82 protein-coding genes and 1 riboswitch are annotated in these 90,684 nt (G+C 36.7%); of the genes, 78 read left to right on the top strand and 4 right to left on the bottom strand.

The features are described 5' to 3' along the window. Window positions 1-118: 118 nt before the first annotated feature. The 24 genes from HMPREF0631_RS05915 to HMPREF0631_RS05805 all read left to right on the top strand — a co-directional run bounded on the left by HMPREF0631_RS05915 (window position 119) and on the right by HMPREF0631_RS05805 (window position 32,085). On the top strand, window positions 119-1,351 hold the full coding sequence (locus HMPREF0631_RS05915) for an FAD-dependent oxidoreductase (protein WP_004167103.1): 1,233 nt from the start codon (window positions 119-121) through the stop codon (window positions 1,349-1,351). A gap of 1 nt (window position 1,352) precedes the next feature. Further along, complete coding sequence (preA, locus tag HMPREF0631_RS05910) at window positions 1,353-2,606, top strand: NAD-dependent dihydropyrimidine dehydrogenase subunit PreA (protein WP_004167112.1); 1,254 nt, start codon at window positions 1,353-1,355, stop codon at window positions 2,604-2,606. Between the two features lie 127 nt (window positions 2,607-2,733). Further along, window positions 2,734-4,065: an MATE family efflux transporter gene (locus HMPREF0631_RS05905; RefSeq protein WP_002846652.1), complete on the top strand. Its 1,332-nt coding sequence runs from the start codon at window positions 2,734-2,736 to the stop codon at window positions 4,063-4,065. 109 nt (window positions 4,066-4,174) lie between these two features. Continuing rightward, the gene (locus HMPREF0631_RS05900) at window positions 4,175-5,320 is read left to right on the top strand and encodes a S1C family serine protease (RefSeq protein WP_004167131.1); all 1,146 of its coding nucleotides are present in this window, start codon (window positions 4,175-4,177) and stop codon (window positions 5,318-5,320) included. A 206-nt stretch (window positions 5,321-5,526) separates the two neighbouring features. Continuing rightward, window positions 5,527-6,057 (top strand): ribonuclease M5, encoded by a 531-nt coding sequence (gene rnmV, locus HMPREF0631_RS05895; protein WP_004167144.1) that lies wholly within the window; start codon window positions 5,527-5,529, stop codon window positions 6,055-6,057. A gap of 39 nt (window positions 6,058-6,096) precedes the next feature. Then, on the top strand, window positions 6,097-6,978 hold the full coding sequence (gene rsmA, locus HMPREF0631_RS05890) for a 16S rRNA (adenine(1518)-N(6)/adenine(1519)-N(6))-dimethyltransferase RsmA (protein WP_002846648.1): 882 nt from the start codon (window positions 6,097-6,099) through the stop codon (window positions 6,976-6,978). After that, window positions 6,972-7,820 carry a hypothetical protein gene (locus HMPREF0631_RS05885; protein ID WP_002846647.1) on the top strand — a complete coding sequence of 283 codons (849 nt, stop codon included), beginning with the start codon at window positions 6,972-6,974 and terminating at the stop codon, window positions 7,818-7,820. Before rsmA ends, HMPREF0631_RS05885 begins: the two co-directional genes overlap by 7 nt. Further along, window positions 7,817-8,473 (top strand): C39 family peptidase, encoded by a 657-nt coding sequence (locus HMPREF0631_RS05880; protein ID WP_002846646.1) that lies wholly within the window; start codon window positions 7,817-7,819, stop codon window positions 8,471-8,473. The genes HMPREF0631_RS05885 and HMPREF0631_RS05880 overlap by 4 nt, the downstream gene beginning before the upstream one ends. 46 nt (window positions 8,474-8,519) lie before the next feature. Continuing rightward, the gene (glmU, locus tag HMPREF0631_RS05875) at window positions 8,520-9,896 is read left to right on the top strand and encodes a bifunctional UDP-N-acetylglucosamine diphosphorylase/glucosamine-1-phosphate N-acetyltransferase GlmU (protein WP_004167091.1); all 1,377 of its coding nucleotides are present in this window, start codon (window positions 8,520-8,522) and stop codon (window positions 9,894-9,896) included. A gap of 143 nt (window positions 9,897-10,039) precedes the next feature. After that, a complete protein-coding gene (locus tag HMPREF0631_RS05870) occupies window positions 10,040-10,996 on the top strand; it encodes a ribose-phosphate diphosphokinase (protein WP_004167105.1) in 957 nt (318 codons plus the stop codon). 180 nt (window positions 10,997-11,176) lie between these two features. After that, on the top strand, window positions 11,177-11,725 hold the full coding sequence (locus tag HMPREF0631_RS05865) for an Mpv17/PMP22 family protein (protein WP_004167113.1): 549 nt from the start codon (window positions 11,177-11,179) through the stop codon (window positions 11,723-11,725). Window positions 11,726-12,102: 377 nt separating this feature from the next. After that, the gene (locus HMPREF0631_RS10020) at window positions 12,103-12,279 is read left to right on the top strand and encodes a hypothetical protein (protein WP_002846641.1); all 177 of its coding nucleotides are present in this window, start codon (window positions 12,103-12,105) and stop codon (window positions 12,277-12,279) included. Continuing rightward, window positions 12,257-14,797, top strand: a complete 2,541-nt coding sequence (locus HMPREF0631_RS05860) for an FtsX-like permease family protein (protein WP_004167108.1) — start codon at window positions 12,257-12,259, stop codon at window positions 14,795-14,797. Before HMPREF0631_RS10020 ends, HMPREF0631_RS05860 begins: the two co-directional genes overlap by 23 nt. 25 nt (window positions 14,798-14,822) lie before the next feature. Continuing rightward, complete coding sequence (locus HMPREF0631_RS05855) at window positions 14,823-15,503, top strand: ABC transporter ATP-binding protein (RefSeq protein WP_004167118.1); 681 nt, start codon at window positions 14,823-14,825, stop codon at window positions 15,501-15,503. Between the two features lie 295 nt (window positions 15,504-15,798). Further along, a complete protein-coding gene (locus HMPREF0631_RS05850; RefSeq protein ID WP_004167127.1) occupies window positions 15,799-16,866 on the top strand; it encodes a type IV pilus twitching motility protein PilT in 1,068 nt (355 codons plus the stop codon). Next, window positions 16,860-17,492, top strand: a complete 633-nt coding sequence (locus HMPREF0631_RS05845) for an A24 family peptidase (protein WP_002846633.1) — start codon at window positions 16,860-16,862, stop codon at window positions 17,490-17,492. The genes HMPREF0631_RS05850 and HMPREF0631_RS05845 overlap by 7 nt, the downstream gene beginning before the upstream one ends. A gap of 303 nt (window positions 17,493-17,795) precedes the next feature. Next, entirely contained in the window at window positions 17,796-19,640 is a 1,845-nt protein-coding gene (locus tag HMPREF0631_RS05840) for a cell wall-binding repeat-containing protein (RefSeq protein WP_002846632.1), read from the top strand. Between the two features lie 494 nt (window positions 19,641-20,134). Continuing rightward, the gene (secA, locus tag HMPREF0631_RS05835; protein ID WP_004167123.1) at window positions 20,135-22,819 is read left to right on the top strand and encodes a preprotein translocase subunit SecA; all 2,685 of its coding nucleotides are present in this window, start codon (window positions 20,135-20,137) and stop codon (window positions 22,817-22,819) included. A 108-nt stretch (window positions 22,820-22,927) separates the two neighbouring features. Continuing rightward, a protein-coding gene (gene prfB, locus HMPREF0631_RS05830; protein ID WP_100068881.1) for a peptide chain release factor 2 occupies window positions 22,928-24,044 on the top strand; the annotation gives its coding sequence in 2 pieces (ribosomal slippage) (window positions 22,928-23,002 and window positions 23,004-24,044; 1,116 coding nt in all). A 16-nt stretch (window positions 24,045-24,060) separates the two neighbouring features. Next, window positions 24,061-26,211: a Tex family protein gene (locus tag HMPREF0631_RS05825; RefSeq protein ID WP_002846629.1), complete on the top strand. Its 2,151-nt coding sequence runs from the start codon at window positions 24,061-24,063 to the stop codon at window positions 26,209-26,211. Between the two features lie 159 nt (window positions 26,212-26,370). Next, on the top strand, window positions 26,371-27,294 hold the full coding sequence (locus HMPREF0631_RS05820) for a glycosyltransferase family 2 protein (protein WP_330360457.1): 924 nt from the start codon (window positions 26,371-26,373) through the stop codon (window positions 27,292-27,294). 5 nt (window positions 27,295-27,299) lie between these two features. Continuing rightward, a complete protein-coding gene (locus tag HMPREF0631_RS05815) occupies window positions 27,300-29,945 on the top strand; it encodes a YfhO family protein (protein ID WP_004167136.1) in 2,646 nt (881 codons plus the stop codon). Window positions 29,946-29,977: 32 nt separating this feature from the next. Next, a riboswitch (FMN riboswitch) is annotated at window positions 29,978-30,094 on the top strand. A gap of 75 nt (window positions 30,095-30,169) precedes the next feature. Continuing rightward, complete coding sequence (locus tag HMPREF0631_RS05810; protein ID WP_004167093.1) at window positions 30,170-30,781, top strand: ECF transporter S component; 612 nt, start codon at window positions 30,170-30,172, stop codon at window positions 30,779-30,781. Window positions 30,782-31,170: 389 nt separating this feature from the next. After that, window positions 31,171-32,085 carry a bifunctional enoyl-CoA hydratase/phosphate acetyltransferase gene (locus HMPREF0631_RS05805; protein ID WP_002845756.1) on the top strand — a complete coding sequence of 305 codons (915 nt, stop codon included), beginning with the start codon at window positions 31,171-31,173 and terminating at the stop codon, window positions 32,083-32,085. Window positions 32,086-32,214: 129 nt separating this feature from the next. Here the strand turns inward: HMPREF0631_RS05805 and bioB are convergent, their stop codons facing one another. Then, the gene (gene bioB / locus HMPREF0631_RS05800; RefSeq protein ID WP_004167080.1) at window positions 32,215-33,210 is read right to left on the bottom strand and encodes a biotin synthase BioB; all 996 of its coding nucleotides are present in this window, start codon (window positions 33,208-33,210) and stop codon (window positions 32,215-32,217) included. Between the two features lie 318 nt (window positions 33,211-33,528). Here bioB and tsaE point away from each other — a divergent pair, with 318 nt between their 5' ends. The 6 genes from tsaE to HMPREF0631_RS05770 all read left to right on the top strand — a co-directional run bounded on the left by tsaE (window position 33,529) and on the right by HMPREF0631_RS05770 (window position 38,937). Further along, window positions 33,529-33,987 carry a tRNA (adenosine(37)-N6)-threonylcarbamoyltransferase complex ATPase subunit type 1 TsaE gene (gene tsaE, locus HMPREF0631_RS05795; RefSeq protein WP_004167125.1) on the top strand — a complete coding sequence of 153 codons (459 nt, stop codon included), beginning with the start codon at window positions 33,529-33,531 and terminating at the stop codon, window positions 33,985-33,987. After that, on the top strand, window positions 33,984-34,715 hold the full coding sequence (gene tsaB, locus HMPREF0631_RS05790; RefSeq protein WP_002845760.1) for a tRNA (adenosine(37)-N6)-threonylcarbamoyltransferase complex dimerization subunit type 1 TsaB: 732 nt from the start codon (window positions 33,984-33,986) through the stop codon (window positions 34,713-34,715). Before tsaE ends, tsaB begins: the two co-directional genes overlap by 4 nt. Continuing rightward, a complete protein-coding gene (gene rimI, locus HMPREF0631_RS05785) occupies window positions 34,705-35,151 on the top strand; it encodes a ribosomal protein S18-alanine N-acetyltransferase (RefSeq protein ID WP_002845761.1) in 447 nt (148 codons plus the stop codon). The genes tsaB and rimI overlap by 11 nt, the downstream gene beginning before the upstream one ends. Beyond that, window positions 35,151-36,170 carry a tRNA (adenosine(37)-N6)-threonylcarbamoyltransferase complex transferase subunit TsaD gene (gene tsaD, locus HMPREF0631_RS05780; protein WP_002845766.1) on the top strand — a complete coding sequence of 340 codons (1,020 nt, stop codon included), beginning with the start codon at window positions 35,151-35,153 and terminating at the stop codon, window positions 36,168-36,170. Before rimI ends, tsaD begins: the two co-directional genes overlap by 1 nt. 11 nt (window positions 36,171-36,181) lie before the next feature. Then, on the top strand, window positions 36,182-38,110 hold the full coding sequence (locus HMPREF0631_RS05775; RefSeq protein ID WP_004167117.1) for an ABC-F family ATP-binding cassette domain-containing protein: 1,929 nt from the start codon (window positions 36,182-36,184) through the stop codon (window positions 38,108-38,110). 188 nt (window positions 38,111-38,298) lie between these two features. Further along, window positions 38,299-38,937: a redox-sensing transcriptional repressor Rex gene (locus HMPREF0631_RS05770; protein ID WP_002845768.1), complete on the top strand. Its 639-nt coding sequence runs from the start codon at window positions 38,299-38,301 to the stop codon at window positions 38,935-38,937. A gap of 160 nt (window positions 38,938-39,097) precedes the next feature. On the opposite strand, the gene rho is transcribed toward HMPREF0631_RS05770, so the two are convergent. From rho to HMPREF0631_RS05755, 3 genes are all read right to left on the bottom strand, one after another. Further along, complete coding sequence (gene rho, locus HMPREF0631_RS05765; protein WP_004167130.1) at window positions 39,098-40,633, bottom strand: transcription termination factor Rho; 1,536 nt, start codon at window positions 40,631-40,633, stop codon at window positions 39,098-39,100. 129 nt (window positions 40,634-40,762) lie between these two features. Continuing rightward, window positions 40,763-41,002 carry an RNA-binding S4 domain-containing protein gene (locus tag HMPREF0631_RS05760; RefSeq protein ID WP_004167137.1) on the bottom strand — a complete coding sequence of 80 codons (240 nt, stop codon included), beginning with the start codon at window positions 41,000-41,002 and terminating at the stop codon, window positions 40,763-40,765. Between the two features lie 168 nt (window positions 41,003-41,170). Next, window positions 41,171-41,449: an HU family DNA-binding protein gene (locus HMPREF0631_RS05755; protein ID WP_002845772.1), complete on the bottom strand. Its 279-nt coding sequence runs from the start codon at window positions 41,447-41,449 to the stop codon at window positions 41,171-41,173. 426 nt (window positions 41,450-41,875) lie between these two features. Here HMPREF0631_RS05755 and HMPREF0631_RS05750 point away from each other — a divergent pair, with 426 nt between their 5' ends. From HMPREF0631_RS05750 to HMPREF0631_RS05520, 48 genes are all read left to right on the top strand, one after another. Next, window positions 41,876-42,043, top strand: a complete 168-nt coding sequence (locus HMPREF0631_RS05750) for a DUF362 domain-containing protein (RefSeq protein WP_004167102.1) — start codon at window positions 41,876-41,878, stop codon at window positions 42,041-42,043. Between the two features lie 527 nt (window positions 42,044-42,570). Next, window positions 42,571-43,824: an NAD-specific glutamate dehydrogenase gene (gene gluD, locus HMPREF0631_RS05745; protein ID WP_004167121.1), complete on the top strand. Its 1,254-nt coding sequence runs from the start codon at window positions 42,571-42,573 to the stop codon at window positions 43,822-43,824. Window positions 43,825-44,227: 403 nt separating this feature from the next. After that, a complete protein-coding gene (locus HMPREF0631_RS05740; protein WP_004167114.1) occupies window positions 44,228-44,446 on the top strand; it encodes a FeoA family protein in 219 nt (72 codons plus the stop codon). 182 nt (window positions 44,447-44,628) lie between these two features. Beyond that, window positions 44,629-44,862, top strand: coding sequence for a FeoA family protein (locus HMPREF0631_RS05735; RefSeq protein WP_002845191.1), 234 nt, complete (start codon window positions 44,629-44,631; stop codon window positions 44,860-44,862). 248 nt (window positions 44,863-45,110) lie between these two features. Continuing rightward, the gene (gene feoB, locus HMPREF0631_RS05730) at window positions 45,111-47,270 is read left to right on the top strand and encodes a ferrous iron transport protein B (RefSeq protein WP_004167129.1); all 2,160 of its coding nucleotides are present in this window, start codon (window positions 45,111-45,113) and stop codon (window positions 47,268-47,270) included. A 175-nt stretch (window positions 47,271-47,445) separates the two neighbouring features. Next, complete coding sequence (locus HMPREF0631_RS09740; RefSeq protein WP_002845189.1) at window positions 47,446-47,589, top strand: FeoB-associated Cys-rich membrane protein; 144 nt, start codon at window positions 47,446-47,448, stop codon at window positions 47,587-47,589. 193 nt (window positions 47,590-47,782) lie between these two features. Continuing rightward, complete coding sequence (gene pyrB / locus HMPREF0631_RS05725; RefSeq protein WP_004167120.1) at window positions 47,783-48,706, top strand: aspartate carbamoyltransferase; 924 nt, start codon at window positions 47,783-47,785, stop codon at window positions 48,704-48,706. Continuing rightward, entirely contained in the window at window positions 48,706-49,395 is a 690-nt protein-coding gene (locus HMPREF0631_RS05720) for a dihydroorotate dehydrogenase electron transfer subunit (RefSeq protein WP_002845187.1), read from the top strand. The genes pyrB and HMPREF0631_RS05720 overlap by 1 nt, the downstream gene beginning before the upstream one ends. Next, window positions 49,395-50,297 (top strand): dihydroorotate dehydrogenase, encoded by a 903-nt coding sequence (locus HMPREF0631_RS05715; protein WP_004167141.1) that lies wholly within the window; start codon window positions 49,395-49,397, stop codon window positions 50,295-50,297. Before HMPREF0631_RS05720 ends, HMPREF0631_RS05715 begins: the two co-directional genes overlap by 1 nt. Before the next feature lie 124 nt (window positions 50,298-50,421). Further along, on the top strand, window positions 50,422-51,003 hold the full coding sequence (pyrE, locus tag HMPREF0631_RS05710; protein ID WP_004167083.1) for an orotate phosphoribosyltransferase: 582 nt from the start codon (window positions 50,422-50,424) through the stop codon (window positions 51,001-51,003). Window positions 51,004-51,186: 183 nt separating this feature from the next. After that, window positions 51,187-51,798, top strand: a complete 612-nt coding sequence (gene amaP, locus HMPREF0631_RS05705; protein WP_004167094.1) for an alkaline shock response membrane anchor protein AmaP — start codon at window positions 51,187-51,189, stop codon at window positions 51,796-51,798. Window positions 51,799-51,810: 12 nt separating this feature from the next. Further along, the gene (locus HMPREF0631_RS05700; protein ID WP_004167128.1) at window positions 51,811-52,344 is read left to right on the top strand and encodes a DUF2273 domain-containing protein; all 534 of its coding nucleotides are present in this window, start codon (window positions 51,811-51,813) and stop codon (window positions 52,342-52,344) included. An 89-nt stretch (window positions 52,345-52,433) separates the two neighbouring features. Continuing rightward, on the top strand, window positions 52,434-52,826 hold the full coding sequence (locus HMPREF0631_RS05695; protein WP_004167099.1) for an Asp23/Gls24 family envelope stress response protein: 393 nt from the start codon (window positions 52,434-52,436) through the stop codon (window positions 52,824-52,826). Window positions 52,827-52,898: 72 nt separating this feature from the next. Beyond that, window positions 52,899-53,789 carry a DNA-3-methyladenine glycosylase family protein gene (locus tag HMPREF0631_RS05690; protein WP_004167139.1) on the top strand — a complete coding sequence of 297 codons (891 nt, stop codon included), beginning with the start codon at window positions 52,899-52,901 and terminating at the stop codon, window positions 53,787-53,789. A gap of 8 nt (window positions 53,790-53,797) precedes the next feature. Further along, the gene (cls, locus tag HMPREF0631_RS05685; protein WP_002845178.1) at window positions 53,798-55,279 is read left to right on the top strand and encodes a cardiolipin synthase; all 1,482 of its coding nucleotides are present in this window, start codon (window positions 53,798-53,800) and stop codon (window positions 55,277-55,279) included. 78 nt (window positions 55,280-55,357) lie between these two features. Beyond that, window positions 55,358-55,642: a co-chaperone GroES gene (locus HMPREF0631_RS05680; RefSeq protein ID WP_002845177.1), complete on the top strand. Its 285-nt coding sequence runs from the start codon at window positions 55,358-55,360 to the stop codon at window positions 55,640-55,642. Between the two features lie 19 nt (window positions 55,643-55,661). Next, complete coding sequence (gene groL / locus HMPREF0631_RS05675; protein WP_004167116.1) at window positions 55,662-57,284, top strand: chaperonin GroEL; 1,623 nt, start codon at window positions 55,662-55,664, stop codon at window positions 57,282-57,284. Window positions 57,285-57,558: 274 nt separating this feature from the next. Next, a complete protein-coding gene (locus HMPREF0631_RS05670) occupies window positions 57,559-58,587 on the top strand; it encodes a YeiH family protein (RefSeq protein WP_002845175.1) in 1,029 nt (342 codons plus the stop codon). 174 nt (window positions 58,588-58,761) lie between these two features. After that, the gene (locus tag HMPREF0631_RS05665) at window positions 58,762-58,995 is read left to right on the top strand and encodes an AtpZ/AtpI family protein (protein WP_002845174.1); all 234 of its coding nucleotides are present in this window, start codon (window positions 58,762-58,764) and stop codon (window positions 58,993-58,995) included. Continuing rightward, window positions 58,988-59,377 carry an ATP synthase subunit I gene (locus tag HMPREF0631_RS05660; RefSeq protein WP_039866365.1) on the top strand — a complete coding sequence of 130 codons (390 nt, stop codon included), beginning with the start codon at window positions 58,988-58,990 and terminating at the stop codon, window positions 59,375-59,377. Before HMPREF0631_RS05665 ends, HMPREF0631_RS05660 begins: the two co-directional genes overlap by 8 nt. 16 nt (window positions 59,378-59,393) lie before the next feature. Next, window positions 59,394-60,098 (top strand): F0F1 ATP synthase subunit A, encoded by a 705-nt coding sequence (locus HMPREF0631_RS05655; protein WP_002845172.1) that lies wholly within the window; start codon window positions 59,394-59,396, stop codon window positions 60,096-60,098. 117 nt (window positions 60,099-60,215) lie between these two features. Beyond that, window positions 60,216-60,479, top strand: coding sequence for an ATP synthase F0 subunit C (gene atpE / locus HMPREF0631_RS05650; RefSeq protein WP_004167126.1), 264 nt, complete (start codon window positions 60,216-60,218; stop codon window positions 60,477-60,479). Window positions 60,480-60,521: 42 nt separating this feature from the next. After that, on the top strand, window positions 60,522-61,022 hold the full coding sequence (atpF, locus tag HMPREF0631_RS05645; RefSeq protein WP_004167096.1) for a F0F1 ATP synthase subunit B: 501 nt from the start codon (window positions 60,522-60,524) through the stop codon (window positions 61,020-61,022). Then, window positions 61,022-61,564 (top strand): F0F1 ATP synthase subunit delta, encoded by a 543-nt coding sequence (locus HMPREF0631_RS05640; protein ID WP_004167085.1) that lies wholly within the window; start codon window positions 61,022-61,024, stop codon window positions 61,562-61,564. Before atpF ends, HMPREF0631_RS05640 begins: the two co-directional genes overlap by 1 nt. Window positions 61,565-61,580: 16 nt before the next feature. Next, the gene (atpA, locus tag HMPREF0631_RS05635; RefSeq protein ID WP_002845166.1) at window positions 61,581-63,077 is read left to right on the top strand and encodes a F0F1 ATP synthase subunit alpha; all 1,497 of its coding nucleotides are present in this window, start codon (window positions 61,581-61,583) and stop codon (window positions 63,075-63,077) included. 28 nt (window positions 63,078-63,105) lie between these two features. Further along, window positions 63,106-64,104, top strand: a complete 999-nt coding sequence (gene atpG / locus HMPREF0631_RS05630) for an ATP synthase F1 subunit gamma (protein ID WP_002845163.1) — start codon at window positions 63,106-63,108, stop codon at window positions 64,102-64,104. A 10-nt stretch (window positions 64,105-64,114) separates the two neighbouring features. Further along, on the top strand, window positions 64,115-65,512 hold the full coding sequence (gene atpD, locus HMPREF0631_RS05625; RefSeq protein WP_004167111.1) for a F0F1 ATP synthase subunit beta: 1,398 nt from the start codon (window positions 64,115-64,117) through the stop codon (window positions 65,510-65,512). Then, the gene (locus HMPREF0631_RS05620; protein ID WP_002845160.1) at window positions 65,512-65,769 is read left to right on the top strand and encodes a FoF1 ATP synthase subunit delta/epsilon; all 258 of its coding nucleotides are present in this window, start codon (window positions 65,512-65,514) and stop codon (window positions 65,767-65,769) included. Before atpD ends, HMPREF0631_RS05620 begins: the two co-directional genes overlap by 1 nt. Before the next feature lie 18 nt (window positions 65,770-65,787). Then, window positions 65,788-66,366, top strand: a complete 579-nt coding sequence (locus HMPREF0631_RS05615) for a hypothetical protein (protein ID WP_004167082.1) — start codon at window positions 65,788-65,790, stop codon at window positions 66,364-66,366. A 255-nt stretch (window positions 66,367-66,621) separates the two neighbouring features. After that, window positions 66,622-67,686, top strand: coding sequence for a peptide chain release factor 1 (gene prfA, locus HMPREF0631_RS05610; protein ID WP_004167115.1), 1,065 nt, complete (start codon window positions 66,622-66,624; stop codon window positions 67,684-67,686). Window positions 67,687-67,707: 21 nt separating this feature from the next. After that, window positions 67,708-68,757, top strand: a complete 1,050-nt coding sequence (locus tag HMPREF0631_RS05605; RefSeq protein ID WP_004167142.1) for an L-threonylcarbamoyladenylate synthase — start codon at window positions 67,708-67,710, stop codon at window positions 68,755-68,757. A 21-nt stretch (window positions 68,758-68,778) separates the two neighbouring features. After that, complete coding sequence (rpiB, locus tag HMPREF0631_RS05600; protein WP_004167101.1) at window positions 68,779-69,225, top strand: ribose 5-phosphate isomerase B; 447 nt, start codon at window positions 68,779-68,781, stop codon at window positions 69,223-69,225. Between the two features lie 44 nt (window positions 69,226-69,269). After that, window positions 69,270-69,899, top strand: coding sequence for a uracil phosphoribosyltransferase (gene upp, locus HMPREF0631_RS05595; protein ID WP_004167092.1), 630 nt, complete (start codon window positions 69,270-69,272; stop codon window positions 69,897-69,899). 314 nt (window positions 69,900-70,213) lie between these two features. Beyond that, on the top strand, window positions 70,214-71,749 hold the full coding sequence (gene guaA, locus HMPREF0631_RS05590; protein ID WP_004167100.1) for a glutamine-hydrolyzing GMP synthase: 1,536 nt from the start codon (window positions 70,214-70,216) through the stop codon (window positions 71,747-71,749). 203 nt (window positions 71,750-71,952) lie between these two features. Next, complete coding sequence (locus tag HMPREF0631_RS05585; RefSeq protein ID WP_004167098.1) at window positions 71,953-73,227, top strand: DUF2254 domain-containing protein; 1,275 nt, start codon at window positions 71,953-71,955, stop codon at window positions 73,225-73,227. A 480-nt stretch (window positions 73,228-73,707) separates the two neighbouring features. Then, window positions 73,708-74,661 (top strand): Abi family protein, encoded by a 954-nt coding sequence (locus HMPREF0631_RS05575; protein WP_004167110.1) that lies wholly within the window; start codon window positions 73,708-73,710, stop codon window positions 74,659-74,661. 149 nt (window positions 74,662-74,810) lie between these two features. Next, the gene (locus HMPREF0631_RS10460; RefSeq protein WP_080547796.1) at window positions 74,811-75,041 is read left to right on the top strand and encodes a DNA methyltransferase; all 231 of its coding nucleotides are present in this window, start codon (window positions 74,811-74,813) and stop codon (window positions 75,039-75,041) included. A gap of 368 nt (window positions 75,042-75,409) precedes the next feature. Continuing rightward, complete coding sequence (locus HMPREF0631_RS10015) at window positions 75,410-76,363, top strand: hypothetical protein (protein WP_004167097.1); 954 nt, start codon at window positions 75,410-75,412, stop codon at window positions 76,361-76,363. A gap of 4 nt (window positions 76,364-76,367) precedes the next feature. Continuing rightward, window positions 76,368-77,381: an Eco57I restriction-modification methylase domain-containing protein gene (locus HMPREF0631_RS10010; RefSeq protein ID WP_004167143.1), complete on the top strand. Its 1,014-nt coding sequence runs from the start codon at window positions 76,368-76,370 to the stop codon at window positions 77,379-77,381. A 1-nt stretch (window position 77,382) separates the two neighbouring features. Further along, a complete protein-coding gene (locus HMPREF0631_RS05560) occupies window positions 77,383-80,733 on the top strand; it encodes a DEAD/DEAH box helicase family protein (RefSeq protein ID WP_004167138.1) in 3,351 nt (1,116 codons plus the stop codon). Continuing rightward, window positions 80,733-80,918, top strand: coding sequence for a hypothetical protein (locus HMPREF0631_RS05555; protein WP_004167132.1), 186 nt, complete (start codon window positions 80,733-80,735; stop codon window positions 80,916-80,918). Before HMPREF0631_RS05560 ends, HMPREF0631_RS05555 begins: the two co-directional genes overlap by 1 nt. 177 nt (window positions 80,919-81,095) lie before the next feature. Further along, on the top strand, window positions 81,096-81,347 hold the full coding sequence (locus HMPREF0631_RS05550; protein ID WP_330360458.1) for an ORF6N domain-containing protein: 252 nt from the start codon (window positions 81,096-81,098) through the stop codon (window positions 81,345-81,347). Between the two features lie 86 nt (window positions 81,348-81,433). After that, window positions 81,434-82,366, top strand: a complete 933-nt coding sequence (locus HMPREF0631_RS05545; protein ID WP_004167087.1) for a tetratricopeptide repeat protein — start codon at window positions 81,434-81,436, stop codon at window positions 82,364-82,366. Between the two features lie 79 nt (window positions 82,367-82,445). Continuing rightward, window positions 82,446-82,736 carry a hypothetical protein gene (locus HMPREF0631_RS05540; RefSeq protein WP_004167107.1) on the top strand — a complete coding sequence of 97 codons (291 nt, stop codon included), beginning with the start codon at window positions 82,446-82,448 and terminating at the stop codon, window positions 82,734-82,736. A gap of 194 nt (window positions 82,737-82,930) precedes the next feature. After that, a complete protein-coding gene (locus tag HMPREF0631_RS05535) occupies window positions 82,931-83,677 on the top strand; it encodes a nucleotidyltransferase domain-containing protein (RefSeq protein ID WP_004167135.1) in 747 nt (248 codons plus the stop codon). Window positions 83,678-83,834: 157 nt separating this feature from the next. After that, complete coding sequence (locus HMPREF0631_RS05530) at window positions 83,835-84,536, top strand: ABC transporter ATP-binding protein (protein ID WP_004167140.1); 702 nt, start codon at window positions 83,835-83,837, stop codon at window positions 84,534-84,536. Between the two features lie 10 nt (window positions 84,537-84,546). Further along, complete coding sequence (locus tag HMPREF0631_RS05525) at window positions 84,547-87,633, top strand: ABC transporter permease (RefSeq protein WP_004167119.1); 3,087 nt, start codon at window positions 84,547-84,549, stop codon at window positions 87,631-87,633. A 103-nt stretch (window positions 87,634-87,736) separates the two neighbouring features. Continuing rightward, the gene (locus tag HMPREF0631_RS05520; RefSeq protein WP_004167090.1) at window positions 87,737-90,658 is read left to right on the top strand and encodes a sigma 54-interacting transcriptional regulator; all 2,922 of its coding nucleotides are present in this window, start codon (window positions 87,737-87,739) and stop codon (window positions 90,656-90,658) included. The last annotated feature ends 26 nt before the right edge of the window (window positions 90,659-90,684 follow it).

Here is a 90,684-nt window from a genome sequence, read left to right as displayed (position 1 = left end):
AAAAAGAAAAACCGGGCTAGGTCTTATCTAATATGTGGACCTATACCTTGCGTTGTCAAGAAGATATCAATTATGAACATAATTATCCTATACAAAATCTAAACAGGGGGACTATGCAATGAGTTATGTAAAAAAAATAAAGTACGGTGAACCGGCAGAAAAAGACTTTAATATCAGAACAGCTATGGAAGAAGCTACTAGATGTCTGTTGTGTGAAGATGCTCCATGTAGCAAGGGATGTCCAGCTGGAACTAACCCAGGAAAGTTTATAAGATCTATAAGAATGAGAAACTTTAAGGGTGCAGCTGAAACTATCAGAGAAAACAATATACTTGGTGGAACTTGTGCCCTTGTCTGTCCATACGGAAACCTTTGTGAGAAAGAGTGTGCAAGGTGTGGAATAGACGAGCCAATTAAGATTGGTAAGCTACAGAAGTTTGCTATTGAGCAAGAAAAATTATTCAATATGCAGACACTAAGGGCTCCTGAGACTAAGGTTGGCAAGAAAGTAGCTTGTATAGGCTCAGGTCCAGCATCCCTAGCATGTGCTGCAAAACTTGCTCAGGCAGGCCTTGATGTAACAATCATTGAACAGTATGAAAAGGCAGGCGGTGTGTTGACATATGGAATCACTCCATCAAGACTACCTCAGGATGTTATAGAACACGACATAGACCAGGTTAGGAAATTAGGTGTTGAGTTTAAGTTCAATACAAGAATAGATGGTAAGGACGGAGTTGAAGGACTACTAAAAGAATATGATGCTGTATTCGTTGGTGTTGGCCTTTGGAAGGGATCAATTCCTGATATAGAAGGCAGGGATGCTAAGGGAGTGTACTCAGCTCAGGAATTCTTGAAATACGCTAGAGAAAACGATGGAAATATCAAGCTTGGCGATGATATCCTTGTAATAGGCGGTGGCGATGTTGCCATGGACTGTGCATCTACTTCTAAGCAGTTAGGCGCAAAGAATGTAGCTATAGTATACAGAAGAACTATAGAAGAAGCACCAGCCTACCACGAAGAAATAAAATATGTTCAGTCAATGGGTGTACCAATACATACTAGATTTGCTCCAGAAAAGATTGAAAAGAATGCTGACGGGCAGGTTGAAAAGATGTTATTTAAGTCATGGGACAATGTTTCAGAACTGAGCATGAAGGCTGATACAGTAATATTTGCTATAGGACAAAAGGCCAGTGACGATTATAGAGAGATAGATCTTCCAAAGGGTGCCTTTATGAATGGAGATATAGTAAACGGCGGTATGACTGTAGTACAGGCTGTTGCAGATGGTAAAGTTTCTGCAGATGAGATTTTGAATTACCTAGGAATAAAGGGGGACAAATAAGATGGCATTAGTTAAAGACCTTTCAATAGACTTTTTAGGAGTTAAGTGTGAGAATCCATTTTTCTTATCTTCATCTCCAGTATGTAGTAACTACGATATGATAAAGAAGGCTTTCGAAGCTGGATGGGCAGGAGTATATTACAAGACAATAGGTATATTTATACCTGATGAATGTTCACCTAGATTCGATATAACTAGAAAAGAAGGTGCTGTTTGGACTGGTTTTAAGAATATGGAACAGATATCAGACAAGCCTCTAGAAAAAAACCTAGAATATATAAGCAGACTAAAGAAGGACTTCCCAACTAAGGTACTTGCAGTATCTATAATGGGATCTACAGAAGAAGAGTGGAGTATACTTGCAAAGAAAGTTACAGAAGCTGGTGCAGACTTGATCGAATGTAACTTCTCATGTCCACAGATGACTAGCCATGCTATGGGTTCAGATGTTGGTCAGAATCCAGAGTTAGTTGAGAAGTATACTAGGGCGGTTGTTGAATCAACACACCTACCTGTAATAGCTAAGATGACTCCAAACATAGGTAATATGGAAATACCAGCCATGGCTGCAATGAAGGGTGGAGCCAAGGGTATAGCTGCTATAAATACAATAAAGGCCATCACTAATATAGACGTTGAGAATATGACTGCTATGCCAGTTGTAAACGCTAAGTCTTCTATATCTGGTTATTCAGGAGCAGCTGTAAAGCCGATAGCCCTAAGATTTATAACTCAGATGAAACAGCATGAAGAACTAAAGGACGTGCCAATTACTGGTATGGGTGGTATAGAAACATGGTCAGATGCATTAGAATTCTTGCTATGTGGAGCTAGCAATCTTCAGGTTACTACTTCAGTAATGCAGTATGGTTATAGAATTGTAGAAGATATGATCTCTGGTCTATCTCACTTCATGGATGAAAGAGGAATTGACAAGATTGAGGACCTAGTAGGTATGGCCCTTCCTAATATAGTTCCAGCTGAAGAACTAGACAGAGATTTCAAGATTATACCAAAGATAGATGAAGACAAGTGTGTAGGTTGTGGTAGATGCTATGTATCATGCTACGATGCTGCCCACCAGGCTATAGATTGGGATGGCGAAACTAGAAAGCCAGTTATAAATGACAACTGTGTTGGTTGCCACCTATGCCTAAATGTATGTCCAGTGCTTGACTGTATACTTCCTGGAGAGATTAAGTTCAAGGAAGGTAGAGAGGTACACGACATAGAAATGAAACACAATTATCTATAGGGGAGATTCTTCTAATCCTTTGTAGACACAATTAATAAATAATAGGTTGCCTCGACCTATAATATAGTAGGATGGGAGTGTTCCCATCCTATTGTCTTATAAATAAAGGGGAGTTGGGGGTAAAAAAATGGTTGAACAAAATAAAATGGAAACCACGCCAATGTTAAAATTAATAATATCCATGTCTCTACCACCTTTATTTTCCATGTTTCTTCAATATACATACAACTTTGTAGATTGTATATTTGTTTCATGGATATCTGAAGATGCCTTGACAGCAGTATCCCTGTCATTTCCACTTACAACATTTATGTTGGCGTCTTCGATAGGTATAGGCGTGGGGATAAATATACTTATAGCCAAAAAATTGGGACAAAAAGACTTTGATAAGGCAAACTCAATAGTAAGTCACGGGATTATTCTTTCAACGATTATGGGGCTTATAATTATGACCCTAGTTTATCTTATATTAAAGCCATATTTTATGTCATTTGGCCTAAGTGAAAATGTATATGACCTGTCCATAACTTATATGATGATATGTACGCTTATGCAGGTACCCAATATGGTCCATATTGCCATACAAAAGATTATTCAGGCTACTGGCAATATGTTGGCCCCAATGCTATTTCAGATAGCGGGTGTAGTCTTAAATTTTGTCCTAGACCCCATATTGATATTTGGCTATGGCCCCTTTCCTGAGATGGGAATAGGTGGTGCGGCGGTATCTACTGTATTGGGCTACAGCCTATCTATGGCATTGGCCTTCTATGTTTTGATATTTACAAGGCAAAAGGTCAAGATAAAGGTTAAGGGGTTAAGGCTAGATATGTCGATATTCAAGGATATATTCATATTTGGACTGCCATCGTTTATTATGAATGTCCTTGGGGCTATAATGGTGTCTATTGCCAATGCCTTTTTGATTGTATATTCAACTACTGCAGTTGCATTTTTTGGGGCATATTTCAAGGTCCAACAGTTGATAGTTATGACTGTCAATGGTCTGATCCAGGGTACTATACCTATTATGAGTTACAATTTTGGGGCTAAGAATTATAAGAGGCTTAATGATTCAGCAAGGTATGCGAGTATTATAGCAGGCCTTATGATGGGACTCGGTGGAATCTTGCTTATAGTATTTCCAAGGTTGGTTCTTAGGATATTTATGGCATCTGAGGCCATGATGGATTTTGGAGTAGGTGCACTTAGGATAATGGCCTTATCTTATGTATTTAACGGCCTATCAACCATTATAGCTTCATATATGCAGGCGACAGCAAGGGTATCTTATAGTATAATTATAAATTTGATGAGGCAATTATTGCTCTTGGTTCCTAGTATGTGGATCTTGACTAGGCTGATGGGCATGGAAGGCGTTTGGTATTCCTTTATAGTTGCAGAATTTATATGTTTTATTTATGCAGGTATGGTATTTAAGAAAAAAAGACTAGTTTAATATAGTCGTCATTAATTTGATATCTTATATACAATTCTTATTTGATTTAAGTTTATATTAAGTGCTTAATCATATAATAGGCTAAAAGATATGGAAAGGAATGACGAATATGAAATTTAGAACTTTTGTTTTAGTCTTGGTAGTTGCACTGGTGTCTTCTGTAGGTGGTAGTGTGTTTACGATGAATATGCTTCAGAACAGGGGGGCGCTAGTTAGCGATAGCCAACCTACTGGCAATACAGGGCAGACATCTAACAAAGTGATAGATAGTGCATCTGCCAAGAGTCAAAATGTATATCAGGCAGTAGCCCAAAAGGCATCTCCTTCTGTTGTCGGAATAGTATCTGAGACAGTTCAATCTTCTGGACTTTCTCTTGGAGACGGATTAGGTGGCCTTTTTGGAGATTTTGACGATGAAGGTGGACCTGATAGACGTGTTCAGAAGGGAACAGGTACAGGATTTGTGGTTGATAAGAGGGGTTATATACTTACTAACTCACACGTTGTATCTGATGGCAAGGCCAATAAGGTGAGTGTATTATTCTCTGATGGCAAGTCTACAAAGGGCGAGGTTATATGGTATGATACCAATCTAGACCTTGCTATAGTTAAGGTATCAAAGTCTAACCTAGCGCCTCTTGAATTGGGTGATAGCGACAAGATTAGCGTAGGTGACATAGCCATAGCAATAGGTAATCCGCTGGGAACAGACCTTATGACATCAGTTACCCAGGGTATAATAAGTGGTCTAAATAGGAATGTAAATACAGCATCTAACAATATGTCTGGTCTGATACAGACAGATGCAAGTATAAACCCAGGTAATAGTGGTGGTCCTCTATTTAACCAAGAAGGCCAGGTAATAGGTGTAAATACAGCCAAGGCCAATGCAGACAACCTAGGATTCTCAATACCTATAAATATAGTCAAGTCCGTGGTTAATAGGGTTGTGGAAGAAGGCAACCTTACAAAACCTATTTTAGGTATATCCGGTATAGACGTATCCACATATACATCTTATACAGGAAAAGACTTGGGTGTAGAAAATGGTATAGCCATAAGGTCAGTTAAGAAGGACTCTATAGCTGGCAAGGCAGGAGTTAAACCAGGAGATATAATCATCAAGATAGGTGATAGTGACATCAAAACATTGGGAGACGTAAGTAAAAAATTGTATTCTTACTCATCTGGAGCTAAGGATTCTATAACGGTCTACAGAAATGGTAAGAAGGTCAAACTTGAAGCAGCTTTCTAAAAATAGTTTATATATAAATATAGGACCCTAGGAATTTTCCTGGGGTCTTATATTTATCATTTTTTATCTATAGTCTATTTAAGATGTTATTTGAACTATGAGACTAGCTAGATTTGTAGTATAATAAAAATAGCGTAATTTTTTAGTTGAGAAGTTTATTTTTAATTTTATAAAAATGTATTCGTTTAGGATGGGAGTTAATATGGATGATAAAAGAGGTAATAGTTGTAGAAGGCAGAGACGATATAAGGGCTGTAAAGAGGGCCTTTGATTGTGAACTGATTGCTACAGGAGGTTTTGGATTTCCTAAGGGAGTTATGGAAAGAATAAAAACAGCCAAGGAAAAGAGGGGGGTAATAATATTTACTGATCCTGATTTTGCTGGTGAGAAGATAAGAAAAAAGATAGCAAGTGAGGTTGATGGTTGCAAGCATGCCTTTTTACCTAGAGACCAGGCTACCAAAGACGGCGATATAGGTATAGAAAATGCCTGTCCAGAGGATATAAGGGCTGCCCTTGAAAAGGTGAGGACGGAGAATCCTTCTAATGAAAAGATATTTTCTCAGGCTGATATGATGAAATACGGTCTTTTGGCAGGGGATAATTCTTCGGATAAGAGGGACAAGCTAGGACGTATACTGGGTATAGGATACGGCAACTCCAAGCAGTTTTTAAATAGGTTGAATAATTACGGGGTTACTAGGAAAGAATTTGACGAAGCCCTAAGGAACATTTAAATATATTAATTATAGGTAGAGTGAAAGCAGAGGTATAGAATGGATAAGAGACTTTCATCGCACAAGGCGACGATGGAAATAGTAAAGAAGCATGATTTTAAATTCACCAAATCACTTGGACAGAATTTTTTGATAGATGACAATATAATAGACAAAATAGTAGATGGGTCCCTAGCTGGTCAGGGAGATAAGGTCATAGAGGTCGGTCCCGGAATAGGTACACTTACAAGAGAACTAGCTTCAAGGTCAGAAAAGGTAATGGTAGTAGAGATAGACAAAAAATTAATACCAATCCTTGGAGATACCCTATCTGATTTTGATAATGTTACTATTGTGAATGAAGATATAATGAAGGCGGACATAAAGGACCTTATAGATAAAAACTTGGACGGTGGTCCAGTTAAGTTGGTTGCCAACCTGCCATATTATATAACAACTCCTATAATTATGAGGTTTTTGGAAGAGGATATAAATGTAACCGATATAGTGGTAATGGTTCAAAAGGAAGTTGCTGAGAGAATGAATGCAAATCCTGGAAAGAAGGACTTTGGTGCCTTATCTGTGGCAGTCCAGTTCTACTGCGATACTGAGATTGTTGCCAAGGTTCCAAGACACTTATTTGTACCACAACCAAATGTTGACTCTATAGTTATAGCACTAAGGGTAAGGCCAGAAAGAAAGTACAAGGTTGAAGATGAAGACTTGTTCTTTAAGATAGTCAAGGCTTCTTTTGGTCAGAGAAGAAAGACCCTTTTAAACTCACTTACAAGCATGGGTATTCTTGACAAAACAGATATCTCAGCTGTCTTGTCAGTGGCTGGTATAGATGAAAAAAGGCGTGGAGAAACACTTAGCTTGGAAGAATTTGCAAGACTTTCAGACTGTATGCACTCTAGGATAAAGGAGCTGCAAAAATGTTAAGACGTATTTGGAAAAAAATAACACATAATAAGATATTCTTTACTGTATTAGTAGTATTGGCTTGTTTTGTGATATATCTCGTAGTTTTTAAATTGACAGAATACAATAATGATCAAGCACAAGTCAATGATGTATTAAAGGTTGATACTGGAGATGAAAAAAATTCTGTCCAGCAGATGTTAGAACAGAGGAAAAAAGAGGAAGAAAAGAAAAGTCTGGTAGTTAGGCTGAGTCAGAGAAAAAAAGTATACATTTCTGATGAAGAGGTAGAGAATATAAAAATATCTGGAGACACTCTTGATAAATTCAAGAGGTCTATGGAGGTATTTGTCAAAATAAGGTCTATAGATGGAGATTTTTCGCCTAAAAATTATGGTAGAACAGATACAGGAATAAAATTTGAAACAGACTTTAACTATTTTAAGATAAGTGATGGCAAGAAGACAGAATTTTATAAGATACCTGTAATAAGCAAAAAAGAGTTTCAGTCTATGTATAGGAGGATGATCTATACTTCCCTAGATTTTATAACTGATAACAGTGGCATAGGTAAGATGACGGTCCTACATGGCAATGATGAAAAAAGAATTTGGCCGTGGAGAAAGGATGATGTGGTTCACAAGATCCTTTACAAGAGAGAGGTGGGCAAGATTCAGCCAGAAAAAGAATTTAAGAATAGCAAGGATAACTATACTATAAAAATGGAAAAATCCAATATAAAGATAAGCATACAGACTATGGGAAAAGACTTTATAAAGGTGGACTGTGGCGATAATACGGCCTACTACGAGGTTTACCAAGACTTGTATAGTTACCTACATGATGAGGTTTTTAAGAAATGAAAAATGTAATTAGGATAATTAAGTTGTCGCTCTTGGCGCTTGTAATAGCACTAGGATTTTATCTAGGTCCTACAAGGGTTATGGAAATTGACCTAAAAAGCCAGTATCCTAACTTGCCAAATGGTTGTGAAGTGACATCACTTTCTATGCTGATCAGCCACGAGGGTATAAATGTAAGGCCTGAGCAATTGAGTGACAATTTTTTGAAGAAGAGTGGACTAACAAATGCCAACCCTGACCTGGCCTATATAGGTAATCCAAGGTCCAATTCCAGGGGGTATTATGCATATGCAAGACCTATTGTAGAGTGTGCAAATAGCTACTTTGAAAGCATAGGAGCTAGAAACTATGCTCTAGACAAGACAGGCATGAATATACTGTCACTTTTACATAGTGTTGCTATATCCAAAAAACCAGTAGCTGTATGGTATACAACTGATGGCAAGTCACCTGAGTATAGCGTCAATTCTTACACAGATGAGAGGGGAGAAAGGGTAAGTTTTTACAAAAATCTCCACTGCGTAGTAGTTCATGGTTTGGGCAAGGGTATGGTATATATAGCTGATCCTATACATGGTAAAAAGACGGTGAATTTCATTGAGTTTGCCAAGATTTACTACCAGATGGGGCAGAGGGCTATAGTTGTAAAGTAAGATAAAATTAACAAGATATAAATCTTTATAATTTGGAGGAAATATAATGAAGAAGTCAGTGATACTTGCAGCAGGCAAGGGGACTAGAATGAAATCAGTACATCCAAAGGTTGTACATAAGGTATGCGGTAGGGAAATGGTAAACCACGTAATAGATGCATCTACAAGTGCAGGTGTAAATGAAACTATAGTGGTTCTTGGACATGGTTCTGATGAGGTAGAGGCTGCCTTAAAATCAAATGTACAGACTGTATATCAGAAAGAACAGCTAGGTACAGCCCATGCAGTCTTGATGGCCCAGGACTATATAGGAGACACTGATACAATAGTTGTATTATGCGGAGACACGCCACTTATAAGTCCAGAAACCCTAGTCAATTTCTTTGACTACCATGATAAAAATGGCTGTTCAGTAACAGTTTTAACAGCCCAGATTGAAGACCCAACAGGCTATGGAAGAATAGTCAGAGATGAAAATGGGGACCTTGTAAAAATAGTTGAACAGAAGGATGCTGATGAGGCAACTCGTGCCATCAAAGAGATAAACTCAGGTATATACTGTTTTAATGGAGCTGACCTAAAGGATGCCCTATACCTAGTTGGCAACAACAATGCCCAGCACGAATATTACCTTCCAGATACGATAGAGATAATCAGACGTAAGGGCCTAAAGGCAGGAGCCTTTCTTGGAGCAACTATAGAAGAATTGATGGGTATAAACTCTAGAAACCAGTTTTCAGACGCAGAAAGAATCATGAGAAGAAGGATAAACGATAGACACATGACTAACGGTGTGACTATAATAGATACAGATTCTACATATATAGATTCAGATGTAGAGATAGGTCAGGATACAATCATCCTACCTGGATGTATGTTGACTAAGGGTACAAAGATAGGTTCATCATGCAAGATAGGACCTCATACAAGCATAGAAAACTCTATAATTGGAGACTTCACAAGCGTAAAGAAGTCTGAAGTAATAGATGCAAGTGTAGGAACAAACACTACAGTAGGACCATTTGCCTACCTAAGACCAAAGGCAAATATAGGAAACCACTGTAAGATAGGAGACTTTGTTGAAGTCAAGAATGCCAAGTTTGGTGATGGGTCTAAGGCATCTCACCTATCATATATAGGGGATGCTGAAGTAGGTTGTGACGTAAATGTAGGTTGTGGTGTTGTATTTGTTAATTACGACGGCAAGAACAAGTTCAAATCTATTGTAAAGGACAGGGCCTTTGTAGGTTCAAATTCTAACCTAGTAGCTCCTGTAACAGTTGAAGAAGACACATTTATTGCTACTGGATCTACTATAACAGACGATATACCAGAGGGTAATCTTGCCATAGCTAGGGCTCGTCAGGTTTTAAAGCCAGGTTGGGTTGAAAAAAAGAGAAGAAAAGACCAAGGACTTGACTAAAAAACGTGAATAAATGTAAAAAATATGTTATAATTATAGATAGTATGTTAATTATATAAAGAAATAGGGCATATTTTTTAAATATGTTATACTATTAGGAAATTAGGAGTTTTAAGAGATTACTTTTAGGAGGTTTGTGTATTATGAGTTGTTACAATAGCCATAAGATGAAGCTTATAGCTGGTAACGCATCTAAAGAGTTAGCTGAAAAGATAGCTAAATGTTTAGGAGTAGAATTAGTTGACTGTCAGGTTAGTAGTTTTAGTGATGGTGAAATATCTGTTACAATCAATGAGACAATCAGAGGTTGTGATGTATTTGTTATCCAGTCTACAAACAGCCCAGTTAACAACAATTTAATGGAATTATTAATTCTAATAGATGCGCTTAAGAGAGCTTCTGTTGGTACAGTTGCGGCAGTTATTCCATACTATGGATATGCTAGACAGGATAGAAAGGCAAAGGCTAGAGATCCAATTACAGCTAAGTTGGTTGCCAATCTAATCACATCAGCTGGTGCAGATAGGGTTCTTACAATGGACCTGCACGCAGGACAGATCCAGGGATACTTCGATATTCCAGTTGACCATCTACTAGGTGGAAAGATACTTGCAGATTACTTTGCTAAGAAATTAGACATAGAAGATCTAGTAGTAGTATCTCCAGACCTTGGTAGTGTTACAAGATCTAGAAAGTTCGCTAATAATATCAGCAAGGAAGTGCCTATTGCTATAATAGACAAGAGAAGACCTAAGCCAAATGTTAGTGAAGTAATGAACATCATAGGTGAAGTAAAAGATAAGAATGTTATATTACTTGACGATATGATAGATACAGCAGGAACAATAGTAAATGCAGCTGAAGCTTTAAAGAAGTTTGGTGCTAAGGATGTGTATGCTTGCTGTACTCATGCAGTACTTTCAGGTCCAGCTATAGAGAGAATAGAAGGATCTTGTATAAAGGAACTAATAGTACTAGATACAATCGAACTTCCAGAAGAAAAGAAGATAGAAAAAATATCAGTTATGTCAGTAGCTGATGTATTTGCAGATGCTATAAATAGAATATACACTTGTGATTCAGTAAGTAAGTTATTCTAATAGAATATAATTAAAATTGAGGTATGGTCCACAGATATAGGTCTATACTTTCAAAAAATCAAAATCAAAATCATAATCAACGATAAAAAAGCCCAGTCAATGGGCTTTTTTATTGTAAAAGATAGGCTATCATGTTATAATGTATAGGCATTGATAACGTTTTCAAAAAAAGGAGGAATTATGTCGGTATTAACAAACCATTATGTGCTATCATTTATCAAGTTTGCCATACTAGCAACTCTTGGTGAAATAATAGCTGCAAGTATTAAAAGTAAGAAGTTAACTATACCACACTCAATAGGGTGGAGGATGTTTATATGGGGTATTCTAGGAGTATGGATTGCCTTTATGATGGGAGTTTTTGCATCAGCTATGCATATTAAGCTTGAGGCTAGCAATAGTCCAATTATGAAGTCTACATTGATGTTTGCATTCTTGACATCACTTGTCATGAATACTAGCTTTGGTCCTGTATTTATGGTATTACACAAGCATACAGATACATATCTAGACCTTAGATACAAGCACAAGGGAGAAAAGATCAGCCTAAAGAGGGTGTGTAATAATATAGATTACTTTGCCTATGCCAAGAACGTACTTATAGGTACTATACCTACATTCTGGCTACCTGCCCACACTATTACTTTTTTGTTGCCAGGTGAGTTTAGGATTGTATTTGCAGCCTTGCTATCAATATGCCTAGGAATAATATTGTCATTAAAATCATAAAAATAATATTGGTATTAAAATATTAGTGACAATATAATAGATGCTTATATAACAAGGTCAATTTAATATTTTATGTAGCAGGAAAATAAAGAATAGCCATCCGTTTTTCGTGAATGGCTATTCTTGTATTATATAATTTAGCGTCATAAGTAATAAAAATACTTATGGTGTTATAAACCCGATATATTGTCTAAGTTTACCTTGTATTTTAATGAAATATATCTTAATTAAAAATGTTATTAACAAGTATAAAAATGTTATTAAATAGACTAAAAATATGATATATATTGACTTAGTGTATAATTTTTTGTAGAATGAAATAAAGAATATTTATAATATTCGCATTAAATATGACGTGCTATTTTTGAGGGGATAATATGTTAAAAGTAAAACATAATGTAGATGCTTTTGTTGATGAAATAAATAAAAATTTTAACACAAAAATCCATTTGGAGGGAGTATTTTTACACCAGGTGACAAGAGTGAACTCTCTAATAGAACTAATTATCAAAAATAGAATGGAGGATAAATATGATAAAAAATGCTTATGTTAAAGTGACATACAATTTCATAAAGAAGAATTGGTTAATCTATTCTTTGGTATTCTTGACAATAATTGTTTCTGTATTTACCGTATTTGTACCATTTGTAACGGCAAAGAGCCAGTCTATAAACTATAAGAAAGTTGTTGAAAAAGTTTATCCAAGGTATCCGGCGGCATCATATGATGCCACCAGTAAAGAAGCCGACTTAATTGCGAAAAATGAAAATGTCACAGAATCCATTAAATATGAGAAATTTGGTTTTTTTATAAGTGAAAATTCGGGCGTAGAATATAAATTAATGGGATTTAGTGAAAAAGCAATAGGTGAAAATAACTATGTTCTAAAAAGTGGTCGATATCCTAATAAAAATAACGAGATAGTAATAGATAAAACATATATTAAACAAGAAAAGGATACAAAATTAGGAGAGTATATTGGAGGATTAAACAATTTACCCTATAAGGTAAATGACAGTAATGAGTTATATTCAGCCAAAAAGAAGTACAGAGTGGTTGGAATTATTGAAAAAAATCCTGAATATACAAGAGCATTGTCTAAAATAAAGACTAAAAATAGAGTTGAGGAACAGCCAATGTTTTGGCTATATAATACAGATAAATATCCAGAAAATAGTGTGAATTATACGGTGTTGATAAAGCTCAAGAGTGGTCTAGATAACCTGTATGGCAATTGTGTAAAGTTGGGGGTTGATGTAGCTGAAAATCCTCAGAAGGTTGTCCAGAATTTCGAGATTTCTAGATTAAATGAATCAATAATTGGAGTAACAAGGAGTAGAGACGATTATATTTTAATTTTCGTTTCAATTTTATTGATTGCGAGTTTGTTTAGACTATTAAATGATACTAGGCTGAGAAACTTAGGTCTATTAAAAACATTAGGGGCGAGTTCTAAAGATGTATGTACTGCACTTATATTTGAAAATTTAATTTTAGGATTAATCAGTACGATAGTCGGCTTGTGCATTAGTTATGTAACAACATATAAATTGATAGGTGGGACTAATGTTACAGACTCAGCTATCGATGTAGCACTTGATACATACAAGGTATATTTTAATGAAAATGACATATTATTAGTATTACTTGTAGTTTTTACACCGATTATCATTAATCTAGTCAGTTTAATTATAAGCTATAAAAAAACTCAGGCTTTAGAATTAATAAATGAGGGAAGGAGAGGTTCTAAGAATACAAATCTCGTTAAAATAAAAGTTAAAGATTTCGCTAGTAAGATATCCATAATAGGATTTATTAATAATTTCTCAAACTATATATTACCTATAATAATCATAGTGATTATTGGAAGTAGCATAATAAGTGTTGTGGGAGTGGAAAAAATTTTGTCGACGGAGTGTAGTGAATATGACATTTATGAGTCGGAATATTTGGGAAGGAATTTTTTAGTGAAAAAAGATGGTTTCTCTGTCAATAATGGAATAAGTATGGATGATATAAAGCAAGTTGACAATTATAGTGGTCTTACGCAAAATTTAAATATATATGGTTATTTAGTTTGTGATGTGGGGCTGGTGAATGAATCTTATCTTTCTAACAATGCTATATCACAAAAGAAAGGTGAGTATGAGTTTGACTGCACAATAACAGGAATAGACTCTACTAGAGAAAAAGAACTTGAAAAAATGGGAATTATGGGCATGGATGATATTAAAAAAATAAAGTCCAATGAAGTAGCCTATGTACTGTATAATAATTTGTATTATGATAATGGCACAAATAAGTATCAAGAGTTTATTAAAAATATTAAACAGGGTGAGAATATTTCCTTGAAAATACCGTATATTTCAGAAGGGATTCAAAAGTACAAAACCATTCCTGTTAAAATTTTGGATATAAAGAATACTAAGGCTTTTGTAGAGCAGACAAGTGCAATAGATAAAACAAATGTAGAATTCGTTTTTGATTTGAATAAGCTGAAAGAAATAACAAATGTAAATGATGTAAGTGCTGTTAGATTTAATGTAAAATCGGATAAAGAGAGAAAAATTGTAAATGACATATTTTCATCAAAGTATGATATTAAAGATAGAGATATGAATAGGATAAAAGAAAAAGAACTAAGAGATAAAACCTACTTTGCTAAAATAAAACTTAGACTAGCATTTTACATAATTCTGTTATTATTCTCGCTGACATTCACAATTAGGATAATAATAGCAAAAAAAGAAAAAGATTTCGGTATATTAAGAATGTTAGGTGCAAATAAGAAGTTGGTTAGTAAAATTTTACTTTTAGAAAATATGGTATTTGTAGTTAGTAGTTCATTAATTGCAGTAGCACTAGGTGTATTTAGAATATATGGTTACTACAAAAAAACACATGATCTAGACATGTATTATAAGGGAGTAACACATATAAAATTTGTATTACCAATGACGACAATATTATTGTTTTTAATATCAGTTTTCATAGTATTCTTTGTAATACAAAGATACTCAAGCAGAAAACTTATTTCAACGAATGTTGTAATAAATTCTAAAAATGATTAGTGTAAATTTTTGGAGAGGTGTATGTATGAAGCATTTAGAACTTATTGATATAAAAAAATATTATGGTAAAAGTGAGACTACAGTGAAGGCAGTTGATGGTATATCCTTAGACGTAGAAAATGGTAAATTCACCGCAATAGTGGGAACTAGTGGATCTGGTAAAAGTACCCTACTGCACTGCCTAGCTGGACTGGACAGGCCAACCCATGGCAAGGTGAAATTTGATAATAGAGACATATACAGTTTAAGTGATGATGAACTATCGAAAATCAGAAGGCAGGAGTTTGGATTTATATTTCAGAGTTTCAACCTCATACCAGTATTAAATGTATACGATAATATTGTATTGCCCGTTCAACTTGATGGCAAAAAAGAAGATAAAGAGTATATTATGAGTGTAGTAAAAAAGGTCGGACTAGAAGACCAACTCAAAAAATTCCCTAATGAATTGTCTGGAGGACAGCAACAAAGAGTTGCAATAGCACGAGCCTTGTCCAACAAGCCATCGATAATTTTTGCAGATGAGCCAACAGGGAATCTGGACAGTAAAACAACAACAGAGGTTATGGATTTATTGACAAACACTGTGAGCGAGCTAAATCAAACCTTAGTGATGATAACACATGATGAAAATATAGCAGACCAAGCAGATAGGATTATAACTATAAGTGATGGGAAAATAATTAAGGATGAAAGAAAAAAATAGAAACCTAAAAAGATTTTTCTTAAAGGATTGTATGGACACAAAGATAGGTGAGAGAAGTTTGTTGAATAATGGTAGAGTTGTTGTAGAGGGAAGACATGAAGATTTATTAGTCAACTCTGGCGAATATAGAAATTTATATTATAGCGAATAGTTTTTAAAATTAAATATTCAATGGAATTTATTACCTTCTGTGCATAAAATTATGTTACAGGGGGTTAATTTTTTATATATCATGTCTATGAACTAACGTGGCAATTAAAGTTTATGGCAAGTATTTGTTGAGGGGTGGTACGGTATGGAAGATAAGTGTGTTGTTAAAATCATGGAAGCCTTACAAGAAAGGGATATTTCAGACTTTCACCTGAGAGAGGGGACGGACATTTACTACAGGGAAGTGGGTAGATTGAAGCGGTATGACTATAAATTAAATAGGGATGACTTTAGGGACCTGATAGGTTGGCAGAGGTTTGAGTTATACATACAGAATCTAACTGAAAATGAGGTGGATTTTTCCTTGGAACTTGCACCTATGAGGTACAGGTGCAATATGTTTGTTACAAGGGGAAAGTTAGGTCTGGTAATGAGAAAGATTGTAGCGGATGTAAAGACTATAAAGGATATGGAATTACCTAATTGTTTTAAGAAAGTTGCTGCAATGAAATCCGGACTAGTTATAATATCAGGACCAACAGGTTCTGGAAAGTCAACCAGCATGGCAGCTATAGTTGAGGAGATAAATATCAACTACCAAAAGCATATCATAACCATAGAAGACCCAATAGAGTATGAGTTTGAATCTAAAAAATCCCTAATAAGTCAAAGAGAGGTTGGGATAGATACCCAGTCATTTAATAGGGCCTTGGTTAACTCTCTTAGACAGGACCCTGATGTGATTGTAATAGGGGAAATAAGGGATGAAGAAACCCTCAAGATAGCCCTTAGAGCGTCTGAGACGGGACATTTGTGCATAGCCACAATACATACTATGGGCGCATCACAGAGCATAGATAGGATAATGGATATGTTTAGTATTTCTGAAAGAGACAAGGTGGCAAGCAACCTAGCCCTAGTCTTGAAGGCTGTAATATCCCAAAACCTAGTACAGACAATCAAGGGGAGAAAGCCTTGTTTTGATATATTGTTTGTAGACAAGTCTGTTGCCAATATGATCAGGGAGGGCAAGACCAACCAGATACCCAACTATATGTCTACAGGTAAGTCAAAAGAAATGAATATGATGGATGATGATTTGATAGGTCTCTATAAAAATGGTGAGATATCTTCAAGTGATCTTATCAATAACTGCTTGGATATTAATTACTGCAGGAGAAAGGTTGGGGGAGGAAGTATAGGGATATGGTAGCGATATTTTCTAGTATATACACTATATTTAGGCTTGGGCAGGTATATGAGGACCAAGGTATAGATTTTGATTTTAAGATACTTATAGGGATTTTTTTTATGCAAATACTAGTACTTACCTATATCTACTTGCAAAATCCGAGCAACTCCTACAAGGCTTATTTATTGGGTCCAATTTTTTTAATATCATGGGTGGACTCTAGGTGGAGGTACATATATGATATAGACTTATGTTTTTTGTTGATAGTCCAGCTTGTAGTAGGGATATCTTTTGGGACAGTAAACCTTATTGAGTATTTTATAAAGTATGGTACAGACTATGTTTTATACTATGGTAGAGAATGGATTAATCTTGTTTTGGGATCTTGCCCTGAAAATCTTATCTCAAGTCTTATAATATTCGCACTGACCCTTAGTTTAAGCAAAATAAAAGGGGCTATGGGTGGAGCTGATCCCTACCTATATTTTATTATTACTCTGCATATGGGTTATTATGCGACTACAGTGGTATTTTTCCTTTCCTATATGCTAGCAGCTAGCTATTTGGTGATTAATTATTTTATATACGGTGAGCTTGAAGAAAGAGTTGGTCTAGGTCCCTTTATATGTATGGCATTTATACTCTGAAATGAAGATATTTAACTGGGTGTGATTTATAGAGGATATAATTAGTTAGTATAAAGTGAATTGAGCTGTAAAATTAAGTCTTAACGGATGAAAATTAAATTTTAATGGATAAAAATTAAGTATATAATATTTTTTCGAGATATTTACTAATTAAAATAAGGAATTAAGAAAAATCGTATATTTCTATTGATGTGAAAAAGTTTGCGTGATAATATGATAGTATGAAACTATAAATATAACATTATCAATTGTTAAATTTGAGCCGAACTTATATTTGTAAAATACTTTATTTTAGGAGGAATTATGATTAAGAAAAAAACAAAAGTAAGTCTATTGTCAGCTATAGGTTTGTCCATTTTAATGGGTCTTTCTACAGTTGGACCTTCTTATGCAGAATACCAACCGAGAAGGGTATCAGGTCCAGAAAGATACAGGACATCTATGGAGTCAGCAGATTATATGGAATCTGAAATACTTGTATTCGCCAGTGGTAATGAATTTGCAGATGCCCTAAGTTCAGTTAATATCTGTAACAGGTTTGATGCCAAGTTGGTCTTAGTTAGAGGTAGTGAAGATATGTCATCCTATGTATCTAATGGAGGCTTTAAAAAAGTCTACATAATAGGTGGTCAAAACTCCATACCAGAGAGTTTTGTATCGAGACTTGAACCGACTGGTGTTGAAGTTAAGAGGCTTTATGGAAGCAATAGGTATTTGACAAATATCAGTACCCTTAAAGAAGCTGGTTATGATCATGTAGGCGTTGCCAATGGTAGGATGTATCCAGATGCCCTAAGTGCTTCAAGATTTATAAAAGAAAAAGAGATAGGTCTAGCCTTGGTTGAAGCTGATGATACCAAAATTTCAAGTGATATAGAGGCTAGTGTTGATTATGTATTCGGTGGCGAAAACAGTGTGTCAATAAATGAGGGTATAAGAATATCTGGTAAAGATAGATATGATACTTCTGCTAAAATTGCCCAAATGACTGATGCTGCTAATATGGTCTTGGTAAGTGGGGATAATTTTGCTGATGCACTGAGCTCTGTCAACATTGCAAATGCTAGGGAAGCGGATGTTGTGTTAGCCCCTCGTCATAAGGATCCTAGAATAATGGATATGGCTTCTTATGCAGATGAAATATTTGTAGTAGGTGGTCAAGGTGCTGTATCAGATGAAAGAGTAAAGCTTGCTCTTGAAGGTGTAGAACCAGAGGATCCGGCCAGAGATATAGCATCTCTAGGAAAGTATACAATAGTTAATGAAGGCGGAAAGAATTTCATTAAGAACAATTCCACTAGTGAGTACCTAAAGTACAATTCAAAAACTGAGGGTATGGTTAAGATAGGAAATAAAAAGTATGTCCTAGCAGGTGATGGTTCTATAAGAAATGGTTGGATTTCTATGTTTGGTAAAAAATACTATTCAACAATGCCAAATGGATTGGTTAGGGGATGGAATTACATAGACGGTGCCAATAGATATTTCTCTCCTGAATCATATGAAATGTATAGGAACGGAGTATTTACAACAGGACCACATTGTTACTGGTTTGCTGATAATGGAGCTGTAAGAACAGGGGCTAAGAGGACTGGTAGACCTGCCAAGTATGTGAGATGGTCGGCGCCTACAAACAACGAAATAAAGATAGATAATGAATGGATAAATAGGTCTGATTCAGCCCAGAGATTTAAGTCTCAGAAGGTTGCCAACTTTGCTGCTAAGTATGACTACCTGCCATATAGGTGGATAGGAACAAACCTAAAAAATGGTCAGGGTGTATACTGCTGTGGGCTACCTTATGCAGCCTATAAGGAGTTTGGCGTATTGATTCCAGGACCTGAAATCATAAGGAATTTGAACTCAGAGAGAGGATATATAATGGTAAGGCTTCAATACCAGATGGCCAACCAGTATGGATTTAAGTACGTTCCACGCAATTGGAACAATCTGTTCGGTGGAGACTTGTTGTATTGCAGCAGCGGTTCAAATATATACAACCACGCCATGATCTATCTAGGTAGGAACGGTGGTAGACCGATGATAATCCACTCAGCTGGTCCAAATGGTCTAGCAATAGAGACAACAGGCGTTATAGGTGCTTGGGGTTGTAGGTTCCTTCCAAATGCACTTAGGTACAACCAGTAAGTTTGCAAAATATATTGACATTTGCTGAAAATAAATATATGATATAAAAGTATTTGGGTCTGTGGTTGCAAGTCCAAGCCAGTCGCGGGCAAAGGGATCCACGTAAGCTACTTCTAAAAATGGAAGAGTGAGCATGGCGCGGCTTAGAAGTAAGACCTGCCGATACAAAATCGAGAGGGCTAGTAGTGAGGTAACCCCGAAGCGAAAGTTCCAGCAGGCGAGTGTGGGGTCAAAGATCAGGTCAGCCAAATAAAAATAAGGTCTCCAAATTTTTTTGGGGGCTTTTTTATTTCTACAGTTAATATTTTCATTAGCTTTGTATGTTATACTAGTAATTAGTGAGAAATTTTATTGTTATATCAAGTATTAGGTATATTCAAAAAAATATATTTGTGTTAAAATAGATAATATATGTGCAATTTTATTGTGTTAACTGAATTTTATAGATAAATTAAGATGTTAATAAAGAAAAATAAATAAAAGGAGATTAAAATATGGGCTTTTTAGACGGGCTATTTAACATGGCCGATAGAAAAGATTTAAAAGAATTTAACAAGATAGTCGATAAGATAGACGCTGTTGGAGACAAGTATAAGGCTATGACAGACGAAGAACTTCAGGGCATGACTCCTATTTTTAAAGAAAGACTAGCAAATGGAGAAACTCTTGATGATATACTTGTAGATGCATTCGCTGTTGTAAGAGAGGCTTCTACTAGAATACTTGGAATGAGACACTTCAGGGTTCAGTTGATAGGTGGTATGGTCCTACATCAGGGTCGTATAGCAGAGATGAAGACTGGTGAAGGTAAGACGCTTGTTGCAACTTGTCCAGTGTATTTAAATGCTCTTGAAGGAAAGGGTGTTCACGTGGTTACAGTCAATGATTACCTAGCAAAGCGTGACCGTGATCAGATGGCCAAAGTATATGAATTTTTGGGCTTAAGTGTAGGTGTAATAGTTCATGGCCAGAACCCACAGGTTAGGAAGAAACAGTATGAATGTGATATCACATATGGTACAAACAATGAGTACGGATTTGACTATCTAAAGGACAATATGGTAATCCATGAAGAACAGATGGTTCAAAGAGGACTTAACTATGCTATAGTCGATGAGGTCGATTCAATCCTAGTCGATGAAGCTAGAACTCCTCTTATCATATCAGGACCTGGGGACAAGTCTACTCACCTATACTCAGATGCCAATGTATTTATCATGACTTTGGATGAAGACGACTATGAAAAGGAAGAAAAGGACAAGGCAGTATCGCTTACAGAGTCTGGTATAAAGAAGGCTGAAGTATACTTCAACGTTGAAAATATAACAACTTTAGAGCATACTGAACTTTATCACCATATAAATCAGGCCCTAAAGGCCCATGTAATAATGAAAAAGGACGTTGACTATGTTGCTAAGGATGACGAAATCATCATAGTTGACGAATTTACAGGACGTCTGATGTTTGGTAGAAGGTATTCAGATGGACTACACCAGGCTATAGAAGCCAAGGAAGGTCTTACAATCCAGAGGGAGTCTAAGACTCTTGCTACTATAACATTCCAGAACTACTTTAGAATGTACAGCAAGCTATCAGGAATGACTGGTACAGCTAAGACTGAAGAGGAAGAATTCAAGTCAATCTACAAGATGGACGTATTCCAGGTTCCTACAAACAAGCCTACAATAAGAGAGGACCTAGCAGATTCAGTATATGCCAACCAGATGGCCAAGTTCCATGCTGTGGCTAGGGATATAGAAGAAAGACATGCCAAGAACCAGCCAGTTCTAGTTGGTACTGTATCAATAGAAAAATCAGAATTACTATCTGAGATCCTTACTGAAAGAGGTATAGCTCATGAAGTCCTAAATGCCAAGTACCATGAAAAAGAGGCTGAGATAATAGCCCAGGCAGGTAGACTAGGAGCAGTGACTATAGCTACAAATATGGCAGGTAGAGGTACAGACATTCTACTAGGTGGGTCTCCAGCATTTATGGCCCTAAGAGAAATGAAGAGGCTAAACTTCACTGACGAGATGATCAACAGGGTTAACAATGCCAATGAAATTGCCGGTGTAGAAGAAAATGAAGAGTACGATGCAGCTAGAAGCACTTACAAGAAGCTATATGAAGACTTCAAGAAGATAACAGACAAGGAACAGGAAGAAGTAATCAAGGCTGGTGGTCTTTGTATCATAGGTACAGAAAGACATGAGTCTAGACGTATAGATAACCAGTTAAGAGGTCGTGCTGGTCGTCAGGGTGACCCAGGTGCATCAAGATTCTATATAGGGCTTGATGACGATCTTATGAGGTTGTTTGGTAGTGAAAAAGTCCAGGGACTACTAGGTAAACTAGGCATGGATGACGAGACTCCAATAGAACATAGGATGCTTACAAAGTCTATAGAAAATGCTCAGAAGAAGGTTGAAGGAAAGAACTTCGGTATTAGAAAGCACGTTCTTGAATACGATGATGTAATGAACAAGCAAAGAGAAATAATCTACACAGAGAGAAAGAGAGTTTTATCAGGAGAAAACCTACAAGACCAGATTCAAGATATGATGAAGGATGTAATTGCAGATGCAGCCAACCTTTATACAGATGAAAAGGGAACATTGGATGTAGAGAGTTTTAAGGGCCACCTATACCACAAGTTTGTTCCAGGTGGACAGATTGACGATATAGACTACTCAGGACTTCTACCACAGGATGCTATAGAGGCTACATATGACAAGATGATGGCCATATACAATGAAAAAGAAGAGTTCATAGGTTCTGAGAGAATGAGAGAAGTTGAAAGAATCATACTTCTTCAGTCTGTTGACAACCATTGGATTGACCACATAGATGCTATGGACCAGTTACGTCAGGGTATAGGTCTTAGGGCTATAGGTCAGATAGACCCAGTAATAGCCTACAAGATGGAAGGTTTCGAGATGTTTGACGACATGAACAAGCTTATCAGAGAGGATACTGTTGCCTACCTATTCAATATACAGGTCGAAGTTCCTGTTGAGAGAAAGGCTGTAGTAGATGTTGATAATTTAGAATCACCTGATACAGAAGGAAAAGAACACGCTCCAATAACACAGGTAAATGACAAACCACGCGTTGGAAGAAATGATCCTTGCCCATGCGGTTCAGGTAAGAAATATAAGAACTGTTGCGGAAGATAAGTAAGATATATAAAAATATGCCGCCTATTATTAGGTGGCATATTTTTAATTTATCATATTATTGGTAAGTGCCGATAATAATTGTAAAAGATACGAGGAGGTATGCTGATGATTAATTTACAGGATTATAAGTCAGAATATGAAGAATTGACTTCAAAAGTAAGAGAGTTAGGTGTTTCTCTTTGACTTGGATAGCCTAAAGACTAGACAAGCAGATATAAATGCCAGTATGGAAGACCAGGGCTTTTGGGAGGATAGCGACCATGCCAATAGGATACTACAGGAAAACAAGCAACTCACGTCTAAGATAGAGGACTATGATTCTTTGGTCGGCCAGTTAGAAGATATATCCGTATTAATAGAGATGGCAGAAGAGACTAGTGATTCAGAGGAGGACAAGACGATAGAGGACCAGTTGGTGGCCTATATCAGCGATGTAAATGAAAAGATAGTGAATACGACAATGGAGCTATTGTTCAGTGGAGAATATGACTCCAACAATGCCATCTTGTCTATAAATTCAGGCACAGGAGGGCTTGATGCTCAGGATTGGGCCCAGATGTTGTTGAGGATGTATATTAGGTGGTCTGAGGGCAGAGGTCTAAAAGTCAAGCTCTTGGATATAATATCGGACCCAGAGGCAGGCATAAAGACAGCCAGTCTTATGGTCAGTGGTGTAAACGCCTATGGATACTTAAAGTCTGAAAAGGGAGTCCACCGCCTGGTTAGAATATCTCCATTTGATTCTTCGGGCAAGAGGCACACATCATTTGCTTCAGTTGACGTACTACCTGAGATAGAAGATGATTCAGATATAAATATAAATCCAAATGACCTGAAGATAGATACCTACAGGTCATCAGGGGCTGGAGGTCAGCACGTAAACACGACTGACTCAGCTGTTAGGATTACCCACCTACCAACAGGAATAGTAGTTCAGTGCCAAAATGAGAGGAGCCAGAGGATTAACAAGGATGTGGCTATGAAGATGCTAATATCCAAGTTGATTCAGATAAAGGAAGAAGAAAACAAAGAAAAAATAGAGGACCTACAAGGCAAATATACACAGATATCTTGGGGTAGCCAGATAAGGTCATATGTATTTCAACCCTACAAGTTGGTCAAGGACCATAGGACCAACAAGGAAAATACAAATGTAGACGCCGTTATGGACGGTAGCTTAGACGATTTTATGTTTGAATACCTCAAGAAACAAAACTTATAGAAGATAGGGATGTAATATGAATATAGTAGATATCCTAGTCTCAGAACTAGGCCTAAGAAAAAATCAGGTAGTCAGTGCTATTGACCTGATAGACCAAGGAAATACAATACCATTTATAGCTAGGTATAGAAAAGATGTAACAGGAGAGATGACAGATATCCAACTGCGTGACTTAAACCACAGGCTGGAATATCTTAGAAACCTGGATGCTAGAAAAGAAGATATAAAAAGATTGATTGAAGAACAGGGCAAATTAACAGAGGATATAGAAAAATCTCTTGAAAAAGCCATGACCCTTCAAGAAGCAGAGGATATATATGCTCCATACAAGCAGAAAAAGAGGACTAGGGCGACTGTAGCTAGGGAAAGGGGTTTAGAAAACCTAGCCAATATGATACTCTTGTCAAAAAACATAAACCTAGAAAAAGAGGCACAGGCCTTTGTAAATAAGGAAAAAGATGTGGAAGATATAGACACTGCCATAGCCGGAGCCAAGGATATAATAGCAGAAATTATGAGTGATGATGCCCAGATAAGAAAAATGATCAGGGAAGAAGCCCTTAAAAGAGGACTTCTAATATCAAAGGCAAAGGGAGAGGAGGACTCTGTATACAGGATATATTATGACTATAGTGAGCCTGTAAGAGATGTACTTCCCCACAGGATATTGGCTATAAACAGGGGGGAGAAAGAAGGGTTCTTGTCTGTAAAGGTGTCTTTAGATGACGAAAATATGATAGAGAGGGTAAAGTCAGCCTATCTGTCTCTTCAAAATGAGGGAAATGACGGTATAATCCTTGAAATAGCCCAAGATGCCTACAAGAGGCTAATATTCCCATCTATTGAAAGGGAGATTAGAAACCACCTGACTGACATTGGCCAAGAAAGGGCAATCCAGGTATTTGGTAAAAACCTAAATGGCCTACTGCTTCAGCCACCTATAAAGGATGTGTCTGTTATGGGCTTTGACCCTGCCTACAGGACTGGCTGCAAGATAGCTGTTGTGGACAAAAATGGAAAGTTGGTAGACTATACTACAATTTATCCAACAAAGCCACATAACAAGGTTGAAGAAGCCAAAAAAACATTGAAAAAAATGATAGATAAACACAAGGTAGATATAATATCTATAGGTAATGGAACTGCATCTAGGGAGTCTGAGATGTTTGTATCAGATATGTTAAAAGAAATAAATAGGCCAGTCTCATATGTCATAGTAAATGAAGCGGGTGCCTCAGTTTATTCAGCATCAGAGCTAGCAAATGAAGAGCATCCGGATATAAACGTATCTATAAGAGGTGCTATATCAATAGCTAGAAGGTTGCAAGATCCTATGGCAGAGTTGGTCAAGATAGACCCAAAGAGTATAGGTGTAGGCCAGTACCAGCATGATGTCAACGAAAAAAGGTTGAATGAGGTCCTTGATGGGGTAGTTGAGGACTCTGTAAACAAGATAGGTGTAGACCTAAACTCAGCCTCATATTCACTTCTTGAACACGTATCTGGTATTTCTAAATCCATAGCCAAGAATATAGTAGCCTATAGGGATGAAAATGGTGAATTTGAGAATAGAGAGGACCTAAAGAAGGTAAAGAGATTGGGACCAGCGGCATTTAAACAGGCTGCGGGCTTTATCAGAATAACTAATGCCAAGAATCCACTAGATAATACAGGTGTTCATCCAGAGTCATATAAGGCCTGTATGAATATACTAGATCTTTTGGGATATAGCCTGGATGATATAAGCTCAAATGGGCTAGGAGATATAGACAAGAGACTTAAGTCTTATGGCCTAGTAAAACTGTGTCAAGATTCAGGACTTGGAGAAGCTACTCTAAAAGACATCATAGAAGAAATAAAAAAACCGGGTAGGGATATCAGGGATTCAGGCGTGAAGCCAGTACTTAGGAAGGATGTCATGAGCCTTGAAGACCTTGAGGAAGATATGGAACTAACAGGAACAGTGAGAAATGTAGTCGACTTTGGTGCCTTTGTCGATATAGGCATTAAAAATGATGGACTAGTACATATATCTCAGATATCAAACAAGAGGGTCAAGAACCCTTCAGACCTTCTGACAGTTGGAGATATTGTCAAGGTCAAGGTCATAGGAATAGATAAGGAGAGGGGCAAGGTGTCTCTTTCAATGAAGAATGTAAAACAGTAGATTCTGAAGGAGTAGTTTTATTCTTACTTTTTACCATAAAAATATTTAAAATAACTCAAAGATGTAATTGTAAGTATATTAAAAACCTTTTAAATATGTTAAAATTATATTATATTTTGAATACCTCAGACTATGCGGGAGGGGGAGGAATAATTGTTATTGTCAATTGTAGTACCATGTTTTAATGAAGAAGATACATTGATGCACCTATACTCTGTTTTACGTAAGGAGATAGACGCTAATAAGGTCTTTGATGAATACGAGTTAATATTTATAGACGACGGATCAAGAGATAGTACCCTAAGTATTATCAAAGCTCTCAGGACTAAGGACAAAAATGTAAGGTTTATATCATTTTCAAGAAATTTTGGTAAGGAAGCAGGTATATATGCAGGTCTTAGGACAAGTAAGGGAGACCTTGTTGTACTGATGGACGCAGACTTGCAGCATCCACCAAAGATAATGCACGAGATGGCCTATAAAATAATAGAAGAAGGCTATGACAGTGTTGGAGCAATTAGGAAGGACAGGCGTGGAGAGGCTATTTGTAGGAGCTTCTTTTCGACTTGCTTTTACAGACTTATAAATGCAATGTCTGACACGGAAATAAAGAAAAATGCCACCGATTACAGGATGATGACTAGGCAGTTTGTAGATTCTGTCTTGATGCTGAGTGAAATCAATAGGTTTACAAAGGGAATTTTTAGTTGGGTAGGATATAAGTGTACAGAGATAGAATATGAAAATGTCGATAGGGAACTTGGGACCAGCAAGTGGAGTATCAAGTCCTTATTTAAGTATTCCATAGAAGGAATAGTCGCATTTTCTACGACTCCACTTATGATATCTAGTTTTCTAGGTATTATATCATTTTTGGTGGCATTTTTAATATTGCTTATATTTGTATTCAAGACACTTATATTTGGAGAAGTTGTAGAAGGTTTCCCGACTATAATATGCTCGATATTTTTGCTTGGAGGCATACAGCTACTGACTATAGGTATATTGGGGCAGTACCTTTCAAGGACATACTTAGAAGTCAAGAATAGACCTATATATATTGAAAAAGAAAAGTCGGAGTAGATCTTATGTTAGATAAAATAACTAGCAATATTGTCAATAATATAAAGACTATCTACAAAGAATATGCAGTTCAATTTTTAGTATATACAGTAGGTTTTTTAATATTGGCATGGATAATAAAAAATAGTTTGGATCAAAATGGGTTGACGGCAATATATAATGGGGATGCTCTTGTACAGCACTATGCTAGCCAGCAGTATTTGGCGAACTTCTTTTATGATATAATCCACCTTAAGACATCTGTCTTTAGTGAGATAAATTATAAGCTAGCCTTGGGCCAGGATATACTTACCACTTACCATTATTATGGATTAAATGATCCTATAAGTGTGCTTACAGGTCTTAGAAAGATTTATAACCACCAGAAACTATATGCCTTTCTCCTGTTTTTCAGGATGTATCTGGCTGGCATTGGCTTTATACTTATGGCCAACAGGTTTAAGAAAAATAAGGCAGCATCTATAGTGGGGGCCTATATATATGTATTTTGTGGTTATTGTTTGACTGTGGGATTTATGCATCCCTACTTTATTAACCCTATGATACTCTTACCACTACTGATAGCCTCCATAGATATATTGATTAGGGATGGAAAGACACTTGCCTTTGTGATAAGTGTATTTTCTACTATAGTCATCAATTTTTATTTTGCCTATATGATTCTTGTGGTTGGATTTATATATGCAGTTACTTCTCTAGTCTTTGTAAAAAAGGACTTGGGTAGTAAGGAAGCTATGAGAGCCTTTAAAAGAGGTATTGGAGGTTTTTTATTAGGATTACTCTTATCAGCATATGTCATATTTCCACTTATATTGGGCTATGTAGATAGCTATAGGTTCATAGGTAAAAAAGAGCCTATAAACCTATTTATAGGTCTTGAGCAAGTTAGAGATTTTCTATTGCATATATCCTCAGTTCCAGACCTTGAGAGTGATGTTTACCTAGGCATTAGTGGTCTTGTAATACTTGGAATATATAGCACCATTGCAAGCAAAAAAAAGAAAAATATAAGCCTATTAGTAATAGCTGGCTTGTTTGTAGTTTGCCCCAAGCTTCAATCTATGATGAATGGATTTTCTTATCCAACATATAGGTGGGTATTTGCTATAGACCTACTACTTGCATATATTTTTGTTGACCAATACGATAATATATTAAAGATGTCAGATAAAAAAAGGCTTGGTGCTATGGTATTTATTTTGGCCTATATTTTTATAGTGTACAAAAGCGTAGGCAGTGACCAATTAGGGATAAGGGGCAGTATAGGCCCTCTAGTAGGAGCGGGTATTTTTATAGTTCTATCATGGTTGAAAAAATTTAAGTATAGAAATATAGCTATGATATCTGTGGCTTTTCTGCTTATGACAACTAATGTGGTCATATATACAGACTATATCTCAAGCGGCAAACATCTCATAGAAAAAGAATACGTTGACAGGATAGACAATAACTATAATATAAAAATGCTGTCAAATATCACTTCAAGTGGTATGGAAAGAGTTGAGACAGGTGCCCACCGGGATGCTAATTTTTCAGATATATTCTCTTATCCATCTGTTTCTGGTTATTATAGCATACAAAATTATAACTACTCTAGCTTCAACCGTTATTATGAAAATTCTAAGGCATCACCAATAAATAGTGTTACTGGTATGGATTCAAGGTCTTTAGTAGATGGCCTACTATCAGTAAAATATCATTATGGAACGGACAACGTACCCCTTGAATTTAATAATACGGACATCAGTGGAGTATACCAGAATCATAACTATATACCATTCGGGTTTACCTATGACAAGTATGTATGTAAGGATGAACTAGACACAATGAACCCAATCGAAAGGCAGTCCTTTCTTCTAGGTGCGTGTTTGTTGGAAGAAAAAATAGACGGCATAAAGAGATTGGTAAAAGTAAATGACTACTTGGATAAGAGAAATATAGTAAAAGTTGAGAATGGACCCTACAGGCTTGAAAGGGAACAAGACCAAAGCCTAAATATAGGCACTAGGATAAATATTCCTAATGAGGGTGAGTTGTATGCTATAATCAAGAACCCGAGTATATTTTGTAAAAATAATAGGTTTACAAGCCTTGTCAGCAGTTTAGGTCAAGACAGCATCCAAAAAGTAAACACTACATTTATAACGGACAAGTCATCGAAATGGTATACCGGAGAAAAGGGATTGACTGTAAATCTTGGACACTTGAAAAAGGGAGACTATAATTTATCCTATAGACTTCTTGCAGATTGCAATATTGACTCGAAAAATATAGACTATATACTTGTCGATACGGGTAAAATCAAGGATGATTTTACTCAGCCCTCAAGAGAACACCTTGTTGACCTCAATATAAAGGGTGATAAAATTACAGGACAAATTAACTGTGACAAGGATAGGTTATTATTTATATCAATACCATACAGTAAGGGATTTGATATAAAAGTCAATGGGACAAGTGCTAAAGTATACAGGGCGAATATAGGATTTATGGCTGTAAAGCTACCTAGTGGCAACAATTTTGTATCCATAGACTATCATAGACCCGGTCAAAGCTTGGCTTATGTGATTAGCCTACTAGCCTTAATATTTTTGATAGGGTTCGAATTTACAAAAAGAAAAATATTTTCATCAAACATTGACAATATTTGATAAAATTACTATAATAGAGTTGTAAAACAAATATAAATCTTCGGGGGTGGGTGAGATTCCCTACCGGCGGTATAGCCCGCGAGCCACTAGTGGTATGATTTGGTGAGATTCCAAAGCCGACAGTAAAGTCTGGATGAGAGAAGAAATTACTAATTTAGTTAGTCAGTCCCGAGGCCATAGGTTTCGGGATTTTTTTGACCCCTGAACTAATTAGGAGGAAAATAATGGAAAGAGTAAGTAGTGCAGTTAGTAAGAGAACATCAACAAAGAAGCTGGTAAAGGTTTCCCTATTGTCGGCTATAGCATTTGTGTTAATGTTTGTGGAGATGCCTATACCGGGCTTGTTCCCAAGTTTTTTGAAGATCGATATATCTGATATACCAGCCCTTATAGCAGGCTTTGCCATGGGACCGGTCGCTGGATTTGCAGTTGAGGGAGTTAAGAATTTCCTACATTTTATCACTGCGACATCTACTGGCGGAGTAGGAGAGTTGGCTAATGTGGTAGTTGGAGGAGCCTTTGTGGTGACAGCATCTACAATATATGCTAACACGAAGAATATAAAGGGCATAGTTATAGGATTTATCGCAGCTACAATAATGATGACATTTATAGGGTCAGTTATGAACTACTTTGTAATGTTGCCTTTCTATGGAAAGTTCATGGGTATGGAAGCTATAATAGGAATGGGTAAGGCAGTTAATCCTAGAGTTAACGACTTATTGTCTTTCGTTCTATGGTTTATCGCACCATTCAATTTAATAAAGGGTATCCTAATTTCTTTATTAACACTTCCTATATACAAGAAGTTGGAGAAGTTTTTTAAAACAGCCTAAGTTTAGAGTTACTTTTTAAAACAGCCTAGGTTTAGAGGCACCCTAGAGACTAATTATAATTTATACGATAATCGGGGTCAGCTATTTTTGCTGGCCCTTTTAAAATGCAAAATCTTAGTAAGGTGAAAAATATAATTTTATATATTATGTGGGCTTGTAAAGTCCAAATTGCCTAATAATATATACAAAATGTTTAATAAGAGATGATTTTCAAAAAAATGTAGGAAAACATTTCCTAGGAGCCTAAAATATGGTAAAATATAGTGTAAGAGGCGATTTATAATTGGGCTCAATATATTTGAATTAGTTGGAGAATTTAAGCAACCAATAATATAGTCGTACATTATTGCTTGTTATTTTTTATAATAATATTTTATGGAGGAATAAAAATGATAAATCAGGATTATTTTATTAATTTAGCAAAAGAAAAAGCTGGTGATGCAATACAGACAGTTGCCGTAGCTGCGCCATATGATGTTGCAACTCTTGAATCACTAAGAAATGCAATGGACCTAGGATTTGTAAAGGTAATACTAGTAGGTGACGAAAGTATAATCAAGGAATCAGCTAAAGAAGGCAATGTAAAGATTGACGATATGGAATTAGTACATGCTGACGACCTAGCAGGATGTGCTCAGGGGGCAGTTGACATGGTAAGACAGGGTAAGGCTGGTCTAATCATGAAGGGACTTATAGATACATCAGTTATTCTAAAGGCAGTTGTAAAGAAGGAAAATGAACTTAGAACTGGAAAGACTCTAAGCTACGTTGGTATCCTATTCAAGGAAGACTACGAAAAGTACTTCCTAACTTCTGATGGCGCTATGCTTATAGCTCCAGATCTTGCTCAGAAGAAGGGTATAGTTGAAAATGCAGTAGAGGTAGCCCATGCTCTTGGTAATGAAATGCCAAAGGTAGCTATGATATGCGCCAAGGAAAAGTACTATGAAAAGATGCCAGCTACTGTAGATGCAGTTGAGTTACAGAAGATGAATCAGGCTGGTGAATTATCTGGATGTATAGTAAGTGGACCTCTTCAGATGGACAATGCTGTAGACAAGCATGCCGTTGAAGTAAAGGGCATTGATGACCCAGTTGCAGGTGAAGCTGATATACTAGTTGTTCCAGCTATAGAGGCAGGGAATGTTTTACTAAAGACTGCTAAATACCTAGGTGGATGGACATTTGGTGGTGTTGTAGTTGGTGCCAAGGTACCTATCGTTGTATGCTCAAGGTCTGATGGAGAAGCTGCTAAGTTGGTTTCAATAGCAGTATCTTGCATGATGGCAGCTAGAAACAAATAAATATAATTATTTATAAATAAGACATATAAATTACCGACCCTCAAAAGTTAGCTTGGCTGACAATTGGGAGGTCGGTTTTTTGCTTTTTATTACTTTGTGATAGGGCTATATTTTATTATAGTCATAGTCCTAGATAGATGTTCTTTTTATGGTAAAACCCATCTCCTCGACCATCTTGATGTCTTCTAGGTGGCTGATTCCTGATGTTGTCAGCATATGACCTGATATCATAGAATCTATACCTGAATCTATGGCAGCTCTACCCTTGTCCTTAAGTAGGACCCTACCTCCTGCAAGCCTGATGCTTTTTTGAGGAAGGATAAATCTATATATTGCTATAGATCTTCTTACTTCTTCATAGGAAAGGGGCTTATTATTTTCTAGGGGGGTGTTTGGTATTGGGTTTAAGATGTTCAGTGGTACTGAATCTACATCCAGGTCTCTTAGGGCAAAGGCCATTTCAATCCTGTTGTCTAGATTTTCTCCAAGTCCAAATATACCGCCACTGCATATTTTTAGTCCTGCCCTTTGAGCAGCTTTTATAGCATTTACCTTGTCTTCGTAGGTATGGCTTGTGCATATGTTTTTGAAAAATGATTTGGATGTTTCTAGGTTGTTGTGGTATCTTGAAACTCCTGCATTTTTTAACTTTACAAACTGGTCATAGGACAAGAGACCATTAGAAGAGCAAAGATTGATTGGACAGAGGTCCTTGATTTTCTTAAAAGCCTGACAAATTCTATCGAGTTCAGAGTCGTTCAATTTTCTACCTGAAGTAACTATAGAAAACCTATTAATCTTGTCTTGGTAGTTTTTTATTGCTGATTGGCTGATCTGGTCTGTATCCAATATATCATAGATGTCTACATGGGTATTGTGGTGGGCTGACTGGGCACAGAAGGAACAATTTTCGCTGCAGGCCCCACTTTTACCATTTATGATTGTGCATAGGTCAAACTCACCATCAGAAAAGTTATCCCTGATTTCACAGGCCAGTTCAGATAATAGGTCTAGCTCGCATTTTTTTAGGATTTCCATGTCATTATAACTTACCTGATATCCATTTATAATCATATCTTTTAAGGAAATTGCTTGTGAATTAATTTGATTTTCTTTACTATCCATAAATACATACCACCTTTCTTATACAAGATATGATAACATGAAACAACCTATATTGTAAACCTTTAAAGAATATAGTTTACAATATGGGTTTTATAGGAAAAACGATAAATAACAGTCTATAAAGGGGGCTATAGGTGGCTTTTACTCTACTTTTTGCTTATTATAATACAAAAAACAAATGACTATGTGATATAATAAAAAGATATGGGTAGTTTACATACCCTTAATTGTTCAGAGAAATTACTTCGCAAAATACAGGCTTATCTAGTTTGCTAGGCTACTTGTGGTTTTGTGTTTTATTATAAAATAGGAGGGAATATGGAAAAAATTTATCTAGCTGATGAAAGTTTTACATATGATATGGGACAAAAGATAGGTAGAGCCTTGTTTTCCGGGGCTATAATCTGCCTTAATGGAGATTTGGGTGCAGGTAAGACTGCAATGACTAAATCAATAGCCAAGGCCCTAGGCATAGATGAAGATATAACAAGTCCTACTTTTACTATAGTTAATGAATATAGAGATGGTAGATTAAAGCTAAACCACTTTGATGTCTATAGGATAGGGTCTAGTGATGAAATGTACGATATAGGATTTGATGAATACATAAATTCAGATGGGGTGTCTATCATAGAGTGGTCTACTATTATAGAGGACATTCTACCAGAGGAAAGACTTGATATAGACATAAACTATGAGGGTATGGGTAGGACAATTGAGTTTATACCACATGGAGAAAAATACGAAAAACTAGTCGGGGAGGTTGTTGGACAATGAATATACTAGGACTAGATACTTCTTCAAGGGCAGCGAGCGTTGCCTTATGGAGAGATGGAGTATTGCTAGGAGAAATCCTAATAAACGATAAGAGAACACATTCACAAAAGCTAATGCCAATGCTTGAGGACCTACTTAAGTTGGCTGATATGAAAATAGAGGATATAGACCTTTTAGCTGTATGCTTGGGGCCTGGTTCATTTACAGGTATAAGAATTGCAGTTGCTACAGTGAAGGCTATAGCCCATGTTAGGGACCTCCCGATTGTTGGAATCAATTCTTTGGAGAATATAGCCTATTCAATGATCGACTCTAGTACGACTATAATACCTATCTTGGACGCCCAGTCAAGCCAGGTATACACAGGAGCATACGAGTTTGTAGGGGGCGAGTTAAATACAATAAAAGACATGTGTGTTGAGGATATAAGAGATGTACTTGCCTACGCAAAAGAACTAGAAGATAAAAAAAAGACAGTGACAATAGTTGGTGAAGGGGTCTACAAGTATATGGACAAGTTGCTATCAGCCTTATCTGATAGGATAAGGGTAGCCAACCCTAATTCCAATGTATCTAGGGCAGCGAGTCTTTGCCATTGTGCTTCTATAAAATACCAAGAAAAGAAAGATATTTCAACTTGCTATGACCTAGCACCGATTTATTTAAGAAAGTCACAGGCAGAGGTCCAGTACGAAGAAAAACAGAGGAAATTAAAAAATGATTTATAGGAATATGAAGGACACGGACATTTATGGGGTCTATGAGGTGGAAGTATCTGCCTTTAGCGAGCCTTGGTCATACAATGCCCTAAGAGATGAATTGAAAAACAAGCTGGCGAAATACATAGTAGCCGAAGACCAAGGAAGGATAGTGGGATACTTGGGCACATGGCATATAATAGATGAGGCCCACATAACCAATGTAGCTGTTCACAAGGACTACAGGGGTAGGGGCATAGGTAACGGACTGATGGAAGCCTTGGATAAGCAATGCAAGGAATATAATATAGCATCTATTACCCTAGAGGTAAGGTCTAGCAATACAGTAGCCCAAAATCTTTACAAAAAATACGGTTTTTTGATAAGCGGTATAAGAAAAGAATACTATCATGACAATAAGGAAGATGCTTTGATAATGTGGAAGCAACTCAGGGAGGTATTTTAATGAAGGATATAATAACACTAGCGATAGAATCTAGTTGTGACGAAACTGCCTGTGCTATACTTAAAAATGGCAGGCAGGTCCTTGCAAATGTGATATCTACGCAGATTGACATACATAAGAAATTCGGCGGTGTCGTACCAGAAGTGGCATCGAGAAAACACATAGAAAATATAGATATAGTTGTCGAGGAGGCTCTTGAAAAGGCAGGAATGAAATTTTCAGACATAAGTCATATAGCTGTGACATATGGTCCTGGTCTTGTTGGAGCCTTGTTGGTGGGGCTTTCATATGCAAAGAGCCTAGCTTTTAGTCTTGGTATACCTTTAGTAGGGGTCAATCATATAGAGGGTCATCTTTCAGCCAATTACATTGAGCATGAGGACCTAGTACCTCCATTTGTGACCTTGATAGTATCAGGTGGCCATACTCATCTTGTAGAGGTCAAGGACTATGGCGACTATGAGATACTTGGTAAGACTAAGGATGACGCATCAGGAGAAGCATTTGACAAGATAGCTCGTGCTATGGGACTAGGCTATCCGGGCGGACCAATAGTCGATAGATTGGCCAAAGAGGGAGACCCCAATGCCATTGATTTTCCTAGGGCCTGCATTCATGAAGAAGGCTATGACTTTTCTTTTAGTGGCCTAAAATCATCTGTTTTAAACTACCTGAACTCTATGAAGATGAAGGAAAAAGAAATAGTAGCAGAGGATGTGTGTGCATCTTTTCAGGCGGCTGTTGTTGACGTATTGTCTTATAAGGCTATAAAGGCTACAAAAGACAAGGGATATACAAGGCTTACCCTATCAGGCGGGGTAGCTGCGAACTCAGCTCTTAGGGATACCCTAAAGACAAGAGCTGAACTTGAAGGTATAGATTTGAAGTACCCACCAATGGTTTTGTGTACGGATAATGCAGCGATGATAGGCTGTGCAGGTTATTATAGGTATATAAATGGCAGAAGAGACGATATGTACCTAAATGCTGTGCCAAACCTGAAGATAAACGAGGGTTAGGAGGACATAAAATGATAATGCTGTCTTGTAACAATGTTACAAAAAACTTTGGTGTCGATACTATACTTGAAGATATATCTTTTTCGGTAAACGAGGGTGACAAGGTCGGTATAGTAGGGATAAACGGTACTGGTAAGACGACACTATTTAAGATAATAACTGGAATATATGGCTATGACAATGGAGATATATATACAGCCAAGAATTGTAGGATGGGGTATCTAGAACAGAATACAAATTTCTACTCAGAAAAGACCATATATGAAGAACTTGTATCTGTATTTGAAGACCTGATTGAGTCTGAGAAAGAGTTAAGAGAATTGGAGCACAAGATAGCTCAGATGTCTGGTGATTCTGGCTCTGGCAAGGAATTAAAGAAATTAATGGACGAATACGGTCACAAGTATGAAGTCTTTGAGCAGAACAACGGCTATGGATATAAGAGTGAAGTGCTTGGAATCCTAAGGGGCTTGGGCTTTAAGGATGAAGACATGGACAAGGAAGTAAATGTCCTATCCGGTGGTGAGAAGACCAGGGTTCTCCTTGGTAAACTACTGCTTTCTAAGCCGTCGCTACTCCTACTTGACGAACCTACAAACCACCTTGATTCAGAGGCTGTAGAATGGTTGGAAGGATTTTTGAGGTCCTATGATGCAACCCTAATGATTATATCCCATGACAGGTATTTCCTAGACCAATCTGTCAATAGGATATTTGAAATGTCAAACAAGAGGTTGACCGCCTACAAGGGTAACTATACTGAATACCAAAAACAGGCTAAACTCCAGAGGGAGATAGACCTTAAAAACTATGAAAACCAGCAAAGAGAGATAAAGAAGCAGGAAGAATCAATAGAGAGACTCAAGTCTTACGGACGTGAAAAACATATAAAAAGGGCAAGAAGCAAGGAAAAGATGCTAGACAAGGTTGAAAGACTTGAAAAACCACAGGAGATAAAGAAAAAGGCTAGGTTTACATTTAGCCAGACTAGACAAAGTGGTAATGATGTCCTTCACCTTGAGGATATAAAAAAGTCTTACGGAGAAAGAATCCTATTTAAGGACCTAAACCTGGATATATACAGGGGAGAAAAGGTTGCATTGATAGGGGCGAATGGTGCGGGCAAATCTACCTTATTCAAGATGATTCTAGGCCAGGAGGACTATGACCAGGGCTTGGTCAAAATAGGACAAAATGTTGAAACATCATACTTCCACCAGGAGCAAAAAACCTTAAACATCAAAAATACTATAATTGATGAAATATGGGATGCCAACCCACATTTAAGTCAGACTGAGGTTAGAAACATGCTTGGAGGATTTTTGTTTGAAGGAGAAGAGGTATTTAAACCGATTAAGTCCCTAAGTGGTGGAGAGAGGGCCAGAGTTGCAATACTAAAGTTGATCTTATCTCAATCAAACTTTTTATTGCTGGATGAACCTACCAACCACTTGGATATAGATTCAAAAGAAGTCTTGGAAGAAGCTTTATTAGATTATGAAGGCACTTTATTTACTATATCTCATGATAGATATTTTCTTAACACAGTCATTGACAAAATTTTAGTTTTAGGTGAAAATGGAATAGAAGAATATCTTGGAAATTATGACTACTATCAGGCCAAGAAAAAACAACAATATGACCTTGAAAATTTATATGTTGAGCCTCAAGACACTGGTAAAACAAAGACTCAGATAAAGGAAGAGAGAAGAAGAGAAAAGGAAAAAAGACAGGAAGCCAACAAGGCCCAAAAAATCGTAAAAGATATAGAAGATAGGATCAATCTAGTTGAAAAACAGATAGGTGGTCTTGAGATGATGTTGTGTCAAGAAGAGATATACTCTAGCCCAGACAAGCTAAAAGAGGTAAATTTAGAGAAATCCGACCTAGAAAAAGAGCTTAAAAAATTATATACAAAATGGGAAGAAATAATAGAATAATATGTTTTAAATTTATCTAAAATAATGTATAATAGTATGTATAAATCTCAATTTTGTTATTTTATTGTAAAACTATAAATAGATATAGGTATTTACTAATAAAATTTTATGAGATTGTTTTATTATTTGGATAATTATAATGCTACTACTTTAAAATAAAGCTAAAAACACAAGGAGGATTAATTGGAATGGGAAATAAAAACATATCAATGGCAGTCATCAGAAGATTGCCGAAATACTATAGATATTTGGCAGATTTATTATCTAGAGATATTCAGAGGATATCTTCAAAAGAACTAAGTGAGATAATTGGTTTTACTGCATCTCAGATTAGACAAGACCTTAACAATTTTGGTGGCTTTGGTCAGCAGGGTTATGGATATAATGTAGAGGCACTACATAGAGAAATTGGTAAGATACTAGGTCTTGATAGAAAGTACAGGGCTGTTTTGGTTGGTGCTGGTAACCTAGGTCAGGCCTTGACAAATTATTCTGGATTTAAGAATGCAGGCTTTAATATTGAAGCTGTTTTTGATGCCAATCCTAAGATGATAGGGCTAAAGATTAGAGACTATGAGATAATGGATTCAGACAATATAGAGTCATTTGTATCTAACAACGATATAGATATAGCTATCTTGTGTATACCTAAGAACGGGGCTCAGGCAGTAGCTGACAAATTGGTTTCATCTGGTGTTAGGGGTATTTGGAACTTTGCTCCAATAGACCTAGAAGTTCCATCAGAAGTGATAGTTGAAAATGTAAACCTTACAGAGAGCCTATTTACTCTTTCATATTTGATGAAGGAAAGTGATGACCAGTTATAGGGATAATTCTTTATTAGACTTTAGGTTTTGATGCTTATTTTGTATCTTAACCATAGTGTCTAGGGCTTATGTTTAAAATTTTAGAGAATATAAAAGAGATTGTAGAATGTTAAATTCTTCAATCTCTTATTTTTTATCATATAGCCTATTTAAATAAGTCTTACCTAAAGTGAATTTGTTTTATCATATCAAGGAATTCTTTATTTGACTTTGTCTTTTTCATTTCCTCTATTACTTGGTCTGTTGCTAATTGTGAATTTTTGGAGTCGAGGCTTCTCCTTAGTTTGTATAAGGAATCCATCTCTTCCTTTGAAAGGAGTAGGTCCTCACGTCTCGTGCTAGACTTGTAGATGTCTATAGCTGGGAATATTCTCTTTTCAGCCATATTTCTATCTAGACACAACTCCATATTTCCAGTTCCCTTGAATTCTTCAAAAATTATATCATCCATTTTAGATCCTGTGTCTACAAGGGCTGTTCCCAATATAGTAAGTGAACCACCTCCACGAATGTTTCTTGCAGCACCAAAGAATTTCTTTGGACCATGAAGAGCTCCGGGATCAAGTCCACCAGAAAGTGTCCTACCTGTAGGATTGATTGTAAGGTTGTAGGCTCTTGCTAACCTAGTGATACTGTCTAGTAGGATTACGACATCCTTGCCATGTTCTACAAGCCTTTGGGCCCTGCCAAGTACCATCTCTGCTACCTTGACATGGTGACTAGATGCCTGGTCAAAAGTAGAATATATTACCTCGCCATCTATGGACTCCATCATATCTGTTACTTCTTCTGGTCTTTCGTCTATTAGAAGGATTATAAGAGTAACATCAGGGTAGTTTTCTGATATTGAGTTGGCGATTTCTTTTAATAACATTGTCTTACCAACCTTAGGTGGTGCTACTATTAGCCCCCTCTGACCCATTCCTATTGGAGAAAATAGGTCTACAATTCTTGATGACAGGCCGCTATTTTCAGATTCTAACCTCAATTTCTTGTCTGGATAAATTGGTGTTAATTGTTCAAAAGGTGTCCTTGTTCTTGCAACTGAAGGATTGTCTCCGTTTACTAGGTGAATAAACATCATTCCTCTGAATTTTTCATTAGGGTTCTCAGGCTTAGCAACACCTGTGATATAGTCGCCAGTCTTTAACCATAACTTTCTTATCTGATTGGGTGATACATAGATGTCATTTTCTGTTGATAGGTAGTTGCTACCTCTTAGGAATCCAAAACCATCAGGAAGTATTTCTAGGATACCCTCCACCTTATTTTCATCAGTCATTTCAGGAGGAGTGGTGTATAAAAGTTTTTTCTCGTCTCTATTGTCTTGCCTGCTATCATAACGGCTATCACTACGATTATCTTGTCTACTATCATAGCGGTTATTACTACGACCATCTTGTCTATTATCATAGTTGTTGTCACTACGACGGTTGTTTTGCTGGTCTGTCATCTGATCACCTGTGTTTTGTCTGTAAGTCACAGTTTTATTCATCTGCTTATCAAGATCAGAATCAGAGCTAGTATCATTTTTCTCAACGATATCATCACTCTTGGCTAACATTTCAGCTATTTTTTCTATCAAATCCGATTTTTTATAAGTAGTAGATGATTTAACGCCTAGGTTCTTGGCTATAATCCTAAGTTCTATCAGACTTTCCTTTTTTAAATCATCAATCTTTTTGTTTAATTCCAAGTTCTATACCGCCTTTCTATAAAAACAAGCTGATTGTAAAAGCTACACTTGATACAGCAAACATTAAGGCTATAGAAACAGCAATAACCTTGTACAGTAGTTTATCATTTTTTTTCTTTGTTTTAGACATTATATCACCTCATATAAATCTTTTGCGTCATCTTTTAGTACGTGCTCTCTTATATCAGTAATTCTACATCTGATTACCTTTTCGCCAAAAGTAAGGGTAAGTTCGTCTCCGATTTTAACTTCAGATGAAGACTTTGCTGTCTTACCGTTTATTTGAACCAAGCCCTTTTCACAGGCTTCTTTGGCTACAGTTCTTCTTTTTATTATTCTTGAAACTTTTAAAAATTTATCTAATCTCATTTCTACATCTCCATAATATTCTTATATCCTATATATTATATCATAGAAGAGAAGAATGTAGAAATAATATTATTATATATAGGTTTTAAAAAGAAGTTAATTAATGTGAATAAAAAAATAGTACTGATCTTATGACCAATACCATTTTTGCTTTATGCGAATCAACTATTATTTGTTTACTAATTCCTTAAGACCCTTACCAGCCTTGAATACTGGTGCCTTTGATGCAGGTATTTCTATAGTTTCGTCTGGCTTTCTTGGGTTTCTACCTGATCTAGCAGCTCTTTCTCTAGTTTCAAAAGTACCAAAACCTACTAACTGAACTTTTTCTCCTGCTACTAGAGTTTCTTCTACAACATCCATAAATGCATTTAATGCAAGTTCACTTTCTTTCTTTGTTAAGTTACTTTTTTCTGCAATCTTAGCAACTAATTCTGCCTTATTCACAATAATTACCTCCTGTAATAATATATTTTTTTACAACATAAATTATAATTTACTTTGTTGACAAGATTATTATACCCCAAGAAGGCTTAAATATCAACAAAAACAAGGAAATTATTGCAAATAAAGATGTGGGAATATTTTTAAAAATAAACACATAAAAGAAGAAAGTAGTAAATTTTGTGGTGGAGAAGTGGAGGTTTAATAAGATGAAATGATAAAAAGAATTTATTAATATATATTATCAATTGAAAGGAAGATGTGGGGGATATATTTAAATATATAAATAAATAATACTGAAATTTCAATGTAAAACAAAAATAAAAAATAAAATAAAAAAAACTAATAAATCAATTGCAAAAAGTCCCTCTTGATGTTATAATAAGTTTGTAAAGAAAATATATTTATCGAAAAATGGAGGATTTAGAAATGGCTTACGTAATTAAAGATTCTTGTATCGCTTGTGGAGCATGTGCTGCTGAATGTCCAGTATCTTGTATATCTGACGGAGATATCTATTCAATAGACGCATCTGCTTGCATAGACTGTGGTTCATGCGCTGGTGTTTGTCCAGTTGACGCTCCTCAGCCAGAATAATAATTAAAAATTATTCAGCACCCTGAGATTATTCTTAGGGTGTTTTTTTTGCTTTCTTTTAAAGATTTTTCGATTAGGGATCCCGATTAAAATAATTGATTAAAAAATAACAAGTACTAATCTAGAAATGAATATTATAATTCATAAAAATAGACCAGACAGGATATGTCACTTTCAAAGTTAAATGTTCTTATCGTTGCTAATTGACATAGAATATTTGTCGAAAAATAACTTAATTTACAACAATATGCGAGTTTCTTTATTCAACACGATTTAGAAATAAGGTGTGAGAATAAAAGTAAAAGTTGTAAGAACGACTTAATTATTTGAATTTTACGAAAAAAGAAATATATTGTTCCTAAAATTAAAAAAAATTAAATTTTATGTTAAATTCTAAATTATAGTACACTATTGACTATATATGTGTTATAATCTTTATGTGAACAGGAAAATGTTACCAAATACTTAGTGAGGCAATATTTACCTGGATAACTATAGTATCTTAATAATTTTAAGGAGGCTTAAAAATGGCAAATGTATTTGAAATGGCACAGGCTCAGGTAAAGAACGCTTGTGATAAATTAGGAATGGAACCACAGGTTTACGAACTATTAAAAGAACCAAGAAGAGTTATCGAAGTTAACATACCAGTTAAAATGGATGATGGTTCTATAAAGGTATTCAAGGGATTCAGATCTCAGCATAATGACGCTGTAGGTCCAACAAAGGGAGGAATCAGATTCCATCCAAACGTATCTCTAGAAGAAGTAAAGGCACTTTCTATATGGATGACATTCAAGTGCTCAACTACAGGTATTCCTTACGGTGGTGGTAAGGGTGGTATCATAGTTGACCCATCTGAATTATCTGAAGGTGAATTAGAAAGATTATCAAGAGGATACATCGACGGTATCTACAAGTTAATCGGTGAAAAGGTTGACGTTCCAGCTCCAGACGTAAATACAAATGGTAAGATAATGTCATGGATGGTTGACGAATATAATAAATTAACAGGTGTTTCTGCTATAGGTACTTTAACTGGTAAGCCAGTTGAATTCGGTGGATCACTAGGAAGAAACGAAGCTACTGGATACGGTGTTGCTGTAACAATTAGAGAAGCTGCTAAGAAGATGGGTATAGACATGAAGCATGCAAATGTTGCTGTACAGGGATTCGGTAACGTTGGTGCTTTCACAGTTAAGAACATCCAGAAGTTAGGCGGAAAAGTTGTTGCTCTTGCTGAATGGTGTAAAGAAGTTGGACCATATGCTATATTTAAAGAAGATGGACTAGATTTCCAGGATATGTGGGATTACAGAGCTGAAAAGGGTAGCCTAGTTGATTTCCCAGGTGCTAAGATGATATCTATGGATGAATTCTGGTCTTCTCAGGTAGACGTTGTTGTTCCAGCTGCCCTTGAAAATGCTATAACTGCAGAAGTTGCTGAAAAGATCCAGGCTAAGCTAGTTTGTGAGGCCGCTAATGGACCTACTACTCCAGAAGGTGACGAAGTTCTTAACAGAAAGGGAATAGTTCTTACTCCAGACATCTTAACAAATGCTGGTGGTGTTACTGTTTCTTATTTCGAATGGGTACAGAACCTATACGGATACTACTGGTCAGAAGCTGAAGTAGAACAGAAGGAAGACGAAGCTATGGTTAAGGCTTTCGAAGCTCTATGGGCTATAAAGGAAGAATATGGCGTAACAATGAGAGAGTCAGCTTACATGAACTCTGTAAAGAAAGTTGCTACAGCTATGAAGCTTAGAGGTTGGTACTAAGATAAAAAATATAAATATTTCAAAATACATAAAAAGGGCTTATTAATATAAGAGCCATTAAGCAAAATTAATATATACAACTTAATAAAAAAGCTGCCGAATTTTCGGCAGCTTTTATTTTTTAAAAATATTACAAAGAATCATTTAAAGTCACAAAGAATCATTTAAAGTCACAAACAATCAATAATAATGGATAATAAGTATTAATACATGGTTCAAATAATAGATATCTTATTGACAATGGAGACAATTTGAATTATAATTTTAATATGGTCATTATAATTATATGAAAATTGATATTAATTTAGTATTATAATTAAGAACACCAGAAATTGTTAATAAGAATCGATTAAGAATGACAATTTACTATGTTATATAAACATATTATACAGGGGGGTATCTAATGAATCTATCTATTGCTCCAATAGGGGTATTGATGAAAATTAAAAAAGTTAAAATAAGTGGTGACCAGAAAAAGCTTCTTGCTAATATGGGTTTTGTGGAAGATGCAAGCGTTACTGTAATTTCAGAAAATCAGGGTAACCTAATAGTTAATGTAAAAGATAGTAGGGTTGGTATAGGTCAAGATATAGCTAGGAAGATAATGGTTGTGCCAGCCTAGTGTTTTTTTAGTGTGTAATTTATCATATAAACTCACACATCTTGATAAAGTTACATATCTTGAGAGTTAATAATATGGGCAACTGTATTATTTTATTCATTTATTGAGATTAATTATTATTAGTAAGGATATCTGCTAAGCGATAATTATAAAAATATATTAAGTTTTTAGGAGGAGAGAGTATGGCTACTTTAAGAGAAGCAAGTGTTGGATGCTACTATGTTGTCAAAAAGATACATGGTGCAGGCCCGCTTAAGAGAAGAATAATGGATATGGGGATTACAAAGAATTCCGAACTTTATATCAGGAAGGTTGCACCACTGGGTGATCCTGTTCAGATTTCTTTGAGGGGTTATGAACTTAGTCTTAGAAAAGAAGATGCTGAGTGCGTCGAAATAGATCTTATTCAAAAGTAGAATATGTCTATTAGTTTTATTGGCTTATAGAATTTGTTGGTCCATAGCATTTTTGTAATCAGTCAATGAAAAAAGCATATCAAATGCTTATTGTAAGTTTATGCAAAAATTCATATATTTTAAAAAGGGAATTATACATACGAGCAAGGATAAGCTAATATAAATTGCTTGTTATATATTATAGCTTGTTTAGTAGTGTATAAAATATTGTTATTGGGAATCATATTAATTAAAGAAAGGGGAGCATTATGAGCATTACAATAGCTTTAGCTGGTAATCCAAACAGCGGAAAGTCTACATTATTTAACGCCCTTACAGGTTCAAACCAGTATGTTGGTAACTGGCCAGGCGTTACAGTAGAGAAGAAGACAGGGGTATACAAGAAGGATAAGGAAGTAAATATCACCGACTTACCTGGTATTTATTCACTTTCACCATATACATTGGAGGAAGTTGTAAGTAGAGAGTACTTACTAAAAGAAAAACCAGATGTAATAGTAAACGTGGTCGATGCTTCTAATATAGAAAGAAACTTGTATCTATCAACACAGCTATCAGAAATAGGTATACCTATGATACTTGCATTGAATATGATGGATATAGTAGAGAAGAACAATGACTCAATAGACATAGTCAAGCTAAGTCAGAGTTTGGACTGTCCGGTTGTTGAGATATCAGCCCTAAAGGGTAAAAACATAGATAAGGTAATAGAACTATCTATCAAGAGGGCCAAAGATCCACACAAACATATCAATGTTTTTGATGGTGATCTTGAAGATATGTTGGTTGATATAGAAAAGAGAGTAGCTTCAATATCCAACTCAGAGTTTAAGAGATGGTATTCAGTAAAATTGTTTGAAGGAGATGACAAGGCTACTCGCAATTTGAACCTTAGCAAAATAGAGAGAAATGATGTAAATGAAATAATCGCAAAGGCTGAAGAAGAGTTTGATGATGATGGTGAGGGTATAATCACTGATGCCAGATATACTTACATATCTGAATTGGTTGCCCAAACAGTTAAAAAGGGAAGAAGTGGTCTAACAGCAAGTGATAAGGCCGATAGATGGCTTACAAATAGGTTTCTTGCCCTACCAATATTTGCGGTAATTATGTTCTTTATATATTGGGTATCAGTGAGAGTGGTAGGTGGCCCAGTTACTGACTGGGTAAATGATGTTTTCTTTGGAGAAATCATTGGTGGAAACATCCAGACAGCCATGGAGGGGGCAAATGTTGCTCCTTGGTTAATAAGTCTAGTAGTAAACGGTATAGTAGGCGGTGTAGGTGCTGTCCTTGGATTCTTGCCAATTATAGCAACTCTGTACGTATTTATGGCTATCCTAGAAGATGTAGGATATATGTCAAGAATAGCCTTTATTCTAGACAGGATATTTAGGAAGTTTGGTCTATCAGGTAAGTCATTTATACCTATCTTGATAGGTACAGGTTGCTCAGTACCAGGTGTCATGGCTACTAGAACTATAGAAAACGACAATGACAGAAGAATGACTATAATGGTTGCATCTTTCATGCCTTGTGGGGCCAAGACAGAGGTTATAGCCCTATTTTCAGCTTCAGTATTTGCCGGCCCTAAGGGATGGTGGTTTGCACCAGTGTGTTACTTTACAGGAATACTAGCAGTAATAGCATCAGGTCTAATGCTTAAGAAGACTAAGGCATTTGCAGGTGATCCAGCTCCCTTTGTAATGGAGTTGCCTGAATACCATATACCTACAGTATACAACGTCCTAAGAAGTGTTTGGGACAGGGTGAAGGCCTTTATAGTAAAGGCAGGTACTATAATTTTACTTGCTACAATTGTAATCTGGTTCTTACAGAATATATCTACTAGTTTTGAGTTTGTTGAATTCTCAAAGGACTCTAAGTCAATACTTGAGGCTATAGGTAGGGCAGTGGCACCTATATTTGCACCTCTTGGATTTGGTAATTGGGCATCAGCAATTGCTACAATAACAGGCCTAGTTGCCAAGGAAGTAGTTGTAGGTACATTTGGTGTAGTTGCAGGCCTTGCAGATGCGGGTCCTGATACAGCAGGTGTTATAGCATATGCTTCGTCAATATTCACAGGCGTGTCAGCACTTAGCTTTATGATATTCAACCAGCTATGCGTGCCTTGTTTTGCTGCCACAGGTGCAATAAGGGAAGAGATGAATTCTGCTAAGTGGACATGGGCAACAGTTGCTTACCAGTTAAGTTTTGCCTATGCAGTAGCCCTAATAGTAAACCAGTTTGGTTCAGTCTTGTTCCTAGGCAAGCCGGTTGGAGTGTGGACTGTGATAGCAGCTATATTACTAGTTGGTATGCTATATATGATGTTTAGAAAGAATAAGTATACAGGTGCAGTAGCCAAGAGTTCTGTAGATGAAAATGAAAAGGTTGCTTAGTCTTAGGTATAAGCATACAAATAAAATAAATAATTAGAAATTTACTCGGCCTAGTATGACCCATAATGTTAAAAGAAGATGCACAAAATCTATTGATATAAATTATCAATAACCTGCTTATTCTTTCCTAGGGTGGGTAAAAATAAAATATAAAAGCGGTGAAGGGAGGAACAATATGAATTTATCAACAGGAATAGTCCTTGCAATAGTTATTGTAGCAGCTGTTTTGGCCTTCAAGAAGGTCAAGTCTAAGGGTGCTTGTAATTGCGGTACAGGATGTGGAGGTTGTAAGGGTGACCCTTCAAAGAAAAACAATTAATTTTACAATCTAAAATAATAATCGATAGAGTGCCCATTTTATGGGCACTCTATTAATTTGCAAAAAAACTGATAACTATTGACAATTGGGCCTATAAGTGATATTCTTTTTACCAAGAGAAATATTTATGACAATATAAAAATCTTTTGACACTTTAATTGGGTCCTGTGAGGCCGAAAAGGAGGAAATGAATATGTTGGAGAACAGACATCTAGTTCAGCCAGACGATTTTACTGTAGAGGAGATTGATTCTATACTGGACTTGGGCATGAAGATTAAGAAGACTCCAGAAGACTATACAAGAGTGTGCGAAGGGAAACTATTAGCCACTCTTTTTTATGAGCCTTCAACTAGAACAAGACTAAGTTTTGAAGCAGCCATGAACAGATTAGGTGGAAGAATAATAGGGTTTTCTGATCCTAGCGCTTCTTCTGTTTCAAAGGGTGAGTCTCTAGAGGACACTATAACAATTGTAGGTAACTATGTTGACATTATAGCTATGAGACACTTTGAATCTGGTGCGGCAAATATAGCATCAAGAGCATCTAAAAAACCATTTATAAATGCAGGGGATGGCAAAAACCAGCACCCTACTCAGACCTTGACTGACCTTATCACAATTAAGGCCAACAGGGGGTCTCTAGACAATATGACAATTGGTATGTGTGGTGACTTAAAGTATGGACGTACAGTTCACTCACTAGCAAAGGCTATGTCTAGGTATACTGGTATTAAGTTTATATTTATAGCACCAAAAGAGCTTGAGATGCCAGACTATGTAAAAGAACAAATAAGCAATGTAGAGTATGAAGAAACCACTAGCCTAGAAGAAGCTATGGCTAAGTGTGACGTACTGTATATGACGAGGGTACAAAGAGAGAGATTTGACGATCCTCAGCAGTATGAAAGACTTAAGGATAGCTACATACTAGATACAGACAAGATGAGCCTAGCAAAGGACGACATGATGGTACTGCATCCACTTCCAAGGGTAAATGAGATATCTGTAGAAGTAGACGAGGATCCTAGAGCTAAATATTTTGAACAGGCAGAATATGGTATGTATGTAAGAATGGCTCTGATCATGAAATTATTGGGATGTAAGGTGGTTGACTAATGGAATATAGAGTATTAGAAAATGAGTACGTAGGCGAGGGAATGTACTACCTGAAAGTAGGTGGGGAATTTGAAGCCAAGATGGGGCAATTTTATATGCTCAGAGCTTGGGACAAGTTCCCGCTCCTATCAAGGCCTATAAGTATATATAGAATAGAAGAAGACGGTATTAGCTTCTTATACAAGCTAGTAGGAGCTGGTACTAACATCATATCCAACCTAAAAAAGGGAGACCCTATAAAGATGGAAGGCCCTTATGGTAATGGATTTGAAAAGGTAGAGGGAAAAGTTGCCCTAGTAGGTGGGGGAATAGGAATAGCTCCACTATACATGGTAGGAGAAAACATAGAAAACTGTGATGCCTATCTTGGTTTTAGGGAAAGACCAATACTTGAAGAAGAGTTTGGAAAAGTGACAAGCAATGTCTACACAACGAGTGGTGATACACTTATTACGGACATATTGAATGTAGAGAAGTATGACTATATACTAGCTTGCGGACCTACTCCAATGCTTAAAAAGCTACTTGAAATGACTGAAGGGACAAAGACTAGGATACAGGTATCCCTAGAAAACCACATGGCTTGTGGTGTTGGGGCCTGTCTAGTGTGTACATGCAAGACTCATTCAGGCAACAAGAAGACTTGTAAGGATGGTCCGGTATTCTGGGGAGAGGATGTGATCTTATAATGGCAGATTTGAGAGTGAACCTATGTGGTAAAGAATTGAAAAATCCTATTATAATGGCCTCAGGAACATTTGGATTTGGTAGAGAATACAACGAAATATATGATATATCAGTCTTGGGAGGAGTATCTTCAAAGGGACTTACTCTTGAGGCTAGACCTGGTAACGAGGGTATGAGGGTCCATGAGACGCCATCTGGTATGATGAACAGCGTAGGCCTAGAAAATCCGGGAGTTGAAGGTTTTATAGAGAAAGAACTTGATAATTTTTCAAAGCTTGACCTTTGTAGGATAGTAAACCTTGGTGGTGGCTGCCTTGAAGACTATGTCAAGGGTGCAGAACTCCTTGAAGGAAAAGACTTTGATATGATAGAACTGAATATATCATGCCCTAATGTAAAGCATGGGGGTATGGCATATGGTATCAAGTCAGAGGTAGCTAGAGAGGTAGTCAGAGCTGTCAAGAAGGCTACTACAAAGCCTCTTATGGTCAAGTTGTCTCCTAATGCAGAGGACATAGTAGCCATGGCAATTGCCTGCCAAGAAGAGGGAGCAGACGCTATTTCGCTTGTAAATACCTTTAAGGCTATGGCAATAGATATAAGGAATAAAAAGCCAGTATTTAATAATGTTACCGCTGGTCTATCTGGACCAGCTATCAAGCCTATAGCGCTTAGGATGGTATATGAGGTAGCCAAGGCAGTTACAATACCAGTAGTTGGTATGGGCGGAATCATGGATGCTAATGATGTGATAGAGTTTATCATGGCAGGAGCTACATGTGTGCAGGTTGGTACAGCCAACTTTGTAAACCCGAGGATAGGACAGGATATAATCAGAGACCTAAATAAGTATATGGACGAAAATAATATCGCAAGCCTTGACCAGATCAGGGGCATTATATAAGTAAAATATTAATTGAACTTAGGCCCAATAGACATATAATGGTTGGAAATTGTAGTCTATTCAGAATAGTAAGAGCTTAAGTTGAAAAATAATTTGTATAAGTTAAATGGAGAGGAATTAAACAATGTCAAATATAGATGTAATAGAAATACTAAAAGAATGCAATGCACTACTAGAAGGACACTTTTTACTATCATCAGGAAAGCACTCAAACAGATATGTACAGTGTGCCAAGGTCCTAAGATACCCAGACCAGGCAGCCAAGGTGCTTAGCCTAGTTCTAGACAAGATAAAGGACCTAGATATAGACCTAGTAGTAGGACCAGCTATGGGTGGTGTAGTAGTATCTTATGAATTAGGTAGACAGCTAGGAAAAGAAGCTGTATTCACTGAGAGAAAAGACAATGTGATGGAGCTTAGAAGAGGCTTTGAAGTAAAGCCAGGAGCTAAAATCATAATAGCAGAGGACGTTGTAACTACAGGTAAGTCTACAAAGGAAACTAAGAAAGTCTTAGAAGACCTTGGTGGAGAAGTTATAGGCGTTGCTTGTATAGCCAACAGAACAAAGGAAGATATAGGAATGCCTATATATTCAGCTATTGACCTAGATATACAGGTGTATGAATCAGATGCATGCCCACTATGTGAGGAAGGCAAGATAGACCTTGTAAAGCCTGGAAGTAGAGAATTTAAAAACAATAAGTAATAAATTTTGGCCTCTTGGGGATAAGTTTCTCAGGAGGCTTTTAATTTTCCGACTTTTTATATAGTAATTATTTTCAGGGTATGGTAAACTTATATTGATATTATTTATTTTATAATACGCAGACTATAACTAAAATGTGTATTCTGAAGTACATATTTATATTGTTGATTGAGAGGTGTATAAATGTCTCGTTTTAAAAAAATATTATTCGTTATATATTCGCTTTATATCGTAGGTCTGATGGGACTTATGTATTTGGCCTTGACACCGGAAAATGCCATGAGTTGGACTATAGACTCATTTAATTTCAGGGGCTACCTGCCGTACTTGGTGGGACTTGCCATATTCATCGTCATTTTGAGGATGGTCCTTGTGGTATTCCAAAAATCAGACCAGTCCTACTTGGCATTGACTGACAATGATGGGACTATTAGATTATCTGATAGGTCAATAAAAAACACAGTCCTATTTTCTTTGAAGGACTATGACTACATCAAGGAAAAGTCTGTAAAGGTCAGCATAAAAAAGCCTTCAGCAAACCATATAAACTTAGCTATTTTTGCCAAGTGTGGATTTGATGAAGATATATATTCTATAGTAGATGAGGAGGGGCTAGATGGCCTATTTAAGTCAGCACAGGAGGATGTCCATGCTAGTCTAGAGCAACTCTTAGGATTTAGAATAGAGAAATTAGATATGAAGTTTTATCCTATAGATAAGAAGGATATAAGTGACAAGAAGGACAAGTCAGATACAAAGAAAACATACAATAAAAAAATCAGCAGGGTTAAATAGGAGGTGACTAAGGTGGCGGATGAAAAATACCATATAGAAGATTTTGACGACGTGGATATAGTCATTTCTGAAGGCAGTAAGTCGGCTAAAAAGGATGAGGCGGACAAGCTAGTAAAGGCTCAGCCAAAGATAATATATGAATCCTCGGATGACTACTCAGTTTATGACGAGGATGTTTACGATGACTACTACAAGGATATATATGATGATATATACGAGGAAGCTAAATCCAAAAAATCTAAGCAAAAAAAATCCAAAAAGATATATGTTGAAGAAAAAGATCCATTTAAAAGACCTGATAGTCAGTGGGACAGGATGGTAAAAGAAATAGGAGATTATATAGTGAGGACTTCTTATAGAAAGCCAAATACCTTTAAGGCAACCTTGGTAGGATTATTTATAGGAATTATGATACTTATATTAGGCTTTGCTAAGGCCCTACTTATAAGTCTTATAGTATTTGTTGCAAATATAATAGGTCAATTACTAGATGACAATCCAAGAGTTTGGAATGTTTTGGATTTTTTGATCAGAAAGTTCAAGTAGTATTGGAGAAATTTGAAAACTAGATTTGAAATTTATATTTTAAAACTTGGTTTAATAACTTGTATTAGTAACTTGAAAGGAGAATTGTTATGGCAAATGATATTCAGAAGGATTTTAACAATGAAGAGATAGAACACAGAAGTGTTCTAACATTCGGTGAACAGGTAATAGAAAAGATAGTTGAAGTTGCCCTTGATGGAGTTGATGGTGTAGCTGTTGTAAGAAGTGGCGGAGGTGCCTTTGGTGGAAGAATTGGTAAGTCTACTGACGGTATAAACGTCGAAGTTGGAGAAAAGGAAGTGGCAGTTGACCTAAGACTGATACTAGAATTCGGAAAAAATGCAAAGGAAATATACACTAACCTAAAGGCTACAATAGAAGATCAGGTGATGAGCATGACTGGACTAAAGGTTGTAGAGGTAAACGCTAGGGTAGAAGATGTCTTAAATAGCGAAGAATTTAGGGCTAGAATAGAGGGATAGTTTTTGGGCAGTTGTACAGGTGTATGACTGCCTTTTAAAAATATGCTAGAATTTAAGCGATGAGGAAAGAGTATGATATACAAGAATATTGAGATTGAAGAAATAGAAAATGGAATAAAGATAATAGGCCAAAGTAATTTTGAGCCAAGTCATATATTCGACTGTGGTCAGTGTTTTAGGTGGATGAAGGAGGATGACGGGTCATATACAGGTGTGGCTATGGGCAAAATCCTAAATATATCTAAAAGAGATGGGGATATAATTCTTCTTAATACCAATCTAGGTGACTTTGAAAACATATGGTATGACTACTTCGACCTAGGAAGAGACTACGGTCAAATGATAGACAAGTTAAAGGTACATGATGATAATCTTCTAAAGGCGACTGAGTTTGGTCATGGAATCAGACTCCTACAGCAGGATGGTTGGGAGATGCTTATATCCTTTATAATATCATCAAATAACAGGATACCTATGATCCAGAGGGCCATAAACAACATATCTGAGAACTATGGTGACTGCCTAGGAGAATACAAGGGCAAGACCTACTACAGTTTTCCGAGTCCAGCCCAGCTATCCAAGGCCAGTGTTGAAGACCTTAGGAATTTAAAGCTTGGTTTTAGGGATAAGTATGTATATGAGACTACAAAGGCTGTGCTTGAGTCAGGACTTGATATGGTAGACTTTATCAAGATGGAGGCTGATATATGCCACAAGGAATTGATGAAGTTTAAGGGTGTTGGTGCCAAGGTTGCAGATTGCATAGCCCTATTTGGTATGAGAAAGTACGATTCTTTCCCAGTAGATGTATGGGTGAAGAGGGTGATGCAGGAGTTTTATGGGGCAGAGGATATGAGTCTTGTAAAAATGAGGGCATATGGAAGAGACTTATTTGGTGAGGATGCTGGATTTGCCCAGCAGTATTTATTTTATTATGTAAGAGAGCTAGAAATAGGTAAGTAGGTGGTAAAATGTCTCTCGGGATTTTTTTAGTTCTTATAGGATTGTCCTATTTGGTAGGAATATTGATAGCTATGAATATACTCCTAGAAAATAGGGATCCATCCAAGACCCTATCTTGGATGATGATGTTCGTGTTATTTCCGGGTTTTGGAATAATACTCTATGTTATATCGGGAAGAAATATAAGAAAGCACAAGATATTTAAGGCGCAAGAAAGAAACAAAAGGATAGACAGGAGACATATATTTAAGAGTTTTGAGGTTGCAAAAAATATAGTTGCAAGTCAAAAGCTGAGATTGGACAGGGGTGAGCTATTTAATGATGGACCAAGTCCGGACAAGGAAAGGGTTGTAAGGCTCCTTTTGAATCTGGGCAAGTTCCCATTTACCAGCAACAACAAGGTTATCTACTACAAGGATGGTAGAGAAAAATTCTATAGTTTAATAGAGGATATGAAGTCGGCCAAGGACCATATCCATCTAGAGTATTTTATTATAAAAGATTCTAAGATAGGCAGGCAGATAAAGGATGTCTTGATCAAAAAGGCCAGTGAGGGTGTAAGGGTCAGGGTCCTTTATGATGATTTGGCTTGTTGGAGGTTTAAGGTCCACAGAGACTTTCTAAGAGAGCTCAGGCAGGCTGGTGTAGCGTGTGCAGCCTTCTTGCCGACCAAGCTACCCCTAATAGGAGGCCAGCTCAACTACAGGAACCATAGAAAGATAGCCGTTATAGATGGTCAAATAGGCTATACAGGAGGCCTGAATATAGGGGACGAGTACGTGAGTCTTGAAGACAGGTTTGGCTATTGGAGGGATTCACACCTGAGGATTGACGGTGTAGCAACCTATATGCTTCAGATGATATTCTTGATGGACTGGTACCTTACGACTGGAGAGATATTGACAGATGACAAGTACACACCAAAGATAGACTATAGGGGTAATACCCAGATGCAGATAGTTGGTACAGGACCGGATAGTAAGTGGGAGGACATACATTATGCTTTTTTCTCTGCCATAACCCAGGCTAAAAAGTGTGTGTATATAGAGACCCCGTATTTTATACCTGATGAAAGCCTTTTAAAGGCCATCAAGACTGCAGCCCTATCAGGAGTTGATGTGAGGATTATTTTTCCTAAGAAAATCGATCACTATATAGTCAACATAGCTTCGTATTCGTATTTTGAAGAAGTATTGAGGGCTGGTGGTAGGGTCTTTCTATATGAAAAAGGATTCTTGCACGCAAAGGTGGTCATAGTAGATGATGAGATAGCCTCAATAGGCTCATCCAATATAGATTTGAGGAGCTTTATGCTCAATTTCGAGGTCAATGCCTTTATATACGACCCCAAGACTGTAGACATAATTAAAGAACAGTTCTATGATGACCAGGACGATTCTGAGGAGTTGGATCTTGAAAATTTCAGAACTAGACACGTTGCGGTCAGACTCTTAGAGTCGGTTGCGAGGTTGTTCTCACCCCTACTTTAGTTTAGAAAAAATTAAGATAAGAGTTATATACTATTAGCAATCGATTAAGAAGAGTGCTAAAAATGGAGGTAAGGTAAAATGAAAATAAAGCCACTAGGTGATAGACTTGTATTGAAGAAGGTAGAAGCAGAAGAAAAAACATCAAGCGGGATAATACTTACAGGAGCTGCCAAGGAAGTTCCTCAGTTTGCAGAAGTTGTAGCTGTAGGTTCTGGCATAGTTGATGGAAAAGAAGTAAAGATGGAAGTTGAAGTAGGTGACAGGGTTATCTACAACAAGTATGCTGGTACTGACGTCAAGATAGAGGGCGAAGAATTTATAGTACTAAAGCAGGAAGAGATAGTTGGAGTATTGGTAGACTAAATAATATAAGGAGGTTATTATGGCTAAAGAGATAAAATTTTCAAAAGATGCTAGGGCTAGCCTAGAAAATGGTGTAAACAAGCTAGCAGATACTGTAAAGGTTACACTAGGACCTAAGGGAAGAAATGTAATACTAGATAAAAAGTTTGGTGCACCACTTATAACAAACGACGGTGTGACTATAGCCAAGGAAATAGAGCTTGAAGACAAGTTTGAGAACATGGGAGCTCAGCTTGTAAAGGAAGTTGCAACAAAGACTAATGATGTAGCAGGAGACGGTACAACTACAGCTACAGTACTTGCCCAGGCTATAATCAGAGAAGGACTAAAGAATGTTACAGCTGGATCAAACCCAATCCTTCTTAGAAGAGGTATCCAGAAGGCTGTCGATGTTGCAGTTGGAGAACTAAAGAAGAACTCTAAGGAGATAAACACAGAAGAGAAGATAGCCCAGGTTGGTGCTATATCAGCTGGAGATGAAGAGGTTGGTAAGCTTATAGCCAAGGCCATGAATATAGTTGGTAAGGACGGGGTTATCACTATAGAAGAATCTAAGTCTATGGTTACAGAGTTAGATGCAGTAGAGGGTATGCAGTTTGATAGGGGATTTGTATCTGCCTACATGGTAAGCGATGTAGAAAAGATGGAGGCAGTCCTAGACAACCCATACATACTTATAACTGATAAGAAGATAACAAATATCCAGGAAATCCTACCACTACTTGAAGAGTTGGTTCAGGCAGGCGGCAAGCTACTTATAATTGCAGAAGACCTAGAGGGAGAAGCCCTATCAACATTGGTAGTAAACAAGCTAAGAGGGACATTCGATGTTGTTGCTGTCAAGGCACCAGCATTTGGAGATAGAAGAAAAGATATGCTACAGGACCTTGCAATCCTAACTGGAGGTAGGTATGTGTCTACAGAATTAGGCTTTGACCTAAAGGAAGTAGACCTATCTATGCTAGGTAGGGCTCAGACAGTAAAGGTAAACAAGGAGACAACAACTATAGTTGCCGGAGAAGGTAGCAAACTAGAAATCAACAATAGGATTGGCCAGATAAGAAGACAGATAGAAGAGACTACATCAGACTTTGATAGGGAAAAACTAATGGAAAGACTTGCCAAGTTGTCAGGTGGGGTAGCAGTTGTCAAGGTTGGAGCTACTACAGAAGTAGAGATGAAGGAAAGAAAGCTTAGAATAGAGGATGCCCTAAACGCTACAAAGGCGGCTGTACAGGAAGGTATAGTAGCTGGTGGTGGTACAGCATTTGTAAGCATAATACCAGCAGTAGACAAGCTAGTAGATAGTCTTGATGGAGAAGAAAAGCTAGGAGCCAAGATTATAAGACGTGCCCTAGAAGAACCTCTAAGACAGATAGCTATCAATGCAGGACTAGAAGGTTCAGTAATCATACAGAACGTCATAAACTCTGATTTTGAGGTTGGATTTGACGCCCTAAATGAGGAGTATGTAGATATGATAGAGGCTGGTATAGTAGACCCAACTAAGGTATCTAGGTCAGCCCTTCAGAATGCAGCATCAATAGCAGGAGTATTCCTTACAACTGAGGCTGCTGTTGCAGACTTACCAGGAAACGATGATATGCCAGGACTACCAGGTGGAATGCCAGGTATGATGTAATTTTGCTTAAAATATTATCTGAATCAAGTTTAATGCCATAGATTTAGGATTTTAAAGCTGAATTTAAAAAACAATTTAATAAAAATGTAACTTGTTAAGGTAGACTTATAGAAAATAACTATATGTCTACCTTACATTATTTTAGATAATTTTCAAAATTGATATTGCAATTTTGGACCTAGAATAAGGTGAAAATTAGTAATATATATATAAGACATATAATGAAATATCTGATATACTAGTGTAGTGAAAATAATTCAGAGGAGGTAATATTATGGAATTTCTAAACAAAACATGGAAGGGTATAGTGCTGAGTCTAATAATATCAGTACCGAGCTGGATATTGGGAAATATGTTCCCAGTCATAGGTGGACCTGTTATAGGTATACTCCTAGGTATGGTTATTACCATATTTATCAAGGAAAAGGGGCCATTTAAACAGGGTATTGGCTTTGTATCTAAGAAGGTTCTCCAGTATGCTGTAATACTTCTTGGTTTTGGACTAAACTTAAGTGTCATAATGGAAACAGGTAAACAGTCACTTCCTATTATTATTACAACGATAGCGACTTCCTTGATTGTTTCCTATCTAATGTGTAAGTTTATGAAGATACCAGAGAAGATATCTATACTTATAGGTGTAGGTTCATCAATATGTGGTGGTTCAGCAATAGCTGCAACAGCACCGGTAATAGATGCAGTGGATGAAGAAGTTGCCCAGGCTATTTCGGTAATTTTCTTGTTCAATGTAATAGCAGCAGTTGTATTTCCAACTCTTGGAACAGCGCTTGGATTTAGCCATGTTACAGGAGATGCATTTGGGATATTTGCAGGTACAGCTGTAAACGACACGTCATCTGTTACGGCAGCAGCATCAACTTGGGATGCTATAAATCACCTGGGAACACAGACACTTGATAAGGCTGTCACTGTTAAGCTTACGAGGACACTTGCTATTATACCTATAACTTTAGCCTTGGCTGTAAATAGGGCTAAAAAGGAAAACAGCAAGGAAAATTCCTTTAGTTTGAGCAGGGCATTGCCTAGATTTATTATATATTTTGTCCTAGCGAGTATAGTTACTACTATATGTATGTCAATGGGTGTGTCAAAAGAACTTTTCCTACCACTTAAGACACTTAGTAAATTCTTTATAGTCATGGCTATGACAGCGATAGGACTTAATACAGACATTATAAAACTTATAAAGACTGGTGGTAAACCAATAGTTTTAGGTTTTACTTGTTGGGTATCTATAACATGCGTATCACTAATAATGCAAAAATTATTGGGAATATGGTAGGCAAAGGCTTAGATAATAGAAAAAATAGTAGCTATTAAATTTTTAAAATTTATGTAAGTATTTTAAATTGCAGTCAAAACACCATTTGACCAAAATCTTAAAAAAAAATTAAGTACTAGTTAAGATTAAATTATGCTAAAAGGAATATGATTTGTTAGAAGGTGGGTAAAGAAGATGGATGGAAGATATAAATGGTCAGAGCTTGCTAAGGGATTTTCCCTTTTGAGCCAGATAGGCATCACGATGGTGGTGTGTATTTTAGGCTGTAGCTTGTTGGGGCTTTGGATTGATAAAAAAATTGGAACTAGGCCCATATTCACCCTGATATTCATTGTAATTGGGGTACTGAGTGCCTTTATGAATCTTCACAAAACCTTGAAGTCTTATATGAGAAAGGAGAGTGAATAACTTATTGGACAAACAGATAGCAAATGATCTAAAAAAGATAATGCAGGGTATTTTAATTTATGATATATTGGGTATTTTAGTACTAATAGTCATAATGAAGGCGACCCTTGCGACAATAGGGGGTTTACTCTTGGGAAGTTTGACTTCGATTGTAGCCCTAATTATGATTGCTAGAAATGTTATTGGACTAGTTGAAAGGGAAAAGGTAAAGGCTGCACTTACGGCTACTGCTGGTTATAGTGCTAGGCTTTTGATGTATGCAGCCGTGCTTATTTTTGCGGCCAAAACGCAATATGTCAATGTATTTACTACTTTTTTCGGTCTGATAAGTGTTAGCCTGGTGATCAAGGCGCAACAACTAATCCTAAGAAAGAGGGGTTAGAGAAAGGAGAAATACGATGTATCAAGCCAAATACATAATATATATTGGTAACTTTAAGATAAGTGAGACAATAGTGACTCAGTGGCTGATTATGCTATTTTTGATCGTTATGTCGTTGATTCTGACTAGAAACCTAAAGCCAGTCCCAGAAACCAAGAGACAGCATTTTCTTGAATGGGCTGTAGGAAACCTTAGAAGTTTCGTTACTGGTGTCATGGGTGAAAGATTCATATCTAGGGTGCCAAATATGGTTTCATATATAGGTACTATACTATTATTCTTTGCATTGTCAGATATCGTAACCTTATTGGGACTCAGGTCACCAACTACAGATCTAGACACGACTGCAGCTTGGGCTTTGATGACAGTTGCTCTTATATATATTATGGGAGTTAAATTTAAGGGGCCTTCTTACTTCAAAGAGTTTATAGAGCCAACGCCATTGTTGTTGCCACTAAACGTTATTGGAGAATTAGCAAGACCCATATCCTTGGCATTCCGTCCATTCGGTAATATATTAGGTGGTTCAATTATCATGCTATTATTATACCAGTTATTGGGCTATGTCTCAGGATTGATACCAAACTTGTCAATACCGATTGGCCAGTTTGCAATACCAGTTCCACTACATATGTATTTTGATATATTTGCTGGTCTATTACAGGCATTTATATTCTCAATGCTGACTATGGTATTTGTAAGTAGTGCAACTGAAGATTAAAGATGAAATTAAAAGATTATTAGGTAAACAGACTAAAATTTAAGGTCTGAGTTAATTGTGCCACATACAATAAATTTAAATCGTGTGGTTATATTCAAAAATAAGGAGGAAACAAAAATGTTAGAAGGATTAGGATTAGGTATAGCGATAGCAGGTTCATCAATAGGTGCTGGTATAGCAGTATTGACAGGTGTAGGTGCCGGAGTTGGTCAGGGTGTTGCAGCAGCTAAGGCAGCTGAAGCAGTAGGTAACCAGCCAGAAGCAAAGAGTGACATCATATCAACAATGATACTTGGACAGGCCGTAACAGAGTCTTCTGCTATATATGGTCTAGTTATAGCTATCATATTAATATTTGTAAACCCTTGGATCAAGCTTTAATATAATCTAGAGTTTCCAGATTAAATTAGAGGAGGGTGAAAAATGCAGTTCAAACCGTTAGTAAGTTTGAGCTATGAGTTTTTCTTCACGATAGCCAATACTATCATCCTATTTTTTGTTCTAAAGCGTCTACTATTCAAGCCTGTATTAAAGGTTATTGATGATAGGGACCAGGAGATCAAGAAAAAGATTGATGATGGTAACAAGGCACTTGAAGAAGGACTAGAGTTCAAAGAAGAATACGAAGAAAAACTTGATCAGATAAAGAATCAAGGTCAAGAAATACTTGAAAAGTCTAAGAAGAGGGCTGATGAGAGAGCTGAAAAGATAATACTTGAAGCTAGAAATGAAGCATCAGCTATCAAGCAAAAGGCTAGCCTTGACATAGAGAAAGAAAGACAGCAGGCATACGAAGATGTCAAGGGTGATATATCTGAGATTGCTATTTTGGCAGCATCTAAGGTTATAGAAAAGGATATAGATACCGACAAGCATAAGGAATTAATAGACGAATTTATTAAAGAAGTAGGAGATGTCAGATAATGATAAATCAGGTTGCAAAGAGATATGCCGAGGCCTTATTCGATTTAGCAGACGAGCAGAATATTGTATCTGATATGTACTCTGAAATTGCAGACCTAAACAAGGTTATAAAAGAAAATGATAACTTGTATGACGTATTGAGGTCTCCTTTTGTAAAGCCTGAAGAAAAGAAAAATCTTGTTGATGGACTTTTCAAGGGAAGGGTCTCAGATTACAGTGTAAACTTCTTAAAGGTCTTAATAGACAACCAGAGAGTTACTGAACTAGATGGCGTTGTCATGGCCTATAAGGGTCTTTTCAATGAAAAAAACAATGTAGCTGAGGGTACTGTTACTACAGTGGTTGCCTTGGAGCCAGAGAAGATTTCAGAGTTGGAGCAGAAGCTGTCTGCTATTTATAATAAGAGTGTAAAATTAGAAAATATAATTGATGAGGACATCCTTGGTGGTGTACTTGTAAGAATAGGTAATGAGGAGATAGATGGTTCAGTCAAGTCTAGACTAAGAGACTTGAAAAACAGTCTGTCTAACCTAATATCATAGAAACGGTGGTGAATTCATGAACTTAAAACCAGAAGAAATAAGTTCAATAATTAAAAACCAGATAAAAAATTATGAAAATAAGATTAAACTAACTGATACAGGATCTGTCCTAAGCGTTGGAGACGGTATCGCTAGTGTTTATGGTTTAGAGAATGCCATGTCAGGTGAACTACTAGAATTTCCTGGAAACATATTCGGTATGGCATTGAACTTAGAAGAAGAGGTTGTCGGAGCCGTAATACTTGGTGATGACACAGATATAAAAGAAGGAGACATAGTAAAGAGGACAGGTAGAATAGTAGAAGTACCTGTTGGAGATGCTATGATAGGCCGTGTAGTCAATGCTCTTGGACAGGCTATAGACGGCAAGGGAGAAATAGCTGCTGATAAGACAAGACCAGTAGAGGCTCCAGCTCCTGGAATAATGGATAGAAAATCAGTATTTGAACCTTTACAGACAGGTATCAAGTCTATAGACTCAATGATACCAATCGGTAGAGGACAGAGAGAGCTAGTAATCGGTGATAGACAGACAGGTAAGACATCTATACTTGTAGATACTATCATCAACCAGAAGGACAAGGACGTAATCTGTATCTATGTTGCCATAGGTCAGAAGAGGTCTACAGTTGCCCAGCTAGTTTCTACTCTTGAAGAGCATGGTGCTATGGACTACACAATAGTAGTATCAGCTACAGCATCAGAATCGGCACCACTACAGTATCTTGCTCCATATGCAGGTGCTGCAATAGGTGAAGAATTTATGTACAATGGTAAGCACGTCCTAATAGTATATGATGACCTTTCTAAGCAGGCAGTTGCCTACAGAGAGATGTCTCTACTACTTAGGAGACCACCAGGCCGTGAAGCCTACCCAGGTGACGTATTCTACCTACATTCAAGACTACTAGAAAGAGCAGCCAAGCTATCTGATGAACTAGGTGGTGGATCAATGACAGCCCTACCAGTTATAGAGACTCAGGCAGGTGACGTTGCTGCATATATACCAACAAATGTTATATCAATCACTGACGGTCAGATATACCTACAGCCAGAGCTATTCTACTCAGGTATAAGACCAGCGGTTGACCCTGGTATATCAGTATCAAGAGTTGGTGGTTCAGCCCAGATCAAGTCAATGAAGAAGATAGCAGGTACTTTAAAGCTTGCTTATTCACAGTATAGAGAACTTGCTGCCTTTGCTCAGTTCGGTTCAGACCTAGACGAGGATACAAAGAGAAGACTTGCTCAGGGTCAGAGAATTGTTGAGGTCCTAAAGCAGGGAGAACACAAGCCAGTAACAGTAGAACACCAGGTTGTTATTATCTATGCTGTAATCAACAACTTACTTGCTGACATAGAATTAGATGAAATAGCAGAATTTGAAGAAGGTCTGTACAGCTTTATAGATGCTACACACCCAGAAATTCTTGAAAAGATCTTAAAGGCAGAAGACTTCAACGAAGAGCTAAAGAGAATAATTGAAGAATATAAGCTTAAGTTTAGAGCCTAGGCATAATCCAGAAAAGGGAGGTATGTAGATGGCAGGAGCTGGTATGAAGGCAATAAAGACTCGTATAGCTAGTGTAAACTCTACTAAGCAGATAACAAATGCCATGCACCTAGTGGCATCTTCTAAGCTGAGAAAGGCTAAGAAGGCTGCAGAGGACAGTAGTGAGTACTTCAATACCCTTTATGAAACTATAGTAGATATATCTATTAATACAAAGGGTGTAAGAAGTGAGTTTTTAGTGTCAAAAGAATTGAAGAAAAGATGTCATATAGTCATTGCTGGTGATAGGGGTCTAGCAGGTGGATACAACTCAAATGCCTTTAAAGAGGCTGAAAAGTACATGGGAAGAGTAGAAGACTGCGTGATACCTATAGGTAAGAAGGCTTGTGACTATTTTGCAAAGAGAAATATAGAAATAATAGATAAGATAGACCTAGTGGAAGAGTATTCATATGAAGACGTAAAGAGGATAGCTGATGAAGTGATGAAGAGATTTATCGACGGTGAAATCAGTGAAGTCTTGCTTACTTACACTCAGTTTATATCTGCACTTACACAGGAGGCCAAGACTATAAAGTTGTTACCTCTAGTGTTTGACGAGCCGTTACAGTACGGTGGTGAAAGATATAGGGAAGAGCAGGAAGAACAAGACCCTAACATATATATCAGTGAAGAAATCCTAAAGGAAAGACAAGAACAAAGACGTAAAGAACAAGAAGAGGCTCAAGAATTGGCCAATAGGATCAAGGAAAGATCTAAAAATTCAAGGTCTAGGGTAAAATATCTACCATCACCACAGGCAGTGCTAGAATTTTTGATACCTACATATGTATCAGGAACTATCAACGGTGGTATAGTAGAGTCATATGCATCAGAACAGGGAGCGAGAAGAACAGCTATGGAATCTGCTACAGACAATGCAAATGACATGATCCAAAAACTAGAACTTAGCTACAATAGGGTTAGACAGGGCGCTATCACTCAGGAAATAACTGAGATCAGTGCCGGTGTTGAAGCCCTAAAGTAAGGAGGATAAAATGGCAAATGTAGGAAAGATAGTACAGGTACTAGGTGCCGTACTGGACGTTAGATTTGAAGATTCAAAAAACCTACCAAATCTACTAAATGCATTGAAAATAGAATTAAATGGCAAGACTATAGTAGCTGAAGTAGCCCAGCACGTAGGAAATGACACAGTAAGGTGTATAGCCATGAGTGCTACAGATGGACTAGTGAGGGGTATGGATGTCATAGACACAGGAGCTCCTATATCAGTACCAGTAGGAACTGGAACACTAGGAAGAGTATTTAACGTATTGGGTGAGGCTATCGACCAGAAAGATGCTCCAACAGATGTAGAAGTATCTCCAATCCACAAGCCAGCACCAAAATACGATGAACTAGAGACAAAGGCTGAGATCCTAGAGACAGGTATCAAGGTCGTTGACCTACTTGCCCCTTACCTAAAGGGTGGTAAGATCGGTCTATTCGGTGGTGCTGGAGTTGGTAAGACAGTCCTAATCCAGGAGTTAATCAACAACATCGCCAAGCAGCATGGTGGTATCTCAGTATTCTCAGGAGTTGGAGAGAGAACTAGAGAAGGTAACGACCTATATGGTGAAATGACTGAGTCAGGTGTTATCAAGAAAACAGCCATGGTATTTGGACAGATGAATGAGCCACCAGGAGCAAGAATGAGAGTTGCCCTAACAGGACTTACAATGGCAGAGTACTTCAGAGACCAGGCTGGTCAGGACGTGCTACTGTTCATAGACAATATATTCAGATTTACACAGGCGGGTTCAGAGGTGTCTGCCCTACTAGGACGTATGCCATCAGCAGTTGGTTACCAGCCAACACTAGCAACAGAGATGGGTGCCCTACAGGAGAGAATCACATCAACTAAGAAGGGGTCAATCACATCAGTACAGGCAGTATATGTGCCAGCCGATGACCTTACTGACCCAGCGCCTGCTACTACATTCTCGCATCTTGATGCCAAGACAGTTCTATCAAGACAGATATCATCTCTAGGTATCTATCCAGCGGTTGACCCACTAGAATCTACATCTAGAGTCCTTGACCCTAATATAGTTGGTCAGGAACACTATGAAGTAGCCAGAGGTGTTCAGTCAATACTACAGAGATACAAGGAACTACAGGATATCATAGCAATCCTTGGTATGGACGAACTATCTGAAGAAGATAAGGTAACAGTTGCTCGTGCTAGAAAGATACAGAGATTCCTATCACAGCCATTTACAGTTGGTGAACAGTTTACAGGTATACCAGGTGTGTATGTGCCAGTTAAAGAATCAATCAGAGGTTTCAAGGAAATCCTTGAAGGAAAGCACGACGATCTTCCAGAATCTGCCTTCTTATTCGTAGGTACGATTGAAGATGCTGTTAGAAAGGCGAAAGGAAGTGTCGACTAATGTTTAAGCTAAAAGTAGTCACTCCTAACAATATATTTTTTGAAGAAGAAGCAGAAATGCTGATTGTCAGAACTACAGTTGGAGATAGGGCTGTCCTAAATGGGCATGTACCTATAGTTGCTGGAGTCAAGTCAGGCAAGCTAAGAATAAAACAAGGTGGACAATTTAGAGAGGGCGAGATTGGGAATGGTTTCTTGACAGTGGATTCAGAAACTAACACAGTCTTGATTACAGAGAGGGCATCTTGGAAAAAATAGCAAATAAAGAGGTATAATATGAAGATAAGACACCTTATAGCGATTTTATTTTTTGTAGTCCTAATAGTAGCTGGTTCAATCTATGCTAATAGCAAGGACAGGGCAGAGGGTGTAAAGCTTGAGGATACATATCCTGAAAATGTGTTGGATGCCTACTACAAGAAATTGAGCACTAGAGATGGTGGTAGTGTAGACGAAGTATTGATGCCGCCGAGTAAGTATAAGACATGGATCCTTTATGATAGGTTGAATAGCAAGAAAGCTAGGATTACGGGAAAGATGTTTAAAAATCTGAAAGACATGAAGATTAAGTCTATAGAAAAGATCAAAGTTAAGGAAGATCTTGTTGAATTTCCTAGAAAGAATAACAAGGTAGATGTGTTTTCACCAGAGGATACTTGTATATTTAAGGTGAAATACGATATAGAGTACTTTAGGACAGATGATAAGACTGCTATGTATAGTGAGTTTTACAATAAGACCTATAAGGATACCAAGAGGAACAAGCAGACTGATCAGGTAGAGAAGGTATGGCTTGTCAAGATCGATGACGGTTCTTGGAAGATTGCAAAGTTTGCACAAAAAAATTCTATATAGAACAAAAATAGTGGTGAGGTGGCTAGTTACTAGTTACCCACCATTTTTTATGGATATGAAAAGTGTAAATGATACTTTCAAGGATTTACTAGAATTTACTTTGCGAATTAACACAAGAAAAATAATGGCAATAGCTATGCCATTGTATTGTTAAAAGCAGTCAACTATGTTATAATATTAAATTGATAATTTGTGTAGAAAATAGAGCAAAGATGGTCGAAATAAACCATCTCAGTTATAGAAAGGCGGATATAAATGCTTGATAAATTGATGGTACTTGAAGACAAGTACAAGGAACTGAGCGAGAAGGTTGCAGACCCTGAGATAATCAGTGACCAGCCAACATGGCAGAAGCTGATGAAGGAAAATTCAGAGCTTGAACCAATAGTAATGAAGTACAGAGAATATAGAAAAGTAAATGAAACAATAGCAGAATCAAAGCAGATACTAGAAGAAGAGAGTGACGAGGACCTAAGAGAGCTAGCAAAGATGGAGCTATCCGAAGCAGAGTCTCAGATAGTGGATATAGAGGATGAGCTAAAGCTACTTCTTGTACCAAAGGACCCTAACGATGAAAAGAACGTAATCGTTGAAATAAGAGGTGGTGCAGGTGGAGACGAGGCTGCCCTATTTGCTGGAGACTTATTTAGGATGTACTCTAGGTATGCAGAAAGAAAAGGATGGAAGACTTCTCTAATGTCATCAAATGAAACAGGTGTTGGTGGCTACAAGGAAGTATCATTCCTTATAAAGGGTAAGGGAGCTTACTCAAGACTAAAGTATGAATCAGGAGTTCATAGAGTCCAGAGAATACCTACTACAGAATCAGGTGGTAGAATACATACATCTACAGCAACTGTTGCAGTTCTTCCAGAGGTAGATGACGTTGAAGTGCAGATCAACCCAGAAGACCTAAGATTTGACGTATTCAGGGCATCAGGAAATGGTGGCCAGTGTGTCAATACTACAGACTCAGCTGTTAGACTTACACATATACCTACAGGCGAAGTAGTGTCTTGCCAGGATGAAAAGTCCCAGCTAAAGAACAAGGAAAAAGCCCTAAAGGTACTTAAGGCTAGACTATACGACAGGGCCCTAGCAGACCAGCAAAAGGAAATATCTGCTGAAAGAAAGAGCCAGGTTGGTACAGGAGATAGGTCAGAGAGAATCAGAACATACAACTTCCCACAGGGTAGGGTATCTGATCACAGAATCAACCTTACATTATACAAGCTAGACTCATTTATAGATGGTGACATAGACGAAATGATAGATGGATTGATCACTGTAGACCAGGCAGAAAAAATGTCTAGTATATAAGATGATATTGGGAGGCTCATCATGGTAGAAACAAGAATAAAGAGAATAGATCCCAAAGATATAGACCAAGATATAATTGAAGAATTTGCCAAGATGCTAGCAGAGGGAAAGACAGTAATATTTCCCACTGAAACAGTATACGGTCTAGGAGCCAACGCCCTAGATGAAAAGGCAGCACAAAAGATATATGAAGCCAAGGGAAGACCTAGTGACAATCCCTTGTTGGTACACGTTTGTGACAAAGAAGATGTGTATGACCTAGTTGAATATGTGGATGACAAGGCTAAGATATTGATCGATAAATTTTGGCCGGGTCCCCTAACGATAGTATTCAAGAAAAAACCTATAATACCAGATAGGACTAGCGGAGGACTAGACACAGTTGCCATAAGGATGCCATCTGATGAGATAGCAAGAAGGATCATCAGGGCAGCAGGAGTGCCTATAGCAGCCCCGTCAGCCAATATATCAGGTAGACCGTCACCTACGAGACCAGACCATATCATAAGGGATATGACAGGGCGTGTGGATGGTATTTTGGCAGGAGCCCCTTGTACATATGGGGTTGAGTCAACAATAGTAGACGTGTCAGGAGATTATCCAGTAGTCCTAAGACCGGGCTCAGTTACCCTAGAGATGATAGCAGGAGTACTTGGGGATGCTAGACTAGACCCGTCAATCCTCAATAAGGATGACAATATCAAGGCCAAGGCACCAGGCATGAAATATACCCACTACTCACCTAGGGCAGAGGTATATATAGTGGACCTAAAGGGTGATGATTTTGTGGACAAGATTAAAGAACTTGTTGGCCAAAATGCCGATATGGGAAAGAAGACAGGCCTTATGTGTATGGATATAGACATGGATAGGTTTGATGGAGTGGATATAGAAATATTCTCACTTGGACAAACAGAAGAGATAGCAGCCAAGAGACTATTTGATGGACTAATAGACCTAGATAAGAGGGGAGTAGACGTCATTTACTCAGTTGCTTTTGAAGAAAAAAATGTAGGAGTAGCCATTATGAACAGGCTCAAGAAGTCTGCAGGCTACAGAATCATAAAATAAATATTACTTGGAGGTATGCAAATGAAAATAGCATTAGCTTGTGATCATGGCGGAGTAAATTTAAAAGAAGCCATCAAAAAACACCTTATAGGATTGGGACACGAAGTAGTTGACTTTGGAGTTAACTCATCAGAATCAGTGGACTATCCAGATTATGCCCTAAAGGCAGCGACATCAGTAGCCAACAAGGAGACTGAATGTGGAATATTGGTTTGTGGAACAGGAATAGGAATAGGAATAGCTGCAAACAAGGTAAGAGGTATTAGATGTGCAACAGTAGGAGATACATTCTCAGCTAGAATGACAAAGGCCCATAACAATGCCAACATGATAGCACTTGGCGAGAGGGTTACTGGATTAGGCCTAGGACTAGATATAGTAGATGCATACCTAAATTCAGAATTTGAAGGTGGAAGACACCAGACTAGAATAGACAAGATGATGGATATAGAAAAGAACCATCTGTAAGCTATAGTAAATAAAAATATATTATAAAATTTCAGGAGGATAAGATGAACAAAGTAATAATTACAGACCATCCATTAATCCAGCACAAGTTGACACTTATGAGAATGGAAGAAACAGGATCAAAGGATTTTAGGGAGCTATTAACAGAAATAACAATGTTGATGGGATACGAAGTAACTAAGGACCTACCACTAGGTGAAATAGAAATTACGACTCCTGTACAGAAGACAACAGCTAAGATTCTTAAGGGTAAGAAGCTAGCTATAGTGCCAATCCTAAGAGCAGGAATCGGTATGGTAGACGGATTTGTAAACCTAATACCAGCAGCTAAGGTTGGACATATAGGACTATACAGAGACCCAGTTACTTGCGAACCTGTAGAATATTACTGTAAGTTACCAGAAGATATAGGCGATAGAGAAATATTCCTAGTAGACCCAATGCTAGCAACAGGTGGATCAGCTACAGCAGCAATCCAGTTACTAAAGGAAAAGGGAGCAAATAATATCAGAATGATAAACCTTGTAGCAGCTCCAGAAGGTATAGAAGCAGTACACGCTGCATACCCAGAAGTAGACATATACGTTGCAGCAGTAGATGAAAAGCTAGACGACCACAAGTACATAGTACCAGGTCTTGGTGATGCTGGAGACAGATTATTCGGAACTAAATAAGTAAATATTATGCAACAGGAGATGGACTTAGACCTATCCTGTTGCATTATTTTATATAAGGAGGGAAATTATGGAATATATAATTAATGCATGTTAAGGTTTTATAAATATATATGTGTAAAACTTGTAAATCATTAACAAGTTTGTGCAAAAAAACCTTAAAAATATGGTATAATAATTGTTATGTAAGATAAAAACAACGAAAAAAATATCAAAAGAGAAAAAAATAGTTCGTAAGCTTGAAAGGGAAGATTACTATACAAAAGTATGCTACAAGCCAGATTCGAACTTGCTAAGATAAGAAGGGAGACAATATGAAACACGAAATAGTTCTTGTAATAGACTTTGGTGGCCAGTACAACCAGCTGATAGCTAGAAGAGTCAGAGAAAACAATGTATACTGTGAAATACTTCCATATACATGTGGGATTGAAAAGATAAAGGAAAAGAATCCTAAGGGTATAATATTCACAGGAGGGCCAAACAGTGCCTACCTTGAAGATTCTCCAAAGATCTCAGAGGAAATATTTGAACTTGGAGTGCCAATCCTAGGTATATGCTACGGAGACCAGCTGATGGCTCACCTATTAGGCGGAACAGTTGAAAAGGGTGACAACATGACTAGAGAATATGGTAAGACTATCATAGACTACGGCCAGTCAACAATATTTGAAGGTGTAGATACAAATCAGGTATGGATGAGTCATACAGACTATATATCTCAGGCTCCAGAAGGTTTTGAAGTAGTTGCAACTACAAAGAACTGCCCAGTAGCAGCTATGCAGAACGTTGCCAAGAAGCTATACGGAGTACAGTTCCATCCAGAAGTTGAACATTCACTAGATGGAGACAAGATCCTAAAGAACTTCTTATACAATGTGTGTGAAGTAGCAGGAGACTGGACTACTAGCTCATTTATAGATGACAAGGTAGCAGAAATAAAGGCAATGGTTGGAGACAAGAAGGCCCTTTGTGCCCTATCAGGAGGAGTAGACTCATCAGTAGCTGCTGCCCTAATGCACAAGGCAATAGGCAAGAACCTTACATGCGTATTCGTTGACCACGGTCTACTAAGAAAGAACGAGGGAGACGACGTAGAGAGAATATTTAGAGAAAAATTCGGCATGAACCTTGTAAGAGTAAATGCAGAAGATAGGTTCTTAGGAAAGCTTGCTGGTGTTACTGAACCAGAAGCAAAGAGAAAAATAATCGGTGAAGAATTCATCAGAGTATTTGAAGAAGAATCTCACAAGCTGGGAAAGATGGACTTTTTAGTACAGGGAACAATCTATCCAGACGTTATAGAGAGTGGACTAGGTGATTCAGCAACTATCAAGTCTCACCACAACGTTGGAGGACTACCTGAAGATGTAGACTTCCAGGAAATAATAGAGCCACTAAGAGAGCTATTCAAGGACGAAGTAAGAAAGATCGGTCTTGAGCTTGGTATAGAAGAGAACCTAATATTTAGACACCCATTCCCAGGACCAGGACTAGGTATCAGGGTAATCGGTGAAGTAACAAAGGAAAAGTGCGATATCCTTAGAGAAGCAGACGCTGTATACATGGACGAGCTAAGAAAGGCCGACCTATACAAGGAAATATGGCAGGCATTCGCTACACTACCAGACGTTAAGACAGTTGGTGTAATGGGCGATGAGAGAACATATGCTTATCTAGTAGGTATCAGAGCTGTTGCATCAAGCGACGGTATGACTTCAGACTGGTACAAGATACCTTATGAAGTGCTTGAGAGAATAAGTAACAGGATAATCAATGAAGTTGAAGGAGTTAACAGGGTTGTTTATGACATCACTAGTAAACCTCCTGGAACTATTGAGTGGGAGTAGTATAATAAATCGGTGTACCTCTTGTATCGCAAGGGGTACACCTTTTAAAATTATATCAAGGGAGTTAAAAGGGAGTTGTTTTATTTTAAGGCACTTAGCTTGTCGACAGCTTCAAGATGAATACACCATTTCATATTGGACAAAATTCAATAATATGATAATATAGTTTTATAATCACAATATTAAAACAGGAGGATTGATGTATGTTGTTCAAAATTAAATTGTGGTTTTTTAATAATAAGAATTTTTTAAGGATGTCAAGATTTATAATTTTAACAGTATCGCTTCTTTTAGTTACTTGGATTTTTGATCATCAATATTTTGCAATTAAATCTTATATTCCCAAACAACTATTGCTATCGGTTGAAGTTTCAGTAAATTTCCTTTCTAATATATCTGGAATATTTTTGACTATAAGTATTTTTTGTTTTACAACTATTGTCACAGTACTTAATAAATATAGCAGTAGCATATCACCTAGATTGCTTCAGAGTTTCATAGATAGGACAGGAGTCCTTGGTTTATATGGTATATTTGTAAGTGGTTTTTTCTATTCAGTAATTAGTATCCTACTATTGCAAGACTTTGGACCAGACCAACACGTTGTAGCTGGAAGTTTTGGAATAGCCTATGCCATAATTGCAATGCTTAGTTTTATAGCTTTCTCAAGACGGGTTCTTGATAATATAAAAATATCAAATATTATTGAATATATATTTAGTGACTGCGAAAAACTTATTGATAAAGAGGTAGAACAAAGAGAAAAAGCTGAGCATTATGAAAAAGGCGACGAATCTACAAAGTTATCAATTGTAGCTGAGAATTCAGGTTATTTATTTGAAATAAAAGCAGATGAGATTTTTAAAGAGCTTAATGGCATAAAAGCAGAACTTACTATAAACAAGAGGATTGGTGAGTACACGATCAAAGGAGAAAGCATAGGAGAATTAAATATATTTCAATGTGAGTTAGATGACAATGATAAAAAAGAATTAAAAGAAAAATTAAGTCCATTGTTTTTAATAAATGCTTACAATAATAGAGAAGAAGATTATCACCGTGGAATTGTAAGCTTAACTGAAATTGCGAATATGGCCCTAAGCCCTGGCATAAATGATCCAAATACTGCAATAATGTGTATAAATAAAATGTCATCATTACTTGGAAAACTATTATCTACAGACAATCATTTTATAATACTGAAAGAGGACGAAGATGTAAAAATAATTTATCAAACTTATTCTGTGGAGGATGAACTATATCTTGGCTTCAGCCAGATAATTTCTTATTCAGCAGGTGATCCATTGGTTACAAAAGCGATTTTACAAGGAATTTATATCATATACACAATGGCAGATATAGGTGCTAAAAAAAGCATAAAAAAGTTTTTTGATGATTGCTATGAAATTTTAATAGAAAATTTTACTCACGAAATTCATTTGGAAACTTTTAAAAGAATAAGAAACAATATGGAATAGGATATACCAGCCTAGTAAATAGGTTTAATGCTACAAAGGTAAAGCTAGATGATATCAAGCAAACTATCATAGAAAAACAATCCAAGCGTGATGAGGTAGAGGATTTTATACAGGACTTGAAAAGCAGGAACTGATGACAGAGTTTGATAAAAATATATGGCTTAGCATGGTAGACTACCTTACAGTTCATCATGATGGAAAGGTTGAATTTACGTTCCTTGATGGAAGCCAGATAGAACTAAATAGATAGAAAAGCAGAAAGATTTCATGTTACTATTGAAGGGGTATCCGGTTATATATTAAGTTAGTATAGCCAAAAAACGGAAATTATGCTATAATTATAACAAATAAATAAGTTATAGTGAGGATAAAAAGTGGCTAATGGCACTTGACAAATAGTGATTGGGAATATATAATTTATTCATAAGATTAGGTCAGGAAGCATACGATGCCCTGGCCGTTTTTTTATGGAGAATAGGTATGAAAGAATATAAAACTTTTAATCAACAATTAGTAATTTTAAGAAAAAGAGGACTTATTGTACCTAAAGATGGACGTCCGAAAAGATTTTTAGAACAAGAAAATTATTATAATGTAATTAATGGATATAAAGATTTATTTTTGCAAAAAGATTCTGCGGGTAATGCATTAGATCCGGAGCAATATTTACCAAATACTCATTTTAATGAATTAAGAGCACTATTTTTATTTGACAGAGAGTTAAGAATGCTTTTCTTAAAGTATATATTGATTTTTGAAAACTCGTTTAAAACTGTAATATCACACGAATTTTCAAAAAAATACCCAAAGCCAAATTCATATTTGGAAATAAAGAATTATGTTGATGATAACCCTAAAAAGGTCCTGCAACAAATATCAATTTTAACAAAAACAATTCATGATAAAGTTGATAAAAATGGTGCAATAAAACATTACATAGAAGAACATGGATCAGTGCCACTATGGGTATTAGTAAATTACCTTACTATCGGCAATTTAGCTCATTTATATGATATTTTATTAGATACAGATAAAAATACTATTGCAAAATATTATTCAGACAAATATAAGAAACAGTACAATACAACATCAATGCCTAGATTTTCAAGCGAAGACCTTGGCTCAGCATTAAAAATCGTCAATTTAGTCAGAAATAAATGTGCTCATGATGAGAGATTATATAATTCCAATTTTGGGAATGTTAGAGTTGCAAATATTGCAAGATATTACGGTTGTTGTAATTATGATAATAAGAGAATTGTAGTGGCAGTATTTTATTTGAAAGTTTTACTTGATAAGAGGTATTTTCAAAAATTCAGTGTAGAGTTGAAGAAAATATTTGAAAGATTTCAAAATGAATTTAATACTGTAGCATTTACTGATATTTTAAGGATTATGGGAATTGATATAGTAGATTTGCAGAATTTGATGTAAAAAATTAAATATTTAATCAAATCTAGTTATAATATAAAATTTAATTTCATTATAAGACGGTATCGATACCGTCTTTTTCTATGCCCAAATATAAAAAGTTTCAGAGTACAGAGGAATAGTTTCAGAGTTCAAAGGAAAAGTTTAATTGTATCAAAGACAGTAAGAAACTAGACCCACCATATAACATAGGAAAAGAATTTGTTTATAATGATGATTTAATAGCATCATTTGATAGTTATAAGTATTCAAAATGGCTTTCATTCATGCATTCTCGTTTGAACATAGCAAGAACTTTATTGAACAATAGAGGAGTAATATTTCTAAGCATTGATGATAGTAAAAATGCAATAGTTTTAGACTTCTTTTGGGGGTTCGTGTAATAATAATGATAGAGGCAAATAGTTATGTAAATACAAAGAGTTCAAGACTTCTACCAAAGTTTAAAACTCAAAAAATAAATAGTTGGTGTGCTACTTAGAGTGGTGCTGTTGCAAAAGTCCTAGTAAAGAAAAAAGATGATGGCTTAAATTATGAACACGAAACTAAATTCGGAATAAGGTATAAGAACCTTTTTTGATACAAAAAAGGTTAACACAGAAAGTTAGGATAAAGTTGAAAACCTTTTTATTTTTTAAAATGAAACGTGTAGACGATACATTATTAATGATGTATAATAAGCATAGTAATATTTACGATAAATACAAGAAAGGGTTGTGACTTATGAACACAACGACTTGGAGAGATATGAATGGATAAACTGATTGATATTAACGCGTATCCCGTAAAGGATACCTTGAAGATCCTTCTTCAAGATAAATCAACTAAAAAGAACATTATCTGGGCTACAGACATTTATAGCGAATATGGTCCAGGATTCAACGATAAGAACCAAATTAAGCTGTCATTGTTTAATTGGACGGATGCGTTTAAGCTGCGCCCTCGTATTAGCAAGACTCTTGAAGAACAGCAGGAACGTACCCGTAAAAAGGCTGAAGTTATGACTCCTGTATGGATTTGTAACAAAATGAACAATTACGCTGATGAGCAGTGGTTTGGACGTAAAGATGTCTTTAATCATGAGAACGACGACAATACATGGACTGTCAATGAAGAAAAGATAGTTTTCGATGGAAAACGCACATGGAAGAAATACGTGGATTCACGCAGGCTTGAGATTACGTGCGGAGAAGCGCCATACCTAGTATCACGTTATGATACGACAACAGGTGAGTTAATTGTACCGCCAATCAATAGAATCGGATTTTTAGACCGCAAACTACGCGTCGTAAACGAAAATACGTCCACAGAAGAAGAATGGCTGAAATGGGCTATTAGAGCAATACAGAGTTGCTACGGCTACGAATACCAAGGGGACAATCTCTTGATTGCCCGTATAAATGTGCTTCTGTCGTTCTACGAATATTTTACTGAGCGATGGGATCATGAACCAGAAATGAAGATGTTGACACGTATTGCAAACATTATCAGTTGGAATATATGGCAAATGGATGGGCTAAAAGATACAGTTCCACTAGGGAAACCATACGAAGAAAATCAACAAATGACAATGTTTGATTTTCTTGAATATGAAGAAAACAATACACAACCAACAGAGACAACAGATGAAGCAGTTCCATGTAAAATTTATAATTGGCGCTCAAATAGATCAATGTTGTTTATGGACTGTAAGAAAAGAGGTTAAAAGTATGAGTAAAAAATTATTTGATTTTGCAATTGGAAATCCACCTTACCAAGAAGATAGAAAAGGCGAGAGTAATACAGCATTGCCGGTATATCATTTTTTTATGGAGGCTGCTTATGAAGTTAGTGACATTGTTGAATTAATAACGCCAGCCAGATTTTTATTCAATGCGGGTCGAACTCCTAAAGCATGGAATCAAAAGATGCTTTCCGACGAACATTTCAAAGTGATTAAATATGAGGAGGACGCATCAAAGATATTTTCTAATACCGATATTAAAGGTGGTGTTGCGATTTCGTATCGTGATGATTCAAAAGTTTTTGGTGCTATCAGAACTTTTACAACAAGCACTGAGTTGAATGGGATTTTAAAGAAAATAGTTGTAAAACTTAATGAGGGTAAAACAATAGCAAACATAGCTTTTGTTGCTTCGAAATTTAACACGGAAAACTTGTTTACAGATTATGAAAAGTATCGAGGACACGAAAGACGAATGTCAAGTAATGTATTGGGATTTGATTGTTTTCACACGGATAAAAATGAAAACGACGTTTTAATATATGGGAATATGGATGGAAAACGTACTCAGATGTACATTGATAAACGATATGTAGATATGCAGGATTTAAACATTGATTTATTTAAAATCATAACTCCTAAAGCCGACGGGAGTGGCAAATTTGGAGACACCTTAACTAATCCTGTAATTACGGAACCTAATTCTGGTTTTACGCATACATTTTTGGGAATTGGCGGATTTAAAACAAAATACGAAGCCGAATCATGTTTAAAGTATATTAAAACAAAATTTTCAAGAACTCTATTGGGAATTTTAAAAATAACACAAGATTTAAACGCTGACAAATGGAAATATGTTCCTATACAGGACTTTACATCTAAGTCTGATATCGACTGGTCAAAGTCAATTCACGAGATTGACTTGCAGCTTTATAGAAAATATGGGTTAAGTGCTGAAGAAGTTGCATTTATCGAAACTAATGTAAAGGAGATGGAGTAATATGGCACCTAAAATTACTATTCAAACAAGCAAAAAAGTTGTGCCAATTATTTATTGCTACACAACTCCTGAAATTGCCCGCCATAATGGTTGGGTAAAAATTGGTTATTCAGAACAAGACGCTGAAAAACGTATCGGCCAACAAACACATACAGCTGATGTTGAATATCATATCGAATGGTCAAAGAACGCAACATTTGATGATGGATCTGGTGAACTTTTTAGGGATTCTGATTTTCACTCATATCTTGTAAAATGCGGTATTAAACGTCAGAAAGGTACTGAATGGTTTCAAATTAGTCCTACTGAAGCTAAGTCAAAACTTGATGAATTCCGTGAGAATAGAGGTATCAAGAAGACTGATAGTGTTATCCCATACAGACTTCGTAATGAGCAAAATGAAGCTGTTGAGCGAGCGCAAGATTATTTTACAATTCACGAGCGTGGAGAATTCCTTTATAATGCCAAACCTCGTTTTGGAAAGACATTAACGGTATATGATCTTGCCAAAAGAATGGGGCTTGAAAAAGTTCTTATTGTTACTAATCGTCCTGCAATCGCAAACAGCTGGTATGAAGATTACTGCAAGTTCCTTGGTTTTGAATCCGGATTTTTATTTGTTAGTGAAGTAGATGCATTAAAAACACAACCACATGTGTTATCAAGAAGACAATACATAGACGAGATAATTAAAGGGGATGTTGGAGAACGTTGTATTGAATTTGTTTCTCTACAAGATTTAAAAGGTTCCGTATACTTCGGAGGACACTTGAATAAACTTGAAGAAGTAGCCCATATGGAATGGGATATGCTAGTTATTGATGAAGCACATGAAGGTGTTGATACATATAAAACAGATATTGCATTTGATAGAATTAAGAGAAAACACACTCTTCATCTTTCTGGTACACCATTTAAGGCACTTGCAAATGACAAGTTCCCGACAAATGCTATTTATAATTGGACTTATGCTGATGAACAGAAGGCCAAGTCAAACTGGAAGTCAGTAGATGGGGATCCAAACCCTTATGAGAACTTGCCTAAACTTAATATGTATACATATCAGATGAGTGAAATTATTCGTAATGAACTTAGCCAAGGTGTAGAAGTAAATGGCGAAACAGAAGAGTATGCATTTGATTTAAACGAGTTCTTCGCTACGAATGAACGTGGTTTTTTTGTTCATAATTCGTCTGTAGATAGATTCTTAGATGCTATGACAATGCAGACTAAGTTCCCGTTCTCTACGCCAGAACTTAGAAATGAACTTAAACACACATTGTGGCTTCTTAATCGTGTAGATAGTGCAAAGGCACTGGCAAAGAAACTTGAAAGACATCCTGTATTTAAGGATTATAAAGTTGTTCTTGCTGCCGGTGATGGCCGTCTTGATGAAAGTGAAGAAGCACAAAAATCTTTTGATAAGGTAAAAAGTGCTATTGAAACCTATGAAAAGACGATTACTCTTTCTGTAGGTCAGTTAACTACTGGCGTAACTATTCCAGAATGGACTGCAGTAATGATGCTTTCTAGCATCAAGAGTCCAGGATTATATATGCAGGCAGCATTTAGAGCACAAAATCCATGCTTGTTCTCAAATGGTAGCGAGTTCTTCCGTAAGAAAGATGCCTATGTATTTGATTTTGATCCAGCAAGAACTTTGATTATTTTCGAAGCGTTTGCTAATGACTTATCTTCTGATACATCAGGTGGTAAAGGAGATACCGGTACGCGTGAAGACCATGTAAGAGAACTATTAAACTTCTTCCCTGTAATTGGTGAGGATGAAGAAGGCGAAATGATTGAATTGGATGCTGCAAAAGTGTTGTCTATTCCAAGAAAAATCAAATCTAAAGAAGTTGTTCGAAGAGGATTTATGAGTAATTTCTTATTCCAGAATGTTAGTAATGTATTCCGTGCTCCGCAGGCTGTTATTGATATGATTCAGCAAATGGATTCAGCAAAAGATCCAGGCCCACTTGCAGGGGTTACTCCTTCTACGGGTAAGGAATTGGATATCAATGAAGATGGTGAAGTTGAATTATCAGATGAAATGGTCATTGGAGAGGCTGCAGAGATTTTTGGAGAAAAGATTTTTGATAATGTTGACGTACAAGATACTTTAACAGATATCATTGATACCGCAGCGGAGCAATCTAAAAAAGATGCAGATATTGAAGCACAAAAACAGCTTGAACAGCTTAAAAAAGCTTTCAAAGAGCAAGTTACTAAGCCGATTATTTATACAGCATCGCAGAAGTATGGCGAAGATATGTCTTCTCGTACGGCTAAGAAGATTGAGAACAAAATCAATGCTGTTGCTAAATCGACATTAGAATATGGATTTGGAAACTATCAGGTAGAAAGAAACTCAATTGAAGCAGATAGACAAAACGAGATTGCCGCCGCAACATCTGAAGAAGAAGTGTTAAAAATCAATCACACCTTCGATGAGAAGCAAAAAGAGGCTTCACAGGAATTTAAAGACCGCATGTCTGAAACTATTGACACTATGGTAAAAGATGCAGGAGAAACCGTTGTACGCGACGTAGAGACCGAGAAAAAGGAAAAGACTAAGCGTACTATTGAAGACTCCATCAAAGACCACTTGCGTGGCTTCTCTCGTACGATTCCATCTTTCTTAATGGCTTATGGTGATGATAATACAACATTGGAAACATTTGACCTTATTATTCCAGAACAAGTGTTTATTGATGTTACAAGTATCACTCTTGAACAGTTTAGATTCCTTCGTGATGGCGGTGATTACCAGAATGAGGAAACTGGAGCTACAGAGCACTTTGATGGGCATCTGTTTGATCCAATTGTATTTAATGACTCTGTGAAAGAATTCCTTGGTCTTAAGGTTAAACTTGCGGATTACTTTGACTCAGCTAATGAAGAAGACATCTTTGACTATATTCCACCACAAAAGACCAACCAAATCTTTACACCTAAGCCTATAGTAAAAGATATGGTTGACCGTCTTGAAGGTGAAAATCCTGGCTGTTTTGATGACCCAGATAAGACATTCGTTGATCTTTATATGAAATCTGGTATGTACATCACCGAAATTGTAAAACGTTTATATCAAAGTGAACGTATGAAAGCTCTATATCCAGACGTAAAAGAGCGTTTGAACCATATCTTCGCTGAACAGGTATATGGCCTTGCTCCAACAGAGATTATTTATAGAATCTGTTTGGCGTACATCATGGGATTCAGTGACGAAATTACGATTGAGAAACATAATATAAAGCTTTGTGATACGCTAGAACACGCTAAAAACGGTACTCTTGAAGACAAGTTAGAGGAGTTATTCCCAGAACTTGCAAACAAGGAGGGATGCTAGTGCCAAGACAGAAAAAAGACGCTAAGATTTTAAATATTAAGTTGGCAACAGCAATCAATGAAAAACTTGAACGTTTCTGTGAAGAATCAGGGCAATCTAAAACGGTTGCTGTGGAGCGCTTTCTAGATAGGTGTCTTGATGAGTATTTCGAAAAAACAAAAAAATTCGAAAACCAAATTAAATAGTATACTAAGTGGAACTGGTTCTGGCGTGAAAACCAAGCCGTTCCGCTTTTTAAATAAAAGAGGTGTAAAATGGACCATACAATATAATCTTCCAACTTCATGCTTAAAGGGACAATAATTAAGATACAGTTCGTATTATAAGTAATGTATCAAGAAAGGCAGTAATTTTTCTCAGTTATAGGAAAGCATGTTATGCTAGATAGTGATCTTGCAGAATTATATAAGGTTACGACAGGGCGTTTGAATGAACAAGTAAAAAGAAATCTAAATAGGTTTCCATCTCAGTTTATGTTTCAGTTAACAGATGATGAATATAAGTCTTTGATATCGCAAAATGCTATATCAAGAATAAAATGCACGCTAGCAAACTGGACTGGACTTGCATTTAAAATATCAAGATCCCATTTAGATAGTTGTAGAGATTGGTAGGGCTCAAAGGCAATTCCTAAAGCAATTAAAGAGATTAGAGAAAATTGTATAAAACATAATGAAATAGTTGACGGGAGGAGGTCGCTATGAAAAAATTATTCGATTATGATTTCGGACAAGACAAAGATTTAGACTATCCCTTTATGGATAGAGAAATAGCTTATAGGGTAATCAGAAACAGACTCTACAAGTTTGACTACTATGTTGAATACGAAAAAATAATAAATAATGCTATGGACACAGAAATAGAAGAAATAAATATGGCTCCTATAGAATTAGCGGACCAGTTGTTTGAAGCAACCACTACAAAGAAGATGCCAATGGCGATTTTTCTATTTGTGGAAAAATGCTTTAAAGATTTTTACTACCAGGCTCACGACACGAGTTATTCATATAAAATTGCTAGATTATACTATGATGAAATATATGGAAATGTAGACTACAAAAAAGCATTCAGGTATTTTAAAAAGGCGGACAAGGATAATATTGGACATGCTATATTAAAGTTGGGCGAATGTTATCTATTGGGTAGGGGCACTGAAAAGAACTACAGAAAAGCTTACCAATGTTTTGCAGCATATACAATACTTGTTCCATCACCAGAAGCAACGATGTATTTGGGTGATATGTATAGGCACGGATATTATGTAGATAAGGACATTGCACTTTCTAATGAGTTTTATATTAAGGCTGAGAAGATAGTTAAAGAGGAGTTTAGTACGGGACACAGGCACTATTTAGGTGACTTATTTTATAGGCTAGGCAATGCATATTATAAAATGGCAGAAAGTGAACCAGATATGTATCTAAGAGCTTATGATTATTACAACTCTGCACTTTTAGAATACAACAAGAATAAAATCCATTGTGTTAGAGGGGCTGATGATGGGATTAATCGTGTTGTCAAGGCTCGTAGGAAAATAATAAAGAAGTTGAACGAATTTTATAAGTACAAAAATGCCAACGAGAATGATGACAAGCCATTTTTCAACTTAGATATTTTGGGGGAAGAGTTTTAATAAAATATAAATTATATACGATTAGCTATATTTACGGATCAGATCAAAGGTGTTTATAACATAGTAGAGGAAATAATAAATGGATTACAATTATAAAATAATACATATTAATACAAAAGACCGCTGGATATTTATATACGATGATGATACATCCATGTGTGATGATGAAGATGGTTTTGTAGAATTAGTAAAAAGAATTCAAGAATATACAAATGGAAAAATAGAGTCCGTTGGCTATATACGATACAGGATTATTGGAGATAGGTATAATCTCATCTATCAGTGGGATACTTTATTTGGTATAGTAGTAATCTATTCTTCAAAGGAAAACGTTGAGCACATCAAAAAGTATTTAGAACATTTCTTTTAATAGGATCAAATATTATCTAAAAGTCCAGAGATGCATAAGATATACTCTAGGAGTGTTCTTAGCAAACTCTATTTTATCAGATAACTATGAATCATTTTTGTTGCACTTAGATTATATATTCAAGGAATATGACTTTTTGATTTTATGGTCAATAAAATTAGAAAAAATAAATTAGAATAAAAGGTAAGGAAACTATGATAGAATTAATACAGAATAAAATAAAAGAGATAGAACAAGAAGAGAATGTAGAAGTAATACTTGCAGTAGAATCAGGTAGCAGGGCTTGGGGTTTTGAATCAGTAGATAGTGATTATGATGTCAGATTTATTTATATTAGGAAAAAAGAAGACTATCTAAAGTTGAATCCACCTAGAGATGTAATAGAATGGCAGCTTGATGAGGTACTTGACATTAATGGGTGGGACTTGAGTAAGACCTTAAAATTATTATATAAATCAAATCCTACAGTGTTTGAGTGGTTATCTTCACCTGTTATTTATAAAAAAACTAAAAAAGCGGAGAGATTAAAAGAGCTAAGCTTTGATTATTTAGATCCTAAAAAATTGATTTACCACTATTTACACATGGCTACATCGAATTATAGGGAATATCTAAAGAAAGATAGCGTAAGAATAAAAAAGTATTTCTATGTTCTAAGACCATTACTTGCTGCTAATTGGATAATAGAAAAGAAAACACAGCCACCGATGATGTTTATTGAACTAGTTGAAGAAATGTTACCAGAATCACTGGTTCCTATAGTAGATCATTTACTTAAGTTAAAATCATCTTTGCCAGAAATGGGTGAGGCAAAAAGAATTGATGAACTTAATGAGTATATAGTAGAGCAAATAGATAGGATTAAAGAAGAAGTTAACATGATGGAAAATAGTGTGAATTACTGGGAACCATTGAATAATTTATTTATAGAAATGATATGAAAGAAATGGATGTAAATAACGACAAGGAATTTATTTTTTGTCGTTATTTGTGGTATGATAAATATAGGTAAATCAATTGCTACAGATAAGGCAATTATTAGGTGTAAATAAATTCAAAATATGATACTATTTAAAATATAAATCTAAGGAGGTAGACATGGCCTATATTGAGATGAAGCACTGCTACAAACGCTATTGCTCAGGTCAATCCCAGATCATAGCCAATAACGATATAAATTTTGAGATTGAAAAAGGGGAGCTAGTGGTGATACTAGGGGCATCCGGTGCCGGTAAATCCACTGTCCTAAACATACTAGGTGGCATGGATACCTGTGATGAGGGCCAGGTCATAATCGATGGGGTTGATATAGCCAAGTTCAACGACAGGGACCTGACTCTGTACCGTAGAAATGACGTAGGATTTGTATTTCAATTCTATAATCTAGTACCTAACTTGACGGCAAAGGAGAATGTTGAACTAGCTTCTGATATTGTAAAAGATGCCCAGGATTCTGAAGAGGCTCTCTTGGCAGTGGGTCTAGGAGAACGTTTGGACAATTTTCCGTCTCAGCTATCTGGTGGCGAGCAGCAGAGGGTTGCAATTGCTCGTGCAGTAGCCAAAAACCCAAAGATTCTCCTATGTGATGAACCTACTGGAGCCCTTGACTACCAAACTGGTAAGCAGGTTCTCAAGATACTCCAGAATATGTCCAAAAACCAAGGGGCAACTGTGGTCATTGTTACCCACAATGTAGCATTAGCACCGATTGCTGATAGGGTTATAAGGATGCATGACTCAAGAGTTAGGTCAATAGACTTAAATCCAAATCCACAGAGCATAGATAGTTTAGAGTACTAGGAGGCATGATATGAAAAAGACTTTAAATAAATCCATAGTCAAGGCCTTTATCCAGTGCAAGGGGCGATTTATTTCTATTATGCTCTTGATGATGTTGGGTTCTATGACCTTGATAGGTCTCAAGGTGACAGGTCCTGATATTGATAGGGGGTCTGATGCATATTTTGAAAGGCAAAGACTCCTAGACCTGGCTGTTATCGGCGATTATGGTCTTGACAAAGACGATACAAGGGAGTTGAAGGGTCTGGTCAAGAATGGAGATCTAGAGTTTGGATATTTTACAGATGCTACTATAGCTAGGTCTGGAAGCTCTATACGTGCATTTTCAAAGCCTAAATTTATCTCCAAATTTGACCTATTATCTGGTAGGTTTCCTGACAAAAGAGGTGAGATTGCCCTGGGCTCAACTTATATGGATAAATATAAATTGGGAGATAAGATAGAACTAGTTGAAAAAGACCAAGACAAGTCTCAACTTAGGGATAGCAAGTATACTATAAGTGGATTTGTAAATTCTAGTGAAATTATATCCAAGTCTGCTATGGGAAATTCATCTGTGGGTTCGGGGTCTTTAGATGGATATTGCTTAATTACAGAGGACAACTTTAAAGCGGATACATATACGATAGCTAGATTCAGGTTTGATGATCTAAGAAAAATCAGCTCATCCAGTGAGGACTATTTTAAGAGACTAGACTACCATAAAGAGAGATTAGAAAAGGCCTTGGCAGATAATCCAAGGGCTAGGCTTGATACTATAAGGTCCAAGGTAGAGGACGATATCAATAAGGGCAAGTCCAAGATAAGGGATGCTGAAGATAAATTAAAGCAAGGTGAGACAAGCTTAAACAAGGCTCAAAATACTATAAACCAAAAGAAGGCTGAACTTAAAAGTGCTAGTTACAGGTTAGAAATTAGCCGTAAGACATTAAAGGATGCCAAGTTATCCCTAGACAGGTCAATAGCTAGCCTGGATTCTCAGAAAGACCAAGTAGAACAAGCACGTAACAAATTAGTATCAGTCAAGGCCCAGTTGGATGCCACGAAGAAAGACCTCGACCATAAGTCTGAGAGTCTAGGACCTGATGGGGACAAGAGTCAGCTCCAACCGGCCTATGAAAAGTATATGACTGGTCTAAAGGAATATGAATCTGGCATGGCAAGGGTAGCTGAATATGACAGGGCAAGGTCCGTCATATCTTCCAAAGAGGGAGAATACAGAAGGGGTATGGCCCAATACCAGGCTGGTAAGTCTAAAATTGACAAGGGTTGGTATGAAATAGGCAAGGCACAAAAGGAATTGGACAGTAAAAGACAAGATTATATAGTAGAGAAAGAAAAAGCGATTAAAGAAATTAAAGACGCCAAGTCTGACCTTAGCCATGCACAGGATTTGGTCAATGGTTTGAGCCTTCCTAAATATACAGTATATACTAGGAGGACCCTACCAGGAGGGGACGGAATCAAGACAGTCCAATCTACATCTATGGGTATTAACAAGGTCTCTGATGTATTCCCACTTGTCTTATATTTAGTTGCTGCCCTAGTGACCATTACTACTATGACTAGGTTTGTAAATGAAGAGCGCAATAATGCAGGAATTTTAAAGGCCCTGGGCTATACTGATAGGGATGTTATCAAGAAGTTTGCCATATATGGTCTATTTGCCGGTGGAAGTGGAAGTCTGCTAGGTTCTATATTGGGAATGTACGGCATACCATATATTTTGTCTACATCTCTTCTAGCAGATACTACAATGCCAAGTATTGGTCTCTATTGGGACTGGAGAATAGTTGCCCTTGCATTTATCTGTTCTATGATGTGTAGCGTCGTTCCAGCAGTCTACATAGCCCACAAGGAGCTAAAGGAAACCACATCACAGCTACTCCTACCAAAGCCACCAAGCAAGGGTTCTAAGATATTTTTGGAGCGTCTAACTTTTGTTTGGTCAAGACTGAGCTTTAACCACAAGGTCACAGCCCGTAATATTTTCCGCTACAAGCAAAGGATGCTGATGACTATATTCGGTGTGGCTGGTTCTGTAGCCCTATTATTTGCTGGACTGGGTATAGCATCATCTATAAACGGAGTCAAGGACAGGCAGTTTAAGGATATAATCAGGTATGATGCCCTTGTATCTAAGGAAGATAGGGTAACTAAGGATGAGCAAGTTGCTATAGACAAGCTACTCAGGTCTAAAGATATCAGTGGATACCTTCCTATATATGCAGAGACAATCAGTCAGAAGGTAGAAGGAAAATCTGATCCTCAAGATATAAATTTGATGGTTAGTCCTAGAGATGACTTCTCGGAATATATTGTCCTTAAAGACCGTAAGAACTCTACTAAGCTAGACCTAGGTCAAGATGGTATTGTAGTGTCTGAAAAATTGGCTGAGATCCTCAAGTTAAAAGTAGGGGATAGCTTTAAATTGAATAGTAAAGACAAGGACTATAATCTCAAGGTTAGAGGAATCTGTGAAATGTATGCAGGCCACTTTGTATTTATGGATTCAAAATGCTACTCAAGGGTCTATGGCAAGCTTGTTCAACCAAATAGCTACCTAGTATCAATGAAGGACAGGTCGCCTAAAAATATCAAGGAAGTAACTTCAAGATTTATGAACTTGAAGGGAGTAAGGGGAGTAGGGCAAAATACCAACGTCATTTCTCAAGTCGATATTATTACGGGCTCGCTGACACAAGTCATGCTTGTACTTACTGTCATGTCATTGTCTCTGGCTCTTGTAATCCTATACAATCTCACAAATATCAATCTTGACGAAAGAATACGTGAACTATCTACGGTCAAGGTCTTAGGATTTTTGAATAAGGAAGTGACCATGTATATATACAGGGAGACTATAATATTATCTCTTATAGGTATTGGATTTGGTATATTTATGGGAGGCATACTTCATAAGATTATCCTCAATTCAGCACCACCAGACAATATAATGTTTAATCCAAGTATAGGTCTATTTGTATATACTGCTCCTTGTATAGCAGTAGTTGGGATTTTGTTGGTACTGGGATTTTTTGTGAACCATATACTAAAGAAACTGGATATGCTAGAGGCATTAAAGTCCGTTGACTAGGGTTCTTAGCCTATAAGTAAAGTTGAAGATATAATATATATGTAGAATAGATAATAAATATATATGCAGAATAATTTATAGCAAGACAAGAGGGGGAGTAATTATGGAAGATCAATTACTGAGTATTATAAAAAATGAAGATAAGAAAAATCCTCTAACTGACCAAGAGATAGCACAAAAGCTAGGCATTTCTAGGAGTAAGGTTACGAGCCTTAGAACTAGATCTAATATAGCATCTTCTAATAATAGGAGAAAGGCCCTGATTATAGGTGTTATGGAAAAGATAATGCTGGCAAAGGCTGATTATACGGATAGGTATATAACGGATATTCTTCTAGATGATGGTTTTGTGATATCAAGGTCTCAGGTAAGAGGTCTTATGAAGGAGATAGAGGCAAAAAATAAGGATGGCATAGACTATAGTCAGGCTAGCGATTACGCCAACAAGATCAAGGTTGTAAAAGACAAGCTTGACGAAAAGGATGGATTTGAAGGGCTAATAGGTGCAGATGGAAGTCTTAAGGAAAAGATATCATCACTCAAGTCTGCCATGATGTATCCTCCAAATGGACTCAACACAATTATACACGGACCGACAGGAGTTGGTAAGAGCGATATGGCTGAGTGTATGTACAGATTTTCTGTAATTAATGGCTTCAAGAAAAAGGGAAGTCCATTTATAGTTTTTAACTGTGCTGACTATGCAGAAAATCCCAACTTGCTTATAGCTCACTTGTTCGGTGTTCAAAAGGGGGCCTACACAGGTGCTGACTCTTCCAAGGAGGGTATCGTAGAGAGGGCTGACGGTGGTATTTTATTTTTAGATGAGGTCCATAGGCTACCATCAACAGGTCAGGAAATCCTATTTTCCTTGATTGACAGGGGCGTATATAGGAGACTTGGCGAGACAACAGCTGAGAGAAAGGCCAAGGTCCTGATAATTTGTGCCACAACTGGAGACCCAAATTCTGACCTTCTCAATACATTTAAGAGAAGGATTCCCATGATAATAGAGCTTCCAAGTCTTGATTCGAGACCAAAAAAAGAAAGGTACAAACTCATACTCAAGTTCTTTGAAATAGAGGCAAAGAGGGTGAATAAAAACTTTGTTATAGCCAAGAATGTCATAAACAAGCTGATGAATTACAAGTGTAGTGGGAATATAGGTCAGCTAAAAAGTGATATACAGGTTACCTGTGCTAGGGCATTCTCTAAGATTGAAATCGGGGAAGATTTTGTATTTGTCGGGGAAGATTCATTGAGGTCTTATGTTAGAAAGTCTTCTGACAAGGAGGTATTCTCTTGGATAGAGGATGTATTTATAGATATAAGTGACTTCAAGTCAACATCTACAGGTATGCATAAAAATGCAATATCAGAAATCCACCAATATGCCGAAAAAGAGCTTAAGATCCTGGGTCACAGCCACCATAGTGAAGAGGAGATAAAAAATATATTCCTTGGAAAGTTAGACAAGAAGTTTGATGAGTTGATCCTAGACAGGTCTGCAGCAGTTAGAGAAGAGCTAAAGTCATATATAAACGGTGAGATGTCTGAGAAGGTATTTGAGATAATGCAGAAGGTCATAGAGATGTTAAAGACCCAGTATGAGCATATAAACTCATCCTTGTATCCAGCACTTGCTATACATATTCAACATACTCTAGAAAGGATAAAAAATGGAAAGAAAATAGTAAATCCAAGTCTTTCTAAGATATCTTCATCTATGCCGGAAGAATACGAGTTGGCTAGGTACATTGCGAGTATATCAGAAAATATATCCAAGTTATCTATTCCCGAAGATGAGTTGGGATACCTTGCCTACTATATCAATAAGTTCTGCATAAAGGATGACAAGGTCAAGGAAAATGTAAAGGTACTGATAGTAACCCACGGCAAAGTTGGTATAGAAATGGCCAATGTAGTCAACAACCTTATGGGTGTAGAATGCACTATAGGTCTTGAAATACCACTAGAATCCTCTTCATCAGAGGGAATTGAGAAATGTATATCTCAGATAAGCTCTATAAATGCACCTAATGGACTTATAATTTTAATAGACATGGGTTCTCTAGTCATAATTGGAAATGAAGTTGAAAAAAGATTTAAGATAAAGACCAAGACTATATCTAGGGTAGATACCTTGTTAGCCATGGAAATAGGGAAGATGGCGGCTATAGAATCTAAAAAGTTTGAAGATATATCTGACTACTGCGATAAGATAAACAAAAATCCAAGTGATGAAAATAAGGACCAATATATTGAAAAAGAAGAACGAGAAAAGGTTGTAATATCCCTTTGTTTGAGTGGACATGGAAATGCCAAAAATCTAAAGCAGTTACTAGACAGTAGTATATCGACGAGAGGTTTGGATATAAATGTTATACCTGTAGGATTTTTGGATGAAATCGGTGTTGAAAACAGGCTTGAAGAAATAGAAAAGACTAAGAAAATTGTATGTATAGTAGGAACGATTGGTATAAATTACAAGAATATACCATATATAAATTACAGAAAAGTTCTTTCTGGGTATGGTATAGAAGAAGTTGTAAACTTGTGCTGTCAAGAAGACGACGATCTTAAACTATCAGAAACAAGTGAGGGTAGATTAAGTGATATAATCCTTGAAGAATTTATCTATGAAAATTTTGAAGGTATATCCAAAGAATACGTGATAGACAGCATGGTTGCAAGGTTACAGGAGAAAGGCTATGTAGACTCGAGATTTATACTTAGTGTATACAAGAGAGAGTCCATGGGTACCCTTGTCTTTAAGTCAAAGGTAGCAATACCTCATGGATTACCTGAAAATGTAAAAAAACCAGTAATATCCATAGCCAAGCTTAGCAAGCCGATAGTATGGGACAATGAGTTCATGGTTGACTGTGTTGCCCTTATAGCTATCAAGGAGAACAACCAGGCTGAGATGAAGAAGTTGTTCAAGATACTTGGAGATGATAACAAGATAGAACAGATAAGTAAGGCTACTAGTAAAAAAGAGATAATGGACATATTTGTAGACTAGGTCTATAACAGAAAAAACCACAATAA

The sequence above is a fragment of the Peptostreptococcus anaerobius 653-L genome (assembly GCF_000178095.1).
GTDB lineage: Bacteria > Bacillota > Clostridia > Peptostreptococcales > Peptostreptococcaceae > Peptostreptococcus > Peptostreptococcus anaerobius.
This window is presented reverse-complemented; position numbering and strand designations above follow the sequence as displayed.

What these genes read in the sequence shown, in the direction of transcription:
- HMPREF0631_RS05720 (WP_002845187.1), top strand. Translation starts at nt 48,706, where the DNA reads ATGGAATATAGAGTATTAGAAAATGAGTACGTAGGCGAGGGAATGTAC.
- rpiB (WP_004167101.1), top strand. Translation starts at nt 68,779, where the DNA reads ATGAAAATAGCATTAGCTTGTGATCATGGCGGAGTAAATTTAAAAGAA.
- amaP (WP_004167094.1), top strand. Translation starts at nt 51,187, where the DNA reads ATGTCTCGTTTTAAAAAAATATTATTCGTTATATATTCGCTTTATATC.
- HMPREF0631_RS05520 (WP_004167090.1), top strand. Translation starts at nt 87,737, where the DNA reads ATGGAAGATCAATTACTGAGTATTATAAAAAATGAAGATAAGAAAAAT.
- HMPREF0631_RS05810 (WP_004167093.1), top strand. Translation starts at nt 30,170, where the DNA reads ATGGAAAGAGTAAGTAGTGCAGTTAGTAAGAGAACATCAACAAAGAAG.
- HMPREF0631_RS05775 (WP_004167117.1), top strand. Translation starts at nt 36,182, where the DNA reads ATGATAATGCTGTCTTGTAACAATGTTACAAAAAACTTTGGTGTCGAT.
- HMPREF0631_RS05615 (WP_004167082.1), top strand. Translation starts at nt 65,788, where the DNA reads ATGAAGATAAGACACCTTATAGCGATTTTATTTTTTGTAGTCCTAATA.
- HMPREF0631_RS05860 (WP_004167108.1), top strand. Translation starts at nt 12,257, where the DNA reads ATGATAAAAAATGCTTATGTTAAAGTGACATACAATTTCATAAAGAAG.
- HMPREF0631_RS05865 (WP_004167113.1), top strand. Translation starts at nt 11,177, where the DNA reads ATGTCGGTATTAACAAACCATTATGTGCTATCATTTATCAAGTTTGCC.
- HMPREF0631_RS05540 (WP_004167107.1), top strand. Translation starts at nt 82,446, where the DNA reads ATGGATTACAATTATAAAATAATACATATTAATACAAAAGACCGCTGG.
- atpD (WP_004167111.1), top strand. Translation starts at nt 64,115, where the DNA reads ATGGCAAATGTAGGAAAGATAGTACAGGTACTAGGTGCCGTACTGGAC.
- bioB (WP_004167080.1), bottom strand. Translation starts at nt 33,210, where the DNA reads ATGGATAGTAAAGAAAATCAAATTAATTCACAAGCAATTTCCTTAAAA.
- rimI (WP_002845761.1), top strand. Translation starts at nt 34,705, where the DNA reads ATGATTTATAGGAATATGAAGGACACGGACATTTATGGGGTCTATGAG.
- HMPREF0631_RS05740 (WP_004167114.1), top strand. Translation starts at nt 44,228, where the DNA reads ATGAATCTATCTATTGCTCCAATAGGGGTATTGATGAAAATTAAAAAA.
- HMPREF0631_RS05885 (WP_002846647.1), top strand. Translation starts at nt 6,972, where the DNA reads ATGTTAAGACGTATTTGGAAAAAAATAACACATAATAAGATATTCTTT.
- HMPREF0631_RS05805 (WP_002845756.1), top strand. Translation starts at nt 31,171, where the DNA reads ATGATAAATCAGGATTATTTTATTAATTTAGCAAAAGAAAAAGCTGGT.
- atpF (WP_004167096.1), top strand. Translation starts at nt 60,522, where the DNA reads ATGCAGTTCAAACCGTTAGTAAGTTTGAGCTATGAGTTTTTCTTCACG.
- pyrE (WP_004167083.1), top strand. Translation starts at nt 50,422, where the DNA reads ATGTCAAATATAGATGTAATAGAAATACTAAAAGAATGCAATGCACTA.
- HMPREF0631_RS05845 (WP_002846633.1), top strand. Translation starts at nt 16,860, where the DNA reads ATGGTAGCGATATTTTCTAGTATATACACTATATTTAGGCTTGGGCAG.
- tsaE (WP_004167125.1), top strand. Translation starts at nt 33,529, where the DNA reads ATGGAAAAAATTTATCTAGCTGATGAAAGTTTTACATATGATATGGGA.
- rnmV (WP_004167144.1), top strand. Translation starts at nt 5,527, where the DNA reads ATGATAAAAGAGGTAATAGTTGTAGAAGGCAGAGACGATATAAGGGCT.
- HMPREF0631_RS05575 (WP_004167110.1), top strand. Translation starts at nt 73,708, where the DNA reads ATGAAAGAATATAAAACTTTTAATCAACAATTAGTAATTTTAAGAAAA.
- HMPREF0631_RS05915 (WP_004167103.1), top strand. Translation starts at nt 119, where the DNA reads ATGAGTTATGTAAAAAAAATAAAGTACGGTGAACCGGCAGAAAAAGAC.
- HMPREF0631_RS05525 (WP_004167119.1), top strand. Translation starts at nt 84,547, where the DNA reads ATGAAAAAGACTTTAAATAAATCCATAGTCAAGGCCTTTATCCAGTGC.
- prfA (WP_004167115.1), top strand. Translation starts at nt 66,622, where the DNA reads ATGCTTGATAAATTGATGGTACTTGAAGACAAGTACAAGGAACTGAGC.
- HMPREF0631_RS05695 (WP_004167099.1), top strand. Translation starts at nt 52,434, where the DNA reads ATGGCAAATGATATTCAGAAGGATTTTAACAATGAAGAGATAGAACAC.
- HMPREF0631_RS09740 (WP_002845189.1), top strand. Translation starts at nt 47,446, where the DNA reads ATGAATTTATCAACAGGAATAGTCCTTGCAATAGTTATTGTAGCAGCT.
- pyrB (WP_004167120.1), top strand. Translation starts at nt 47,783, where the DNA reads ATGTTGGAGAACAGACATCTAGTTCAGCCAGACGATTTTACTGTAGAG.
- HMPREF0631_RS05535 (WP_004167135.1), top strand. Translation starts at nt 82,931, where the DNA reads ATGATAGAATTAATACAGAATAAAATAAAAGAGATAGAACAAGAAGAG.
- HMPREF0631_RS05585 (WP_004167098.1), top strand. Translation starts at nt 71,953, where the DNA reads ATGTTGTTCAAAATTAAATTGTGGTTTTTTAATAATAAGAATTTTTTA.
- glmU (WP_004167091.1), top strand. Translation starts at nt 8,520, where the DNA reads ATGAAGAAGTCAGTGATACTTGCAGCAGGCAAGGGGACTAGAATGAAA.
- HMPREF0631_RS05905 (WP_002846652.1), top strand. Translation starts at nt 2,734, where the DNA reads ATGGTTGAACAAAATAAAATGGAAACCACGCCAATGTTAAAATTAATA.
- tsaB (WP_002845760.1), top strand. Translation starts at nt 33,984, where the DNA reads ATGAATATACTAGGACTAGATACTTCTTCAAGGGCAGCGAGCGTTGCC.
- atpA (WP_002845166.1), top strand. Translation starts at nt 61,581, where the DNA reads ATGAACTTAAAACCAGAAGAAATAAGTTCAATAATTAAAAACCAGATA.
- tsaD (WP_002845766.1), top strand. Translation starts at nt 35,151, where the DNA reads ATGAAGGATATAATAACACTAGCGATAGAATCTAGTTGTGACGAAACT.
- HMPREF0631_RS05620 (WP_002845160.1), top strand. Translation starts at nt 65,512, where the DNA reads ATGTTTAAGCTAAAAGTAGTCACTCCTAACAATATATTTTTTGAAGAA.
- HMPREF0631_RS05840 (WP_002846632.1), top strand. Translation starts at nt 17,796, where the DNA reads ATGATTAAGAAAAAAACAAAAGTAAGTCTATTGTCAGCTATAGGTTTG.
- HMPREF0631_RS05825 (WP_002846629.1), top strand. Translation starts at nt 24,061, where the DNA reads ATGAATATAGTAGATATCCTAGTCTCAGAACTAGGCCTAAGAAAAAAT.
- HMPREF0631_RS05735 (WP_002845191.1), top strand. Translation starts at nt 44,629, where the DNA reads ATGGCTACTTTAAGAGAAGCAAGTGTTGGATGCTACTATGTTGTCAAA.
- HMPREF0631_RS05870 (WP_004167105.1), top strand. Translation starts at nt 10,040, where the DNA reads ATGAGTTGTTACAATAGCCATAAGATGAAGCTTATAGCTGGTAACGCA.
- HMPREF0631_RS05690 (WP_004167139.1), top strand. Translation starts at nt 52,899, where the DNA reads ATGATATACAAGAATATTGAGATTGAAGAAATAGAAAATGGAATAAAG.
- HMPREF0631_RS05640 (WP_004167085.1), top strand. Translation starts at nt 61,022, where the DNA reads ATGATAAATCAGGTTGCAAAGAGATATGCCGAGGCCTTATTCGATTTA.
- HMPREF0631_RS05605 (WP_004167142.1), top strand. Translation starts at nt 67,708, where the DNA reads ATGGTAGAAACAAGAATAAAGAGAATAGATCCCAAAGATATAGACCAA.
- cls (WP_002845178.1), top strand. Translation starts at nt 53,798, where the DNA reads ATGTCTCTCGGGATTTTTTTAGTTCTTATAGGATTGTCCTATTTGGTA.
- atpG (WP_002845163.1), top strand. Translation starts at nt 63,106, where the DNA reads ATGGCAGGAGCTGGTATGAAGGCAATAAAGACTCGTATAGCTAGTGTA.
- atpE (WP_004167126.1), top strand. Translation starts at nt 60,216, where the DNA reads ATGTTAGAAGGATTAGGATTAGGTATAGCGATAGCAGGTTCATCAATA.
- HMPREF0631_RS05670 (WP_002845175.1), top strand. Translation starts at nt 57,559, where the DNA reads ATGGAATTTCTAAACAAAACATGGAAGGGTATAGTGCTGAGTCTAATA.
- HMPREF0631_RS05655 (WP_002845172.1), top strand. Translation starts at nt 59,394, where the DNA reads ATGTATCAAGCCAAATACATAATATATATTGGTAACTTTAAGATAAGT.
- HMPREF0631_RS05715 (WP_004167141.1), top strand. Translation starts at nt 49,395, where the DNA reads ATGGCAGATTTGAGAGTGAACCTATGTGGTAAAGAATTGAAAAATCCT.
- secA (WP_004167123.1), top strand. Translation starts at nt 20,135, where the DNA reads ATGGGCTTTTTAGACGGGCTATTTAACATGGCCGATAGAAAAGATTTA.
- HMPREF0631_RS05880 (WP_002846646.1), top strand. Translation starts at nt 7,817, where the DNA reads ATGAAAAATGTAATTAGGATAATTAAGTTGTCGCTCTTGGCGCTTGTA.
- HMPREF0631_RS05680 (WP_002845177.1), top strand. Translation starts at nt 55,358, where the DNA reads ATGAAAATAAAGCCACTAGGTGATAGACTTGTATTGAAGAAGGTAGAA.
- gluD (WP_004167121.1), top strand. Translation starts at nt 42,571, where the DNA reads ATGGCAAATGTATTTGAAATGGCACAGGCTCAGGTAAAGAACGCTTGT.
- HMPREF0631_RS05750 (WP_004167102.1), top strand. Translation starts at nt 41,876, where the DNA reads ATGGCTTACGTAATTAAAGATTCTTGTATCGCTTGTGGAGCATGTGCT.
- HMPREF0631_RS05855 (WP_004167118.1), top strand. Translation starts at nt 14,823, where the DNA reads ATGAAGCATTTAGAACTTATTGATATAAAAAAATATTATGGTAAAAGT.
- HMPREF0631_RS10015 (WP_004167097.1), top strand. Translation starts at nt 75,410, where the DNA reads ATGGATAAACTGATTGATATTAACGCGTATCCCGTAAAGGATACCTTG.
- preA (WP_004167112.1), top strand. Translation starts at nt 1,353, where the DNA reads ATGGCATTAGTTAAAGACCTTTCAATAGACTTTTTAGGAGTTAAGTGT.
- HMPREF0631_RS05850 (WP_004167127.1), top strand. Translation starts at nt 15,799, where the DNA reads ATGGAAGATAAGTGTGTTGTTAAAATCATGGAAGCCTTACAAGAAAGG.
- HMPREF0631_RS05900 (WP_004167131.1), top strand. Translation starts at nt 4,175, where the DNA reads ATGAAATTTAGAACTTTTGTTTTAGTCTTGGTAGTTGCACTGGTGTCT.
- HMPREF0631_RS05545 (WP_004167087.1), top strand. Translation starts at nt 81,434, where the DNA reads ATGAAAAAATTATTCGATTATGATTTCGGACAAGACAAAGATTTAGAC.
- HMPREF0631_RS05530 (WP_004167140.1), top strand. Translation starts at nt 83,835, where the DNA reads ATGGCCTATATTGAGATGAAGCACTGCTACAAACGCTATTGCTCAGGT.
- HMPREF0631_RS05770 (WP_002845768.1), top strand. Translation starts at nt 38,299, where the DNA reads ATGGGAAATAAAAACATATCAATGGCAGTCATCAGAAGATTGCCGAAA.
- groL (WP_004167116.1), top strand. Translation starts at nt 55,662, where the DNA reads ATGGCTAAAGAGATAAAATTTTCAAAAGATGCTAGGGCTAGCCTAGAA.
- HMPREF0631_RS05665 (WP_002845174.1), top strand. Translation starts at nt 58,762, where the DNA reads ATGGATGGAAGATATAAATGGTCAGAGCTTGCTAAGGGATTTTCCCTT.
- feoB (WP_004167129.1), top strand. Translation starts at nt 45,111, where the DNA reads ATGAGCATTACAATAGCTTTAGCTGGTAATCCAAACAGCGGAAAGTCT.
- HMPREF0631_RS10010 (WP_004167143.1), top strand. Translation starts at nt 76,368, where the DNA reads ATGAGTAAAAAATTATTTGATTTTGCAATTGGAAATCCACCTTACCAA.
- HMPREF0631_RS05560 (WP_004167138.1), top strand. Translation starts at nt 77,383, where the DNA reads ATGGCACCTAAAATTACTATTCAAACAAGCAAAAAAGTTGTGCCAATT.
- upp (WP_004167092.1), top strand. Translation starts at nt 69,270, where the DNA reads ATGAACAAAGTAATAATTACAGACCATCCATTAATCCAGCACAAGTTG.
- HMPREF0631_RS05760 (WP_004167137.1), bottom strand. Translation starts at nt 41,002, where the DNA reads ATGAGATTAGATAAATTTTTAAAAGTTTCAAGAATAATAAAAAGAAGA.
- rsmA (WP_002846648.1), top strand. Translation starts at nt 6,097, where the DNA reads ATGGATAAGAGACTTTCATCGCACAAGGCGACGATGGAAATAGTAAAG.
- HMPREF0631_RS10020 (WP_002846641.1), top strand. Translation starts at nt 12,103, where the DNA reads ATGTTAAAAGTAAAACATAATGTAGATGCTTTTGTTGATGAAATAAAT.
- HMPREF0631_RS05815 (WP_004167136.1), top strand. Translation starts at nt 27,300, where the DNA reads ATGTTAGATAAAATAACTAGCAATATTGTCAATAATATAAAGACTATC.
- guaA (WP_004167100.1), top strand. Translation starts at nt 70,214, where the DNA reads ATGAAACACGAAATAGTTCTTGTAATAGACTTTGGTGGCCAGTACAAC.